This window comes from Mesorhizobium sp. M0701, from assembly GCF_040320365.1.
Lineage (GTDB): Bacteria > Pseudomonadota > Alphaproteobacteria > Rhizobiales > Rhizobiaceae > Mesorhizobium.
In genome coordinates this window covers 1-115343 of record NZ_JAMYPO010000012.1, presented here as the reverse complement: position 1 = coordinate 115343, position 115343 = coordinate 1, and the positions used below count along the sequence as shown (strand labels likewise).

Genomic DNA, 115343 nt, shown 5'->3' with positions numbered 1-115343 from the left:
TATCCTCAATGTGCTGAACCCGGTGCGCGCCTTCTGCGAGGGCTTTCCGTGGCTGGGCGCGGTGTGTCTCCTCGGCCTTGCCGGCTACCAGCTCGGCGGCTTGCGCCTCGCCGCCCTGGTCGCGGCTTTGACAGCGTTCTGCGCCGTCACCGGACTTTGGGAAAAGACCATGGCGACGGTCTATTTGTGCGGCATCTCGGCCTTTGTCGCCTGCCTGATCGGCATCCCGATCGGGCTGATGGCATCGCGCAGCGACCGCTTCGAAAAGATCGTCACGCCGGTCATCGACACGCTGCAGGTGCTGCCGTCGTTCTGCTTCATCATTCCGGTGGTCATGCTGTTCAGGGTCGGCGACGTCACCGCGATGATCGCCACCGTCGCGTTCGCCGTGGTGCCGGCCATCCGCTATACCAATCACGGCATTCGACAGGTGCCGCCGGCGCTGATCGAGGCGGCGAAGGTTTCCGGCTGCACCAGGCGCCAGACCTTCTTTCGCGTGCAGCTGCCGCTGGCGTTGCCCGAGATCATGCTCGGCGTCAACCAGACCATCCTGATGGCACTGGCGATGATCATCATCTGCGCCATGGTCGGCACGCGCGATCTCGGCCAGGAGGTGTTCATCGCCCTATCCAAGGCCGATTCCGGCCGCGGCATCGTCGCCGGCCTGGCCATCGCCTTCATCGGCATCGTCGCAGACCGGCTGTTCAACGCCTGGACGGCGAAGGCTCGGGCAAGGCTGGGATAGTCCGGAATAGGACGGCCTCAGGAAACTGCCGCCAAGCGCGCCGTTAACGAGGCACCGATCCCTACACCTAAAGACATAGCCATTCGGGATTATTGCTCGTTCTTGCCTCACATCGTACGGCTGTGATGGGACGGGTAGGCTCAACAGGAGAGCGGATAATGTCTAAACGCGTTCCCTTTACTACCGGTGATCTAGCAGATCATCAGCGGGGTATCGATGACGCCCTCACAGGCGATCCGAATACGAATATCTTGACCGGCGACGCTGGCGGCAGCCTGCTCGATTTCTCAAGAGGCGGCAACGACACCTTTACGGAAACCGCACCGTCGACCTACACCTTCTACGGCGACGCGGCTCGGAGCTTGTTCAATTTTGCTCGGGGCGGTGACGATACCTTCACCACGGGGCTGTCATCCTCCACCACCACTGCCTTTGGTGACGCGGGCGACGATATGTCGGACCATAGCAGGGGCGGCAACGATACCTTCAACAGTGGAGTGGCAAGGCAGGTAGTCGATACCTTCTATGGTGACGCCGGCGGCAAGATGTTCGGCTATGCCCGGGGCGGGGATGACACTTTCCTGACCCAAACCAAACAAGGAACTGCCCACACCTTCTACGGTGATGCGGGCGGCGAAATGTCGGACCACAGCAAGGGCGGCAACGACACCTTCCAGGGTTCCCAACAGGCCACCAACACTTTCTTCGGTGACGCCGCCACCAACATGTCCGGCAATGCCCAAGGCGGCGACGACAGCTTTACGAGCCGGACCGACTCCGTCAATATTTTCTACGGTGATGCCGGCGGCGATATGTCAGGCCACAGCAAGGGTGGCAACGACACCTTCACGAGCAGCTTCTTTTCCACCAACACTTTCTTCGGCGATGCCGGCGGCAACATGTATGACCACGCTCAGGGCGGCGACGACCATTACACGGACACGGGTGGGGCGCTTCTGAGCAAAACTCTCTATGGCGATGCGGGCGGTGATCTTTCCGGTTTCGCCGAGGGCGGCAACGACAACTTCACGAGCGCTGGTGGGTCCCAGATAAGTTTCTACGGTGACGCGGGCGCCAACATGTCCGACCACTCTCGCGGTGGCGACGACACGGCCGTGCTGCAAGGCACTCATAATTTAGGGTATGGCGATGCGGTCACGATGCTCGGCAGCGCTGTGGGCGGCAATGATTCCCTGACTGGTGGCGACAGGAACTCCGGTCCGGATGTTCTAAGCGAGTTGTACGGCGACGCCCTCGCTATGTCCGGTTCCGCCAGGGGCGGCAACGACATTCTTACCGGGGGCCACAACAGCGAAAGCGGCCAGGTCCGCAACTTCCTGTGCGGCGACGCTCTACAAATGTCCGGTTCGGCTCTGGGCGGAAACGATACCCTGTATGCCGGGAGCGCGGCACCCGGCTGCACCGTCATCAACGACATGTGGGGTGACGGGCAACTGAGCGAACTGGCTCAGGGCGGCAGAGATCAATTCATATTCAAGGACGATGGTTCAATGACGGTCGGAACCCAAAACACCATCTACGACTTCAGCCAGACCCAAGGCGACACCATTGTATTTAGTGGCGTGGAGGGCGTGCAATCGTTCGATGATCTCACAATTGCGCAAAGTGGAACCGACACCATCATTACCGCAGGAGTCGATCAAGTTACTCTCGCAAACTTTACAAGCCCGCTGACGACGAGTGACTTTTTGTTTGTCTGAAAGCGAAGCTCTTATCGCATTCGAAGAGGGGGAATGCGTGAGAATTCGTTGAGCATCGTCGCGCGGCCGGTCGCCCCAATAATGCTCGACCGGCCGATCGACAATCCCAGCCGCAGTCATGGATCAGGCGGCCAGGAATCTCTCGGTCAAACGAGCCCAGAGCGCTGCGCCGACGGTCAGATTGCCGTCGTTGAAATCATATTTCGAGCTGTGCAGGATGGCTGAATCCTCGCCGTTTCCAAGGCGCAGGAAGCAACCGGGTTTGTGTTCGAGGAAATAAGAAAAATCTTCGCTGCCGGGGATCAACGGGCAGACGGACACCTTGTCCTGACCGACGAGTTCGACAGCGATGTCTGTCGCAAAGGACGTCTCGCGCTCGGAATTGACCACCACCGGGTAGCCGCGCTCGTAATCGATCTCGACCGTTGCGCCATGCGCCTGCGCCACAAGTGCTGCGATATTGCGAATACGCTGCTCGAGCGTGTCGCGGATCTCGGCAGAGAAGGAGCGGACGCTCAGCGTGATTTCGGCGTGTTCCGGGATGACGTTGGAGGCCGTGCCTCCGTGAATCGTGCCGACGGTGACGACAGCCGTCTCGATCGGGTTGACGTTGCGCGACACAACCGTCTGCAGGGTCATGACGATGTTGGCGGCAGCGACGATCGGGTCGACCGTCAGGTGCGGACGCGAGGCGTGGCCGCCACGCCCGGCGATCCTGATGGTGACGGTATCGCTCGCCGCCATCAGCGGCCCGGCGCGCATCAGGAACGAACCCGTCGGCGCGCCCGGGTGCTTGTGCAGCCCGAATATCGCATCGCAGGGAAAGCGCTCGAACAGGCCGTCGGCGATCATCGCCTGCGCCCCGCTTCCCTTGCCGGCTTCCTCGGCCGGCTGGAAGATGAGGTTCACCGTGCCGTTGAAATGCCGTGTGTGCGCCAGGTATTCGGCGGCGCCGAGCAGCATCGTGGTGTGGCCGTCATGACCGCAGGCGTGCATCTTGCCGCTGGCCTGGCTGGCATAAGGGAGATTGGTAGCTTCGGTGATCGGCAGGGCGTCCATGTCGGCACGGATGGCGATGCTGCGGCCGCTGCCCTGGCGCAGGCGACCGACGACGCCGAGCCCGCCGACATTGCGCGTCACCTCATAGCCCCAGCTTTCGAGCCGTTCGGCAACGTATGCAGCCGTTTCGTGCTCCTGGAATGAAAGCTCGGGATGCGCGTGCAGGTGCTGGCGGGCCGCTGCAAGCTCGGCGGCCTTGTCGGCGAAGTCGGAAATATCGGCGAACTGGTTGGAGGTCTTTGGCATGGGAGGTCCTTTGCCGGCCGAGCAGGTGCCGCGCCGGCTTTGCTTTTAGATGAAACGGCTCAAGAAAGCCCGCGTGCGCGGGTGCCTGGGTTTGGCGAGAACCTCGTCCGGAGGCCCGGCCTCGATCACATTACCGTCGTCCATGAACACCACCCGATCCGCCGCTTCGCGGGCGAAGCCGATCTCATGCGTGACCACGATCATGGTCAAGCCCTGCCTGGCGAGATCGCGCATGGTGGCGAGCACCTCGCCGACCAGCTCCGGATCGAGCGCCGAGGTCGGCTCGTCGAAGAGCATCAATTTCGGGCGGATGGCGAGCGCACGGGCGATGGCGACGCGCTGCTGCTGGCCGCCTGAAAGCTGGCGCGGATAGGCGTCGATCTTCGGCAAGACCGACACGGGTCAGCAGTTCGCGGGCGTAGCCGATCGCCTCCTTGCGGTTCTCCCGGTGAACGCCGACCGGAGCCTCGATGACGTTCTGCAGGGTCGTCATGTGCGGATAGAGATTGAACTGCTGGAACACCATGCCGATCTTGCGCCGCTGCGCGGCGATCGCCCGGTCGGAAAGCTTGTCGAGGCGGCCGTCGTGCAACCGGTAACCGATCTGCTCGCCGTCCACCTCGATCGACCCCTGGTCGATCGCCTCGAGATGATTGATGCATCGCAGGAAGGTCGACTTTCCGGAGCCGGACGGTCCGAGAATGACCACCACCTCGCCAGGCGCGACGTCCAGATCAATGCCCTTCAGCACCTCGAGCGGGCCGAAGGCCTTGTGAACGTTGCGCGCCCGGACCAGGGGCATGTCATGCGCGCTCATTGGCGGCCTCGAGGGTGGCGGTCGCGGTCTTCTCGCGCGCGCCGCGGTCGCCGCGGCTGTAGTGGCGTTCGATCGCGCCTTGCGCGACATTGAGGACCGAGGTGATCAGCAGGTACCACAGCACTGCAACCATCAGCAGCGGAATGATTTCGAAGGTGCGGTTGTAGATCGACTGCACCGAGTAGAGCAGGTCGGCCATGGCGATGACGCTGACAAGCGACGTTGCCTTGATCATGCTGATCAGCTGATTGCCGGTCGGCGGCACGATCGACCGCATCGCCTGCGGGATGATGATGCGCCGCAAGGCCCGCGCGCGGGTCATGCCGAAGGCTTCAGCCGTTTCGGCCTGTCCCTTGTCCACCGACAGCAGCCCGCCACGGATGATCTCGGCCATGTAGGCGGCCTCGTTCAGCGCCAGACCAAGAACGGCGGCCGTCAAGGGCGTAATCAGGTCGTTGGTGTTCCAACTGGCGAAGCCGATGGAAATGCGCGGAAACAGCGTCGAAAGGTTGTACCACAGGATCAATTGCACCAGCAGCGGCGTTCCCCGGAAGAACCAGATGAACAGGCCGGAGAGAAAGGATGCCAGCCTGTCGCTCGACATGCGCGCGATGGCGAGCAGCAGGCCGAGCACGATGCCCAGGATCATAGCCACGACCGTCAGGCCGAGCGTCACCGAAAGCCCCTGCATGACCGTCGGATCGAAGAAATACTGGGCGACCACCGGCCAGCCGAAATTCGGGTTGACTGCAACGATATAGGCGAAGCCGGCCGCCACGGCAACGGTGAACGCCCAGAGCGCCAGCCGGACGAGCGGAAACGGCCTGTGGGCTCGTTTGACGTCGCGCAGCGCGTCGTCGGGACGTCGCGGCAGCCCGGCCGCGTAGGCAGCGGTGGCGTCGGTCATGGCAGCCTCTACTGGCCCTGGTTGATGCCTGGCGCATCGATCATGTTCTTCTCGAGACCCCACTTCTTCATGACCGCGGCGTAGGTGCCGTTCTTCATCAGGATCTTGAAGGCGTCGAGCAGCACGCCGCCCAGCGGCGAGCCCTTCTTGACGACGGCGCCTTGATAGATGTCCTTGAAGCCGTTGGCCTGGCCGACCCCGGCGAGTTCCAGCTGGCCCTTCGCCTGCTCGACGAAATAGGTCAGCGGCGCCTGCGAGGAGAAGAATGCGTCGGAGCGTTTCGACCGGACGGCCAGTATCGAGCTCGGCTGGTCGGTGAAGGATTGCACCTCGACGGCCGGCTTGCCCCCCTCGGTGCATTTCTGCGCCTGCTGCTTGATGACCTTTTCGGCCGAGCCACCCGACATGACGGCGATGCGCTTGCCGCACGCGGTGTCGAGCGAGGTGATGCCTTGCGGGTTGCCGTTCTCGACGGCGAAGACGACGTATTCGCGCACCCAATCGATGAAGTCGTTGGATTTCTGCCGGTCCGGATAGTCGCCGACAGGCCCCATCGCGAACTGATAACGGCCGGCATTGATGCCGCTCAGCAAAGCCGGCAGGCCGGCGACCGAGGCATGATCGATCTCGACACCGAGCAGCTGGCCGATGGCGTCGGAAATGTCCTTGGTCGCCCCCGACAGTTCGGTGCCGGTGACGATCTCATAGGGCGGGAATGAGCCGTTGTTGACGGCGGTGATCTTTCCCGCCGTGCGGATCTCTTCCGGCAGCCGGGCCCGCAAATCCTCGTTCACCGATTGCTTCTGGATATCCTGGGCAAAGCTGGCCTGCGCCAGCATGGTGACGAGCGAGGCGAATATGAAGCTGATTGTCCTCATGGCATTCTCCTTCGTGTTCTTCGTTGTGCGTTGTCAGGCTGCGGTGGCCCGCGATCTGGCCTCGAAAGGAAACAAGGCTTCGGCGGAAATCGGTTCCGCCAGAATGCCCTGGGCATGGAGCTCGGTGACGAAATCCTCGATCATGCGCCGGTTGGCCGGCAGGCCGCTGGCGTTCCAGGAGGCAGGCAGGTCGCGCCCCGCATGAAGCAGCTCCTCGAGGATCCAGGGCGAGGTATCGGCATATTTTCGGCGCTTTGCCGTCCAGACGCGCTGGCTTTCGTCGATCAGCCTGGCGAGTTCCTGCGGCAGCCAGGGGTGCTCCCTGACCAGGGCGGCCTTGACGGCGACCAGATGCATGCCCGGGACATAACCGACGTCGGCGAAATAGGCGCGTTCGGCCGCGCGAAAATCGCGCAGCACTTGCCGGAAGCCGGAAGCCGGGCCGAAAAAGCCGTCCGGCATGAAGGGCGTGAAAACGGCATCGAGCTCGCCTTGCGCCAGCAACTCCATCATCGGGCGCTCGCCCGGTGCTGCTTCGATGCGCCCCGGCCTGCCGAATCCGTCGAGGCGGTCGGCGATCGGGTGCCCCGATGTCAGCCTGCCGGCGAACCAATAGGCATCCTCGACGCCGACGCCTTCCCGGCGAAGCGCCGCGCGCGTCCATGTGTTACCGGAATCGCGCCAGCCGGTCACGCCGATGCGTTTGCCGGCAAGGTCGGAAAGCCGTTCCAGCGGGCTGGTCTCGACCGTTATGATGCAGCGATGGCGAAAGCCGCGCATGATGAAGCACGGTAATCCAACCACCGTATCGACGCCCGAAGCCATGGCCGACACATAACGGCTGAATGAGACCTCCGCCGCATCGAAGTTCGGATCGGTACCGATATCCGCGATCAGCGTGGCGACACGATCAACCTTCACCGACAAGCGGCTCGAAATAACGTCACCCAGCACCAAAGGGGTGAGATAGTCCCAATCGCGGGTGGCTACAGTGATGGAAACGGGCATCGGCATGAACTTCAACGCTATGTTTGACCGGCGATTGGTAAATGTTTATTTTTGCCCGATCAAATGTTATTATGTTATTGAACATTAGCTTTGATGGTCGCGGGTGCCGATGGATTTCGATGCAGGATGGTTCGCTGATCGCCTTGGCGACCGCACGATGCGCGGCATCGCGCGCGAGACCAGTGCGCTGATCAGAAGCGGCGCGCTGCCTGTCGGCGCAAAGCTTCCGCCGGTGCGCGATCTGGCCTATGTGCTTGGCGTCAGCCCGGCGACGGTCTCGCAGGCGTGGAGCGAGTTGCGGCGCTACAAGATCATCGGCGGCCGCGGACGCAACGGCACCTGGATCATGGGCAACCGCTTTGCCGCCCGGCCCGAGCGCCACATGAGCGGCGGCAATTACGGACAGGATGTTCTGAACCTGGCGATCGCGGAGCCCGATGTAAAGCTCTTGCCGCCGCTCGACATCGCGCTGGCGCATGGTGCGCGCGCCGAAAAGCTCAACAGCTACGAGCGGGTGCGCATCCTGCCCGAGCTGGAGGCCGCAGTGCGCCCGTCATGGCCGTACGATCCCGGCGCGTTCCTGGCCACCAATGGCGGTTACAACGCCATCTACACCTTGCTGCATGCGCTGGTCCCGCCGGGGGCGCCGGTAGCCATCGAGAACCCGACGGCGCTTCGCCTGCTCGACATCCTCGAGGATCTCGACGTGCCGATCATCCCCGTGGATTGCGACAGCGACGGTCCCTTGCCGGATGCACTTGCCAACGCTCTGCGGCAGCGGCCCGTCGCGTTCCTGTTCCAGCCGCGCGTCCATTCGGTTACCGGCGCCTGCATGTCGTCGGCGCGGCTGGAAGTCATCGGCGACCTGCTCGCCGGCACCGACGTGCTGATTGTCGAAGATGACGGCGTCGGCGATATTGCCTCGGCGCCGCGCATTTCGCTTGGCCGGCGTTTTCCCGATCGCGTCGTCCATATCCTGTCCTATTCCAAGACCCATGGCCCGGATCTGCGGCTCGCCGTGCTGTCCGGATCGGCGACGATCGTCGAGCAGATCCAGTCCTATCGCAGCTTCAGCTCGGGATGGACCAGCCGCATCCTGCAGGCAGCCACCGCCTGGCTGCTGCAAGACCCGGCCACGGCCGCCCTGGTGGAGCAGGCGAAGGAGGTATACCGCGGCCGTCGCGAACGGCTCGCTGGCGAACTGGCGAAACGCAACGTCGCGATCGACGCCGGACATGGGCTCAGCGTCCTCATTCCCGTTGCCTCGGAACCTTACGCGATGGTCACGCTGGCTGCACATGGTATCGCGGTCCATGCCGGGGCGAAGTTTTCGACCGGAAAGACCAGCGCCGTGCGCGTCGCGACCAGCATCTTGAGTGAGGAGCACCTCGAGCACGTCGCAAATTCCCTGGCGCTTGCAGCCGACCCGGCGCGGGAAGTTGTCTGAGGCAAGGCAATCGTCGTTCGGACTGCCTACTCCGCCGCGACGCCCTTCACTTCGAGATAGCTCTCCATCGAATCGTCCATCGCCTGCAGCCACGGCGTATGGTGCAGCGGCGCCATCGTGCCGGTCATCAGCGAGCGATAGGAATGGTCGCGGAAGCCCATAATGTCTTCCGCCTTGTGGTGCTCCCACTCCATGAAGGTCTGATTGACAGCCTCGACATCGAAGCCGGGATAGTCGGTCTGCTCCATCAGCTCCCTGGTGTAGTCGCCCTGGAACCAGATCATCTGCTCGGCGTCTTCAAGTGTTTCTTCACGTGCCCGCCATTTCCGGCCGTGCTCGGCCATCGCTTCGGCCGACGGCAGCTTGATGCGGCCCATGATGACGTCGCGGGCGAGCCAGGCCTGCGCGTCGAACATGTTGAAGGTGTAGAACTGGTCCTGCATGCCGATATAGGACAGCTTCGGGTTTTTCTCCCAGACGACGCCCTCGTAGAGCCCGTCCGGCCACATACGGTTTGCGGTCTTCAGCTTCAAATCCTCGGTGAGGAACGGGAAGGAATGGAGGTAGCCGGTGCACAGGATGATGGCGTCGACGTCTTTGGTGCTGCCGTCCTTGAAATGCGCCGTCTTGCCGACGACCTTCTGCAGAAGCGGCACTTCCTTCCAGTTCTCCGGCCATTTGAAGCCCATCGGCTTCGAGCGGTAGCTGGAGGTGATCGATCTGGCGCCGTATTTGTAGCATTGCGAACCGATGTCCTCGGCTGAATAGGAGCGGCCGATGATTAAAATGTCCTTGCCCTTGAATTCCATGGCGTCGCGGAAATCGTGGCTGTGCAGGATACGGCCGTTGAAGGTCGAAAAGCCCTCGAAATAGGGAACGTTGGGCACGGAGAAATGCCCCGAAGCGACGACGACATTATCGAACTCTTCCGAATAGGTGACGTCGTTGGTGCGGTCATGCGCGGTGACCGTGAATTTTTTTGACGTTTCGGAAAAGGTGACCATGCGCACCGGGCTGTTGAAGCGCACCCATTGGCGCACGCCGGATTTTTCGACGCGGCCCTTGATATAGTCCCACAGCACGGCGCGCGGCGGATAGGAGCCGATCGGCCGGCCGAAATGCTCCTCGAAGGTGTAGTCGGCGAATTCGAGGCATTCCTTCGGGCCGTTCGACCAGAGATAGCGGTACATCGAGCCGTGCACCGGATCGCCGTGCTCGTCGAGGCCGGTGCGCCAGGTGTAGTTCCACAGGCCGCCCCAGTCGGACTGCTTTTCGAAGCAGACGATCTCGGGAATATCGGCGCCCTTGTCGGCGGCCGACTTGAAGGCCCTGAGCTGGGCCATGCCGGACGGCCCGGCTCCGATGACGGCAACACGATCTTTCATTGCGGGCCTCCCGATCTCATTTCCCTAACGAAACAAATTTCACTGACAGGACAGTAATTGCCCCTTCGATGCTGTCAACAGGGCTTGTCGCGAAACCGCGTTTCGCCCAGCTGGATTTCCAAGCGACGCAGTAGCTCGGGGCGAAATCCGGACATTGCGCAATTCGACACGGGTGGCTTGCCGTGGCAGTTGCACTTCTGTATCGGCACCGAATATGTTCACCGTGAGTGAAATGAATCGGCAAGGTCCGGGGTGGCAACATGGCGAAAAAAGCATCCAGTCTAAAGCCCGCTGCGGCCGTCGCGGGCAAAGCCAAGCCGTCGGTTGCTGCAATCGATCCGCGCAAGATACGCGCGCCGCTCACCCAGAACCCGCACGCCATTCGCGACACCCGCGAAAAAGTGCTGGAGGTCGCCATCGGCCGCGAGGTGCGGGCATTCCGCAAGAAGCTCGGCATTACGGTGGCCGATCTGGCTGCCGCCACCGACATTTCGCTTGGCATGCTGTCGAAGATCGAGAACGGCATCACCTCGCCATCGCTGACCACGTTGCAGGCGCTGTCACGGGCGCTCGGCGTTCCCGTCACCGCCTTCTTCCGCCGCTTCGAGGAAGAGCGCAGTGCCGTCTTCGTCAAGGCCGGCGAAGGCCTCGACGTCGAGCGCCGTGGCACGCGCGCCGGCCACCAGTACAATCTGCTCGGCCATATCGGCTCCAACACCAGCGGCGTCGTCGTCGAACCCTATCTGATCACGCTGACCGAGGATTCCGACGTGTTCCCGACCTTCCAGCACGAGGGCATGGAATTCCTCTATATGCTCGAGGGCGAGGTGGTTTACCGGCACGGCAGCAATCTCTACCCGATGAAGCCCGGCGACAGCCTGTTCTTCGACGCCGATGCGCCGCACGGACCGGAAGTGCTGAGCGTTCTGCCGATGCGCTATCTGTCGATCATATGCTACCCGCAGAGCGCGGGGTGAGAGCTCGATCTCCCCCTTCGTGGGGGAGATCGACAGCTTCGCCGACGACGCCTCTCTTGCAGCGTTGGCGATTGGCGAAAGCCGAAGTAAATCCAATCTCCCCCCTTGAGGGGGAGATGTCCGGCAGGACAGAGGGGGGCGAACCGCGATGACGCATAATCCAGTACCCGCCAACAATCGCCGCAATGCGCGCAGGATGCGCAAGGTGATGACCGATGCCGAACTGAAGCTCTGGAACGAGATCAGGGCGCACAGGCTGATGGGACTGGGGTTTCGACGCCAGATGCCTATCGCCGGCTATATCGTCGATTTTGCATGCCCGGACAAAAAGCTGATCGTCGAACTTGATGGTTCCCAGCATGCCCAGGCCGAAGCGTCGGAATTGGATGCTGCAAGAACCGCAAAGCTCGAAGCGCTGGGCTGGACCAGCCTTCGCTTCTGGAATGATGACGTTATCCGCGATATCAACAATGTCTGTCAGCATATCGTGATTGTGGCTGGTCAGGCTGGCGCACCGTGATCTTCGCCGAAGGGATGGGCTGACATAACGGCAAGGCCGGCGCTCTACGGCGCCCCCCTCTGCCCTGCCGGGCATCTCCCCCTCTTGGGGGGAGATTGGCAGCTTGACGGGCAGCGCGAACCTCGCAAACAGAACCTCAATCCGGCCCGAACCCCGGCGACGTCGCACTCCCGTCATCCAGCTTCGACAGCCATTCGACCAGCGTCGCGCGGTAGCGCGTCAGGCCTTTGTAGTTGGCGAGTTCGTCGGGAAGGTCGCGGATGACGCGGTGCAGGCGCCGTGCCCATTTCGGCTGCGTCACCAGCTCATCCATCTTGATCAGGTAGCAGCGGATCGGGAAGACGATCGCATTCGAGCGCGGCAGCCGCCAGAAGCTCTGCAGCTCGACGCGCAGATGCACTTTTTCGCCTACGTTTTCCGGCGTCACCGTGGCGCGGTCCGGACCCCATTTGTGGTAGTTTTCCGGGCTGGTATCGAGGCGTGGATTGATGGTCATCGTCCAGTTCAGCCGGCGCGCCGGCTTGCCCTGCTGGATGTTGGTGAGGAATTTTAGCGCCCGGACGAAGATGCCCTTCTCGTGCGCCAGCGGCACCGGCGCGTGCCATTCGAAGAAGTTCATGCCGATGTCGAAATCGAGCGACCAGTCGGCCTGGGTGGTGACCATGCCGGCATCCATCCACAGATTGCCGTCGCGCTGGTCGAGAATGCAGAAATCGCCCTGGCTCTGGCGGGTGATGTATTCCATCGGCCCATAGGGCAGCGTCGAGACGTCGCCGAAGGTGAAGCTGTCGTCGATGCCGAGCGGTCGGTTGATCCAGCGCCAGCGGTCGCCATGGCGCGTCAGCGTGAAATGCTCGGGATAGCCCAGCGCCTGCTGCTCCATCAAAAGCTCGAGCAGATCCCAGCCGGCCAGCGTCATGTGCGGCAGCGACTGGCAGCGCAGCGGATCCTCGGCCAGCACCAAAGCGCGGTCCTGCATCTCGGCGACATAGTGCTCGTCGACGTCGATCAAATTCTCCAGCACGCTGCCCTTCGGCCCGACGACGTGCGGCTCGATGTTGACGGCATACATGTAGCTGTCTTCATGGAACGGGAACGGGAATCGCCTGATGTGCTCGGGGCTGTTCCTGAAGGTGAAGTCGTCGCGGAACGTTTCCTTGCGAAAGGTGATGCCCAAGCTCGCCTCCTATCTTTCCAGCACCAGCGACCGGCCCTCGAAGCGCGAGACGCAGGGCATGATCTTGCAGCCCGAATGGTGGTCTTCCTCGCTCAGCCAGTGGTCGTTGTGGATGAATTTGCCGTCATGCGAAATCACGTTGGTCTCGCATTGGCCGCAGACGCCACCGCGGCAGAGATAGGGCGGATCGACGCCGGCCGCCTCGATCGCCTCGAGCAGGCTCTGCTGCTCGTCGACACGGATGGTCTTGCCGCTGAGCGCCAGCGTCACGTCGAAGGGCGCGCCGGGCTGGGGTGCGGCGAAATGCTCGAAATGCACGGTCTCCGGAGGCCAGCCGAGGGCGGCGGCACGCTCGCGCACCCAACCGATCATGCCGGACGGGCCGCAGACATAGAGATGCGTGCCGAGCGGCTGCGACGACAACAGCCGGTCGAGATCGACGCGCTCGTCGCGGTCGTCGTGATAGAGCCTGACCCGGCGATCGTAGCGCTCTCTCAGCAGGTCGGCATAGGTGCCGAGCGAGGCGGTGCGGCAGGTGTAATGCAATTCGAAATTGCCGCCTTCCGCCGCCAGCTGCGCGGTCTGCGCCATGAACGGCGTGATGCCGATGCCACCGGCCAGCATCAGATGCTTCCTGGCGCGCAGATCGAGCGAGAACAGGTTGACGGGATAGCTGACCACCATCTCCGTGCCCGGCCTGACCTGCCTGTGCATGAACAGCGAGCCGCCGCGGCCTGCGTCGTCGCGGCGCACCGAGATGGTGTATTCGCGGGTGTCGAGCGGCGAGCCCATCAGCGAATAGGGATTGAGCCTGGTGCGTTCGCCATCGCGCATCTCGACGACGACATGGGCGCCGCCGGAGAAGGTCGGCAAAAGCTCGCCGTCGCGCCGGCGGAAATGGAAGCGCGTCACCAGCTCGTTGACCGGGACGACATCGCTGACGACGACATCGAGCTTGGTGGTGCCGGTGCTCATCGAAAGACCTCCTCGATCGGAGGAATTTCGCTGCGGTCCTCGGCATTGATGCAGACGCCCTGGAAGGCGGCGAGGCGCCGCGAATAATGATCGCGCACCAGAAGCAGCAGGCCGCAATGCGAACAGGTCGCCGGCTGTGTCGTCACGTTCTCGGTGATGCCCTTGCAGTGCACGCATTGCATGCGGCGCGCCAGCGAGCCGCGATGCTCGGTCTGGATCGAGGTGTGGTCGATGCCGGCTTCGAGCGCCGCCTGCATGGCCTGGCCGATCAGCCCCTCGGTGCCGGCGAGATAGAGCCTGAGTCCCATATGCGCGTTGGCCAACGTCTGCTTCAGCCGCGGCAGGGCGCTGGCGAAGGAATGGCCGAGGTAGAGCTGCGCCGGCTTCAGTGCTTCGAGCCCATCGGCATATTTACCGTCGCGGCCGGGAATGAAGATGATGTGGGCGCCGCCGAAGAAATCCGCCGGTGCCTTGGCGGCCAGATCGGCAATCGCCAGCGCTCCCTCTGCATCCGCTATGAAAAGATGATGCTTGCCAGGCTGCGGAGACAGGGTCCCATAGACCGGGCGGCTGATGATGCTTTTCGCTGCCATACCCGCAGTATGCCTCAGCCTTTCGCCGTGCGCTTGGTCTTCTTCGGATCGTCGAAGGGAAGCGGCTCGGCGGTTGCGCTGATGGCGCCGCTCTTGTTGCGGATCTCGAGCCTGGTGCCCTGCACCGCGCAGTCGACGTCGAGCCGGGCAATGCCCATCGATTTTTTGACCAGCGGCGAATACATGGCGCAGGTCACCACGCCGACCTTTTTGCCGTCGCGATAGACCGGTGCGCCCTCGTCGGCCGGCTCCTTGCCTTCGAGCAGCACGCCGAAGATCTTGAAGCGCTCCTTGCCCTTGAGGCGGTAGTGCTCCTCGGCACCGCGAAAGCCCGTCTTGCCGGGGCTGACGGTGAAGTCGAGACCAAGCTCCCACAGCGTGTCGCCGGGGCCTTCGTTCTCAAACGGGTATTTCTGCGAATTGTCGTAGGGATAAAACAGCAGGTAGCTCTCGACGCGCAGCATGTCGAGCGTGGTGAAGCGGCACGGGATGATGCCGGCGCTCTTGCCCTCGTCGAGGATCCTGTCCCAGATCGTGCCGGCGTCCTGGCCGCGGCAAAAGATCTCGTAACCGCGCTCGCCGGTGTAGCCGGTGCGCGAGATCATCACCGGAAAGCCGAACAACTGCGTCTGCATGTGGTGGAAATAGTTGAGGTCGCGAATGCCGGGCACATGCTTTGCCAGATAATCCACGGCTAGCGGCCCCTGCAGCGAAAGGTCGTGCAGATTGTCGTCGAAGCGCAGCGACACGTCGCGACCGACGGAAGCGCGCTGCAGCTCTTCATGGCCGGTGCCCGAGCCATGCACGATCATCCAGGAATTCGGGCCGGTGCGGTAGAGGATGCAGTCGTCGGTGAACTTGCCGGCCTCGTTGAGCATGCAGGCATAGGCCGACTTGCCGGGATAGATCTTTTCGACGTCGCGCGTCGTCGCCAGGTCGATCAGGTGCGAGGCATGCGGCCCGGTGATGTGGACCTTCTTCAAGCCGGACACGTCCATCAGGCCGGCCTTGGTGCGGATGGCGATATACTCTTCGTCCGCGTCCTTGTCGTAGGTCCAGGCGGTGCCCATGCCGCTCCAGTCCTCGAGCTTCGAGCCGAGCGCGCGATGGCGATCCGCAAGCGTCGAAAATCTCCAGGATGCCGTCATCCGCTGTCCTCCGTTCGAAAGAAACTTTTTTGCTTTCCCCTGCTCCCTGCACACAGGCGGGAGCGTTGGCTTGAATATTGATCGCAAACGCCGGGAGCCTGCAATACCCGTAAGCAAATAATTTCATTGTCAGGCAAATCCGGCACGCCCAAACAAACGGTTAACGTCGCGTAAAATCGTCTTGACAATTCCAGAATTCGGCCGGATTTTATGAAAAAAATTTCACTCTCTTGAAAGAGGGCAATGACCGGCCAATCCGGACCGGCGTTGAAAAAGGGGAAAGCCGATGTCCGACCTGCAACAGCGCGTAGAAGCGTTGTACCGTTCCGACGTGCGTGGATCCATGCTCCTGATCGTCTGCCTGTGGGCGACGATCCTCTTTGTCCTGTTCATGACATGGCCATACGTCCCCGACGCAGGCATCAAGCTCGTCGTCGCGGTCGCCGCCGCCGCCGTGCTGATCTTCAACACGGCCGCCATCCTGGCGATGGTCAACCACTACAAGGAAGACAAGGACTTCATCTACGGCCTCGACATCAAGAACGCCGACGCCTACCGCAACCGCAAGTCCTGAGGGGGAGACGCATGGCCCGCTATACACCGCCCGAACAGAGCAAGGCCGGACAGGTTTTCGATATCGCCGTCGTCGTGGTCGCGATTTTCGTTGCGCTATGGCTGCCGCTGAAACTAGGTCTGGCAGGGGCGGCAAAATCCATCGACGCGCTCGACGCCAAGACGTGGGAAGCGCTCGGCCAGAACCCGACCATGGCCTCGATCTGGGAAAAGCTCGGCTACACGCCGGAAACCGCGCACGACATCATCCAGAACCGGTTCCACTACATCATCGACTGGCCGACGCTGATCATCATGGCGGCGGTGCTGATCGGCTATTTCATCTTTCTGTTCCGCGCATCGGACCGCGAATACCGCGACGTCATCGACGAAAAGTTCGGCGACAAATAGATAGGGAAGCATCGTCATGTGGGTGGCACTCTCTTACGCATGCTGGGGCATCTCGATCGTGCTCGCGCTGTGGATGCTCTACGACTGGTTCAAGATCGACACGACCTATTCCGAAGAGATGCTGACCTCGTCCAGGGAAGGCGAACTTGAAGCGGTGTCCGAAAAACATCGGATCTGAGTGGGGGATTGAACAATGACGATCACGGCTGAACCAGCGGTGCAAGTGCAAGGCGACAGGGTTTCACTGCTCAGGGTGCTCGGCCCCGCCCATGTCTGGGCGCTCGGTGTCGGCATCGTTCTGGTCGGCGAATTCACCGGCTGGAATTTCGCGGCGGACAAGGGCGGCGCGCTGGCGGCGCTGATCGTCTGCTGGATCGTCGGGCTGCTCTACACCTCGGTCGCGATGATCGATTCCGAAGTTACCTCGACGGTTGCCGCCGCCGGCGGCCAATATGCGCAGGCCAAGCACATCGTCGGGCCGCTGATGGCCTTCAACGTCGCGCTGTTCCTGGTCTTTGCCTACACCATGCTCGAAGTGTCGGACGCGATCCTGCTCGGCGACACCATCGTCGCCAAGGCCGGCGTCGAGGGCCTCACCCACAATTCCTTCATCGCCGCGACAATCGTCGTACTGGCATGGCTGAACTATCGCGGCGTGCTGATGACGCTCAACGTCAACTTCGTCATCACCGCCATCGCCTATGTCTCGATCGTCATCCTGTTCTTCTCGGTCAGCCCGTGGACGCAAGGCGCCGTGCTCAAGCTCAACGAGTTGGTGACCCCGGGCAACGCCCTGCCCTACGGCTGGATCGGCGTCATCGCCGCCTTCCAGTTCGGCATCTGGTATTATCTCGGCATCGAGGGCACCACGCAGGCCGCCGAGGAAGTGCGCTCGCCGGCGCGCTCGCTGCCCTACGGCACGATGGCCGGCATGATCACGCTTCTGATCGCCGCCGCCATGACCTGGTATGTCTGCGCCTCGATGATGCCCTGGGAATATCTCGGCATCACCTATTATCCGCTGTGGGACGCGGGCAAACTGACCGGCAGTGCGCTGCTGGAAAACCTGTTGTTCATCGCGACGCTGCTTGCCGCGCTCGCCTCCGCCAATGGCTGCATCAACGACGCCGCGCGCGCCTGGTTTTCGCTCGGCCGCGACCGCTATCTGCCGACCTGGTTCTCGGCGGTGCATCCAAAATACCGCACGCCCTATCGCTCGATCCTGTTTCTGCTGCCGATCGCGCTTGCCTTCGCCTTCATCGCCGACCTCAACCAGGCGATCACCTTCTCGATCCTGTCGGGCGTGCTGCAATACACTTTCATGAGCATCAACATCATCATGTTCAGGAAAAAGTGGCCGCTCGGCTCGATCCGCCGCGGCTACACCCATCCGTTCCATCCGCTGCCGGCTATCGTCTTGTTCTGCCTTTGCGTGGTCACCTTCTTTGCGATCTTCCTCGGCTTCGGCTCGCAGCTGATCGCCATGGTCGCCTTCTACTTCCTGATCTCGCTGTGGTTCCACTTCTACCGCTACAAATTCGTGCGCCGTGGCGCCCAGTTCACCATGCCGTGGCCGAAGCCGCAGGGCTACTGACGGCGCGCCCGGTCTGGGCGGGCATTTGTGTGACGAGGTGCGTTAGGTGATCTCAGCATTGCTCGCCGGGGCGGTTGCCCTGGCTCTCGTCCTCCACGTAGCCTGGCTTGCGCGGGCCAGCCGCGCCAAGGCTTCGACCGGGCTTGCCGCCGACGAAGCCGGCGTCCGCGCCGTCATCCCCGACGCGGCCAACGTCTCGGACGGCACTGCCGGCGTCGTTACCTTCGCCGGCTCGTGGAACGGCCGGCGGGTGCAGGTGCGGACCATCGTCGACACGCTGGCGATCAGGAAGCTGCCGGCGCGCTGGCTGAGCGTTTCGATCACCGAAAAGGTCGCGATACCAGGCACTTTCGATATGATGATGCGGCCGGGATCGCCGACGACTTTTTCCAATTTCGATCATCTCGTCCATCCGCTGCCGAAGGCGGCGGGGTTTCCGGCCGAGGCGGTGCTGCGGAGCGACCGCAAGGGCGTGCGCTTCCCCGAAGCCATCATCGTCGATCACCTCGATGTATTTGCCGAGGAGCGTGCCAAGGAATTGCTGATCACGCCGAACGGCGTGCGCATCGTCTGGCTGCTGGCCGAGGCCGAGCGGGCGCGCTACGGCGTATTCCGGCAAGCCGAATTCGGCGCGGTCAGGCTCGATCCGGTGCTGATCGAGAGGCTGCTGTCGTCGGCTTCGGCGCTGCGCGACGCCATCAATCAAAGCGAACGGCAAGCGGCATGACCAGCCAGATCACCACCTCCCCCGCACCACCGAGCCCCTATCTGGTTCTGGGCGCTGCGATCGTCTTGCCGGCAAGCGGGCATGTCGTGCTCGGCGTGCCGGTGCGCGGCCTGCAATTCCTGTTCTTCATGGTGATCCTTGCCTGGGTCACCGCCAAGATCGCGCCGCCCGACGCCAGCTTCGTCGGACGCCATGCCGGCGGCTTCCTGATCTATGCCCTGTCGATCCTGGATGCCTACAAGATCGCCCGCATCCGCTATGCCAAATGGGTTCACAATGGCGGCCAGCGCAGCGATAGTGCGGCCGGCGGCGCCTCAGCCGATATATAACGACAGGAAAATTTTTTTCATACCAATTGAATTCCCGGGACTCATTCGATACATCTCGGAGGGAACAAACTCGCGGAGGCTGACATGTGCGGAATCGTCGGACTGTTTTTGAAGGACAAGTCGCTCGAGCCCCAGCTTGGCGCGATGCTGTCGGAGATGCTGATCTCGCTCAGCGATCGCGGTCCCGACAGCGCCGGCATCGCCATCTATGGCGCGTCCTCCAATGAAGCCAAGATCACCATCCAGTCGGCCAAGCCGGAGCGCGATTTCCGCGGCCTCGACGCCGAACTCGCCAAGGCAATCGGCGCGTCGGTGAGCATTGCTGCGAAGTCGACGCATGCCGTGGTCCGGACGATGCCTGCCAAGATCGACGAAGCGCGCGAGGCGATCCAGACGCTGCGCCCCGACATCCGCATCATGGGCGCCGGCGACGTCGTCGAAATCTACAAGGAAGTCGGCTTGCCCGAAGCGGTCGTCGACCGTTTCGGCGTCCGCGAGATGACCGGCACCCACGGCATCGGCCATACCCGCATGGCGACCGAATCGGCGGTGACGACGATGGGCGCGCATCCGTTCTCGACCGGCGCCGACCAGTGCCTGGTGCACAATGGCTCGCTGTCCAACCACAACAATGTCCGCCGCGAGCTGATCCGCGAAGGCATGACATTCGAGACCGAGAACGACACCGAGGTCGCTGCCGCCTATCTCTCCTCGCAGATGGCGCATGGCAAGAATCTCGGCGAGGCGCTGGAAGGCACGCTGAGCGATCTCGACGGCTTTTTCACCTTCGTGGTCGGCACCAAGAACGGCTTCGGCGTAGTGCGCGATCCGATCGCCTGCAAGCCCGCCGTAATGGCCGAAACCGACCAGTATGTCGCCTTCGGCTCGGAATATCGTGCGCTCACCAAACTGCCCGGCATAGACAATGCGAAGGTCTGGGAACCCGAGCCCGCAACCGTCTATTTCTGGGAGCATTGAACCAATGCCGGCAAGCAATGCCTTCAATACGGGCAACCTCTCCAAGGCCGCGCGCGAGCCGGGCCATGCGTCACGGGTCTTCGACCTGGCCGAAATGTCGCTGCGCGAGCTCAACCAGGCGCTGCACGATCTGGCGCCCGGTTCGAACGAGACCGCCTGGGAGGTGCTCCACCCGCGAGGCAGCCATTCGGTCGCCGTCGGCGTCGACCAGCCGGTCGCCATCGATGTGCGCGGCAGCGTCGGCTATTATTGCGGCGGCATGAACGACGGCGGCACCATCACCGTGCATGGCTCGGCCGGGCCCGGCGTCGGCGAAAACATGATGTCCGGCCAGATCGTCGTCAAAGGCGATGCCAGCCAGTATGCCGGCGCCACCGGCCGGGGCGGGTTGCTCGTCATCGAAGGCAATGCGTCGTCGCGCTGCGGCATCTCGATGAAAGGCATCGACATCGTCGTCCATGGCAATATCGGCCACATGTCGGCCTTCATGGCGCAGTCCGGCAACCTCGTGGTGCTGGGCGACGCCGGCGATGCGCTCGGCGATTCCATTTACGAGGCGCGGCTTTTCGTGCGCGGCAAGGTCGAAAGCCTCGGCGCCGACTGCATCGCCAAGGAGATGCGGCCCGAGCATCTCGAATTGCTGCAAGGCTTGCTCGACCGCGCCGGTGTGACCGGCGTCAAGGCGGCGGAGTTCAAGCGTTATGGCTCGGCTCGTACCCTCTACAATTTCAATATCGACAACGCCGACGCGTATTGAGGCTCAATGACCTATCGCAACCCGCCGACGACGCCGCGCAAATCCGCGACCTTCGACGACTACACGCTTTCCGAGATCCGACGCGCCGCGGCGACCGGCATCTATGACATCCGCGGCGCCGGCGCCAAGCGCAAGCTGCCGCATTTCGACGACCTTCTGTTCCTCGGTGCTTCGATCTCGCGCTACCCGCTCGAAGGCTATCGCGAGCGCTGCGACACCAGCGTCGTGCTCGGCTCGCGCTATGCGAAAAAACCGATCGAACTGAAAATCCCGATCACCATTGCCGGCATGAGCTTCGGCTCGCTGTCCGGCCCGGCGAAGGAAGCGCTTGGCCGCGGCGCGACGCTGTCCGGCACCTCGACGACCACCGGCGACGGCGGCATGACCGAGGAAGAGCGCGGCCATTCGAAGACGCTGGTCTACCAGTATCTGCCGTCACGCTACGGCATGAACCCGCGCGACCTGCGCCGCGCCGACGCGATCGAAGTGGTCGTCGGCCAGGGCGCCAAGCCAGGCGGCGGCGGCATGCTGCTCGGCCAGAAGATCTCCGACCGCGTCGCCGAAATGCGCACGCTGCCGAAGGGCATCGACCAGCGCTCGGCTTCGCGCCACCCCGACTGGACCGGGCCGGACGACCTCGAGATCAAGATCCTGGAACTGCGCGAGATCACCGACTGGGAAAAGCCGATCTACGTCAAGGTCGGCGGCGCGCGGCCGTATTACGACACCGCGCTTGCGGTGAAATCGGGCGCCGATGTCGTCGTCGTCGACGGCATGCAGGGCGGCACGGCGGCAACCCAGGAAGTGTTCATTGAAAATGTCGGCCAGCCGACGCTTGCCTGTATCAGGCCGGCGGTGCAGGCGCTGCAGGATCTCGGCATGCACCGCAAGGTGCAGCTGATCGTCTCGGGCGGCATACGCAACGGGGCCGACGTCGCCAAGGCGCTGGCGCTCGGCGTCGATGCGGTGTCGATCGGCACGGCAGCGCTTGTCGCGCTCGGCGACAACGACCCGCGCTGGGAGGCGGAATACAACGAACTCGGCACCACCGCCGGCGCTTATGACGACTGGCATGAGGGTCGCGACCCGGCCGGCATCACCACGCAGGATCCCGAGCTAATGAAACGGGTCGATCCGATTGCGGCCGGCCGACGGCTGGCGAATTATCTTAAGGTGATGACACTTGAGGCTCAGACAATCGCCCGCGCCTGCGGCAAGAACAGCCTGCACAATCTCGAGCCCGAGGATCTTGTCGCCTTGACGATCGAAGCCGCCGCCATGGCCGGCGTGCCGCTGGCCGGCACCAACTGGATACCGGGCAAGAACGGCTTCTAAGACAAACCAAATGCCAGTAAGCGAGGAACTATAATGGGGAACGATCTCGCCGCCTTCGCCAAGGAGAAGGGCGTCAAATATTTCATGATATCCTACACCGACCTGTTCGGTGGCCAACGCGCCAAGCTGGTGCCGGCGCAGGCGATCGCCGACATGCAGCGGGACGGTGCCGGCTTTGCCGGCTTTGCCACCTGGCTCGACCTGACGCCGGCGCATCCCGACATGCTGGCGGTGCCGGATCCGGCCTCGGTGATCCAGTTGCCTTGGAAGCCGGATGTCGCCTGGGTCGCCGCCAACTGCATCATGGACGACAAATCGGTCGAGCAGGCGCCGCGCAACACGCTGAAGCGGTTGATCGCGGAGGCCGCTGGCGACGGCATGCACATCAAGACCGGCGTCGAGGCCGAATTCTTCTTGATCTCGCCGGATGGCAAGACGATTTCCGACGAATATGACACGGCGTCGAAGCCTTGCTACGACCAGCAGGCGGTGATGCGCCGCTACGACGTGATCGCCGAGATCTGCGACCACATGCTGGCGCTCGGCTGGGGCGCCTACCAGAACGACCACGAGGACGCCAACGGCCAGTTCGAGATGAACTGGGCCTTCGACGATGCGCTGGCGACCGCCGACAAGCATTCCTTTTTCAAATTCATGGTGAAATCGGTCGCCGAAAAGCACGGCCTGCGCGCAACCTTCATGCCTAAACCCTTCCAGGGCCTGACCGGCAATGGCTGCCATGCGCATATCTCGGTGTGGGACAAAGATGGCAAGACCAATGTCTTTGCCGACAATGCGATGGAGCTCGGCCTGTCGGCCAAGGGCAGGAATTTCCTCGGCGGCATCATGAAACATGCGTCCGCGCTTGCCGCCATCACTAACCCGACGGTCAATTCCTACAAGCGCATCAACGCACCGCGCACCATCTCCGGCGCCACCTGGGCGCCGAACACGGTGACCTGGACCGGCAACAACCGCACCCACATGGTGCGCGTACCTGGGCCAGGCCGCTTCGAGCTGCGCCTGCCGGACGGCGCGGCAAACCCCTATCTTCTGCAGGCCGTCATCATCGCCGCCGGCCTTGACGGCGTCCGCTCGAAGGCCGACCCCGGCAGGCGCTACGATATCGACATGTACCAGTTCGGCCATACGGTCGAGGGCGCGCCGAAGCTGCCGCTCAACCTGCTCGACGCATTGCGCGAATTCGACAACGACAAATCGCTCAAGACGGCGCTGGGTGAGGAATTCTCGTCGGCCTATCTAAAGCTCAAGCAGCAGGAATGGAATTCCTATGCTTCCCACTTCACCCAGTGGGAGCGCGACCACACGCTCGACATCTGATCCGGAATTGTTGCACGCCCGGCGCGAAACAGGTTCATGAAATACTCGATCTTCTCCCTCGCCCGGGCGGCATTTTCCGGCCACAAGAACTGGCAGCGCACCTGGCGCGACGCCAGCCCAAAGAGCCACTACGACGTGGTGATCATCGGCGGCGGCGGCCATGGCCTGGCGACGGCATGGTTCCTCGCCAGCGAATACGGCATCAGGAATGTCGCCGTGCTGGAAAAGGGCTGGATCGGCTCCGGCAATGCCGGCCGCAACACCACCATCATCCGCTCCAATTACGGGCTGCCCGGCAATACCGGCTTCTACGAGCTGTCGATGAAGCTGTGGGAGCGGATGGAGCAGGACCTCAACTACAACACCATGGTCAGCCAGCGCGGTGTCATCAACCTCTACCATTCCGACGCGCAGCGCGACGCCTATGCGCGGCGCGGCAACACCATGCGCATCAACGGCATCGATGCCGAACTGCTTGATCTGGCGGCGGTCAGGAAGATGATGCCGTTCCTGAACTTCGACAACGCACGTTTCCCGGTGCAGGGCGGCCTCTTGCAGCGACGCGGCGGCACGGCACGACACGATGCCGTGGTCTGGGGCTACGCGCATGCGGCGAGCGCGCTCGGCGTCGACATCATCCAGAATTGCGAAGTGACCGGCTTTGTCCGCGATGGCAGCGGCAAGGTGACCGGCGTCGAGACGAGCCGCGGCAGGATCGGCGCGGCCAAGGTCGGCATGGCGGTCGCCGGCTCCTCGTCGCGCGTCGCGGCGATGGCCGGCATGCGGCTGCCGATCGAAAGCCATGTGCTGCAGGCCTTCGTCTCCGAGGCGATCAAGCCGCTGATCCCCAATGTCATGACGTTCGGCGCCGGGCATTTCTACGTCAGTCAGTCCGACAAGGGCGGCCTGGTCTTCGGCGGCGACATAGACGGCTACAATTCCTACGCCCAGCGCGGCAATCTGCCTGTCATGGAAGACGTCTGCGAGGGCGGAATGGCGCTGATGCCGATGATCGGCCGGATACGGCTGCTGCGTCAGTGGGGCGGCATCATGGACATGTCGATGGACGGCTCGCCGATCATCGACAAAACACCGGTCGACGGGCTCTATCTCAACGCCGGCTGGTGCTATGGCGGCTTCAAGGCGACGCCCGGCTCCGGCCTGGTCTTTGCCCATCTGCTGGCGCGCGACGAGCCGCACATGGAGGCTATCCGCTTTCGTCTCGACCGCTTCCGGCGAGGTGCGATGATCGACGAAAAGGGCCAAGGCGCCCAACCGAACCTGCATTGAAGGCTGGCTGAAGAAGCATGCGCATTGTCTGTCCCTTCTGCGGCGAACGCGAACTCGGCGAGTTCACGTATCTGGGCGACGCCAAGCCGGTGCGTCCGGCGGCCGGCGCCACCGAAGACGAGGTCTTCGACTACGTCTATCTGCGCGACAATGTCGCCGGGCCGATGAGCGAATTCTGGTATCATGGCGGCGGCTGCCGGGCCTGGCTGAAGGTCGCCCGCAACACGCTGACGCACGAGATTTCGGCGGTCGAACCGGCTGCCGGCGTCGGTGCGAGGCAGGCTGCCAAATGAGTATTCTTTGCCAACTCAGCGCTGCCCCTCATGCGCCTGCCGGCACCTTCTCCCCGTATAGTGACGGGGAGAAGGGATATGGCCGCAACTTTGGCGCCCTTCCTGCCACGCTGGAGATTAGCGAAACCCTCAACGAAGGCGTCCTTCTCCCCGTCACTATACGGGGAGAAGGACCCGGCAGGGCGATGAGGGGCAGCGCGGCGCTCGTGCATGGGGGCCAGCAATCGTGACCTCCAGCCAGCCCTATCGTCTCGTATCAGGCGGTCTCATCGATCGCGCCGCGCCGCTGGCCTTCCGCTTCGACGGCAAGAGCTTTGCCGGTTTCCAAGGCGACACGCTGGCCTCGGCGCTGATCGCCAATGGCGTCAAGCTGGTCGGCCGCTCGTTCAAATACCATCGGCCGCGCGGCATCCTGACCGCTGGTTCGGAGGAGCCCAACGCGCTGGTCGAACTGCGCAGCGGAGCGCGGCGCGAGCCGAACACCAAGGCGACCACGGCCGAACTCTATGACGGGCTCGAAGCCGCCAGCCAGAACCGCTGGCCGTCGCTGCGCCACGATCTGATGGCGGTCAATCAGCTGTTCGCGCCGATCTTCGTCGCCGGCTTCTACTACAAGACCTTCATGTGGCCGGCGAAATTCTGGGAAACGATCTACGAGCCAACGATTCGCCGCGCCGCCGGCCTCGGCCGCGCTGCAGGCGTCGCCGATCCCGACCATTACGACAAGGCCTGGGCGCATTGCGACGTGCTGATTGCCGGGTCCGGCCCGGCCGGGCTGGCTGCGGCACTGGCGGCCGGGCGCGGCGGCGCCCGCGTCATCCTGTGCGAGGAAGATTTTGTGCTTGGCGGCCGTCTGCTCGCCGACGGCGGCATGATCGACGGTGCGCCGGCGGCCGAATGGATTACGCGCACGCTGGCCGAACTCGCCACACTGCCCGATGTCCGCATCATGACCCGCACGACATTGTTCGGCGTCTATGATGGCGGCACCTATGGCGCAATCGAGCGGGTCAACGACCACCTGCCCTCGCCGCCCGAGCACCAGGTGCGCCAGCGGCTGTGGCGGATCGTGGCCAAGCGCTGCGTCGTCGCCGCCGGTGCCATCGAGCGGCCGATCGTCTTTGCCGGTAACGACACGCCGGGCGTGATGATGGCTTCGGCGATGCGGACCTATGTCGCGCGCTACGCGGTTACCCCTGCCAGGAGGATCGCGCTGTTCACCAACAATGAGGATGGCTGGCGCACGGTCGAGACCGCGCTTGGCGCCGGTTTGCAGATCGCGGCGGTCGTCGATGCGCGCCCGGACGTCTCCGCCGCGCATCGCGCGCTTGCCGCCAAAGGCGGCTTTGCCGTGCTCAACGGCTCGGTCAGCGGGGTCGAAGGCGGCAAGGACGGGGTCCGGAAAATCGTGGTGGCGCTGACCGGCGGCGCACGGGCGGAAGTCGAAGCCGACGGGCTTGCCGTGTCCGGCGGCTGGAATCCGGCGGTCGGGCTGACCTCCTATCATCGCGGCCAGCCGAAATGGCAGGACGATATCGCAGCCTTCGTGCCGGATGGTGCGCCGCCCGGCATGGTGGCCGTCGGCGCCGCCAACGGCGCCTTCGGGCTGGGCGACTGCCTGCGCCAGGGCTTTGCCGCGGGTGCTGCGGCAGCGCAGAATGCTGGACGCAGCGGCAATGCCGGCACATCGCCGGTCGCCGACAGCGAGGCGTTTTCGCTGACGCCGCTTTGGTATGTGGCCGGCAAAGGGAAAGCCTTCGTCGATTACCAGCACGACGTGACCGCGTCCGACATCGAACTGGCGCAGCGCGAAGGTTTCGAATCGGTCGAGCATCTCAAGCGCTATACGACGCTCGGCATGGCCACCGACCAGGGCAAGACCTCGAACGTCGCCGGTCTCGCCATCATGGCGGCAATCAGCGACAAATCGATCCCCGAAACCGGCACGACGATCTACCGGCCGCCCTATGTGCCGGTCGCCATCGGCGCTTTCGCTGGCCATCATCGCGACGAGAATTTTCATGCGACACGACTGACGCCGTCGCATCACTGGGCAGCCGAACAGGGCGCGGTGTTCGTCGACACCGGCCTGTGGAAGCGGGCGCAATGGTATCCGCGCGCCGGCGAAAAGGACTGGCTGGAATCGGTCACCCGCGAGGTCAAGGCGGTGCGCTCCGGCGTCGGCTTCTGCGATGTCTCGACGCTCGGCAAGATCGACGTGCACGGCCCGGATGCCGGCGCCTTTCTCGACCGCGTCTACATCAACACCTTCTCCAGTCTCGCCGTCGGCAAAGCCCGCTACGGGCTGATGCTGCGCGAGGACGGCATCGTCTATGACGACGGCACGACGTCACGGCTGGCCGAGGACCACTATTTCCTGACCACCACCACCGCCAAGGCCGGGCTGGTGATGCAGCATCTCGAATTCTGCCGGCAGGTGCTGTTCCTCGAATTCGACGTGCAGCTGACATCCGTCTCCGATCAATGGGCGCAGTTCTCGATCGCCGGGCCGAAGACCCGGGACCTGCTTCGGGAAATGGTCGATCCGGCGGAGGATTTGTCGAACGAGGGCTTTCCCTTCATGGGGGCGCGGGAAGTCGCGCTTCGCGGTGGCATCAAGGCGCGGCTGTTCCGCATCTCGTTTTCGGGCGAAATGGCGTTCGAGATTTCGGTTCCCGCCCGCTATGGCGAGGCGCTGGCGCGCAATTTGATGCTGGCCGGCAAGCCGTTCGGCGTTACGCCCTACGGTACCGAGGCGCTCGGCGTCATGCGCATCGAAAAGGGCCATGTCGCCGGACCGGAGCTGAACGGCACGACGACGGCCGCCGACCTCGGCCTCGGCAAGATGATGTCGACCAAAAAAGATTTCATCGGCCGCGTCATGGCCGGGCGCGAGGCGCTGATTGCGCCAGACCGGCAGGTCGTCGTCGGCATCAAGCCGGTCGACAAGACGCGCCGCCTGCGTTCCGGCGCGCATATCATCCCGAAGGGCGAGACGCCCGGTCCCGATAACGACCAGGGCTACGTCACCTCGGTCTGCTTCTCGCCGACGCTCGACCAGTGGATCGGGTTGGCACTGGCTGAGCGCGGGCGCGAGCGCATCGGCGAAATCGTCCATGCGCAAGACCCGCTGCGCGGCGAAGACTACGATGTCGAGCTGTGCAGTCCCGTCTTCTACGATCCGGATGGAGGGCGCCAGCGTGGCTGAGTTTTCCTGGATTGCCCGCAGTCCGCTGGAGAAAGCGCTTGTTGTCGGCGCCTGTGGCGCGCGCGGCACGGCGGCCGGCGTATCGCTCACCGAGATCCGCAATTTCGACCTGATCCAGGTGATGGCGCGGCGCGGCAAAGCGGCAGAACTGGCGAAGGCCGCCGAAACCCGCTTCGGCGTTGCCGCCCCGGAAACGCCGAAGGCGACCCGAGCTCCCGACGCTACGCTGATCTGGTCGGGACCGGATCAGTTCCTGGTCCTGTCCAATGGCGGCAAGCACGCGAGCGAACCGCTGAGCCAGGCGTTTGCGCAATCCGCCTCGTTGTCCGACCAGTCGCATGCCCGCGCGCTGATCAGCGTTTCCGGAGAAAAGGCGCGCGCGATGCTGGCCAAACTGTCGTCGCTAGACCTGCACCCCGCGGTGTTCCCGGCCGGCACCGCTGCGGCGACCTCGGTCGATCACACCAGCATCAATCTCTGGCGCGCCAATGACCGGCCGGACGGACAGGCGGTGTTCAATCTTCTGGTGTTCGCCACCTTCGCGGAAAGCCTGTGGCATACGATGCTGGACGCTGCCGCCGAGTATGGCGTCGAGATCGGGCATTCCGAGGAATTGGGGTAGGATTGTGCGCCACCTTCCCTTCTCCCCTTGTGGGAGAAGGTGGCCGAGCGAAGCTCGGTCGGATGAGGGGTGCTCCAGCTTGGCTATGACGGCACTCCGTCCAACACCCCTCAACCGTCTCGGCGCTGCGCGCCGATCCACCTTCTCCCACAAGGGGAGAAGGAAGAGGCGCGCGCCTCGCCTTCACTTGCCAACTCCGGCTCTTCTATCCTATTCTTCCCGCTAAAATAATTTCACACACAGGCAAACTTGTTTCTCGAAACCAAGGTTGAGATGAGCCAGTCGCCCTACCCCGCCGTCGTCGCCGGACCGCCCCGGCCGAGCCTGATCCTGCGGCCAGGGCAGATTACGCTGCCGGCCGGGATGGAGCGCTACTCGGTTCAGGGCAATGGCGCGGTGCTGATCGAGGTCGAGGCCGGCGACATTGTCACCGTGCGCGATGTCGAGGGCGGGCAGGCCTGCGAGTTGCTGGCATGGGACAGCAGCGACGCGACCGATCCCGGCATTCTCGGCGAGAAATCGAACAGCAATGCCGCCGGCATCAAGGCGCTGCTGGCCGAAGGCGACGACAGCCTCGCATCCTTGCGCCGGGGGCTCGAGCGGCGCCAGGTGCAGCTCGACCAGGCGAAGGCGGTTCGCGTTTTCGGCGGCGCCACCCCTGCCGGTACCGAACAGGCTTTTACCGTCGCCCGCGATGGGTCGATGCTGATTGCCGCGCCCGGCGGGCCGATGCTGGTCGACGGCCACGATACGGCGACGCCGCTTAGCGTCATCGTCCGCCGCGCCACCATCCGCCCGGCAGCGAAATCCAGGCTTGCCGACCCGCTGGCCGATCCCGTGCTCGACCTGCGCGTCCATTCGGCGACGGCGGAGGCCTACTTCGTCAAGGCGGGCGACTATCTGCAGATCATCGATGTCGACGGGCGCCAATGCACCGACTTCCAGTGCTTTTCGGCGCGCAAGCTGGACAAGGGCCGCGATCATCCGCTCGACGTGACGACGACGCGCACGCTGATGGGTTCGAGCTATCCGATGCCCGGTCTGCACTCAAAATACTACGACCAGGACATGGAGCCGCTGGTCGAGGTTGTGCAGGACACTTGCGGCCGCCACGATGCATTCGCGCTCGCCTGCGCGGCCAAATATTACGACGACATCGGTTATCCCGGCCATCCCAACTGCTCGGAGAATTTCAACCGCGCGCTGGCCGACAAGGGTGTCACGCCTCGCGCCGGCTGGATGGCGATCAACTTCTTCTTCAACACGGCCATCGACGCGCATAGCGTCGTGGTATCGGACGAGCCGTGGTCGCGGCCGGGCGACTATGTGCTACTCAAGGCGCTCACGGACATCGTCTGCGTCTCGTCCGCCTGCCCCGACGATACGACGCCGGCCAATGGCTGGAACCTGACCGACATCCATGTGCGAACCTATCCCGGCCAGCACAAATTCTCGCGAGCGATCGCCAGACGCATGACGCCCGATTCGGAACCGAAAATGACCCGCGAGACCGCCTTTCATTCGAGCTTTGCCAAGCACACCCGCAACTTCGTCGAGTACAAGGGCTATTGGCTCGCCAATTCCTTCGCCAAGCAAGGCCCGATCGATGAATACTGGGCCTGCCGGCAGGACGCCGTGATCATGGACCTGTCGCCGCTGCGCAAGTTCGAGGTCACCGGGCCGGACTCCGAGGCGCTGCTGCAATACACGCTGACCCGCGACATCAAGAAGCTCGGCGTCGGCCAGGTCGTCTATTCCGCCATGTGCTACGAGCATGGCGGCATGATCGACGACGGCACGCTGCTCAGGCTCGGCAAGGATAATTTCCGCTGGGTCGGCGGCGACGATCTATCCGGCGAATGGCTGCGGGAAACGGCGCAAAAACTCGGCCTGACCGTGCTGGTGCGCTCCTCGACCGACCAGATGCACAATGTTGCCGTGCAGGGACCGAAAAGCCGCGACGTCCTGCGGCAGATCATCTGGACCTCGCCGCTACAGCCGTCGATCGACGAACTCGAATGGTTCCGTTTCGCCGTCGCCCGCATCGGCGGCGGCAACGGCATTCCCGTCGTGGTGTCGCGCACCGGCTACACCGGCGAGCTCGGCTATGAGATCTGGTGCCATCCGCGCGACGCCGAAAAGGTGTTCGACGCGATCTGGCAGGCCGGCCAGCCGCACGGCCTGAAGCCGATGGGGTTGCAGGCGCTCGACATGGTACGCATCGAGGCCGGGCTGATCTTTGCTGCTCACGAGTTTTCCGACCAGACGGATCCGTTCGAGGCCGGCATCGGCTTCACCGTACCGCTGAAGACCAAGAGCGACGATTTCATCGGCCGCGAGGCACTGATCCGGCGCAAGGAAAACCCGCAGAAGAAGCTGGTCGGCCTCGACGTCGACGCCAATGTCGCCGTCGGCCACGGCGATTGCGTGCATATCGGCCGGGCGCAGATCGGCGTCGTCACCTCCGGCATGCGTTCGCCGGTGCTGAACAAGACCATCGCGTTGGCCAGGCTCGACGTCACGCATTCGGCGATCGGCACCGAGGTCGAGATAGGCAAGCTCGATGGTCACAGCAAGCGGCTGCCGGCGCGCGTCGTCGCCTTCGCCCATTACGACCCGCAAAAGACCAGGCCGCGCTCCTGACCGACGCTGCCTGGTTCTTCCCTTCTCCCTTGTGGGAGAAGGTGGATTGGCACGCAGCGCCAAGACGGTTGAGGGTGCTGGACGAAGTGCGGTTTTGCCAATCTGGAACACCCCTCATCCGACCGAGCTTCGCTCGGCCACCTTCTCCCACAAGAAGGGGAGAAGGAAAGACCGCACCCGTTGGCAGCGCCAGCGAAGCTCGACTGTTTCACAAACGCAATGTGCACAGCGTCACAAACCACTTGACGTGAAAGCGCCTTGGGTCAATCTTCACTGCTAAGAAAAAAATACTACTGAGCGGAAAACGCCTGAGGCCGTTCAACGTGAGCGTCGATGACGCCTCGCGAGATTGCGGCTGTTGCCGATGGGGAACATCAAAAATGGGGAATCCACGTAAATGAGCACGATAGTCACCACCTTGGTGCCGCCTGCCGAAGGGCAGCTGCACCGGAACATCGATTGGCGCGGCGCCTTCTGGGTGGCAAGCGGCGTTCCGGCCCTTGTCTTGTTTTCGATCGGCGGCATCGCCGGCACCACCGGAACACTGGCCTTCCTGATCTGGGCCGTATCCATGGTCATGGGCTTCCTGCAGTCCTTCACCTATGCGGAGATCGCCGGGCTGTTCCCGAACAAATCCGGCGGCGCCTCGGTCTACGGCGCCACCGCGTGGCTGCGCTATTCGAAATTCATCGCGCCGCTTTCGGTGTGGTGCAACTGGTTCGCCTGGTCGCCGGTGCTGTCACTCGGCTGCTCGATCGCCGCCGCCTATATCCTCAACGCACTGGCGCCGGTGCCGCTGTTCACCGACACTTCGCCGGAAGTCGCCGCCTATATTGCGGCCCATGCCGGAACCAGCGCCGCTGACGCCATCACCGCGGTCACCGCGGCGGCGACGCCGGCGATCCGTAACTGGACGCTCTACGGTCACACGCTTGGCCCGGTTTCCTTCACCTTCAACGCCACCTTCTTTATCGGCGCGGTGCTGATGCTGATCATCTTCTCGATCCAGCATCGCGGCATCCTGGGCACGGCAAACGTGCAGAAATATATCGGCCTGCTGGTCATCATCCCGATGCTGATCGTCGGGGTGGTGCCGATCGTCACCGGCCAGATCAACTGGGCAAACTTCTCGCCGCTGGTGCCGCTCGCCGCCGCCTATGCGCCGGAGCCCGGCGCGTGGAACATCGCCGGCTGGACGCTGGTGCTCGGCGGCATGTTCATCGCGGCATGGTCGACCTACGGCTTCGAGACCGCGGTCTGCTACACCTCCGAGTTCAAAAACCCGGGCACCGATACCTTCAAGGCGATCTTCTACTCCGGCCTGTTGTGCATGCTGCTGTTCATCCTGGTGCCGTTCACCTTCCAGGGCGTGCTCGGCTTGAACGGCATGCTGGCGACGCCGATCGTCGACGGCTCCGGCGTTGCCGATGCGCTGGCCGGCATGGTCGGCGGCGGACAGCTGATCCACAGCCTGCTGGTGATGCTGATGATCCTGGCGCTGGTGCTCTGCATCATGACGGCGATGGCCGGCTCCTCGCGCACGCTCTATCAAGGTTCGGTCGACGGCTGGCTGCCGCGCTATCTCAGCCATGTCAACGAGCACGGCGCCCCGACGCGGGCGATGTGGACCGACCTGATCTTCAACCTGATCGTGCTGGCCATCGCCTCGGCCGACGCAACGAGCTTCTTCTTCATCCTCGCCGTGTCGAATTGCGGCTACATCATCTTCAACTTCCTTAACCTCAATGCCGGCTGGATCCACCGCATCGACAATGGCCACATCGCGCGGCCATGGAAGGCGCCGAGCTGGGTGCTCGGCCTCGGCGCCATCTTTGCCTACGTCAACGCGGTCTTCATGGGCGCCGGCGCCAAGGTCTGGAACCCGATGGCATTGTGGGCCGGGCTGATCACGGCAGCCTTGATCATCCCGGTGTTCTGCTTCCGGCACTACATCCAGGACAAGGGCAAATTCCCCGACCACATGCTGGCCGATCTCGGCATGAGCTCGTCCGACCTTGCGGTGAAAAAGGCGGGGATGCTGCCCTATCTGACGCTGGTCGCCGGCGTCGTGGTGATGCTGCTCGCCAACTGGCTGTTCGTCATCTGACGGCTGCGTTGAGGGATCGGGCGCGCAAGGCGCGCTCGATCCCTGCATTTTGTTCTTGCTTTGTGCCGGCAGCTATGCTACTAATCTTGGTATGGTGCTGATTCGCCCCGAGACCCGCCGCTGAGGCGGGTTTTTCTTTTTAGGGGCTATTCGGCAGCGGTGCCGGCGCGGGAGCGACCGCCAAGCGCTGCACCGATATCCTCGAGGACCTGTCCGACGCGCGCCTGGATCGTCTCGGACGCAAGCACGCCGTCGATGAAATCCCTGTCCGAAGCGTAGATCGCGGTCGGCAGCGTAAAGGCCTCGAAGAAGCCGAACAGCGGTCTCAGCTGGTGCTCGATGATCAGCGCATGCCGGTCGCCGCCGCCGGTCGCCAGCAGCACCACCGGCTTGCCCCTGAGCGCCGTCGGGTCGACAAGATCGAAGAAGTGTTTGAACAGGCCGGTATAGCTGCCCTTGTAGGTGGGCGAGCCAACGACGAGCACGTCCGCCGTGACGACGCGCTTGAGGATATCGCCCGCCTGCGCATCCAGTTCACGCGCCCATTTGGCGCCACCGAGGCTGGGGCCGAGGTCGACGACGTCATGCGTGCTGGCGGCCAGGCCATATCTGCCGGCTACCTCGTTCACGATACGATCGACGAAGCCGCGCGTCTTGGACGGCCGGGTGAAATTGCCTGAGAAACCGACAACGGCCGGATTGGTCATGATGCAAAGCCCTCGCGATGATTTCGGGCTGCCAGCCCGCTGCTCATGACCCTATGGACATTCGGACCGAACGAAAAGAACGGATGCTTGCCACGGTCTAAAATCATTGCCGGTTCTAACCAGCTTTGCGGATCGCTGCCCTCTCAGGTTGGAAGAACCGGTTTGGCGGCCGCTTCAGGCCAAGATTTTCGCGCAGGGTCGATCCTTCGTATTCGCTCCTGAAAATGCCGCGCCGCTGCAATTCGGGCACGATTTTCTCGACGAAATCATCCAATCCGGCGGGAAGATAGGGGAACATGACGTTGAACCCGTCCGAGCCTTCGGTGACCAGCCATTCCTCCATCTCGTCGGCGATGGTTTTCGAAGTGCCGACGAAGGCAAGACCGGAATAGCCGCCCAGCCGCTGCGCAAGCTGCCTGACGGTCAGGTTTTCCTTGCGCGCCAGTTCGATGACGCGCTCGCGGCCGCTCTTGCTGGCGTTGCTTTCCGGGATTTCGGGCAAGACTGAATCCGGATCGAACCGCGACGCGTCGTGGCCGAGCGCGATCGACAGCGAGGCGACGCCGCTCTCGTAGTAGACGAGGCTGTCGAGCTTGGCCCGCTTCGTCTGCGCCTCCTCGGCAGTCTCGCCGACAATGACGAAGGCGCCGGGCAGGATCTTGATGTCGTCGCGCGACCGGCCAAGTTTTTGCGCACGTCCCTTGACGTCGGCAAAGAAGCGCTGTCCCGAGGCGAGATCGGCATGGGCGGCGAAGATCACCTCGGCCGTTTCCGCCGCGAGCTGTCGTCCGGCCTCCGACGCGCCGGCCTGCACGATGACCGGCCAGCCCTGCACCGGCCGCGCGATATTGAGCGGTCCCCGCACCGAAAGATATTCGCCCTTGTGGTCAAGCACATGCAGCTTCGCCGGATCGAAATAGATCCCGCTTTCGGCGTCGCGGATGAAGGCATCGTCGGCAAAACTGTCCCACAGGCCGGTGACGACATCGTAGAACTCCCGCGCCCGGCGATAACGCTCGTCGTGCTCGACATGCTCGTCGAGGCCGAAATTCAGCGCGGCGTCGGGATTGGATGTGGTGACGATATTCCAGCCGGCGCGCCCGCCGCTGATATGGTCGAGAGAGGCGAAACGACGGGCGATGTGGTACGGAGCGTCGAACGTCGTTGAGGCGGTTGCGATCAGCCCGATACGATCGGTGACGGCGGCAAGCGCCGACAACAGCGTGAACGGCTCGAAGGACGTGACCGTGTGGCTGCGCCGCAGCGCCTCGATCGGCATTTTGAGCACGGCCAGGTGGTCGGCCATGAAGAAGGCGTCGAACTTCGCCGCTTCCAGCCTTTGCGCGAAGTGCTTGAGATGCGCGAAATTGAAGTTGGCGTCGGGATAGGCGCCCGGGTAGCGCCAGGCGCCGGTATGAAGGCTGGAGGGCCGCATGAAAGCGCCAAGCCGCAATTGTCGATTTTCTGCCATGGAAAAACGCACCGATGACGACGAGCGTAACGCTCCAATTGCTCGAGCATGGGATGGCTTTGCGGCCATGGGAAGGAATTCTGTTTTGCAAAACCGGTGTCGGGGAGCATTTTTTGTGCGGGCGGCGGACCGATCAATCGATCTTGATGAACACGCCCTTGGTGTTGAGATACTCGGCGAGGTGCTCGGCGCCGCCCTCGCGGCCGTAGCCGCTCATCTTGTAGCCGCCGAAGGGCACGGCCGGATCGATGGCGTGATAGGTATTGACCCAGACCGAGCCGGCGCGGATCTTGCGCGACAGCTGGTGGGCGGTGGCGAGATTTTGGGTGAAGACCCCTGCAGCCAGGCCGTAAGGCGTGTTGTTGGCCCGCTCGACCGCCTCGTCCAGCGTATCGAACGGCAAGGCTGAAATCACCGGCCCGAAGATCTCCTCACGGGCGATCTTCATGTCGTCCGAGACGCCGGCAAAGACAGTCGGCGCGACGAAATTGCCGGCGGCAAGCGCGCCTTCCACAAGCCGGGTGCCTCCGGTGACGAGTTTCGCCCCTTCCGCGGTGCCGGCCTCGAGGTAACCGGTGACCCGTTGCAGCTGCTTTTCGGAGACGAGCGGACCGATCTCGGTCGCCGGGTCGATGCCGTCGCCTACCCTGAGACCCTTGGCATATGCCGCGAGCCGCTCGACGAACTCGTCATGGACGGCACGTTCGACGAAAAGGCGCGAGCCGGCGATGCAGATCTGGCCGGAATTGGCGAACACCGACATCGCCGCCACCGGCACCGCCTTGTCGAGATCGGCATCGGCGCAGACGATGACCGGCGACTTGCCGCCGAGCTCCAGGGAGACGCGCTTGAGGTTGCCGGCCGAGGCCCGCACGATCGACTGGCCGGTCGCCGTCGAGCCGGTGAAGACGATCTTGTCGACGCCCATATGCTCGGCGAGTGCGGCACCTGCCTCGGTGCCGGTGCCGGTGACGATGTTGACGACGCCTTCCGGAACGCCGGCCTCGTTCATGATGTCGGCGATCAAAAGCGGCGTCAGCGGCGCCTCTTCCGATGGTTTCAGAACGATGGTGCAGCCGGTCGCCAGCGCCGGGCCGATCTTCCAGATCGACGCCGCCGTTGGCGCGTTCCAGGGAATGATGGCGCCGACGACGCCGACCGGCTCCTTGTGGGTGAAAGAGACGATTTCGCCGGGCAGCGAGTTGTCGATCGTCTCGCCGTGCAGCGCCGTCGCCATGCCGGCATAGTAGCGCAGCATGCCGATGACCCGGTTGCGATTGGCGCGGGTGCGTATGATCGGCATGCCCATGTCGGTGGTGTCGGAGCGGCTGATCTCTTCCCAGTGCTTTTCGAAGAGGTCGGCGATCCTCAGCAGCAGCACCTGCCGCTCGTAAGGCTTGAACCGGCTCCACGGGCCCTCGAACGCCTTGCGCGCAGCAGTCACCGCCAAGTCGATGTCCTGGCGGTCGGCGCGCGGCACCGTGGCGATGACCGCGCCGGTGGCGGGATTGCGGCTCTCCGTGGTCCGACCGGAGCGGGCATCGACCCAGCCGCCGCCGATGAACATCCGGCGATGGCGCCCGTCGATCGGCAGCCGCAGCGGTGCCTTTGTCTGAGCTATGGTCATGACTGTCCTCCAACCACGCGCTAGTCTTAATAGCGGTGTCGTCCTGTGTTCGGTAGCGAATTTGTCACCACCCAACGGGCGTCAATGGCATGCCGCTTGTTTATTGACGTTCAGCACTTATGTAGGTATCACCATGATAGATGAAGCACCGGAAGGAATGCCATAGAAGGGGGATTTGTGACGATCACGCAACCTTGGGATGCCGGCCGTGCGACGATTGAAATAAGATCTATCGCGAGAAATCTGAAACTAAACATCTCGTACAAGCTGCATGCGCAGGATCGGCTTTCCGAACGCGGCTTGATCATGTCTGATGTGCTGCATGCGCTCAAGTTTGGAAATGTGTACCAACCACCTGTGCCCGCAACCCGGCCGGGTCATTTCCGTTATCGCGTGGAGTGCAAGACACCGAACAGCGGGAGTCGATCCATCGGGGTCGTTATCATCCCTTCCAAGAACGGATGTCTCGTCAAAGTTATTTCGGTCATGTGGATCGATGAGTTCGAGCGAAAAGCGGGCTCGATAATTGGAGTTGAAGCTGATGAATAACGCACACCACTACACAGAAAGCGGTCTGCTCAACGTTTACATCGAAGGCATCGCCGTTGAGGTGGATGACGATGGCGACGACATCATCACGATTCCTGCTGTGAATGAACTGCATCAAGTAATCGCGCTTGGGATCGTAAGCCATGCCAAGGGCATGAGCGGGGACGAGCTTCGTTTCCTGCGCTCCGAAATGGGTCTGACCCAAGCTGAATTGGCCGCCATGGTCCACCGTGACAAGCAGTCGATTGGCCGATGGGAGCGCAACGAAATCGACATTGACAGCTCGGCTGAGGCCCTGGTGCGTCGTTTGGCAATCGAAAAGCTGGGGCTGCCTGTTGACGCGGGAATCGATGAGTTGTCGCGTCGGAGCGTTCCTACCGCGGACGAGCAACCGATCAAAATACAGAAAATGAATAACGATGCTCGGCCGTACGAACTGATTGCGGCCTGACCCGACCCTGATAACCCCGCCTCGGCGGGGTTATCTATGGAAGACGTTCGCTCGACCGCTATTCGGCCGCCAGGGCCAGTTGCGGCCTTTCGTTCTTTTCTTCCGTCTCGGCCGGCTGCTCCACCACCTTCTTGGGCTCCCTGCCGAAGAACAGCGCATAGGCTGCCGGCAGGACAAGGATGGTCAGCACCGTGGCGACGAGAATGCCGCCCATCATGGCGTAGGCGAGCGGCCCCCAGAAGACGCCACGCGAGATCGGGATCAGCGCCAGCACCGCCGTCAGCGCCGTCAGCACGATCGGCCGGAACCGGCGCACCGCCGAGCCGATGATGGCCTCGGAACGCTCCACGCCGGCGGCGATGTCCTGGTCGATCTGATCGACCAGGATGATCGAGTTGCGCATGATGATGCCGAGCAGGGCGATGACACCGAGGATGGCGACGAAGCCGAACGGCGCGCCGCTGATCAAAAGTGCCGCCGCCGCGCCGATGATGCCGAGCGGACCGGTCGCCAGCACCAGCATGGCCTTGCCGAAATGCTGCAGCTGGATCATCAGCAGCACGACGATGACGGCCAGCATGATCGGCGCTTTCGCCGCAATCGAGGCCTGGCTTTCGGCCGCATCCTCGGCGCCGCCCTGGATCTCGATCTTGTAGCCGGGTGCGAGGCTGGCGCGCAGGCCCTGCATGTCGCTGTACATCTTCATGGCGACATCGTTCGGCTGCACGCCGTCCGGAAGCGTGGCGCGTACGCTGATGGTCGGCAAGCGGTCGCGCCGCCATTCGACGCCTTGCTCCAGCACCGGGACCACCTTGGCGACCTGCGACAGCGGCACGGAGCCGCCGAAATCGGTCGGGATGTAGACGGAGTCGACCGCCGACAGCAGGTGACGGCTTGCCTCCGGCTCACGGGCGACGATCGAAACCGTCTCCTCGCCGTCGCGGAAGTCATCGAGCGGCGCTCCCGACATGGCCGCCTGCAGCGTCTGGCGGATGCGCTGCGAGGTGACGCCGAGCGCACGGGCGCGATCCTGGTCGATCACCAGCTTCATCGTCGGCACCGGCTCCAGCCAGTCGTCGTGGATGGCGCCGAGCAGCGGATTTGCCTGGAACTTCGCCTTCACCTCGTCGGCGATGCGGCGCACCTCCTGGCGATCCGGACCCATGACGCGCATCTGCACCGGCCAGCCGGTCGGCGGACCAAGGAACAGGCGGTCGACCTTGGCGCGGATCGATGGGAAATCATTGGCCAGGATGGTGCGCAGCTTGACAATCAGCCGCTCGCGGGCCGGTTCGTCATTGGCCATCACCAGAAGCTGGGCGAAATTCGGGTTGCGAAGCTGCTGGTCGAGCGGCAGGAAGAAGCGCGGCGCGCCTTCGCCGACATAGGTGGCGATGAAGCGCTTGTCCTTGTCGTCCATCATCCTGGCTTCGAGCGCCTTGGCCTGGGTCTCGACTTCCTTGATGCTGGTGCCTTCCGGCAGCCAGAGGTCGACAAGGATTTCCGGGCGCGACGATTGCGGGAAGAAATTCTGCGGGATGAACTGGAACGCCCACAGGCTGGTGGCAAACGTCATCAGCGTCATCACCAGGACGATGATGCGGTGGCGCACCGCCCATGCAACGGTCGAGCGAAGACGGCGGTAGAAGCGCGTGTCGAAGACATCGTGATGGTTGCCGGCGTGCTTGCGCTGCTTCAGGATCATGTGGCCGAGCCACGGCGTGAAATAGACCGCCGCGAACCAGGACACGACCAGCGCGATGCCGACGACGTAAAACAGGGTGCGCACATATTCGCCGGCCGTCGAGGCCGCGAAACCGACGGGGATGAAGCCGGCCGTGGTGATCAGCGTGCCGGTCAGCATCGGGAAGGCGGTCGAGGAATAGGCGAAGCTCGCCGCCTCGACCTTGACCAAGCCTTCCTCGAGCTTTCGCTCCATCATTTCGACGACGATCATCGCGTCGTCGACCAGGAGGCCAAGGGCGATGATCAGCGCGCCGAGCGAAATGCGCTGCAGGTCGATGCCGAGCTCGTACATGATGGCGAACGTGGCGGCCAGGACCAGCGGAATGACGATCGCGATCACCAGGCCCGAGCGCCACCCGATCGACAGGAACGATACGAAAAGCACGATCAGCAGCGCTTCGCCGAGCGCTTCCATGAACTCGCTCACAGCCTCCTTCACGACATGCGGCTGGTCGGAAATCTGATCGACCGAAACGCCATAGGGCAGCGCCTCTTCGAAGCGCTTATAGGTCGCTTCGACGTCCTTGCCGACGTCGGTGACGTTGAAGCCCTTGGCCATGACGACGCCGAGCTGGACGCTGTCGTGACCGTTGAAACGGTATTTGCGCTGGTACGGATCCTCGAGGCCGGAGGTCACGGTGGCGATGTCGCCGAGGCGCGTCACCTGGTTGCCGGCGCGCAGGCGAAGCTCGCGGATGTCGGCCGCCCTGGTGACATCGCCCTCGACCGAAATGCGCACCGAACGCTGGCCGGTGTCGACCGAACCTGCCGGGTCGACATTGTTCTGGCCTTGGATCGCATTCTGCAGGTCGGTCAACGTCAGGCCGCGTTCGGCAAGCACCTTGGATGAAACGTCGATGTAGAGCTTTTCCGGCTGGTCGCCGATGATCACGGCCTTCTCGACACCGGGCGTCGTCAGCAGCATGTCACGCGCCTGGATGGCGAATTTCTTCAGCTCGGGATAGCTGTAGCCGTCGCCGCTGATCGAATGCAGGGTGATGAACGTGTCGCCGAATTCGTCATTGAAGTAAGGCCCGAGCAGCCCCTGCGGCAGCTCATCGGCGATATCGCCGACCTTCTTGCGCACCTGATAGAAAGCATCGGCGACCTGCGCTGGATTGGTGTCGCCCTTGACCTGCAAGGTGATGATGGCGCTGCCGGCGCGGGTGTAGGAGCGGACGAAATCGAGGTGCGGCGTTTCCTGCAGCTTGCGCTCGATCTTGTTGACCACCTGGTCCTCCATCTCCTTGATCGAGGAGCCTGGCCAGATCGCCTGGACGACCATGACGCGGAAGGTGAAATCGGGGTCTTCCTTCTGGCCCATGCGCATCAGGCCGAGTGCACCGGCGACGATGATCAGCCCGAACAGGAAGCGGGCAATGCTCGGATGGCCGATTGCCCAGCGCGAAAGATTGAAAGACCGCTTTTCATTGGTGTCGATGGTCATCGGCGTCAGTCCGTTTCAATTTGATCAACAGAGCACGCGCTTTCGCATGCCCAAGGAACTTCCGATGTGGGCTTCCGGGCGGCGTGGCTTTCCGAGTTGAGAGATCTACATCGCGGTGGGACGCGAGGATCGACGTGGGGGTTACATCGACCTGAGATCTCGAAAATCGGGGGCGCCTGCCGCCCGGAAACCGTGAATTGCCTGGCCGTCAGCGCAAGCGCCTTGCAGCGTCATCGGCCGACGCCGACTGTTGCGCTGCATCACCGGTCAGCTTGACTTTCAGATTCTCGGTCATGAACTGCGTGCCGGCGGCGACGACGACGTCGCCCGGCTTCAGCCCATCGGCGACGCTGACGCCGTCGGGGGTGAAGGCGGCGACCTTGACCGGATGCGCATGGACGGTCCCGCCGTTGCGGTCGACTGTCCAGACGATCGATTGGCTGTCCTTCTGCGCCAACGCGGCCAGCGGGATCGACACCAGCTGCTGCCGGTTGTCCACCGCGGCTTCGATGGAGGCGGTCATGCCTAGCAGCACGCGAGGATCGTTGGGCAGGCTGACGCGAACGGCAAAGGTGCGCGACTGCGGATCGGCGCTGCCGGCGACTTCGCGGACCTTGCCGTCGAGCGTCAGCGCCTCATCGGACCAGAAGCCAGCCTTGACGGTCTTGCCCGGCTTGAATTCGGCAATATCGGTTTCCGGAACAGCGATCAGGACTTCCTTCTCGCCGTCGATGGCAACGGTCACCACCGGCGTGCCGGAGCCGACAACCTGGCCGACATCGGCGGCAACTGATGTGACGATGCCGTTCTTGTCCGCCTTGAGATCGGTATAGCGGACCTGGTTCTGTGCCTGGGCAAGCTGCGAGCGGGCGGAGTCTCGCGTGGCGACCGCCTGATTATAGGCGAGCGTCGCCTGCTCGAGCTGCGACTTCGGGGCGAAATTCTTGGCGTAGAGCTGTTCGGCCCGCTTGCGCGTAAGCTCGACTGTCTCGACCTGACGGTCGGCAGCATCGAGGCTGGCCTGAGAGCTTCTCACCGAGAGCTCGTAGTCGGTGGGATCGACGCGGGCGAGAACGTCACCCGGCTTGACGCGGTCACCGATGTCGACAAGGCGCTCGGTGATCTTGCCGTTGATGCGAAAGCCGAGATTCATCTCGGTGCGGGCACGCACCGATCCGGAATAGGAAAGCTGACGGGTATCGCTCGCCTTGGCGATCTCGACCACCTTGACCGGGCGGATGATCTCGGTGACCTCGGCTTTCTCCTGCGAGCAGCCGGCGAGGCCGAGAGCGGCAACGACAATCAGTGCCAGGCCGGCGGCCGGTCGCCTGTAGGTGATGGACTTGGACAAAGACACTTTTCGTACTCCCGAATTGTGGAGATGAATTGCCGACATCACCGCCCGACGGGCGGCAATGGTCATTTCTTCAAGGCTCTGATGGCAAACTCGGTAAGCTCGTCCGGCGTCGCCCGGTTCTTCTTGGCGAGGCACTGGGCCATCATCTGTGGATGAGAGAGGCTGATAATGGCAGCACCGAAACACCGGGAAGCGACTACCGGATCCTGATCGACGAACTCGCCGGTGGCGATGCCCTCGCGGATCACGTCAGCGACCAGGTCGTGGATGCGGTCGATGTGCTTTTCGATGACATGCCAGTCGCGCTCGATGGCGACGATGACCATCTCGTGCACCTTCTCCTGGTCGATCATGGTCTCGAGCGTCCACTGATAGTGCGTATGCACGTAGCGGCGGAGCTTCTCGCTGGCGGTGCCGGAACCATGGCAGGCCTCGTAGCTCAACCGGTAGCAGGTCTCGAGCATGCGGCCGCAAACCGCCTGGTGGATTTCCACCTTGGAGGCGAAGAAGCGGTAGATGTTGGCAGTCGACATGCCGAGTTCGCGCGCAATGTCGGCGACGTTGGTCTTGCCGTAGCCGTAGTGGCGAAACAATCGCTCCGCGCAATCCAGGATGCGCGTGACATTTTCCTGGCGGGCGGAATCGGCGGTGGTGTCTAGGGTTTCAAGCATCTCGTTGGCCAATTTATGACTGACGAATTTAGAATTTCGTCACTCGTAAATTGAAAACCATCATCTGTCAAGGCACGATTTCGGCTGCTGATGACAGATGGTGACATCGTCCGAGGTGAGTCCGCTTGTGAAGGCGTGGCCTGAGAGTGGTTCTCGAGCCATCTGCTAAGCCCCCCCGGAGCGCCTACAGCCTCGCATGTCTTTGGGCCCGCAAAGACGTTGTGGTACTTTGATTTGCGTATGGTGTTTTCCGAAATCGGTTCTGATTTCGACTTAATGGGCCGCATACTGAATTCAAGCGCAACGTCGGTTCAGAAGCCCCACTGGTAGATGTACCGGCCCAATTGATATTGATGAAGTCACGATACCCGGATCGCAGACGACCAAAGTGAGGGAGAACCGTATGTCTGACGAGGATATTCATTTGTTGCAGGCTAAGCAGGCACTCGGGAGAGGTGATATGGGGACAGCGATATCGATACTCTTAGATGCCATGAAGTATGATGCTAAGAAAGCAGCCGCCGCGTATTCACTGGGCATAGTTTATGATATGCGCGGCACCTGTCATAACATAGACTTAGCTATGAAGTATTATTCGATATCAGAATACCTTGGCAGCGATCTCGCGACATACAGAATTGGTGGCATCCAGCATAGAACCGGAAAAGCAGCTGAAGCATTGGAAACTTTTAAGAAAATTTCGGACAAGAGCCCGTCGGCGGCGTACTGGTGTTATAGACTGACAAAAGAGATGAACCCATCCAATCCGGAGGTGGAAGTATTTCTAGACAAAGCTGCGTCATTGGGGCATGTTCTTGCGAAAAGGGACATTTTATTGGATGGATTGAAGGGCAAAAATGGGTAAGACACATTTTTACGTCTGCCTTTAGCATGGTAGGATTGTTTCTTGAAGTTATATCTGCAGTCGCAAAGAAAGATGAGATGTTGTACCAATAAGCTTTAGACATTTCCTATCAGTTCTCGTTGCGAATAACTTCACTTCGAGCGGCTGTACGTCTCTGGAGCAAGTTTACCGATTAATATTTGAGCAGCCCTTACAACTCTCCAAAGAGTCTATCCGCGCTCAAGGCGGCACATGATCGCGCGAACCGAACGGCAGCAGGGTTCGCAGGCGATGGTCTGAACGACCTAAGCCTGTTTCGCCATTTCCCGCAGCCGGAACTTCTGGATCTTGCCCGTCGAAGTCTTCGGGATTTCCGCGAAGATCACCGCTTTCGGCACCTTGAAGCGGGCGAGCAGCGCGCGGCAGTGCTCGATTACCTCCGCCTCGGTCGCCGCCTTGCCCGGCTTCAGCTCGACATAGGCGACTGGCACCTCACCCCATTTGTCGTCGGATCTGGCGACAACGCCGCAGGAGCCGACTGCGGGATGCTTGTACAGCGCCTCCTCGACCTCGATCGAGGAGATGTTTTCGCCGCCGGAGATGATGATGTCCTTGGAACGGTCCTTGAGCTGGATGTAGCCGTCCGGATGCATGACGCCGAGGTCGCCCGAATGGAACCAGCCGCCGGCAAAGGCCTCATCGCTCGCCTTGCGGTTCCTGAGATAGCCCTTCATGACGATATTGCCGCGGAACATCACCTCGCCGATCGTCTCGCCGTCGGCCGGCGTCTCTTGCATCGTCTGCGGGTCCATCACCGTCAGGCCTTCGAGCGCGGCATAGCGTACGCCTTGCCTGGCCTTCTTCGCCGCCCTCGCCCCTTTCTCCAGCCGGTCCCACTCGCCGTGCCATTCGTTGACGACGGCCGGGCCATAGGTTTCGGTCAGGCCGTAGAGATGGGTGACGGCAAAGCCCGCATCGGCCATGCCCGACAGCACCGCCTCAGGCGGCGGCGCCGCGGCGGTGTTGAAGGTGACGGTCTGCGGGAATTGCCGCTTGTCCTCGTCCCTGGCGTTGATCAGCACCGACATGACGATGGGTGCACCGCACAGATGGGTGACGCCGTGATCGGCGATGGCGTCGTAGATCGGCTTCGGCCGCACCCAGCGCAGGCAGACATGCGTGCCGCCCTGCACGGCAAGCGTCCAGGGAAAACACCAGCCGTTGCAGTGGAACATCGGCAGCGTCCACAGATAGACCGGGTGCTTGCCCATCCCGGCATGGATGGTATTGGCATAGGCCATCAGTGCCGCGCCGCGATGGTGACAGACGACGCCCTTCGGATTGCCTGTGGTGCCGGAGGTGTAGTTGAGCGATATGGCGTCCCATTCATCGTCCGGCATCGACCAGGCGAAATCCTCGTCGCCGTCGGCGACAAACGCCTCGTAGTCGAGCGTGCCGATCCGCTCGCCCTTGGCATAGGGCGCATCGGCGGCGTAGTCGGGATCGTCGTAATCGATCAGCAGCGGCTTGACCTCGGCGAGCGCCAGCGCTTGCCGGACCACGCCGGCGAATTCGCGGTCAACGATCAGCACCTTGGTTTCGGCATGGTCGAGCTGGAAGGCAATGACCGCGGCGTCGAGGCGGGTGTTGAGCGAATGCAGCACCGCCTTGGTCATCGGCACGCCGAAATGCGCTTCCAGCATCGGCGGTGTGTTGGACAGCATGACGGTGACGGTGTCGCCCTTGCCGATACCGCGCTTCGCCAGCGCCGAGGCAAGCCTCAGCGAGCGCTTCCAGAAATCGCGATAGGTCGTGCGCTGGCGGCCATGGATGATGGCGGTCTGGTCGGGAAAGGTTTTTGCCGCCCGCTCAAAATAGATCAGCGGCGTCAGCGGCTGGTGGTTGGCCGGATTCCTGTCGAGATCCTGTTCGTAGGGATTGCCCATCCCGTCCTCCGAATGTCTGGTCGAGCCTTCTTACCACCAGATCCTGAGCGCGTACTGGATTCGTGCACCGCCATCAGACACTTCGCCCATTACTTGGGACGCCCCTCCCCGCCCTCACCCTCCGGCCACAAAACGTCGATGTCCCGATGCCCTTCCACGATATTCGCCACTTCGAAAAAGTCGCCATTATAGCGGAAGAAAATCACGTATCCCCTGAAAGCGAAACTTCGGACGTCCGGCCGGAGTTCGGGACGAGCACGACCAATCGTCGCCGGCAAGCTCGCCAGATCACGGCATTTCTGGCGCAGAGCATCCACAAAACGCCCGCCAATCAACAGGCTGCCGCTTTCACGAGTGATGTATTCAAGGATATTGACCAAATCTGCTTGTACCGACGGCAACATGCGCAGCCGTGGCACTCCTAAAAGCCTTCCCTTGCGAGCTGCTTGGCCTTGGCTTCCAAGGCGGCGTCAATATCCTGCTCGGTGGCTTCGCCGCCTTCAGCAAACGACTTGTCCACCATGGCACGGAGCGCCTTCAGCTTTTCCTCGCGCTCTTCGACAAGGCGCAGGCCCTCGCGCACGACTTCGCTGGCAGAACCGTAGCGGCCGCGCTTGACGATGTTGGAAACAAACGTTTCCCAACGCTCTCCCAATGACACGTTCATTGTCGGACCTCCTGATTGGTTTATTGTACCGAGATAACAATAAATGCGCAATTACTGACATCCAGAATGCTAGGTTTCGGATTAGGTGCGCAGCCTAAGGTTTGACTTTTGTCGAGAGCCGTGAATAATGTCAGCAAGGAGATGGCATGGCGATCCGACCGGCAGAACAGCTTATCCACAAGGCCGCCTGGCTTTACTATGCACACGGCCTGCGCCAGGACCAGGTGGCCAGCCAGCTCAAGATTTCCCGTGCCTCGGTGGCGATGTATCTGCGCAAGGCGCGCGAGACTGGCATCGTCAACATCTCGACCTCGACTCAGCTTTTCACCGACGACGTGCTGGCGCGCAAGCTGGAAGACGCGCTGAAGCTCGACGCCGTCTGGATCGCGCCGGAAAACGGCTATGTCGCCGACCCCTCGACCGACATCGCGGTGCTGGCGGCAAGCGTCTTTCTCGAGCTGGTCAGGAAGGGCGACCGTATCGGCGTCGCCTGGGGGCAGACCATCTACACGATCGCCGACATCATGTCCTATGCCGATCTGCAGGACGTCACGGTGGTGCAGCTCTGCGGCAATCTGGGAGCCCCCTATTCGTACCGGCCGGACCAATGCACCATGGAAATCGCGCGCCGGCTCAATGCCAAGGGGCTGAATTTCTACGCGCCGCTGGTGCTGACGACGGAAGAACTGGCACGCGGCCTGCGCGCCGAGCCGGTGATCCGCGAGCAATTGTCGGGCATCGGCGAATGCGACCTGGCGCTGTATTCGGTAGGCTCGGTGGACACCGACAGCCACCTGGTCAAATGTGGCGCGCTGACCGAGAGCGAAATGGCTGCACTGCGCAAGGCGGGTGCGGCCGGCGTCATTGCCGGGCAGATCATCGACGCCGAAGGCCAGGCGCTCGACTGCAGCTACAACCGCCGGCTGATTTCGGCGGAGCTGTCATCGCTGCGCAGGATCGAAAAGCGCCTTGTGGTGGTGCAGGAGGACAGCAAGTTCGAACCGCTCGTCGCGGCTATCGCCGGCGGGCTCTGCACCCATCTGGTCGTAGGCGCGCGCATGGCGCGACGGCTGCTCGACCATGCCGGAGCAGCAGCAAAAGAGGTCGCCTGATACCTAGAGCCGCCGATGCATTGTCATCAAGGCGTCGCGGTATTCCTGTTCACAACAAAAGAGAAATCGGACGAAGCTGACATGAAGAACCTGTGGAATGACGGCGAGGCGGAGAAGCTGGTCGCCGACAATGCAAAGAAGGGTGTGGCCCGCGACCTGGCGCTGCGCGTCTATACGACCAGGCTGCTGGGCGGCGAGCCGCGGCTCGTCCTGCATGGCGGCGGCAACACCTCGTGCAAGACCAAGGCCACCGACCTTGTCGGCGACGAATGGGACGTGCTCTGCGTCAAGGGCAGCGGCTGGGACATGGGCGTCATCGAGCCGCAGGGCCTGCCGGCGGTCAAGCTCGGCGCGCTGTTGAAGGCGCGGTCGCTCAAGAAGCTCTCCGACGAGGACATGGTCGCGCTGCAGCGGGCGAACCTCATCGATCCGTCCTCGCCCAACCCTTCGGTCGAGACGCTGCTGCACGTCTTCCTGCCGCACAAATTCGTCGACCACACGCATTCGACAGCAATCCTGGCCATCGTCGACCAGGAGGATAGCGAGGCGCTGAGCCGGAAGGTGTTCGGCGAGAAAATGGGCTTCGTGCCTTACATCATGCCGGGCTTCGATCTGGCCAAGGCGGCCGCCGATGTATTCGACGCCGATCCGACGGTCGAAGGCCTGATCCTCGACAAGCACGGCATCTTCACCTTCGGCGACAATGCCAGGCAGGCCTATGACCGGATGATCCATTATGTGAACGTCGCCGAGGATTTCATCGCCGGGAACGGCAAGCCGCGCACCGAAAAAGTGGCACTGCCGGCCAGGCTGGCGAAGCCTGCGGAGATTGCGCCGATGCTGCGCGGCGCAGTGGCGGTGGCACGCGGCGAAGGCCGCTTCGATCGGATGATCAGCGATTTCCGCACCTCGGATGCGATCGTCGATTTCATCAATTCGGCAAAAATTGCCGACTATGCCGGGCGCGGCGTGTCGACACCCGACCTGTCGATCCGCATCAAGACCGGACCGATGGCACTGCCGGCGCCCGACGCGGACAAGGTCGGCGACTACAAATCCGTCATCCGCCAGCATGTCGAGAAATTCGCCAAGGACTATCGCGCCTATTTCGAAACCAATGATGCGCTCGACGACGTGAAGCGCACCATGCTCGACCCGATGCCGCGGCTGACGCTGGTGCCCGGCCTCGGCATGTTCGGCCACGGCCGCACGCTGAAGGATGCGAAGATTGCCTCGGACGTCGGCGAAATGTGGATCGAGGCGGTACGCGGCGCCGAAGCCGTCGGTGACTTCCGCCCGCTCTCCAAAAGCGATCTGTTCCCGCTCGAATACTGGTCGCTGGAACAGGCCAAGCTCGCCTCCAACAAGCCGAAGCCGCTGACCGGCCAGGTGGTGCTGGTCACCGGCGGCGCCGGCGCGATCGGTGCTGCCACGGCAAAGCTGTTCGCCGACAACGGTGCCCATGCCGTCGTCGTCGATCTCGATGCGGCAAGGGCTGCCGAGGCGGCAAAAAAGGCCGGTAACAATTCGATCGGCATTGGCGCCGACATCACCGATCCGGTGCAGATGCGCGTCGCCTTCGACAAAGCGGTCGCCGTCTTCGGCGGCCTCGACATTCTCGTGTCAAATGCCGGCGCTGCCTGGGAGGGCCGGATCGGCGAGCTCGACGACGCCACCTTGCGCAAAAGCTTCGAACTCAATTTCTTCGCCCACCAGTCAGCGGCGCAGAATGCCGTGCGCATCATGCTGGAACAGGGCACCGGCGGCGTGCTGTTGTTCAACACCTCCAAGCAGGCGATCAATCCGGGACCGAAGTTCGGCGCTTACGGCATCCCGAAGGCGGCAACGCTGTTTTTGTCCAGGCAATATGCGCTCGACTACGGCGCCCATGGCATCCGCTCCAATGCCGTCAACGCCGACCGCATCCGTTCGGGGCTGTTGACCGACGCCATGATCGCCAGCCGCTCGGGCGCGCGCGGCGTGTCTGAAAAGGAGTACATGTCCGGCAACCTGCTCGGACAGGAAGTGACGGCCGAAGACGTCGCCCAGGCCTTTCTGCATCAGGCGCTGGCCGAGCGGACCACCGCCGATGTGACGACGGTCGATGGCGGCAACATCGCGGCGGCGTTGAGGTAGGCGCGATCGGGGATCACACTTGCGTAATTGGTATTTTGTAGCTACATTGTGGCTCTCTTAAGGAGTCACAACATGGCAACGGATACCGTGGTCCGCGCTCGGATCGATACGGCGACAAAGGATCAGGCAACGGAGGCCTTGGCGGCAATGGGATTGTCCGTTTCCGACGCCATCCGCCTGCTGCTGGTCCGCGTCGCCGCCGACAAGGAATTTCCTTTCCCGGTGAAAGTGCCGAACGCAACGACTCGACAGGCCATGACCGAATTGGAACGTGGCAAGGGCAAGCCTTTCGCCTCGGCCGATGAGTTGTTCAAGGATTTGGGAATGTGACGTGCTGACGCCCGTTCGCTCTGGGCAATTCCGTCGCGACGTGAAACGTGCGGAGAAGCGGGGCAAAGATCTTGGCAAGTTGCGCGAACTGCTAGGCCTCCTGCTCGCCGGAGATGAGCTACCGGCGAGCTATAAGGACCACTAGCTGAAAGGCGATTGGAAAGGCTTTCGTGACGCTCACATAGAACCGGACTGGCTCTTGATCTACCGAGTTGCCGGCGATGAACTCCAGTTAGCTCGCACCGGCTCCCATTCCGATCTGTTCAACGAGTAGCCGAGACAGGTGCGCATTTGAGAATTTTGCTAAAGCAGTTCTCGGATGCCTTCCCAAGCCTTTGTGCCCAGCTTTGAATCGGCCTCGTCATTGCCTCCGTGTGCATGCAAAGTCGAGTGTGGTGTGTTCTCGCCTGGTAAGAGAATGCGGTGACCGGCATCCCGCGACGAAATGAGATGCGTGACCTTGCCTGCTTCGCCGCGCCGCCTAACAATATCTCGGGCGAACGATAGGGAAGGCCACAGTGCATCGCCGCCACCGGCGACGAGCAGAAGCTCGGCCGATATGGTCTCAACGAGGATGGTCGCCGCATTCGCTTCCCGCTTGAACGTTTTCAAACAACTTTCGAAAAGCCCCCTGTAGGACACCTGGCCATCGACGTACTCTGGTGTCCAATCTGGATCTGTCGGCACAAACGGCAGCGCGATGCCGTCGAGCGACCATGAGGATCGTTCAGGCCAGCTGACACCATCGCGGCCCGCACCGATATTGCCCCAAACTACGGATGACGGGCTAATCGCGACCACTGCATCAATTCGCTGGTCATGGACCGCGGCAAGCAATGACGCCTCGGCACCCTTGGACGTGCCCACATAGACGATACGACGGCACCCTGTTTCAATGAGATAATCGATTGCCGCAAAGAACGTTTCCAGGGGAATCTCACATATTCCGGGAACCTGGCCTTCACCGCCAAACCACTGCAGAGCCAAGGCCGATGCACCCGCATTTGCAAAGAGCCGCGCGCGACCGACGTCAACACGGCCGCTCGATCCACCCAACACCACAACGCCCGTGGTGGCCTTCAAGCATCGAAAAAATGTTCCGGCGACGGTGCCGGTAAGACTTTCCTCTACCGCCCGCACCTCCATGTACCCGTCAATCCTGGGTTTCGATTGTCCAATCGGCCCGCAAAACCGGTGGCTGCGACAATTGCAATTCGGCGGTCCGGCACGCCAGACATCTTCGACAAAAAGGCCGCCTGCAACAAGCTGCTGCAGACGGCTATTGTTTTGCTCGTGCCGAAAATTACTTCGCGTTCGGGTTCGGCATCCAGGTCGGCATCGCGACATCGGCATGGGCGAATTGCGGCAGCTTGGCCGAGAGGTCCTCCATGTTCTTGATGTCCTTGTCGATCAGATCCTTTTGGGTGATCAGCGTCGGCGGCACGATGACGTTGTGGCCCGGGTCTTCGCCGGCCAAGAGCTGCGCTAGCGCACGCACCGAGACCTGGCCGACGACGGCCGGGTTGGTGGCGGCGGTTGCCGCCCAGGCGCTGTCCGGCTCGCGCATCGCGGCGATGTCCGAGGTCGAAATGTCGGCCGAATAGATCTTGATGTCCTTGTTCAGCCCGGCCTCGTCGACGGCGATCTTCACGCCCTTGGCGAATTCGTCGTAGGGCGCGAACATCACCTTGATGTCGGGATGGGCCGATAGCACCGAACGGGCCTGGTTGGCGACCGAATTGGCGATCGGATTGTCGAGCGTGCCGAACATGGCGGCTTCGTTGATGCCCGAATATTTCTTCTTGAATTCGACCCAGGTCTCGTTGCGGCGATCGAGCGGCGCGATGCCGGCGACATAGACATAGCCGGCCTTCCAGCTCTCGCCATTGTCCTTGACCGCCTGTTCGAGCGCCAGGCGGGCGAGGTCGCGGTCGGACTGTTCGATCTGCGGGATCTTGGGGTTTTCGACATTGACGTCGAAGGCGACGACCTTGATGCCGGCATCGACGGCACGCTGGGCGGCGTCCTTCATCGATTCCGTCAGGCCGTGCTGGATGATGATGCCCTGGACGCCGAGCGCGATGGCCTGGTCGACCATGTCCGCCTGAAGCGCCGCATCCTGGCGGCTGTCGAGTACGCGCAGATCGACGCCGAGCGCCTTGGCCTGCGCCTCGACGCCGGACAGATAGGCCTGGAAGAAATCGCCGGTCGAGAGATAGCGGACCAGCGCTATCTTGACGGCGCCCGGCTTGTCGAACGGCGCCGGCCTGTCCTGCGCCATCGCCGGCAACTGCATCAGCAATGTTGCGCCGGCAAGCCCGAGCGCTGCCTTCCCCAAAAGTCTTCTTGTGATGTTCACGTCGCTTCCTCCACTTGTTGAACCCAAAATGTGACCCGGTCGAACCCTATCTCCTGCCGCTGCCGGACAGGGCGAAGGTAAAGACAAGGGCGACCACGAGAACCACGCCCTTGACGAAATCCTGCGTGTAGTAAGGCGCGTTCATCATCGTCAGGCCCTGCAGCAGCACGCCGACAAACACCGCGCCGACAGCCGTGCCGAAGGCGTTCGGCTTGGCGGCGCCGAGAACCGCATAACCGATGAGTGCCGCAGCCACCGCGTCGAGCAACAGATTATTACCCGAGGCGATGTCGCCGCGTCCAAGGCGGGCAGCGAGCAAAATGCCGCCGATCGAGGCAAAAACTCCCGAAATCACATAGGCCCAGATTTTGTATGCCTTGACAGGCGCGCCGGCGAGTTCTGCGGCGCGTTCGTTGCTGCCGACCGCATACATCATGCGCCCGAAACGGGTGTATTCGAGAAAGAACCAGATCAGCACCGCCAGCACGAGCAGGACGACGACCGACACCGGAATGAGGTTCGGGATGAAGAAATCGAAGCGATGGCGGCCAAGCGCCAGGAACGCGGCGCCGAAACTGCCGTTGGCGACCGAGCCGTCGGGCATGGTCATGCCAGTGGCGATCGAACGGCCCTCGGTCGGTATGCGCTGCAGGCCGACAAGCAGGAACATCATGCCGAGCGTCGCCAAAAGGTCCGGCACCCGCATATAGACGATCAGCCAGCCATTGATCAGGCCGACCACGGCGCCGATCACAAGGCAGACGACGACCGCCATGACGGCGTTCTGCCCCAGCACCACCATGACATAGGCAGCCGCCATCATGGCGCTGGTGGCGACCGAGCCGATCGACAGGTCGAAGCCGCCGACGACCAGCGTGGCGGTGACGCCGAGCGCCAGAACGCCGGTGATGGCGACCGACTGGAAGATGAAGACAGCACTTTGCGGCGAGACGAAACCATCGGCGGCGGCGGCGAAATAGGCGATCAGCCCGAACAACAGAACGATGAAGCCGTAGCGAATAGCATTGTCGCGCAGGATCATTCAGCGCTCCCGCACGCTGGCACCGTCTTTATCCAACCCGAATTCATGCCCTCTCCATTCCAATTCTCATCGTCTTCCCGCTCTCAGGCTGCGCTGTGCAGCGGCCCGCCCGCCACTTCGGCCAGTAGCCGCTCGAGATCGACATCGGTATTGCGGTGCTCGCCGACGATCGTCTGCTCCGACATCACCAGGATGCGATCGGCCGTCTCCAGGGCTTCGTCGAGTTCGGTGACGAACAGCAGCGTCGCGCGGCCGTGGGCGCTGGCCCGCAGCTTGGCGGCGATGTCGCGCCTGGCCGAGATGTCCACACCTTGAAACGGCTCGTCGAGGATGAAAAGCCTTGCCGCCTGCGACATCCAGCGGGCGACCATCACCTTCTGCTGATTGCCGCCGGAAAGCGACTCCATCTCGTCCCTCTCCGAGCGGCAGACGATGCCGAGCTCCTGGATCTGCTGGCGGGCAATGGCGCGTTCGATACGGCGCTTGAGAACACCGAGACGCGACATGCGGCTGTGGAACGGCAGGCTGATATTCTCCTGGATGTTGAAGTCGCCGACGATGCCGTTTTCCCCCCGGTCCTTGGCGACGAGAAACACACCGGCGGCAATCGCTTCGCCGGTCGATGCCGGCGCATAGGGTTTCCCGTTCAGCACCATGGTCCCGGCCAGCGGCTGGCGCAGGCCGAACAGCGTCTCGGCGAGCGCGGTCTTGCCGACACCGACAAGGCCGGTGATGGCAACGACCTCGCCATCGCCGAGCGTCAGCGAGATCGGCCTGGCGCCTTCAGCAATCCGCAGCGCGTCGGCAGTGAAAATTGCTTTGGCCGAATTCCTGGCGACGATCCGCTCGAGCTGGATCTTACGGCCGAGCATGGCATTGACCGCACCTTCGTAATCCAGCGGCTTCTTGTCGAAGATGCCTGAGATGACCCCATCACGCATCGAAATGATGCGATCGGCAAGCCGCCTGATGTCGGACATACGGTGCGAAATGTAGAGGATGGCCACGCCTTGCTGGCGAAGCCGGTCGAGCAATGCGAACAGCCGGTCGGCCTCGGCGCTGGACAGCGAGGAAGTCGGCTCGTCGAGGATCAGCACTTTCGGCCGGTGCGCCATGGCGCGGGCGATCGCCACCATCTGGCGGTCGGCCAGAGAGAGATTGCTGATCCGGGCCTTGAGGTCGATGGCCAGTCCCATGCGGTCGGCCACCGCCTTTGCCTCGCGACGCACCCGGCCCGGATTGAACAGCGTCGGCACGCCGCTGCCGCTCAGCCTGTCGAGGGTAAGGTTGGTTGCGACGTCGAGGTCGGCGACGACACCGTCATTGATGTTCTGGTGGACGGTAACGACGCCGGCGCGGATCGCCTCCGCCGGCGTTTTCGGGTCGAACTCGCGACCGGCAAGCGACATCGAGCCGCCGCCATGGTCGTAGACGCCACTGATGATCTTGACGAGGGTGGATTTGCCGGCGCCGTTGGCGCCCATCAGCACGGTCACTTCGCCGGCATGCAACTCGAGCGAGACGCCGCCAAGCACCTCGATATGGCCAAAGGATTTCCTCAGGCCGTCGACGCGGAACACGGCATCATTGCCCATTCGTTCCTCCCTGACCATGACGCTATGGGCTATATCGGCAATTGTCAACACGATTGACAATTGCCAGCAGGCTTCCTAGCTTGGCCCGACCGCGTTGGCTCCGCTATCATCGGAGCACATGAGCGGGAGGTGAGGATGACTGGGAAATCGCCGTTCGAAGCACTGTCGGTCGAGACACTGGCGGGCCGTCTCGGTGCCAACGAGCCCCTGTGTTCGCAGATCGGCAAGGATACGAGCCAGTGGAAGGTTCGTGAAGTCGGCGACGGCAATCTGAACCTGGTGTTCATCGTCGAGGGTGCTGAGGGTGCGGCCGTCGTCAAACAGGCCCTGCCCTACGTCCGGCTGGTCGGCGACAGCTGGCCGCTGCCGCTAAAGCGCTCCTTCTTCGAATACCATGCGCTGACGCGGCAACAGGCGCGGGCGCCGGGTTCGGTGCCCGATATCTATCACTTCGACGAAGGCCAGGCGCTGATCATCATGGAGTATCTGTCGCCGCACATTATCCTGCGGCGGGCGCTGATCGAAGGCCGGCAATTGCCCAACATCGCGACAGACATCGGCTTGTTCATGGCCCGCACGTTGTTTCGCGGCTCCGACCTGCATATGGCGACCAAGGACCGCAAGGCCGATCTGGCACTGTTCGCCGATAATGTCGAACTCTGCGACATCACCGAGAACCTGGTTTTCTCGGATCCGTATTTCGATGCCAAGATGAACCGGCACACCAGCCCGCAGCTCGATGGCATTGTCGCCGAGCTGCGCGCCGACCGCGACCTCAAGGTCGAGGCGCAGCGCATGAAGCACATCTTCGCTGCCAATGCCGAGACGCTGCTGCATGGCGACCTGCATTCCGGCTCGATCATGGTCACCGACACCGAAACGCGGATGATCGACCCCGAATTCGCCTTCTACGGGCCGATCGCCTTCGACGTCGGCATGCTGCTCGCCAATTTCTGGATGGCGTTCTTCTCCCAGCGCGGCCATGAACAGGACGGAAGCCGCGACGCCATGCGTGACTATCTGCTCGGCGTTACGGTCGAGACATGGTCGGTGTTTCGCGCCGAGTTCTCGCATCTGTGGCGAACCGAGCGTACCGGCATGCTCTACCAGAAGAGCCTGTTCGAAGATCAGGACGACAGGCTTGGCGCCGAGCAGGCGCTAGACCATATGCTGCATTCGATCTGGACCGATCTGCTCGGCTTTGCCGGCGTCGAGGTTCACCGGCGAATTCTCGGCCTTGCCCACAATGCCGATTTCGAGACCATTGCCGATCCGGATCTGCGCGCCAGATGTGAAGCAAAGGCGCTGAAATTCGGCCGCCACCTCGCCGTCAACCGGCGCCATATCCACAGCATCGACGAGGTCAACCGGTTGGCCGCGCTGATCGAACGGGAGAGCAGGATTTGAACGTCGGCGACCGCCACTACCGCACCATCTGGCCGAGTGACGACGGGCGTTCGGTGGAGATCATCGACCAGCGCTGGCTGCCGCATGATTTCCGTATCGAAAAGATCGATACCGTCGCCGGCATCGCCACGGCAATCCGCGACATGTGGGTGCGCGGGGCGCCGCTGATCGGCGTCACCGCGGCCTATGGCGTCGCCATGCAGATGGCCGACGATCCGTCGGATGCAGCACTCGACGCCGTCTGGGCAACCTTGCACGAAACGCGCCCGACGGCGATCAATTTGCGCTGGGCGCTGAACGAAATGCAGCGCTTCCTGCTGACGCTTCCCCTGGCAGAACGTGCCGCGGCTGCCTATCGGCGTGCCGGCGAGATCGCCGACGAGGATGTCGGCCTCAACCGCGCCATCGGCGCCCATGGGCTCGAAATCATCAAGGCGATCGCGGCGCGCAAGCAGCCGGGCGAACCGGTCAATATCCTGACCCACTGCAACGCCGGCTGGCTGGCCACCGTCGACTACGGCACCGCCACCGCGCCGATCTATCTGGCGACGGAAGCCGGCATTCCAGTCCATGTCTATGTCGACGAAACGCGACCCCGCAACCAGGGTGCCCAATTGACCGCCTGGGAGATGGCCGGCCACGGCGTGCCGCATACGCTCATCGTCGACAATGCCGGCGGCCATCTGATGCAGCGCGGCCAGATCGACATGGTCGTCGTCGGCACCGACAGGACCACCGCCGACGGCGATGTCTGCAACAAGATCGGTACCTATCTCAAGGCGCTGGCCGCCGCCGACAACGACGTGCCGTTCTATGTCGCGCTGCCGTCGCCGACGATCGACTGGACCGTGGGCGACGGGCTGGCCGACATCCCGATCGAACAGCGCTCGCCCGACGAGGTCTCACTGGTCTGGGGCAAGACCGCTTCCGGCGAGATCGCCCAGATCCGCGTGTCGCCGGAAGCCACGCCGGCGGCCAATCCGGCCTTCGACGTGACGCCGGCGCGGCTGGTCACCGGCTTGATCACCGAACGCGGTGTCGCTACGGCCTCGCGCGAAGGCCTGAGGGCGATGTTTCCCGAGCGCGGATGATCCGCTTTGCCAAGAGGGCGCTCCGGATTTGCCTGATCTCACGATTTCTTGAACACGGCACGGTTAAAAACGCCCGTTGCCTGTCCCACATGGACGGCCGTATGCGTAGCGGCGGGGCGGCGCCCAACGCTCGAAGCCGGGGTTGCCCACGGCTCGGCGAGTGAAGCAGCGGGATACCGCGATGTCATTCAGACCATTGCTTGGTGACGGACGGGTTCGGAGCCAGGACGAGAAGTCGGAGCCCCTGCAAACCGCGTCATGGGTCAGCTCCTCGATCGTCTTCGACAACCGGCGGTGGGCGTGCCGGGAGGCGGAGCTCCGCTGGACAGCCCCTCATCATCTGATCGTGCTGACCGAAGAAGGCGGCACGTCCCATACATCCATCCGGCACGAGGCACGATCCCTTTACGACGGAATGGACCGTCCCGGAGCCCTCACCTTCGTCCCGGCAGGCGCGGAACGACAGGGCTTCTATCGCGATGTAAACCTCTCCTATTCAGCCCTGTGGATCGATCCCGATATCGGGCTTCCCGGATGCGAACGCCTGAGGAACCTGCCTATACTGGTAAACAAGAAAGACGCGGTCGTCGCCACGCTGCTGAGTTCGCTTCGTGACGAGATGGCACTCGGCCACAAGCCAGACACTGCCTATGTCGAGCATCTGGTCGCCCTCGTCAGTCTCCGCGTGGCCAACCTGAGCCGGGAGCAACCGCGGTTTGTACGTCACGGCTGTCTCAGCCGCCGGGCAATTGGTCGCGTTCGGGATTACATCGATGCGCATATGAATTCCGACATTTCGCTAAGCGAGCTGGCAGCCGCCGCGGGCATGGCCGTCGACAGTTTTGCGCGTCGCTTCAAGGCGACGACCGGTCTTGCACCCTACGCCTATGTGATCGAGGAACGGGTGCGGCGAGCGGAGGCGCTGCTGCGCGAAACGGGTTTGTCGATCGGTGTCATTGCGTTTCGGCTCGGCTTCTCAAGCCAGAGCCACTTCACCACGACCTTCCGGCGTCTGAGGGGCATGACGCCTCGTGCCTATCGGGTGAATTCTTCTCCAGAATCCTGATAGTGCCGCCGGTTTCTTGAAAGAAAGCCGCCGCCCGCACTCCCACCTCCAGTGTCGTTGGGTGACAGAACCCGAGGGTTCGCTCGGGTCAAGTTGCCGTCTGCGCTTCATTGCGACTGGGAGATCATGCATGGCCAAAACGGGCAACAGGAGCGGGCCGACGCGTCGGATGGTATTGGAAGGCGGTGTTGCGACCGGGGTGCTCCTGGCTACCGGACTACCGGTTGACGCCGAGCCGGCCGAGAGCGTCACGGCGGCTGCGTCGTCCTCACCGCTGCCGACGATGACGATGTCGTTACGGATCAACGCGAAGGATCTTGCCATCGAGCTCGACCCGCGGACGACGCTGCTCGACGCCCTGCGCAACCATCTCGGCCTCACCGGCTCGAAGAAGGGCTGCGACCACGGCCAGTGCGGCGCATGCACGGTGCTCGTCGATGGGCGCCGGATCAATTCCTGCCTGACGCTTGCCGCAATGCATGAAGGCGACGAGATCACCACTATCGAGGGCCTTGCCGAGGGTGACCGGCTGCATCCGGTCCAGGCCGCCTTCATCGCCCGCGACGGTTTCCAGTGCGGCTACTGTACGCCAGGCCAGATCTGCTCGGCGGTTGGCATGCTGGGCGAGGCGCGGGCCGGCTGGCCAAGCCATGCGAGCGCCGACGTGGCAGCGGCTTCCGTCCCTCTCACCGATGCCGAGATCCGCGAGCGGATGAGCGGCAACATCTGCCGTTGCGCCGCCTATCCGAACATTGTCGCTGCAATCCGCGACGCGGCAGAGGAGGCATGAGCAATGCAGTCCTTCACTTATGAACGTGCGGCGAGTGCTGAGCAGGCGGCGGCCGCGGTTGCGGCCCGGCCGGACGCCAAGTTCATCAGCGGCGGCACCAACCTGCTCGACCTGATGAAGCTCGAGATCGAGCGCCCAGCGCATCTCGTCGACATCAGCCGGCTGCCGCTTGATCGGATCGAGGAGACGGCGGAAGGCGGGCTTCGGGTCGGCGCCCAGGTCCGCAATAGCAATCTCGCCGCCGACCCGCGGGTAAGGTCGCGCTACCCGATGCTCACGCAAGCGCTGCTGGCGGGAGCGTCCGGCCAGATACGCAACAAGGCCTCGACCAGCGGCAATCTCCTGCAGCGCACGCGCTGCCCCTATTTCTACGACCGCAACATGCCCTGCAACAAGCGCCAGCCGGGTTCGGGCTGCGCGGCACTTCAGGGCTTCAACCGCATGCACGCCGTGCTCGGCGCGAGCAAAGCCTGCATCGCGGTCCATCCTTCCGACATGGCGATCGCCATGTCCGGGCTCGACGCCAGGATCGAGACCGTCTCGCCCGGCGGAGAGACCCGCACGATCCCGATCGGCGATTTCCATCGATTGCCTGAGGCGACGCCCCAGGTGGAGACCGTGCTCGGCCACGGCGAAATAGTCGTTGCGGTTGCCCTGCCGCCATCACCGCCCGGCCGACAGCTTTACCGCAAGGTGCGCGACCGTGCTTCCTACGCCTTCGCGCTGGTGTCGGTGGCAGCAATCCTCGAGAAAAGCGGCGACCGTATCCGAAGCGCTCGGATCGCCATGGGCGGCGTGGCAGCGAAACCCTGGCGCGCGACGGAGGCGGAGCGCGCGCTGGCAGGCGCGGCGGCGTCCGACGGTGCCTTTAGCGACGCGGCCGAAGCCGCGCTCGCCGGAGCCGTGGGGCATGGCGCCAATGATTTCAAGATCCCGCTGGCGAAACGGACGATGCGGCACACGCTCGCTGCTGCCGCCGAGAGTGCATGAGGCGACACGGTGACAGAGACGACGACCCCGAACCGCGGTTCCCAGATGCAGGCGCCGAGCAGGAGATCGATATGAAACTCACGCGACGCGCCGTTGCCGCCGCGGGTGGCGGCCTTCTCGTCTCTGCCGCCACAGCCTGGGGCGCCACATCCGATCCGGGAGCTCGTCACGGGCTCGAGGCCGCCGTCGACGCCTTCTTTGCCGGCCGGGCCTCTGGCGACTGGACGGCATTCCTTGATTGTTGCGATGAGACGATGACCTTCCAATTCCCTGTCGGCGAGCAACGAGGCCGACACGGACCGCCGGAAGGCAAGCGGGCACTCGCAGCCTGGACCGCCGCGCATCAAGCGCAGGGAAACAGGATCACGAAATCGACCGTCGATCTCAAGCTCTTCGCCGCCGACTGGGTCATCGTCTGCGATCGCGGGAGCGGGACAATCGGTGGCGCGCCCTACACTGGCCTGCATGCGATCTTCATGCGAGCCGGCCCGACAGGGAGGCTGGTCGAGTTTCGCGAGTATTTCGGCGAGATCGCCGCGTGAGTTCCGGCCGCCGCGCGACGAACATAAAGGTGCGAGGAAGCGGCGTCGTCGCGGCCTCGATGCTTCCGAACTCCAGATGAAAAATCTTTAGGTGACTTATGAACGAGACCATACCCGGACTGCCCGGCTCCGCCACCCATTCAAGGGTGAAACCTCGTGCCGATGTTGGCATCATCGGGCGGCCGATCGACCGCATCGACGGTCCGCTCAAAGTGACGGGCGGCGCCACATACGCTTACGAGAATGAGCTGGATGGTACAGCCTATGGCTACATTCTCGGCGCCTCCGTCGCCAAGGGCCGCATCGCCGAGATCGACACGGCCGAAGCCGAACGGGCGCCGGCAGTGCTGCTCGTCATGACGCACCGGAATGCGCCGGCCCAGCCGGATTTCGGCCCAACGGTCACGCCAACGGTGCCGGAGGTCTTCACGCGCCCCCGGCCCGCGCTCAACAGCGATCGGGTACGGTATTACGACGAGCCGGTCGCGCTGGTCGTTGCGGAGACGTTCGAGGCTGCACGCGCTGCTGCGGGCCTCATCAGAGTACGCTACGACGAGGAGCCGGGCCTCTACGATCTACCGGGACATATCGCCGACGCCTACGCGCCAAAGCGGACCAATGCCGGCTTCGAGACCGACAGCGTGGTCGGCGACTTCGAGCGCGCCTTTGCGACGGCGCCGATCAAGATCGACTCCACTTACGGGACCCCCTTCGAACATCACAATCCGATGGAGCCGCATGCGACGCTTGCTGCCTGGTCAGGCAACGAGCTGACGATCCGTACATCGGCGCAGACCCTCGCGAACTTCCGGGCCGGGGTCGCCAGCACGCTTCGCATCCCGCTCGAGCGAGTGCGCATCGTCAGCCCCTTCATCGGCGGAGGCTTCGGCTCCAAGCTGATTGCCCATGCCGACACGATCCTGGCCGCACTTGCAGCGCAGGTGCTGCAGCGCCCCGTGAAGATCGCGCTGACGCGACAACAGATGTTCGCCAATGCCGGTCATCGCGCAGAGATGGTCCAACAGGTACGTCTCGGCGCGGACACTGACGGGCGGCTCACCGGGATCGCGCACGATGTCTGGTCGGCAACGTCCAGCTTCGAGGAGTACTGCGAACAAACGGCAGTTTTTGCGCGCTCGCTCTACGCGGCGCCGAACCGTCTCACCCGCCATCGCCTGGTTCCGCTGGACATCAACCGCGGCGAATGGATGCGCTCTCCCGGCGAAGCGCCCGGCATGCTGGCTTTCGAATGCGCCATGGATGAGCTCGCCGAGCGCGCCGGTCTGGACCCGATCGAACTCAGGATCCGCAACGAACCGGCACAGGATCCCGAGCGCGGCGTGCCGTTCTCCACCCGCAATCTCGTCGCCTGCATGGAGGAAGGCGCCCGCCGTTTCGGCTGGGAGCGGAGAAACCCGACACCGGGCCGAACTCGGGAGGGCCGCAAGCTTATCGGCCACGGCATGGCGGCGGCGATCCGTCCGAACTATATCGGCGCGGCGACGGCGCGGGTTGCGATCGACCGGGACGGTCGGGTGACGGCGCGGCTCGACGTGACCGATATTGGGACCGGCACCTATACGATCCTGACCCAGATTGCCGCCGAGAGCCTCGGCCTGCCGATCTCGTCCGTCAAGGTGGAGCTCGGCGACAGCCGCTTCCCGCGTACCGCCGGCTCCGGCGGGTCCTGGGGCGCAGCAAGCGCGGGTTCGGCCTTGTATAATGCGTGCAACGTCCTCAAGGAACGGATCCTGGAGGCGGCGCAGTCGAACGAAGCCTCGCCGTTGCGCGGCGCGAACGCCACCGAGGCAAGCTTTGCCGACGGCGAGGTCAGGGTCGGCCAGCGATCGGCGAGCCTGGCCGATCTTATCCGAGGGATCTCTCCCGACGGGCTCGAAGCCGAAGGCTCCGTAGCCGCGGGCGCCACCACCCAGTCATACAAGACCTATTCGCAGCATTCCTATGGCGCGCATTTCGCAGAGGTCGCTGTCGATTGCGATACCGGTGAAATCCGCATGCGCCGGATGCTGGCTGTGATCGGCGCGGGCCGTATCCTCAACGCCAAGACCGCGCGCTCGCAAATCATCGGCGGCATGACCTGGGGGATCGGTGCAGCGCTGATGGAGCAGACGGTGCTCGACCCGCGCTATGGCCACTTCGTCAATCACGATCTTGCCGAGTATCATGTGCCGGTCAATGGCGATGTCCCCGATATGGAGGTCGCCTTCCTCGAGGAAGACGACGACAAGGCCAACCCGCTTGGCGCAAAGGGTCTCGGCGAGCTCGGCGTGTGCGGTGCGGGGGCTGCTGTCGCCAACGCCGTTTACAACGCGGCCGGCGTGCGAGTGCGTGAATTTCCCATCACCTTGGACAAGGTGCTGCCTGCCTTACCTGTGATCGCCATTTGACCCTCTCCTCCCTCGCCCTCAACGGTGACCAGGTCGAAACGGATCGCTATTTCTGCGCCATCGACGGTGACGCCGGTGGTTGACAGCGCTTTCCGGCCCTTCCATACAAACGCCGTCAATGTTCTCAGGGCGGGGTGAAAGTCCCCACCGGCGGTAAGGGTCTCGGCCCAAGCCCGCGAGCGCTCTCCGGTTAGCCGGAGGGGTCAGCAGATCCGGTGTGATTCCGGAGCCGACGGTCACAGTCCGGATGGAAGAGAACGAAATGGAAGACGGTCCGCTTTCGCGGTTCGGACTCCGTATCGTGCGTCCTGATTCTGGTTCGAAACGGAAGGATGGACCCATGAATCAGCATTCCCACAACGACTATGAAACGATCCGCGTTGCCGTCATTCGCGCGCGTTGGCATGCCGATATCGTCGACCAATGCGTTGAAGCATTCGAGGCGGAACTGGCGGTTCTCGGAGAGAAACGCTTTGCCGTCGATGTCTTCGATGTGCCTGGCGCTTATGAGATTCCCCTGCATGCAAATACGCTTGCCGTGACCGGCCGCTATGCCGCTATCCTCGGCGCCGCGTTCGTCGTCAATGGCGGCATCTACCGGCACGAGTTTGTTGCAAGCGCGGTCATCGACGGCATGATGAATGTGCAATTGTCGACTGGCGTGCCGGTGCTTTCGGCGGTGCTGACGCCGCATAATTACCATGACAGCGCGGACCATCACCGCTTCTTCTTCGAGCATTTCAGGGTCAAAGGCAAAGAGGCGGCCGGTGCCTGCGTGCAACTGCTGGCGGCACGCGAACACATCGCGGCGTGAAACCTCCACCGCCGGGTGGAAATCCCGGTAAGGCGCTGTAGTATCTCACGAAGCAGGAGGATGCCGGTGCAGACCAAGAAGATCATCAATGACGGCAATCGCTCCGTCGACGAGATGCTGGAGGGTATTCTGGCCGCGCATCCGCGCCACCTCAGAAGCGCGGACGGCAGTCCGCGCGCCATTATCGCCCGCGACGGACCGCGCCCAGACAAGGTCGGCCTTGTCATCGGCGGCGGCTCGGGCCATGAGCCGACCTTCCTCGGCTTCGTCGGCAAGGGGCTGGCCGACGCCGCCGCGATCGGCAATGTCTTCGCCTCGCCGCCGCCGGACCCGATCCTCGAATGCGCCCAGGCGGCCAGCGGTGGCGCCGGCGTGCTGTTCATGTACGGCAACTATGCCGGCGACGTGATGAACTTCGACATGGCCGCCGAAATGGCAGCAATGGACGACATCGAGGTGCGCACCGTGCTGACCACCGACGATGTCGCCTCGGCGCCGCGCGACCAGAGGCAGAAGCGGCGCGGCGTCGCCGGCAATTTCTTCATCTTCAAGGCCGCCGGTGCCGCATGCGACCAGATGCTGTCATTCGATGAATGCGAGCGTATCGCCAGGAAAGCCAACGATCACACCTTCACCATGGGCGTGGCGCTGTCGCCCTGCTCGCTGCCGCAGACCCGCCGGCCCAATTTCGAGATCGGCCCGGACGAAATGGAGATCGGCATGGGCATCCACGGCGAGCCAGGCACCGCGCGTGGAAAGTTGAAAACGGCCGACGAGATCACCGACGAAATGCTGGACAAGGTCCTCGACGAGATGGCGCCGGCGCGCGGCGATAAGGTCGCCGTTCTGGTCAATTCGCTCGGCTCAACGCCGTTGATGGAGCTCTACATTATGAACCGACGCGTCAAGCAGAGGCTGGATGACGTCGGTATTTCCGTCCACGCGACCTGGGTCGGCAATTACTGCACCTCTCTCGAAATGGCCGGCGCCTCGGTGACGCTGATGCATCTCGACGGCGAGTTGCAGGGGATGCTCGACCATCCTTGCGACTGCGCCATGTTCCGCGCCGGCTGAGAAAGCATCATGACCTCGATCGATTCAGTCGGCTTGAAAAGAATGTTCGATGAGATCGCGGCGGCGATCGACGCCGACAAGGACAGGCTCTGCCAACTCGACGGCGTCATCGGCGACGCCGACCATGGCATCGCCATGGCACTAGGCTTCACTGCTGCGCGCGATGCACTAGCGCAACTCGACCTCGCGGCGACCGAGCCGACGGCGCTGCTCAACACTGCGGCGAAATCCTTCCTCAACGCGGTCGGCGCCTCGTCAGGCCCGCTCTATGCGACCGCCTTCATGCGCGGTGCGGCCGCCGTCAAAGGCAAGGCAATTCTGGAGGACGCTGACATCATCGCCATGCTCCGGGCGATGGCGCAAGGCATCCAGGATCGCGGCAAGGCCGAGCTCGGCGAAAAGACCATGGTCGACGCCTGGCTGCCGGCGGCGCAAGCAGCGGGTGCCGCGCAGGAAGCTGGCAAGAGCCTGTCCGAGAGCCTGGAGGCTGCACTTGCAGCGGCCGAACGAGGTGCCGAGGCGACCAAGGACATGATCGCCGCCAAGGGCCGCTCATCGCGGCTCGGCGAGCGCTCGCTCGGGCATATGGACCCCGGCGCCGCATCGGCGGTGACGATCATCAGAGCGATGCGGAACAGTCTGGCTTAACCCCGCTTCGCCGCGTCGAGCCTGTCGATCGCCTGGACATTGCCGGCCGATGGTCCCTTCTCATCGAATTCCGATGCAAGCCATGCATCGACGATCGACTTGGCCAGTTCCGGGCCGATGACGCGGGCGCCCATGGTGATGATCTGGGCGTTGTTGGATTTTGCCGCGCGCTCGGCCGAATAGGTGTCGTGGGTGAGTGCGGCGCGAATGCCGGGCACCTTGTTGGCGGATATGGATACGCCGATGCCGGTGCCGCAAAACAGGATGCCGCGATCGTTTTCGCCGTCCAGGATGGTCTGCGCGAGCTTCTGTGACAGGTCGGCATAGTAGCCCGACTGGCTGAGGTCGCTAACCGTGAGGCCGGGCTGGGTAGCGAGGTGAGCGGCAATGACGTCGAGCAGCGGCTTGCCGGCGCTATCAGCTCCAATGGCAATTTTCATGTTCCGTTTCCTTCCTGTTTGATGATTCAGATCGCCGCCGAGGCGCGCTTGAGGATGTCGATATAGCCGTCCGCCTGCCAGGCCGAGCGGCCGATGAACAAGCCGTCGATGTTGGGCTGGCCGACCAGTTCGGCGGCATTTTGAGGATTGACGCTGCCGCCATAAAGCACCGGCGGCACCGCCGGCAGCAGGTCGCGTGCGATTTTCTTGATTAGCGCCTGCTGCCTGTCGGCATAGTCCGAACTGGCCGGCACGCCCTTGTCGCCGATCGCCCAGACGGGCTCATAGGCAAACAGGATCGTCGCCGCCTTCGCCGCGCCTTCGAGAAACTGCAGCGCGCCGTGCACCTGCAAGGCCAGCACCGCAGCGGCCTGCCCGCTGTCGCGTTGAGCCAAGGTCTCGCCGACGCAGATGAGTGGCACGAGACCCTGCTTCACCGCCGCCGCAGTCTTCAGCCCGACAGCCTTGTCGGTCTCGCCGAAATGCTCGCGCCGTTCGCTGTGGCCGAGCTCGACCATGTCGAGCCCGCAGTCTTTCAGCATGACCGGCGAGATCTCGCCGGTCCAGGCACCGGCGTCGGCCCAATGCATGTTCTGCGCGCCGACCTTGATGCGCGTCGGCGACAGCGCTTTCTTGACCTCGCGGATCGCCGTGAAGGGCGGGATGACGAAAGGCTGGATGCGCTCGTCGAAACCGGGGACGAACTCCGCCAGCGCCTCGGCGAAAGCCAACGCCTCGGCGAGCGTCTTGTTCATTTTCCAGCTGGTGCCGACCCAATAAACCATACGTGCCCTCCTATTCTGCGATCACTGTCAGCGAAACGCCGGCACCATCCAGCGCGGCGCGCATCTGCGGCTGCGGCTCGCGGCCGGTGAAGACCGTGTCAAAGGCCTTGAGATCTGTCAGGAAGTGCAAGGCAGTGCGGCCGAATTTCCCATGATCGACCAGCAGATATTTGCGCGCTGCTGCGGCCATCATCAGCCGTTTGGTCTGGACCACTTCCTGATCCTGGTGAAAGGCAGAGGCACCATGGATGGCCGATGACGACAGGAACGCGACATCGGCGCGCAATGATTTCAGCGTGTCCTCGGCGAGCAGGCCGAAGAAGCCGTGAAACTTCTTGTTGTATTGGCCGCCGAGCGCAATCAGGTTGATGCCGGCAACGCCCGCCAAATCCTGGATGACAGCCAGATTGTTCGAGATCACCGTCAGCGGACGCAGATCGGCAAGATGCCGAGCAACGCCGCCCGCGGTTGAGCCGTCGTCGATGATCACCGTCTGACCCGGTTCGATCATCGTCACGGCAGCGGCGGCGATGCGCTTCTTCTCGTCGCCGGCCAGCCGCTGGCGGTAGCGGAAATCGCTCTCGAAAAGGCTGCTCGGCTGGATCGAGGCGCCGCCGCGCACCTTGCGCAGGAAGCCGCTTTCCTCGAGCTCGTCGAGGTCGCGGTGGACAGTCATCTTTGACACGCCGAAGCGTGAGGCAAGATCGTCGACACTGGCGGTGCCGATGTCCATCAGAAAATCCATGATGCCTTGCCGACGGCCGTCGCTCTTCATTTCCGCGGCTTCCTCGTGCAATCCGGTTCCGAGATATAACAGCAAACGTTGCACAAGCCACCAAATTTTTTGTGATAATGTTATATCTCTATGGGATGTCATGACGCTTCTGGTCGCGTCCTGTAACAAGAATTGCTGCCGGCCGAGCGCCCAGCGGTTGCGGTGGCGCGGAAATCCGGCCAGAAGCATCAGGGGCTCGACGACAACCGAACGGCCCGCAAACACTGGCTCGAAACCGGATACGGGAGACTACTGAGTGGCTCGCATCACACTGAGACAATTGCTCGATCATGCCGCCGAATACGGCTATGGCGTGCCTGCCTTCAACATGAACAATATGGAACAGGGCCTCGCCATCATGGAGGCAGCCGAGGAGACCAAATCGCCGGTTATCCTGCAGGCGAGCCGCGGCGCGCGAGCCTACGCCAACGATGTGGTGCTGGCCAAGCTGATCGACGCGCTGGTCGAAATCCATCCCGATATCCCGGTCTGCATGCATCTCGACCATGGCAACAACGAAGCGACCTGCGTCACCGCGATCCAGCACGGCTTCACCTCCGTGATGATGGACGGATCGCTGAGGGAAGACGGCAAGACGCCGGCCGACTACGCCTATAATTCCGGCATCACCCGCCGCGTCGTCGACATGGCGCATTGGGGCGGCGTCTCGGTGGAAGGCGAGATCGGCGTCCTTGGATCGCTTGAGATGGGCGGCGGCGAGCAGGAAGACGGCCATGGTGTCGAGGGCGTCATCAGCCACGACCAGCTGCTGACCGACCCGGTGCAGGCCGAACAATTCGTGCGCGACACCCGTGTCGATGCGCTGGCCGTCGCCATGGGCACCAGCCACGGCGCCTACAAGTTCAGCCGCAAGCCGGACGGCGCTGTACTGGCCATGAACGTCATCGAGGAAATCCACCGCCGTCTGCCGAGCATGCATCTCGTCATGCACGGCTCGTCCTCGGTGCCAGAGGAGTTGCAGGAGATCATCAACAAATATGGCGGCCAGATGAAGCCGACATGGGGCGTGCCGGTCGAAGAGATCCAGCGCGGCATCAAGCACGGGGTGCGCAAGATCAATATCGATACCGACAACCGCATGGCGCTGACCGGCGCAATCCGCAAGGTGCTGACCGAGAACCCGAGCGAATTCGATCCGCGCAAATATTTGACGCCGGCAATGGCCGCGATGCGGAAGCTGTGCAAGGAGCGCTTCGAGCAATTCGGCACCGCCGGCAACGCACCGAAGATCAAGCCGCTGCCGCTGTCGGAAATGGCCAAGCGCTACAAGTCCGGAAGCCTCGATCCGAAATTTGGCTGACGTATTCCGGTTCTGAGCAGGAGCTGCCTCAGCTCCTGCTCATCCGATCATGCTCGCGGCAAGAGATCGGCCCTGCCGGTCTCTATAAATGGTGCCCAGTAGTCGACCGACTCGCGGATCATGGCGATGACCTCGTGGTCGACGGGCTCGCGCTCGCGGAACGACAATTCGAGGCAGATCTCGTTGTCGACGCCGCCGCCACGGCGAACCGTCTCCAGCAGCTTTTCCGGCGTGATGCGGCCGTCCTTGTTGTGAGCGGCAATGAACGGCCAGTGACCACCCTTGTTCATCGACGACTGCTTGACGTGGATGATCGGCGATTTCCTGGGAAAGGCTTCGGCCCAGGCATAAGGGTCGGTGTCCGCCGGATTGCTCGAGGTCACGTCGCCATGGTCGATGTCGACCATCATCTTGAACGGGACGGCCATGCCGGCCGCTTCGATCTCGCGCTGCAGTGCACGGCAGCTTTCGATCGTATGGCCGAATTCGCGGCCGACCGACATCGGCTCCCAGAACAGGTAGGTCAAGCCGGCTGCTTTGGCATGCTCGGCGACCTCGCGCCAGCATTCCAGCGCGATGTCGAAAAGCCGCGCGCGACGCTCCGGATTGTCGTAATCCCGGTGGGTGAAGATCGCGAATTGCGTGCCCATGCCCGCGGCGCCGAGCTCGGCCGAAACTTCTGAAAAGGTCTTGAACCAGTCGACGTAGTAGCGCCGCACGTCGGCATCGGGATGGCCGAAATGATTGAGCCGGCCGTAAGGGCCGGTCATCGCGGAGGTCACGCGCACACCGGTGCGGTTGAGCGCGGAGCGGAACAGGCGGACGAATTTGGCGATCGTCGCCGCCGGCCAGCCGGGATTGACGAATTCATGGGTGAGTTGGACGTCCCTGATACCGATCTGATAGGCGATCGCGTCGATCAGGTCGTCCGGCTCCGCAAAGCGGTTGACCAGCGGATTGGTGTTGAGCGAAAGCGTAAAGGCCATCAGCCGGCCTTTGCCAGCCGGCTCGAGCACCAGTCCTCGAAGGCGGTTCTTTCCGCGGCGGACAGATGCAGGCCGTGCTTGGTGCGCCTTTCGAGAATATCGGCGGCGGTCTCGGCCCATTCATGCTCGAACAGGTAATTGGCTTCGCGCTCGAAAAAATCCTTGCCGAAGCGCCGGCCCAGTTCGGCGAGCGAGGTGGCCGCGCCGACCAGATCGCGCGTCCTTGTGCCGTAGAGCCTGCCGTAATGCTTGACCAGCAATGCCGGCATCCAGGGAAATTCATGGCCGAGGTCGCCCAGAAACTGCTCGAAATCGGCATTGGCGATATCGCCGCCCGGCAGGTGCCCTTTCGAGGTCCACGGCTTGCCCATTTTCGGCAAGAACGGGGCGATACGGTCGAGCGCGTGCTCGGCCAATTTGCGGAAGGTGGTGATCTTGCCGCCGAAGACCGAAAGCAGCGGCGCCTGCCCAGCCGGTGCGTCGAGTTCGAATATGTAATCGCGGGTCACCGCGCTCGGATTGTCGGCATTGTCGTCATAGAGCGGCCTGACGCCGGAAAACGAGTAGACGACGTCGCTTCGTGCGAGCTGGCGCTTGAAGTAGCGATTGACTGCCTTGATCAGGTAATCGATCTCGCTCGCATCGGCGGTCACGTCCTCCGGTCGCCCTTCATAGGGAATGTCAGTGGTGCCGATCAGCGCCAGATCGTTCTGATAGGGATTGATGAAGATCACCCGCTTGTCGCTGTTCTGAACGAGATAGGCCTGCCGCCCTTCCCAGAATTTCGGCACAACGATGTGGCTGCCCTTGACCAGGCGCACGTTGCGCCTGGAATTCTGGCCGGCGACGCGGTTGATGACGTCGTTGACCCAGGGTCCGGCGGCGTTGATCAGCGCCCGTGCCCGGACTGTGGTCCTGACGCCGGTTCGACCGTCGCGCATCTCCACCGACCACAGGCCGTTTTCGCGACGGGCGGCTGTGCAGGCGGTGCGGGTGAATATCCTGGCTCCGCGCTCGGCGGCGTCGAGCGCGTCGATGACGACCAGGCGAGCGTCATCGACCCAACAGTCGGAATATTCGAAGCCGCGCTTGAAGGCGTCCTTGATCGGCGCGCCTTCGGGCGCGGCGCGCAGGTCGAGCGTACGCGTGGCCGGCAGCCGCTTGCGGCCGCCAAGATGGTCGTAGAGGAACAGGCCGAGCCGGACCAGCCAGGCCGGCCGGTCATCGGGGCTGTGTGGCAGCACGAAGCGCATCGGCCAGATGATGTGCGGCGCGGATTCGAGCAGCACCTCGCGTTCGATCAGCGCCTCCCGCACCAGGCGGAACTCGTAATATTCGAGATAGCGCAAACCGCCATGAACGAGCTTTCCCGATCGCGAACTGGTGCCCTCGGCAAGATCGTCCTTTTCGCAAAGAATGACCGACAGGCCCCGGCCGGCCGCATCGCGCGCGATTCCGGCGCCATTGACACCGCCGCCGATGACGAAGAGGTCGACGATTTCGGTTTCACCGTTCATCTCGCTCTATGCCCTGTCGTCAGCATGGATTGACCGGAGGCAGCCCGGCGATGTAGCGGCGCACTTCCTCGGCCGCCTGCTCGGCCGCGTAGGTCACGGTGCGTACCGACGCGCCGGCGATATGCGGCGTCAGCGTCACGTTCGGCAGTTGCAACAGCGGCCAGTCGGCAGGCACCGGCTCGACGGCGAACGTCTCCAGCATAGCGCTGCCGATCTGCCCCGAGACGAGCGCCTCGTAGAGCGCATCGTAGTCGACCAGCGGTCCGCGCGCGGTATTGACGAAGATTACGCCGGGTTTCATCCGGGCGATGGCGTTCTTGCCGATCAGGCCGCGCGTCTCCTCGGTGACCCGGGAATGCAGCGTGACCACATCGGAGCGCGACAGCAGATCGTCCAGCGCAACCAGTTCGACGCCGGCATTGCGGTCCTCGGCGCTCAATTGCACATAGGGATCGCAAACCAGGATGCGGCAGCCGAAGGCGCGCAGCAGGCGAACCAGCCTGGTGCCGATATTGCCGTAGCCGATGACGCCGACGGTCATTTCGTTGAGCTCGCGGCCGGTGCGATCGGCGCGGTAGAGATCGCCGCGCCATTCGCCCTTGCGCAAGGCTTCGTGACCGACGCGGATCAGCCGCGTTTCAGCGAGAATGGCGCCGATGGTGAACTCGGCCACGGCGCTGGCGTTGCGGCCGGGCACATTGACCACGGTGATGTCGTGGGCCTTGGCGGCGGCCATGTCGATGTTGATCGGTCCGCCGCGCGAGACCGCAACCAGCTTGAGCGTGGGCAGGCGCTGCATCATGCTTTCGGAGAGCGGCGCAAGCTGGGTGACGAAGATTTCGGCGTCGCCGATGAAATCCACCACCTCGTCGGGATCGCCGAAATACTCCTTGACCTTGTCCAGACCAAGCGCGGCATTGCCGAATTGCATCGGCTCGTCGGGCCAAGCGGTCTCAATGCTGCGGATGTCGAGATTGTCGCCGCAGGCCGCCTCGATTTTCTCGCGAAACACTTCCGGAAGCATGAAGCGGTCGCCGATGATCGCAATTTTCTTGGGCATGCTCTTCTCAATTCACGTCGGTTTGCCTGGACGCGGCCATCGAGCGCCAGACCGGCCGCAGCGCCTCATGCGCCAATGTGTAGGACGGAGCCATCGCCTCATAGGCAGCGGCAAGTTTCCGATCGCTGGGTTCGGCCGTCCGGAGCAAAGGCGTGACCCATTCGCTGACGCAATCGTCCATCGATGCGTATTGGCCGACGCAGACCGCAGCAATCATTGCGGCGCCCGCAGCACCGGCCTCCTCGCGTTCGCTGGTGCGAATGTCGGCTCCGACCGCAGCACCCAGGATCTCGCGCAGAGCCGGGCTCCTGGCCGCTCCGCCGGTCAGGCGGATTTCCTTGGGCAGTGGCCCCATGGCGGCGTAGCAATCGCGTGCCGCGAAAGCCAGCCCCTCGAACACCGCGCGGACCATGTCGGCATAGCCGTGCCTGGACGAAATGCCGATGAAGCCGGCCCTGGCATTGGCATCGACGAACGGGCCGCGCTCGCCGGCCTCCGAGACATAGGGCTGGTAGAGCAGCGAGCCTGGCTCGGACGACGATATCCACTGGTCGACCAGCGCGATCATCTCGCCATTGGTCCGCGTAATACCTTGCGAGGCGAGAATGCCGGAGGCGAGGCCAAGGACCCAGTCGATATTGAGCGTTGCCGCCATGTTCGACTGCATCTGCGCAAAGACGCCGGGTGCCGGCATCGTCATCGTGTAGCCGGTTGCAGCCTCGTTGAGCAGAACCTCGTCCGGCGTTTCGGCAAGCCGCATATGCATTCCGGTGGAGCCGATGATCGAGCATCCCGGCTTGCGTTCGCGATCGAACAGGCCGGCGCCGAGCGCCGTGCAGGCGACATCGACATAGGCCAGAACGACCGGTGTGCCGGCGAGCAGGCCAGTCGCATCGGCTGCTGCCACCGACAGCGAGGTGCTTTGCCTGGTGCCATCGACGATGGGCGGCAACAGATGCCGGAGATCGGTGACGCCGAGTACCTCGAGCACATCATCGCAATAGCCGCGCGTGCGGAAGTCGCCGAAGGTGAAGGTGCCCTCGGACGGGTCGGTGGCGCGATGGCCGGTCAACTTGAAATAGAGCCAGTCCTTGCAGTGGAACGCCGTCGCTGCATTGGCAAGCATCGCGGGCATGTGGCGCTTCATGAACACGAACTGCGATCCCTGCTGGCAGGCAGCGAGTCCGCTGCCGGTCTTTTCGAAGCGCAGCCGGTCCTCCGGCCGCGCGCGGATCTCCTCGACGACCGCGGCAGCGCGCGCGTCGAGCCACAGCCAGCCCTTGGCAACCGGCTCGCCATCCTTGTCGATCAGCCAGGTACCGTCGCCCTGCCCGGTCACGGCGATGGCAATGGTCCGGCTGGCGAGATCCGGCACCTTGTCGGCAAGCTCGCGCAAGGTCGTCGCGGTATCGGCCCAGGTGCGTGTCAGGTCCTGCTCGGCGCCGCCGCCCGGCAGTGTCTCGTATTTATTGGGCAGCGCGGCGGACGCGATCTGCCTGCCCGCCGTGTCAAAGGCGACGGATTTTATGACAGACGTGCCGGCGTCGATGCCGATCAGCACATCCTGCATCAAGCAAGCTCCGTGCCGTGCGAAATGGCATTGCCGCTCGCCTGATCGAAGACGTGAAGGTTTTTCGGATCGATGCTGATCTTGATCGGCGCGCCAAGCTCCAAGCGGGTTCGGTCATGTTCGACCAGGACCAGCGAACCGCCGGCGAAATCGGCGGCGATATGGGTCTGGTCGCCGAGCCATTGATTGGCCGAAACCGTCGCCGGCACACCATCCTTCGAGCGGCGGACCGCATAGGGCCTGACGCCGATGACGACGCGCTGCCGGTTGAGCAATTCGTCGCGAACCGGGCCGCTGAACGCATCCTTGTCGTAGTCGAGCGAAAGCCCGTCGGGCAGCTTGAGACTGATCTTGCCGGCAGCCGTGCCGACATAGGCCTCGAAGACATTCATCGGCGGCTCGCCAACGAAGGTGCCGGTGAACAGGTTTGCCGGCCGCTCCTTGAGCCTGTCAGGCGTATCGAACTGCTGCAGCACGCCGCCCTCCATGACAGCGATGCGATCGGCCAGCGCATTGGCCTCGGTCTGGTCGTGGGTGACCAGAATCGCGGTCAGGCCACGCTCCTTGATGAAATGCTTGATGCGGCCGCGCAGCACGGCGCGAAGCTGCGGCTCGAGCTGGCCCATCGGCTCGTCCAGCAGATGCAGGTCGGCCTCGCGGATCAGCGCCCGGCCGAGGCTGGCGCGCTGCTGCTGGCCGCCGGAGATCGAGCTCGGATAGCGCTCGAGAATGTCCTCGATCTCGAGCAGCTTGGCGATGTTGGCAACCTTTGCATCGACCGCACTCTTCGCCAGCCTGGCGGCCTTGAGGGCGAAGGCCATGTTCTCGCGCACGGTCAGCGGCGGGTAGAGCGAATAGCCCTCGAAGGCCATTGCGACGTTGCGCCTGACCGGCGGCAACGTGTGCACCTTGCGGCCGGCAACCGAGATGCTACCCCGCGAGACCTCTTCGAAGCCTGCGATCATGCGCAATGTCGAGGTCTTGCCGCAGCCGGACGAGCCGAGCAGCGCCACGATCTCGCCCTTGGCGATTTCCATCGTCAGGTTCTTGACGGCGTGTACGCCACGGTCGATCGGACCGTAGAACTTGTCGATGCCCGAAATGGTGATTGCGGTCGGGCTCATGCCGCTTCTCCGCTGCGCAAATTGACGACGTTTTTCGAGCCGATGCGCTCGCCGCTTGTGCGATCGAACAAAAGGGCGCTTTTACTGTCGACGGCAATGTAGACCTTGCCCTCGGATTGGCCCGGTGTCCCGGAAGGACGCGAAACCAGGATTTCACGGCCGCGCACGGTGCGCACCAGCGTGACGATCTTCTCGTTGAGCGGCGTCTCGGCCTCGACCGTCACCGGGATGGCGCCGGGCGTGCGTTCATCGACAAACGCCAGCGCCTCCGGCCGCAAACCGATCACGCAGTCGCGGCCGACCGCCGCCTCATGAGCGCCGGCAAGATGGACCTGGACGTTGGACAGGCCGACATAGATGCCCTTGGCGTCCCGCGCCGGCTTGACGTCCAGAAGGTTGATGGTCGGGTCGCCGAACAGCCGGGCAATCTCGACATTGGCCGGCTCGCGATAGATCTGCTCGGGCGTGCCGAGCTGTTTGACGACGCCCTGCGACATCACCGCGATGCGGTCGCCGAGCGCCATCGCTTCCTTGTAGTCCTGGGTGACGTAGATGACGGTCGCGCCACGATCCGCCAGCAGTCTTGGCAATTCCAGCCGCATTTCGAAGCGCAATTTGGCATCGACGTTGCGCAAGGGATCATCGAGCAGCAGCAGCGGCGGCGAGCCGACCAGGGCGCGGGCAAGCGCGGTGCGTTGCTTCTGGCCATTGGACAGCGCCCGCGGCTTGTGGCTGAGCACATGGCCGATTTTCAACAGCTTGGCGACGCTCTCGACGCCGGTCTTTATCGTGCCTTGCGATGAGTGCTTCGCCTGCAGCGGCGTCGCAATGTTATCGAACGCCGTCATATGCGGGAACAGCGCGAAGTTCTGAAATGCCATGCCGACGCCGCGGAACTCGGCGTCGAGATCGGTCATGTCCTCGCCGCCGATGAGTATCTTTCCCTCGTCGGGGTCGATGACGCCGGCCACCAGCCGCAGCAGCACGGTCTTGCCGGCGCCGGACGGCCCGAACAGGACCAGCGTTTCGCCGTCGGCGACGGTTAGCGACAGATTGTCGAGAACAGTCTGGCTTTTATAGCGCTTGACGATGTTTCGCAGTTCGAGGCTTGCCATCGGACTATCCTTTCACCGCGCCAAGCGACAGGCCTTCGACGAGATAGCGTTGCGCATAGAGCGCGAGCGCCAGCGTTGGCGTGATCGACAGCACGATCGCCGCCGAGATCTGGCCATACTGGATGCCCGAGGAGGTGATGAAGGCGAGCGCGCCGACCGTCACCGGCTGCTTGTCGGCCGAGGCGAGCACCAGCGCAAAGACGAAGTTGTTCCAGGCAAAGATGAAGGCGAGCAGACCGGCAGCGGCAATGCCTGGGCCGGCGAGCGGCAGCGCGATCTTGCGGAAGGTGGCAAACCAGGAATGTCCGGCGATGCGGTAGGCGTATTCGATGTCGGCGGGAATGTCCTCGAAATAGCCGCGCACGATCCACAGGATCAACGGCAGGCAGATCAACTGATAGACCCAGATCAGCCCGATATAGGTGTTGGCCAGCCCGAGCTTCTGGAAATAGAGGGTGAGCGGCAGGAGCACCAGCAGCGCCGGCGCAAACCGGAACGACAGCAGCGTAAAGGCAATGTCCTCCGAGCCGCGGAATTTGTGCCGCGCAAAGGCGTAGGCCGCCGGAACGCCGAGCAGCAACGCGACGGCAACCGAGGTGACCGACAGGAAGACGGAATTCCAGAGGTTGCGCATGAAGGCGATGTCGAGCGTGCCGGCCGCCGTCATCAGCTTGCCGGTGATCAAGGCAGTGTAGTTGGCGAGCGTCGGCTCGAAGACAAGCTGCGGCGGAATCCGCAGGATTGTCTCGTTGGTCTGGAACGACATCATCAGAATCCAGACGATCGGGAACATGAAGAAGATCACGACCAGCGCCAGGGCAATGCCGCGCAGGATGCGTTCGAGAAGCGAGGTGTGTTCCACGCCAGCCTCCTATGCCTGGCCGCGGGCGCGTTCGCGCAGCCGCAGCCAGTTCTTGATGAAAATGTTCGAGAGGAAATAGGTGATCGCCCACAGGATGATCATCAGTGCCGCCGAGCGGCCGACATTGGTCGACTGGAAGAAATTGAGATAGGCCTCGACCTGGAACACGGTCAGCGTGTCGCCCGGACCGCCCTGCGTCATGGCGTAGATGATGTCGAACTGCTGGATGGAATCAAGCAGGCGGAACAGGGTCGCCGTCAGGATGTAGGGGGTCAGCATCGGCAGTGTGATGCGGAAGAAGACGAAGCTGCGTGGCACGCCGTCGAGTGCTGCCGCCTCGAAGGGCTGCGTCGGCAGGCTGCGCAGGCCTGCAAGCAGCAGGATCATGATGAAGGGCGTGTAGACCCAAATGTCGACGAGCACGACGGTGAGCAGCGCCGTCGACGGAGACGAGGCCCAGCGGAAATCCTGCAACCCGATCAGGCTGGCGAGATAGCTGAGCACGCCGAAACCGGGATTGGTCATCAGCTTCCACATCAACGCGGCGAGCGCCGGCGCCGTCATCAGCGGCATCAGCAGCATGATCGAGATGAAGTTGTTCAGCGTCGAGCGCTTTTGCAGCAGCATGGCGATGCCGAGACCGAGAAGCAGTTCAAGCACAACGGTGATGCCGGCGTAGAGCAGCGAGATCTCCAGCGTGTTCCAGAACTTCGGGTCGGTGAAGAAGGAGATATAGTTGTCGCCCCAGTTGAACTGCCGCGCCCAGGGTTGGCTCAACCGGTAGCGCTGGAACGAATAGACCACCGACGTCAGGAACGGGATCAGGATGCCGATGCAGACCAGCAGAGCCGGCAGGCTGAGGAGATAGGGCAGCACCCGCTTGCTGATCCTGAAGCCCGACCGCCTGTTTCTTTGTATTGTCGCCGCAGTCATCGGCTGCTCCGTCATCCTGTTGCTTCGCCGTCCCGGCCGCCCAAGGGAGCAAGGCGGCCGGTCGGGCGAGCAGGCGGCACCTTTCGGGACCGCGTCGCAAACGTATCACATCTCAAAGGCTGGCCCGCGGACGGGTCAGCCTTGGCCGCGGCTTAGCCGAGCCCGGCTTCCTTGAGCTGGCTGTTGATGCTCTCGGCCAGCTTGTCGAGGCCCTCGTCGACCGGCACTTCCTTGGCCACCATCTTCTGCAGCGTCGCCGCCCATTCGGTGGTGAGATCGAAGAACAGCGGCTGCGGGGTGAACTTGATGCTGGCGCCCGGCGCCGAGACGTCGAACATCTCGACATAACCCGGATAGCTCTTGTTCAGCTTCTCGCGGAACATCTCGTCGTTCCAGACCGACTGACGAACCGGATTGACGAAGTCCATCTTGGTCGCACCGAACAATGCATGCTCGGGTCCGGATGCCCATTGCATGAAGTACCAGGTGGCGTCCTTGTCCTTGGAGAAGTTGGACATCGACAGCGACCAGATCCAGATATTGGGCGTCGGCGCCTTGGCGGCAGGATTGGCCTTGAATGCCGAAAAGGCGAGCTTGCCGGCCATCTTGTTGTCGCCGCCATTCATGAAGTAGCCAAGGATGTCGGCGTCGTAAATCATCGCCGAAGCACCTGCACCGAGATCGGTGCCGACCTGGTACCAGGTGTAGGTCGACCAGTCCTTCGGGCCGCTCTCCTGGATCATCTGGACCCACTGCTTGTGGAAAGCCTTGGATTCGGCGGTGTTCATAGCGGCCGACAGCTTGCCGTCAGCCGAGACGTTCAGGTCCTTCTGGTCGAAATTGGCGTAGGCCGACAGGAAGCCCGGGTGGATCGTTGCCCAGGAGCGCGAGCCGCGCACGCCGATGCCGTAGACGCCACCGCCGACGTCCTTGGTGAGCTTCGCCGCCGTAGCGACCATCTCATCCATATTGCCGGGAACGCTGACGCCGACCTTGTCGAACATGCCCTTGTTGTAGGTGATGTTGTTCTGCTCGAAGCCCCACGGAATGCACCATTGCTTGGCGTCCGCCGAACCGAGGGCGCCGCCCGGCTGGCCGTTCCAGGCGCAGGAGTTCTTGACGCCGGGCAGGAAGTCGTCCCAGGCATATTTCGGGTTGGTCTTGGCCGGATCCTTGATCCATTCGTTGAGGTCGGTGATCCAGCCGGCCGGACCGTAGGTCCAGGTCATGTAGGCGCCGGTCATGAAGGCATCGTATTCGGGCGAGCTGGCCGACAGCGCGGCGGTAACCTTGTCGAAATAGACGTCTTCGGGGAACACGTCATAGACGACTTCCATGCCGGTCAGCTTCTTGAAATTGTCGAGGTTGGCAATCATCGCATCGGCGTAAGGATGCTTGTTGAGCAGCAGCTTGATGGTCTTGCCCTTATGCGCCTGCCAGTCGAAATCAGCCGCCAGGGCGCGGGTCTGCCCGAAATTGAGCAGTGTGCCGGCGGTGCTGGCGGCAAGGCCCATTGCACCGAGGCCCTTGATCAGCCCACGGCGGTCGACTTGTCCACGCAGGAATGCGTCGATGAGGTCTTTCTCTTTCTCATGCATTTCTCTTCTCCTCCACAGGGTAGTTTCAACGAAATGGTTGCCGGCTACCCGACCGGCGTCTGTTCCACGAGCGATCGCGCCGTCCGCTCGTCGGTTATCAAGCCTTTGAGATAACGGCCCTCCAGCACTGACTTGATGGCGCGAACCTTCACCTTGCCGCCGGCGACGGCGACAATCCTGCGGTTGCTGATGTCTTCGCGCGCCAGTGCCAGCGCCCGGTCGGAAAGCGTCGTCGCAACGGCCTTTCCGGCATCGTCGAAGAAATGGCCGAGCAGTTCGCCGACACCGCCGTTGCGGCGGATCTCCTCCATCTCGCCCTTCTCGATCATGCCGGTGGCGACAAGCGAGGCCTCACGTTCGGCGGTGCCGATGCCGGCGATGAGCAAGTCGGCGGACTTGGCGAGGTCGAAGACATCGCTGACGCCTTTCTGCCCGAGCAATACTGTTCGATCCTCGACCGTGTTGGCGAACATCGGTACGGGCATCACATAGGCCTCCGCACCAGTCCGCTCGGCGACGCGGTGGATGACGTCATGGGGGTTGGCCGAGAACTTGCGCGTCAGGCCGCCAAGCAGCGAGACGAAACGGATCCTGCCGGCCGATATGCGCGGCAGATATTCCACGCAGGCGGCAAGCGTGCGGCCGTGGCCGACGCCGATCAGCGCCTCTTCGCCGCGTTCGATCTCGCGCTTGAGAAACTGCGCGCCAGCAATGCCGAGCGCCTTGAGCGGCAGGTCTTCGGCATCGAAGTCCGGAACAACCTCGCAGTAGTCGAGGCCGTACCGGCCGGACAACTCATCCTCAAGCTCCACGCATTCTGAGACTTCGCCGTCGATGTAGACTTTGACCAGGCCTTCCTGATTGGCCTTGGTGATCAGGCGATGCGCCTTGAGACTGGTCAGGCCAAGCCGTTTGGCGACCTCCGACTGGGTCAGGCCGCCGGCATAGTGAAGCCAGGCGGCACGGGCTGCCATGCCGGTCTCATCGTCGCGCAGCAGGCCGTTGCCAAAACCAACCATTTCCGCCCTTTGATATTTTTATCAATTGCTGCAAAATTTTTCACAAGGCGTCGCCCGAGTCAAGCAACCGCTGCGTTTAAATCTCCGGCCAGGAGCTTGCCGGCCGGGGCCGAATAGAGCCGCGCTAACCAACGGGCAAGAAACAACACCGACCGCGCGCCATTTAAAACGTTTGCAATTTCGCTAGAAGTGATTACAAACGTTTCAAACTTCGTTCGGGAGGAACGATGCCGGCCCGCGTTACGACCCTCAAGGAACTTGCTGCGCAGCTCGGCCTGTCGATCACGACCGTTTCGCGCGCCCTTGCCGGCCACGAGCAGATCGCCTTGAAAACGCGCCAACGTGTCACCGAGGCCGCGCGCCAGGCCGGCTACGTGCCGAACACCGCAGCCCGCACGCTGGTCTCCGGCCGAAGCGGCTTCGTCGGCATGGTACTGCCGATCCGCGGTCCCAATCTGGTCGATTCCTTCCTCGGCGAATTCGTCACCGGATTGGGCGAAGGGCTGGTTTCGCACGGCTCCGACCTGATCCTGGCCGCAGCAGCGCAAGGCCAGTCGGAACTTTCCGTGCTTCGCCATGTCGTCGAATCCGGGCGCGCCGACGGCGTCGTCGTCACCCGCATCGCCGAGGTCGACGAGCGGCTTGCCTATCTGCGTCACCGCAATTTCCCGTTCGTCGCGCATGGCCGGCTGCTCGACGGCGACTTTGCCTACCATTGGCTCGATACCGATGGCGCGCACGCATTCGGCGAGGCCTTCGACATGCTCTACGATCTCGGACACCGCCATTTCGGCCTGGTGACGATTTCCGAGCCGATGACATTTCGCCATCTCAGACAGGACGGGCTCGCCGCCGCGATCGCCCGCCGGGGCGATCCGTCCGTCAGGCTCGATGTGGCGACGGCGCCGCGTTTCGATCGCGGTGCCCGCATCCAGGCAATCATCCGGCTTCTGCACGCCACCGAGCGGCCGACGGCGATTGTCGCGCTGTTCGACGAGCTGGCGCTGACTGTGATGGAAGAGGCGGGGCGCGCCGGACTTGCCATTCCTCGCGACCTTTCGGTGATCGGCTTCGACAACATAGCCGCCTCCGCCTATGCGCCGCCGGGGCTGACCACTTTCGACGCCTCGATCCGCCGGTGCGCGCGCGAGATCGGCGAGATGCTGCTGACCGTCATCGGCGACAGGCCGGACGCGCCACTGACGCGGCTGGTCCGGCCGACACTTGTCTCGCGGGCAAGCCATGGCCCGGCACCCACAGGACGGAACTGACGCCTTAGCGGCGCACAACCAGGGAGGAAGACGACGATGAATGCGTTGAGGACATTGGCAGGTGCGGTGCTGGCGTTGTCGCTTGCTGCCGGCGCAGCACAAGCCCAGCAGGTGTTGTTCTGGTCGACACAGGCGCGACCAGTGGAAGAGACACAGAAGATGCGCAGCGAAGTGCTGAAGGGGTTTGACGGCCAGGTCGACTATCAGGTCGCCGAGGACGGGCCCTGGCTCACCCGCCTTCAGGCCGAACTGCAGGCCGGCTCCGGCACCATAGGCGTGCTCGGCGGCCTGCACGGAGACTTCTCCACCGTCGGCGCGAACCTTGTCGATCTCTCCGGCGTCGATCTCGGTGGCGTCAAGGTCAACGAGACCTACAAGAAGCTCGGCATGCTCGGCACCGGCGAGCAGAAGTACCTGCCATGGATGCAGGCCACCTTCCTGATGGCGGCCAACAAACAGGCGCTGCAATATCTGCCGGCCGGCACCGATCTCAACACCATCACTTATGACCAACTGATCGAGTGGGCGAAAAACATCGCTGAAAAGACCGGCTCGCCCAAATTCGGTTTTCCGGCCGGCCCGAAAGGGCTGAAGCACCGTTTCTTCGAGGGTTTTCTCCTTCCATCGTATACCGGCTCGATGGTGACGAAGTTCCGCTCGGCGGAGGCCGAGACGGCGTGGAATAAGTTCAAGGAATTGTGGCGATACACCAACCCGAATTCGACCAACTATGCCTTCATGCAGGAGCCGCTGCTGACCAGCGAAGTCTGGGTGGCATTCGATCACGTGGCGCGCCTCGCCGACGCCTTCAACCAGAAACCCGACGAGTTTGTCGCCTTCCCGGCGCCGGCTGGCCCGGCAGGCCGCGGCTACATGCCGGTGGTGGCCGGTGTCGCTATCCCGAAGACCTCGCCTGACATGGACAAGGCCAAGGCGCTGGTCGCCTATATGCTGAAACCGGAAACCCAGATCGCGACGCTGAAGGCGACAAACTTCTTCCCCATCGTCGACGTCAAGCTGCCCGACGACATGCCGGCCTCGGTGAAGGCCTTCAGCCCAGTGATCGCCACCATGACCGGAGCTCCCGATGCGTTGCCGGCGCTGCTGCCGATGGGACTTGGCGGCGTCGGCGGCAAGTTCAATCAGATCTACACCGACAGCTTCGAGCGCATCGTGCTCGGCGGCGAGGATGTCCACGGCGTGCTCGACGAACAGGCGACGGCGCTGAAGGCGATCATCGACCAGGCGAAGGCGCCATGCTGGGCGCCCGACAAGCCCTCGCAAGGCGCCTGCCCGGTCGATTAAGAATCCTCCCGGGCGTCCGGATTTCCAGCGCGCCGGGCGCCCACCCCTTTGAAGCTTCGAATAGAGAGCGCTCCATGCACAGCAAGGCCCTGCCCTATCTGCTGCTGACGCCGGCGACGCTGTTCCTCTGTGTCTTTTTCCTCTACCCGTTCGTGTTGGTCGCCTTCGAGGCGTTCACCCGCGACGGCGGCTTTACGCTCGACAATTTCCGCACCATGGCGGGCAGCTGGAAGTTTCCGGTCACTGTCCGCAATACGCTGCTGCTGAGCGCCATCGTCGTGCCGATCCAACTGGTGATGGCGCTGCTGATGGCAACGGTGGTGTCGCGGCTTGAAACCGGGCGCAGCGCTGCGCTTTACATCTTCGCTATTCCGCTCGGCATCTCCGATCTCGCCGCCGGGCTGATCTGGCTCGCCATCTTCGACCAGTCCGGCTTCCTGAACACCTTGCTCTCCAATCTCGGCGTCATCGACAGGCCGGTCATGTTCCTCGGCTACCAGAGCAAGCTGACGATCTTCATCGCCGTGGCGCTGGCCGAGATCTGGCGCGCGACCGCCATCATGATGGTCATTCTGGTCGCCGGCATGGGGCTGATCCCCCGGGAATACTACGAGGCGGCGGAGGTTTTTGGCGCTAGCCCGTGGAAGCGCTTCATCAAGATCACGCTGCCTCTGCTGCGCCCAAGCCTGCAGACGGCGATCATTCTGCGCGTCATCCTTGCCTTTGAGGTCTTTGCCGTGGTTGCAGCACTCGGCGGCACCAATCTGCCGGTGCTGATGGGCGAGACCTACAATTGGCAGTTCACGCTGCAGGACCACAATGTCGCCGCCGCCATGGCGCTGTTCATCCTCGCCATCTCGATCGGCTTCCTTCTGTTCTTCCTGCGGGTGCTGCGTGTGCCGAAGGAGACTCGCATATGAGCACTGTCGCGGAGCTCTCGATCGCCGCGCCTGAGGCCCGCAAAGCCGGCAATTGGTTGCTGGTCGCAACGGTCATCCTGCTTTGCGTCTGGGTGCTGCTGCCGATCTATCTGTTGATCGTCAACGCGCTGTCGTCGCCGGAAGAGGTGACCGCCTTTCCCAAGCGCTTCTTCCCGTCATTCGATTTCGGCAGCCTTTCTTTCTTCATCAAATTCGCCGGCGTCGCCAAGGCGCTGTGGAACTCCGTTCTCGTCGCCACGCTGACGATGCTCCTCTCGATCGGCTTCGGCGCACCCGCGGGCTACGCGCTGTCGCGCTTCGAATTCCCGGGCAAGGAAACGTTCCGTTTCGTTGTGCTGATGACCCGCGCCTTCCCGCTGCCGCTGCTGGCGCTGCCGCTGGCGGTGATGTTCATCCGCACCGGCCTCGACGACACCGCGATCGGGCTGGCGCTGGTCCACACCACGCTGGCGCTGCCGTTTGCGGTGCTGATCACCTTCTCGCTGTTCTCCGGCATTCCCGTCGAGCTGGAGGAGGCGGCCTGGACGCTCGGCTGCACGAGATTGCAGGCATTCCGAAAAGTCATTCTGCCGCTGGCGCTGCCGGGCATCGCGGCGTCGGCGGTGTTTGCCTTCACCATCTCCTGGAACGAGGTGTTTGCTGCCGCAGTGCTCACCATAGAGAACCGGACGCTGACCGCCTTCCTGTTGCAGAGCCTCGGCGAATCGCCGCTCTACCTCAAATTTGCCGGTGGCGCGGCACTGGTCATTCCGGCGCTGATCTTCATCTTCGCCGTTCGCAAATATCTGTTCGCCATGTGGGGGATCGCCAACCGATGACGCGCACAAAAGAGAACGCCGATGGCTGAGATCGTCATCAAGCAGGTGGCAAAACGCTTCGGCGGCTTCACCGCGCTGCATTCGATCGACCTGACCATCGCCGACCAGGAATTCATGGTGCTGCTTGGCGCCTCGGGTTGCGGCAAGACCACGCTGCTGAGGATCATCGCCGGGCTGGAAACGCCAAGCCAGGGCGAGGTCTGGATCGGCGGCCGTCGCGTCGACCATCTGCCGCCGCGCGAACGCGGCATCGCTATGGTGTTCCAGAATTACGCCGTGTTTCCGCACCTGACGGTATTCGAGAATATCGCCTTCGGCCTGCGCATGAAGAAGCTGCCGCAGCAGGAGGTCGACGGGCGCGTCAACCGCACCGCCGAGCTCATGCACATCGAACAGCTTTTGAAGCGCTATTCGGGCCAGCTTTCCGGCGGTCAGCGCCAACGCGTGGCTGTGGCCCGGGCCCTGGCGATGGAGCCTGACGTGATCTTGATGGACGAGCCGCTGTCCAACCTAGACGCGCTGCTGCGGCTCGAAATGCGCGCCGAGCTCAAAGGTGTGCTCGCGGCGTCCAAGACCACCACCATCTACGTTACCCACGACCAGGTCGAGGCGATGAGCCTCGCCGACCGCATCGCCGTCATGCATCAGGGCCGTATCGTCCAGGCCGCCTCGCCGGTAGAGGTCTACCGCAATCCGGCGGCCCGCTTCGTCGGCTCCTTCATCGGCAACCCGCCGATGAATTTCATCCCGGCGACGAAGACGGCCGACGGCAGTTGGACCGTCGCCGGGCTGACGCTGCCCGGCCCCAAATCGGACAAGCAGACGATAGAATTCGCCATTCGCCCCGAGGATGTGGACGCCGGCAACGAAGGTATTAACGCCACCGTGCGCGTTGTCGAGCCGCTCGGACCGCACACGCTGGTCAGCTGCGACGTCGAGGGCGGCCTGTTCCGCGCCATCCTCGAATCGAATGCCACGGTCGCCGTCGGCGATCACTTGCGGCTTTCGCCCAAACCCGATCGCGTCCGCTGGTTCGATCCCGAAACCACCAACGCCCTTTGATCCCCTTCGATTCTGAAAGTACGAACGCTCCGATGATATCTCTTGCTGTCGACGAAACCATCGCCCGCGCCGTCGAGGTGCTCAGGGAAAATGACCAAGGCACCTATACCATACCGACCAAGGGGCTCTACCCGTTTCAGTGGAACTGGGATTCCTGCCTGACCGCGCTCGGCCTTGCCCACTATGACGAGGCGCGCGCCTGGACCGAGATCGACACGCTGTTCGCCCACCAATGGCCAGACGGCATGGTGCCGCACATCGTCTTCCATGTCTGGAGCGACGGCTATTTCCCCGGGCCGGAGGTCTGGCGAACCAACCGCCCGACTGCCACCTCCGGCATCACCCAGCCGGCGGTCGCCGGTTTTGCCGTGCGCCGCTTGTTCGACCAGGCCAAGGACAAGACCCTGGCGGCCGAGCGCGCCCGCGCGCTGTTGCCGAAAATCGATGCCTGGCACCGCTGGTTCTACGAAAATCGCGACCCGGACGGCGAAGGGCTGGTCGCCATAATCCACCCATGGGAGTCCGGCCGCGACAACTCGATCGATTGGGACGAGGCGTTCGAGCGCGTGCCGACCGAAGGCGTCGAGCCCTACACCCGCCGCGACATCCTGCACGCCGATCCGGCGCATCGTCCAACCAAGGCACAGTATGACCGCTATGTCTGGCTGTTGCAGCATTTCCGCGGGCTTGGCTGGGATAATGCCCGGCTGCACGATGCCTCGCCATTCCAGGTCGTCGATCCCGGTTTCAACGCCATCCTGATCCGTTCCGCCGCCGACCTTGCCGATCTCGCCGAGGCACTTGGCGAAACCGAAATCGCAGAAGCCAATCGCGCCCGTGCCGAAAAGGGGCTTTCGGCAATGGAACGGCTGTGGAGCGACGCGCATGGCCAGTACATTTGTTTCGACCGAGTGGCCGGAAAGCATGTTGACAGCGCGTCGGTCGGCGGCATTCTGTCGGTATTTTCGGCCATCCCGGAAAGCCGGGCAGCGACCATCGCTGCAACGATCGAGCGCATCGCCGGCAAAACGCGTTACATCGTCCCGTCGCACGATCCTGAGGATGGGCGCTTCGACCCAAAGCGCTACTGGCGCGGCCCGGTCTGGCTGGTGGTCAACTACATGATCGCCGACGGCCTTGCCGTCGCCGGCCGCAGCCAAATCGCACAGCGCATCACGCAATCCAGTCTCGAGCTGATCGCCGAGAGCGGTTTTGCCGAATATTACGATCCCCTCAACGGCGAGCCGCTCGGCGGCAATCGCTTCACCTGGACCGCGGCAATGGTGATCGAGTTCCTGAAGGGCAGAGCCTGAACGCTTCCGCCTAGGCCGCCGGCTACCAAAGCCCGTTCTGTCCGCCGAATAACAGTCGATACTATTTGCGTCTGAGGCACGTCCTGGTCCATCAAAACAGGGCCAAGGCATGCCAATCTTCACCATGCCAGAGCTATAATAATTCTTCACAAACCGCTATCTATACTGTGTCGGGGCGGGGAGAAGCGCGGCTTGGAATTCGATCTGAAAACCATTGAGGCGCTTGCTCCCGATCAGGCGTCGCTGAGCGCCGCCTCCAACCTCACCAAACGAACGAACTGGCCGCGGCTCGAAAAGCATGAGCAGCAGGCGCTCATCTGGGGCGAATGCCAGGGCTCCGGCTCCAATCCTTATCGAGTGGTGGTCGACACGGGTGATCACGGCTACAAATGCACCTGCCCCTCGCGCAAATTCCCATGCAAGCACACGCTGGCCTTGATGTGGATTGCCGCCACCGCGCCAGCCAGTTTTGCCGCTGCCAATACCACGCCGGAATGGGTGAATGACTGGCTTGGCCGACGCAGGAAGACAACGCCACAGCCGGCGCAACCAGTACCCGGCGCGGAAGCCAAGCGCATTGGCGAAGCCGCACGAGCCGACGAGAGCACCGCCGTTGAAGACATCGCGGCGCTGGAGCGTCGCGAGGCGGCGCAGCGCAAGCGGGCGGAAAGCACACGAGAAGCAGTGTCGGCTGGGCTCGATGAGCTTGATCAGTGGATAGCCGACCAGTTACGGCTCGGTCTGTCCGGGTTTGTCGACGCCAGCAGCGACCGTTGCCGGCGGATTGCTGCGCGGCTAGTCGATATGAAGGCAGCCGCGCTCGCCGGCCGTATCGACGAGATTCCGTCGCGGCTGATGGCGCTGCGCAGCGAGGAACGGTCTGATGCCGCAATCCGTGAACTCGGCAAGCTCGTGCTGCTGGCCAAGGCGTGGCGGTCGGAGCCCGACGACCCCGAGCTGAAGCGCCTCGTATCAACGTCTGAACCCCGCGAACAGGTTCTCAGCAGTCCGGATGCAAGACAGGTTGAAAGCCTCTGGGAAGTTCTCGGCGAGAAGATCGAGAGCCGCCGCGATGGTCTGGTCAGCCATTCGACGTGGCTGCTCGATTTGAAAAGCGCCACCCCGCAATTTGCCGTGCTGCTCGACTTTTTCCCGGCTTCGGCCGGGCGCCGGTCCAACGCTTTTGCACCAGGCGACCGTTTCAATGCCCGACTGGTGTTTTATCCATCACGCATGCCGCTCCGCGCCCTCGTGGTGGAGCGCATGGGGGAGGTTGCGCCCGGCGCGTGGCCCGATTTTGCTTTTGGCACCGCGAAGGATCCGCTCGCCACGCATGCTTCCCATCAGGACGCCGCGCCCTGGATCGCTGATTGTCCCCTCATGCTGCCGCCCGGCGCTATCCTGCTCGACGATCGGGGCACGGCATGGTGGCAGGCGGAGGATGAACCGCAGGGGATCGCATTGCCGATCGCCGGCGCGGTAGATCAAACCTTGCTCGGCCTCGGCCTTGCGGCCACGGCAGCGCTCTGGAACGGCGCGCGGCTTGAGCTTCTGGCAGCGCAAAGTGAGTTCGGGAGGCTTGATCTGGCGTGAACGAAAGCGAGCAAACAGGCCTGGCGGCAATGCGCGATTGCTGGATCACCGGCGGTGCTACATTCGATCTGGCTCCGGCCGGATGGAAAGCAATCGCCGGCGGTGCAAGTCCCGACGAACAGGAGCGCCGGCTCCTGGCAATCGCAGCACAAGCGCTCGACGTCGCGCTGCGGCCGGCCGCGCCGACGACACTCAAGCGTCGTCCGCTGCTGCCCAGACTTGCCCTGCCCATTCTGCCGCCACGATTTCGGCCGTTGTTGAGAGCCGCTCTGAAGCACGCCGCCGACGCGAGGCGAAAGGCACGCGTGGCGGCGCTCGTCGCCAGCCGCGGCTTTGTGCTCCATCCCATGGACTGGATGCCCTCGGATCAGAACAGCCCGGACGTCTACGCACCATGGATAGACTGGCAAGCAAGCATGAACGGGGAAAGGCTTGCCCCACAAGAGAAACTGACTGCGGAAAACTGGGATGAGTTCTATCCCGCCGCGCGACGCTTGGCCCTTGCCGATATGCGCCGTACCGACCCGACATCGGCTCGAATGTTGATCGAAGCCAAGGCCTCGGGCGAACCGGCGGAAGTCAGGCTTGTGCTGGTCGAGCTTATGCGCTTCGGCCTGAGTGCCGAGGACGTGCCTTTCCTGAAAAGCCTTTCCGCCGACAGGTCCGGCAAGGTGCGCGAACTGGCTGGCCGGCTGCTGGCAAGATTAGGAGAGCACGTTCGCCCGAGCGACGGTGGACCGGACGATCCCGTAGCCGAACTCGCCGCCTTTATCACTGAAGGCAGATCCGGCTTCATCCGCCGCCGGACGATCTACACTCCAGCAAAACTAAAATCCCAAGCGCAGGAGCAACGCCGCGCCGAACTGTTCGAGATATGCAACCTCGTCGACCTTACCGAACGGTTCAACACTACGGAAGCCGAATTCATAGGAGGCTGGCAATTCGGTGCCGACAATAAAGCCGACATCCTGATCGCACGAATGGTCGCCGCCTCAGGGAGCGAAGCCGCCCTTACGCAGATGGCGGATACGCTTATCGCCGAAGGCGGCAAACCGGCGCTGTTCGTGCTTCACCTCATGCCGCGCCTGGACAACCGCAGAAAGCGTGTCCTCATCAGGCTGATCCTCAAGGAGACAACTTATCTTGGCATGATCAACCTGGAAGGCATCGATGTCGACTGGCTGGAATGGGACGACCTGACGAATGGACAGGCGCTCGCCGCACTGCGTTCCGCCGCCGGCGGAAAAGACGACGCCGCGCGGCGGGGTCTCGACGATGTACTGGAGACGATCGGCTTCCTTGCCACCGCGACCACGGCAGCGAAATTGATCGACGACATGGTCGCGGCGGGCGTGCCGCCCGCGGCTCCTTCACTCGGGCTTCTACGTCTCAACGCATCACTGGCGGGGCCTGGAACCAACACATGACCAATCCGGAGAACAGCAAAATGAACGCAGCCATCCGCCTCCCGGTCGAGCAGGCCTACGCTTCGGAATTGCAGGCGCTGGCGCGCGATGACGACCGGCAGAGGCCTGCCGGCTGGAGCCTGTCGCCACAGGCTGTGCTGACCTATTTGCTAGGCGGGAAGGCCGGTGACGGCACCTTGGTAACGCCAAAATATGTCGGTCGCCGCCGGTTGATGGAAACCGCGGTAGCGACGCTCGCCACCGACCGTGCACTCTTGCTGCTCGGCGTTCCCGGAACCGCCAAGTCCTGGGTGTCTGAACATCTTGCCGCCGCCATTATGGGCGACTCGACGCTGATCGTGCAGTGCACGGCCGGCACCGACGAGAACCAGATCCGCTATGGCTGGAACTATGCGCAGCTACTGGCAAAGGGCCCGAGCCAGGAAGCGTTGGTGCCGACGCCGCTCTACCGAGCCATGCAGAACGGCAAGCTCTGCCGGCTGGAGGAACTGACCCGCATGGGCTCAGACGTGCAGGACACGCTGATCACCGTGCTTTCCGAAAAGATGATGCCTATCCCGGAATTGAACACCTCGATCTACGCCCAGCGCGGCTTCAACATTATCGGCACGGCAAACAACCGCGACAAAGGTGTCAACGAGCTCTCCTCGGCGCTCAAGCGTCGCTTCAATGTCGTGGTGCTGCCATTGCCGGAAGACCTGGCCGAAGAGGTGGCGATCGTCTCCAAACGGGTCGACGAGATGGCTGGCGGACTCGACCTGCCGGTGCCGAAAAATGTCGGCGAGGAGATCGCCCGTGTGCTGACCATCTTCCGCGAATTGCGCTCCGGCGCGACTGCCGACGGCAAGGTGACGCTGAAGACGCCTTCCGGCTCGCTGTCGACCGCAGAAGCGATCGCCACGATGGTTGGCGGGCTCAGCCAGGCGGCGTGGTTCGACAGTGGCAAGCTCGGCGCCGAAGGTCTCGCCGCCAGCCTTGTCGGCGCGATCGTGAAGGATCCGGTGCAGGACAAGGTGGTGCTGGAGGAATATCTGGAAACAGTGCTCAAGAAGCGGGCCGACTATGCCGGCTATTACGCGGCGCTGAACGCAGCGATCTGACGCCATGGGCCACGGCGACATTGCCTATTTCGGGATACGCCATCACGGGCCGGGTTCCGCCGACAGCCTGGTGCAGGCACTGCAGGATTTGAACCCGGTCGCCGTGCTGATCGAGGGGCCGATCGACGCCTCTGAGCTTCTGCCCATGCTGGCCCGCCCCGAAATGCAGCCGCCTGTGGCGCTCCTTTGCTATCCGGAGGACGATCCGGCTTCGACAAGCTTCTGGCCTTTTGCCGAGTTCTCGCCCGAATACCAGGCGGCGCTTTGGGCTGTGGGCAATAAGGCGACGTTGCAGTTTATCGACCTGCCGTCATCGGCACGGTTCACCACTGCTGCGATCGGTGGCGCGGAGGAAACCGATGCGACCGAAGCTACCCAAGCCCCCGAGGATGGTGACGCGGCTCCGCTTCCGCGTGATCCGATAGCCATGCTGGCACACGCCGCCGGTTATGAGGACGGCGAAAGCTGGTGGTCGGATATCATTGAACAGAATCCGGAACCCGGCCCCATATTTGCGGCCATCGCCGATGCGATGACGACACTGCGGAATGGTGAGGGTCCGATCGCGCAGTTCGAAGCCAAGCGCGAGGCGCATATGCGGCTCGAAATCGCCAAGGCGCGTAAGCAGTTCGACGGACCGATCGCCGTCGTCTGCGGGGCATGGCATGTGCCGGCGCTGCAGGCCACCCACACTCAGAAAAACGATCAGGTCCTGATCAAGGAAATTGCCCGGCGCAAGAGCACAATGACATGGGCACCGTGGACGGGACCGCGCCTGGCGCTGGGATACGGCTATGGCGCAGGCGTCGTCGCACCGGGCTGGTGCAAGCATCTCTGGCGCACGCGCGGCCGGCGCGATGCGGCGACCCTGTGGCTTGCGACGATCGCCGCCGTGCTGCGGGCGAAGGGTCACCTGATCTCGACCGCTTCGTTGATCGAAGCGGAGCGGCTCGCCCGGACGCTTGCCGCGATTCGCGAACGACCGAAACCCGGATTTGAGGAATTGCGCGACGCCGCGATCGCCGCCCTCTTCAACGGCGAAGCGTTGCTGTGGAGGTTGGTTGAGGCCGAGCTGCTTCTGGGTTCGGACGTCGGCGAAATTCCGCCCGACACACCGCTGGCGCCGCTGATCGAGGATCTGCAGCGTAGCCAAAAGGCGGCGCGCCTAAAATCCGAGGCGCTGGAGCGGGAACTGTCGGTCGACCTGCGAAGCGAGAGCGGGCTGTTTCGCTCGACATTGCTGCATCGGCTGCACGTGCTTGGTGTGCATTGGGGCAGACTGACCGATGCCGGTCGCAGCCGTGGCACCTTCCGCGAGCGGTGGACCCTAGCGTGGGAACCGGAATATGCCGTTCGTCTGGTCGAGAACCTGATCTACGGGCCGACCATCGAAAAGGCTGCCAATGGCCGCCTGATCCAGATGATCGAAACGGCGGCGACGCTCGATACGCTTGCGGCACTGGTCCAGAGCGCCATCACTGCAGGCCTGTCGGAAGCATCGACTGCCGGCCTCACGGCGTTGGAGGCACGCGCGGCGCGCAGCAGTGAATGCCTGGAGATCCTGGCGTCGGTGCCGCCGCTCGCCGACATTGTCCGCTACGGCGAGGCCCGCAAAACGCAAACGGACCGGCTGTCCGGCCTCATGGAGCGGCTGATCGTCGAAGGTGCGATCGCGCTTCCCTACGCTGCGCGCGATCTGGATGAGCAGGCCGCCGCGACACTGGTTGGTGCGATGCGCAAGGCCGATGAGGCGATCAGGCTGGTCGAACCCGGCCAAGACGTGCTGGACGGATGGCGCAACGGGCTGGCGGCCGTACTGGAGGCGTCACGGTCGACGGCGCTGCTGGCCGGGTGCGCCGCACACCTGCTGTATGAAGCTGGTCGCCTGTCCGCCGAAGTCGCTGCCGGGCTGCTCGGGCGACGCCTGTCACCGGGGACGCCTGTCACTGACGCGGCCGGGTTCTTCGAAGGCTTCTTCAGCACAGCCGGTCAACGGCTGATTTATGACGAGGGTCTGCGCGGTGCGGTCGATGGGTGGCTCAGATCCCTGGACGAAGATGCTTTCATTGCGCATCTACCGCTGCTGCGCCGTGTCTTTTTTAATCTGGACAGCATGGAACGCCGCCGGCTGATCGAAGCGGTCCTCGGCCGCGCGGCGCGCTTGCCGGCTGGCGTGACGCCGACGCCGGATGGCGGCGAGGCATGGCGCCGGCACCTGGGGCTGCTTGGACCGTTGCTCAACGGAGAAACCGGCAATGGATGACGAGGCCGAAATGAACGAACCCGGCCCGCTCACTTCCGATGGCGGAAGGGAGCGCCGCTGGCGACTGGCGATCGGCGCCGATGACGAAACGTCTGGGGCACTTTCCAGCGACGATAAACGGCTTTCGGCGGCACTCGACGCTCTCTACGGCGACGGCGTTAGCGCCGCTTCTGCCGACCCACGCAAGCGGCGTGGCGGCCTTGGCCGGTCGGCGCCGCGCGTTGCACAATGGATGAGCGACATCCGCTCCTTCTTTCCGGCGCAGGTCGTCCAGATCGTCCAGAAGGACGCCTTCGAACGGCTGGACCTGAAGCAGATGCTGATGGAACCGGAATTCCTCAAGGCGATCGAGGCGGACGTCAATCTCGTCGCCGACCTGATTTCGCTGCGCTCGGTCATGCCGGCCAAGACCAAGGACATTGCCCGGACGATCATTGCCGATATCGTCGGCAAGCTGATGCAGAAGCTGGAGCAGAAGACCGCCGAGGCGATACGCGGCGCTCTCGATCGATCGAGACGCACCAACCGCCCGCGTGCACGCGATATCGACTGGCAGCGCACTATTTCGGCGAACCTTCGCCACTATCAACCCGAGCATAGGACCATCGTGCCGGAGAAACTGGTCGGCTTCATGCGCAAGCAGCGCCGGCTTGTCGATCTGGATGAGGTCGTTCTCTGCGTCGACCAGTCCGGCTCGATGGCAAGCTCGGTGGTCTACGCCTCGATCTTCGCGGCGGTGATGGCCTCGCTGCCGGTTGTGCGCACGAAGCTTGTCTGCTTCGATACGGCGATCGTCGACCTGACCGAAGAGCTCAGCGATCCCGTCGAGGTGCTGTTCGGCGTGCAGCTTGGCGGCGGCACGGACATCAATCAGGCGGTCGCCTATTGCGCCGACCGTATCGAACGGCCCACCAAGTCGCATCTGGTGCTGATCACCGATCTCTATGAAGGCGGTAATGGCCAGGACTTGCTGCGGCGACTGGCAGCGCTGGTTCGATCCGGCGTAAATGTCGTCGTGCTTCTGGCGCTGACCGATCAAGGCCGGCCCGGCTACGATCCCACAATGGCAGGCTCGGTAGCAGCCCTTGGTATTCCCGTCTTCGCCTGCACGCCGGATCTGTTTCCGGACATGATGGCTGCGGCCTTGCGCCGTGCGGATATCGGAGCATGGGCGGCGACCGCCGATATCAAGCTGGTCCGCGCCGAAGCGCAGGTGTCGAGCCACCCACCAACTGCCACAGTTTGACAAAACGCGGTCCGCGCCTATGGTCGACCTGTTACAGGAGCGGTGCATGGCGACAGCAACCGACTGCATTTTTGGCGGGTTTTCCGCATGTTTTCTTTCCAGCGAAATTCGCGTCAAGCCGCTCCTGCAATCCTCGCCGGTCTTCGCGTGCGTTGCATCGATATCTGCGCGCCAATAGCATCCGTGAGCGCCCTCTCCTCGCGAACCGCCGAGCTTCTGTCGCGACTTGAGGGTCGGCTGGATCGGTCCGCGATCGTCTCGGCAGATGAGGCCGGGCCGCGTTACAGGGAAGACCCCGACGGCAAAACCGGTGCGCGGCCGGAGGTCGTGCTGCGACCGCGCACTGCCGGCGAGGTGTCGGACATACTGCGCCTGTGCAATGAGGCGGGGCAGAGGCTTGTGGTCCAGGGGGGCCGGACCGGGCTTGCCGGCGGCGCTCGCATCCAACCCGGCGAAGCTGTGCTGTCGCTGGAGCGCATGACTTCCGTTGAAGCTCTCGACCGCGAGGCGGCGACCATCATCGCCGAGGCCGGCGCGCCGCTGCAAGCGGTGCAGGAAGCCGCCGATGCGGCCGGCCTGCTGTTCGGCGTCGACATCGGAGCGCGCGGCACGGCCACCGTCGGTGGCAATGTCGCCACCAATGCCGGCGGCATCCGCGTACTGCGCTACGGTATGTACCGGGCTCAAGTGCTTGGCCTGGAAGCGGTGCTTGCCGACGGCAGTATCCTGACCTCGCTCAAGGGTTTGGCGAAGGACAACGCCGGCTACGACCTCAGCCAATTGTTCATCGGCAGCGAAGGCACGCTCGGCGTGGTCACGCGCGCATGCCTGCGGCTGCATCCGAAGCCGGCCACCGAGATCAATGCCTTCTGCGCGCTTGCTTCGCTGGACGCGGCGATCACGTTGCTTGCGCTGCTCAGGCGGAAGCTCGGGCCCTTGCTATCGGCCTATGAGGTGAATTTCGCACCGCTCTATGGCGCCATGATCGCCGGCATGGAGGCGCCGGCGCCGCTGCCCGCCGGCTCGCCCGTCTATGTGCTTGCCGAGATACAGGGCAGCGAGCCCGACCGCGACGGCGAACGTTTTGCCGCGGTGCTGATGCAGGCGGTTGAAGATGGCGTGATCGACGACGTGGTCGTCTCGCAATCGCCGCGCGAATTCCGGGCGCTCTGGGCGGTGCGGGAGGAGGCCAACCGTTTCCTGTTTTCGATGGCAGGCCTGATCGGTGTCGATATCAGCATCCCGCTGGCGAGAATGGCGACTTTCCTGGGCGAAACAGAAGCCGCCATCAGGGCCGTCGACCCTAGCGCCGACATCTACGTCTTCGGCCATCTCGGCGATGGCAATCTGCATTATCAGGTCCGCACCGCGAATCCGGCGGCCGCATACGGCATCGTGTACCGCGGTGTTGCCACCGCCGGCGGTGGCGTTTCGGCCGAACATGGCATCGGCCTCGACAAGAAGGAATGGCTGCACCTTGTGCGCAGCGACGCCGAGATCGCGGCCATGCGCCGCCTGAAAGCAGCCTTCGACCCGAACAACATCCTCAATGCCGGGCGCATCTTCGACCTGGCGCCGGGCTGAAATCGAAGGCCGGTAGCGCTGGCCGGATGCTGTCTCTATCTGGTCGCGCTCTTCAATTCCGCATGCGCCACTGCAATGCGGGCAGCAAGCGCGGCGTTGTTGCGGACCAGCGCGATGTTGGCCTTCAGGCTGCGGCCTTGCGAAAGCTCATTGATGCGTGCGAGCAGAAACGGCGTTAGTTCTTTGCGCCCGATGCCGCGCTTCTCGGCCTCAGCCACGGCCGCTGCGATCGTGCCGTCGATGAACGCCGGATCGAGCGCGTCCGCTTCGGGGATAGGGTTGGCGACGAGAATGCCGGTGCCGGATTCCATCTCGTCATGCAGCAGCATGGCTCGCGCGATCTCGTCGGGCGTGTCGAGGCGATGATCGGCCTTGAGCCCGCTGGAGCGGGTGTAGAAAGCCGGAAAATCATCGCTCCCATAGGCGATCACCGGCACGCGCTGAGTTTCCAGATATTCCAGCGTCTTCGCAATATCGAGGATCGACTTAACTCCGGCGCAGACGACGGTCGTGCCGGTTTGGCCGAGTTCGGTCAGGTCGGCGGAGATATCGAAAGTGGCTTCGGCGCCGCGATGCACGCCGCCGACGCCGCCGGTCGCAAAAATGCCGATCCCGGCTAAAGCGGCGATCCGCATCGTCGCCGAGACGGTGGTTCCGGCCGAGCCGCCGCGCACCATGATGGCGGCGAGATCGCGCCCGGAAGCCTTGACCACGCCCTTTGCCGCTGCCAGCTCTTCCAGTTCACGGTCGTCGAGGCCAACCTTGATCTTGCCGGCGACCACTGCGATCGTGGCGGGCACGGCGCCGTTTTCACGCACTACGGTCTCGACACCACGGGCAGTTTCCAGATTGGCCGGATATGGCATGCCGTGGGTGATAATCGTTGATTCCAATGCCACCACCGCGCGGCCTTCATCAAGCGCAGCAGCGACTTCATCGTTCAGGTGGACAAGGAAAGGTTTCATATCATCTCGCTTTCAGGCAGGAATGCGGTACGTGCCGGCGGCAAGGAAGCGCGGCGACAGATCGGGATGGACGCTGGATTCGCTCTCGGTGGTCAGTGTGGCAAGCAGCGCGCCGGTGCGCACGGCATGAGCGACCGGCTCACCCGAAAGCACCTTGTACAGTGTGCCGGCGATCATCGCGTCACCGGCGCCGGTGATATCGACGGGCTGCGCCGGGACGGAGTGCATGGTCGTCACACCGCTCTCGGTCGCAACGGCAAATCCATGCGCGCCCACGGTCACGATCACCTCGCCGGCGCCGGCCGCGCGCAGCGCTGCCGCTGCTTCCTCCGGCGTCAGCCGCCTGTCGGCATCCGTCATGCCGAGCATCGTATTGGCCTCGTCATGATTGGCGAACAGAAGATCGATGCCGGTCAGGTCCTTCGGCAGGCGCGCTGATTTCGGCGCCGATACCGTGTCGACTGCGAGCTTGAAGCGCGTACCCTGCTTGCGCGACATCAGTGCTGCGAGGGTCGCGGCCGGCAGATTGCAGTCAATGAACACCCATGTCGCCGAAGCCAGATGCGGCCAGAAGCGGTCGAGATAGGACGACGAAAACAGATCGAAGATCTCCATGTCGGCAATGCCGAGCACGAGGTCGTTGTTGCGGTCGAGGATGGCCGCGTATTCCGCCGTCGGCCGTTCCGTTGTGGTGATGACCTGGCTGACATCGGCGCCGAGGTCGCGCAGATGCCGCACCAGTGAGCGGCCGGTTTCATCGTCTCCGACGATCGAGACGAAGCTTATGTCGACGCCGAGGCGGGCAAGGTTTTCGGCGACGTTGCGGGCAACCCCGCCGAAGCTGCGATAGCCGTCGACCGGGTTCGACGTCTCGAAAATCAGATCCTTCTTGGCGTGGTATTTGCGGTCGAGCACCGCGCCGCCGACGCAGACCATGCGCTTGGACGTCGGCAAGACGTAACCACGGCCGAGAATGTATCCCTTGTTGACGAGTTGCACGATGTGGGCCGCGACCGTCGAGCGGGCGATGCCGAGCATCGTTGCTATGTCCTGCTGGCCGGCGAATGGGTTCGCCGCAATGAGATCGAGAACCGCTTGTTCCTGTGCTCCAAGGTCGTCCATTGTCTCACCCGGCCGTCAAATTCGAGGCTGAACGCTTTCGCAACAACAGATGACATTGTCAACATTTGTTTCGACCGGCGGCATTTGACCAATCGGCGCTCCCGCGACTCTCTGCCAGCCGGACGAAGAAAGCGGGTGAGCACATTGAAGAAAGCCATTTCAGGAGGACGAAAGTTGCTCTTGTCGGCGTGCAGCGCCAGGGAGGAACTGAGGCCTTAACGCGAGACGGCGAAGAGCGCTAAGCCTTCAGCACCGAGACGGCCAATTCGCTGTTGTGGACGTATTCGTTGGCGTCAGGCTGCTTCTGCACGAGCAGGATGAACAGCAGGTCCGTCAGCGTCAGTTGTGCATCACGCGCAGTTATCGATGAAGAGCGCGCGCGCTCTTCATCGGCGATCGTGTGGAGGCGAATGTCGGCAACCCGGCTCAGCGGATTGTCGCGAAGTCCGGTGACGGAGATCACGGTGGTGCCACGTTTGCGGGCAAGTTCAGCTATCCGCAGGGTTTCGATGCTCGCCCCGGAATAGGAGAGCGCGAACAGCACGTCACCTCGTCCAAGCGTCGAGACATTGGCCATTTGCACATGGCTGTCGCTGTCGTGCAGCACGTTGCGGCCGAGCTTCATCAGCTTGTAGGAAAAATCGCGCGCCACCAGCGAGGATGCGCCGACGCCGGCCAAATGAATGCGGCGCGCACCGTTCAACGCTTCGAGGGCCTTGCCGATTTCCTGCTCGGTGTTGGCCGCGACGGTCTGCTGCATCGACAAAAGCTTGCTGCCGATCAGCTTGCGCAGGATGACCAGATAGCTGTCGCCGACCTCGATCGAACCGTGGATCATGCCGGCCGGCACGTGCCATTCCTGCGACTTGGCCTCACTGACGGCGAGCTTAAGCTCCTGATAGCTGGAATAGCCGAGCTTCTGGCTGAACTTGACGACGCTCGACTGGCTGCGGCCGATCTCGGCGGCAAGCGCCGCCGTCGACAGGCGGAGCATCTGGTCGGGATTATCGACGATATACCGACCGATCTCGCGGTCGCCGGGCGCCATGACTTCGAGCTTGGCCTCGATCTTCTTCAGGACGGACATGCGTTCCTCCATTGCCTGTCATCGACAATGCCAAGCCAAGGAATAAATTATTCCGTCTCTGATTGACAGCCAAGAATGAACCATCAAATCTCGACTGGTGCGGTTGCGGCCCAGCCTTCGGGCATGTCGACGATTCGGACATGAAAGATCGTAGACTCGCCGACAGCTCGGGATTAGGTCAGAGCCATGGACAAATTGCGGATCGTCGGCGGGCACAGGCTTGAGGGCGCGGTGACGATCTCCGGCGCCAAGAACGCGGCCTTGCCGCAAATAGCGGCGGCGTTGCTCAGCCCCTATCCGCTGCAGCTGACCAACCTGCCTGAGGTGACGGATGTCGACAACATGCTTGGCGTCGTCGGCCTTCATGGGGCCGAAGTCACCAGATCGGCGCATGCCGCCACAATCGATACCAGTGCTGCCGCTTCCAGGGAGACAAGCTACGATACCGTCAGGCGCATGCGCGCGACGGTGCTGGTTCTCGGTCCACTGCTTGCCCGCTTCGGCCATGCCCGGGTCTCGCTGCCTGGCGGCTGCGCGATCGGCGCACGGCCGGTCGACATGCATGTCGCCGCACTTGCCGCACTTGGCGCCGATATCGCGATCGAAAACGGACTGATCGTCGCGTCTGCGCCGGGCGGACTGAAAGGCGCGCGCATCGTTTTGAGCTCGCCGTCGGTCGGCGCGACCGAAACGGCGATGATGGCGGCGACGACGGCAAACGGCGAGACCGAGATCCTCAACGCGGCCCGCGAGCCGGAGGTGGCCGATCTTGCCGCCTGCCTGAACGACATGGGCGCGCGGATCGAGGGCGCCGGCACGCACCGCATCCTGATCGGGGGCGGCACAGACTGGCGCGCCGCCACGCACGACATCATCCCGGACCGGATAGAGGCCGGCACCTATGCCGTCGCAGCGGCCATCACCGGCGGTCAGCTCGAGCTGACCCACGCGCGGCTCGAGCACATGGCATCCGTCGTCCAGCTGCTCGAAGCAGCCGGTGTGAAAATATGGCCGGGCGACCGCGGGCTGATCGTATCGAGAGACGGGCCGCTCAAGGCGGTGGACGTGACGACGGAGCCCTATCCGGGCTTTCCGACCGATCTCCAGGCGCAGTTCATGGCGTTGATGTGCTGTGCCGAGGGCGCTTCGCTGTTGCGCGAGACGATCTTCGAGAACCGCTTCATGCATGTGCCTGAACTGATGCGGCTCGGCGCCAATATCAAGCTGCAAGGCACGATGGCGCTGGTGCGCGGAGGCGAGAAGCTGAAGGGCGCGCAAGTGATGGCGACCGACCTGCGCGCCTCCGTCTCGCTGGTGCTGGCAGCGTTGGTGTCGGAGGGCGAGACGACGATCAATCGCGTCTATCATCTCGACCGCGGGTACGAGCAGTTGGACCGCAAGCTCCGGCTGTGCGGCGCCCAGATCGAACGAATAAGGCAATGAGTGCCGGTGGGGCGTCTCCGCATTATTTCCTGGGCGTCGATGGCGGCGGAACCGGCTGCCGGGCGCGTATCGAAGACGAGGCAGGAACCGTGCTCGGGCAAGGCCTGTCGGGCCCGGCGACAACGCGACTCGGTATAGAGGTGGCCTGGGCCTCGATTGTCAAAGCCTTTGGCACGGCGATCGAAGAGGCAGGGTTCGCGGCGGCGGAAATCGCCAGGATCCGCGCGGGTATCGGTGTTGCCGGCATCGGCCGTAAGGGTGCGCTCGAGGCGTTTCATGCCATCGAACAACCCTTTGCGAGCATCGACTTCGTCAGCGACGGCGTCGCGGCTTGCCTTGGCGCGCATTCCGGCCAGGACGGCGCCATCGTCATAGCCGGGACCGGTTCGATCGGGCTCGGCTTTGTCGAAGGGCGCGACCTGCGCGTCGGCGGCTACGGTTTTCCGATTTCCGACGAGGGCAGCGGCGCCGATCTCGGACTGAAGGCAGTGCAGTTCGCCTTGCGAGCCCATGACGGCCGGCATGAGCGGACGGCGCTGCTGGCCGAGGTGATGCAGCGCTTCAAGGACGATCCGTTCGAGGCGGTGGCCTGGATGGACCGCGCCAGTGCGACGGACTATGCCGCCCTAGCGCCGATGGTGATCCGCCATGCCGACCAGGGCGATCCGGCCGGTCGGCGGATCGTGCAAGGCGCTGCCGAGCAGATCGACACCTTCGTGCGGGTGCTGTTCGAAAAAGGCGCGCCGCGGGTTACGCTGCTCGGAGGGTTGTCCAGCCCGCTTGAGCCATGGCTCGCTCCCGACGTCCGCCGACGGCTGAAGCCGGCCGACGGCGATGCGGTTTCGGGAGCCATAATCCTGGCCAGAAAATCCGTCTGCCGCCAGTGATGCCTTGCTCGGCAAGGAATATAATATTCCTACTTTCCGTTGACAGAGGGAATATCGAATTCTAAAAAGTTAACGAAACAGAACCGGCGCAGGCCGGTACGGAGCCGACGGCCAGGTGCAGGCACTGGACGCCGCTTGCCGCGGGCATCACAGTCCTGCTCGCAGTCGCACTTGAAAGTAAGCGAAGTGGTCGAACAAGGGTTGATGTCGGAGCTGGAGCGGCTGGTTTCCGAGGACCGGAACCCGAAAACCATGGACATCGATCTGTTGCCGACCCTCGAGGTGCTGCGCAAGATCAATGACGAGGACAAAGGCGTTGCGGCAGCCGTCGAGAAGGTCATCCCCGATATTGCTGCGGCCGTGGACCGGATCGTGAGCGCGTTCCAGAACGGTGCACGCCTTGTCTATATGGGGGCTGGCACCAGCGGCCGGCTCGGCGTCCTCGACGCCTCGGAATGTCCGCCGACCTTCGGCGTACCCGAGGACATGGTGGTGGGCCTGATCGCCGGCGGCGTCGACGCGCTGATGCACTCTGCGGAAGGCGCCGAGGACGATCCGAAACAGGGAATAAAGGCGCTGCAGGACATCAAGCTGACCGCTGGCGACGTGGTGGTCGGCATCGCTGTCAGCGGACGCACACCTTATGTGATCGGTGGCCTGACCTACGCCAAGGAAGTGGGAGCCACCACCGTGGCGTTGTCCTGCAATCCTCGATCGACCATTGCCGGCATTGCCGATATTGGCATCTCTCCGGTGGTTGGCCCGGAGGTCCTCACCGGCTCGACCCGGCTGAAATCGGGAACCGCGCAAAAGCTGGTGCTCAATATGCTGTCTACCGCCAGCATGATCCGCATCGGCAAGAGCTATCAGAACCTGATGGTTGACCTCAATCCAAGCAACAAGAAGCTTGTCGCAAGGGCGGTTAGGATCGTGATGCAGACGACCGGCTGCGCGGCACAGCAGGCACGACAGGCACTCGACCAGACCGGCAATGATGTAAAACTGGCAATCCTGGTGACGATCACCGGCATGGGTGTCGAAGAAGCACGTAAGGCGCTTGCCAACGCGGGAGGTTTCCTGCGCAAGGCGATAGGCGAAAAGACGGTGTAAGACCGCATGGATACTGGGCCGATGTTCCGGGGCGTGTGTCCCTTTGAAGCGGTCCGGGGAACTGCAAGGCATCTGGTTTAACAATAATGGGAGACGACAATGGTACGGCACATTGGCAAGAAACTGCTTTCCGGCATGACGCTCGCGGCAATGGTTGGCATCGCCGCGCTACCGGTGCAGGCGAGTGCGGCGACGCTGCATATGGCGTGGTCGCAGGACGCCACCGGTCTTGATCCGCACAAGCAGACGGCATTCTCCTCACTGCGGCTGCTGGAGCTGATCTACGAACCGCTGGTGCGGCTCGACGCAAACCTGCAAATCACGCCCGCGATTGCCGATTCATGGCAGTTCTCGCCGGACGGCAAGGAGCTGAGCTTCAAGCTCAATCCGAAAGCAAAATTCCAGAACGGCGCCGCCGTGACCTCGGCCGACGTCAAGGCATCGTTCGAGCGCATACTCGACGAGAAGACGGGTGCTGCGGCGCGCGCCAACTTTCTCTCGATCGCCAGCATCGACACGCCCGATCCCGCCACCGTCGTGTTCCACCTCTCGCAGCCGGACGTGCCGATCCTGACGGCGATGAGCGACGTCAATGCCGCGATCGTCCCGGCAAGCGAAATCGCGGCCGGCTCGATCGGCACGACAGCGATCGGCTCGGGTCCGTTCAAGCTCGAAAAATGGGATCCGAATTCCAAGGAAGTGCTTGTCGCCAACAAGGACTGGGCAGACGGCGCGACCGGCGTCGACGGCATCGAAATCAGCGTGCTGCCGGACGAGACGGCGATCCTGGCGGCGATGCGCACCAAGCAGATCGATTTTGCCCTGCTCAACGATCCGCTTGTCGCCACGCTGGTGCCCAAGGAAGCCAGCCTGCAGTTGAACCGTGTGCCGGTGCTTGCCTATCACGTGCTGCAGCTCAATCCCTCCCGCAAGCCGATGACCGAACTCAAGGTGCGTCAGGCGATTTCCTGCGCCATCGACCGGCAGGAAGTGCTGGACACCGCCTCGCTCGGCGAAGGCAAGGTCACCGGCCCGCTGACCATCCCGGCACTGGCGACCGATCCGAAGCAGTTGTTCTGCTATAAGCGCGACATTGAGAAGGCCAAGCAGTTGATGGCCGAAGCCGGCTATGCCGACGGCTTTTCGGCGACCGTGATCGGCGCCACCGGCGAGCCGCCGACGGCAGCGGCGGAAGCCCAGGTCATCCAGTCGCAACTCGCAGAAATCGGCGTCAAGCTCGACATCAAGATGATGGAGCTCAACGTCTATGTCGACGCCTGGCTGAAGGGCGATTTCGACATGGCCGTCGCGCTGAACGGCGGCAGGGCCGATCCCTACACTATGTACAACCGCTACTGGACCAAGACGGGCAATCTGCAGAAGGTGGCGAACTATATCGACGACACGCTGGACAGTCTTATGCAGAAGGGCCGCACCGAGACCGACCCGGCAGCGCGCAAAGCGATCTTCGCCGACTTCGAGAAGCACATCACTGAGATGTCGCCCTGGATCTGGCTCTACACGTCCTACAGCTACACGGCACAGCAGAAGAATATCGCAGGATTCGAACCGGTGCCGACAGGCTCGCTGTTCAGCCTCGCCAAGGTGACGATCCAGTAGCTGCTTTGATGCCGGACGAGAGGATATTCTTCGCGTGAACTATCTGATGCGGCGACTGGCGACCTTCCCTCTCGTCCTGCTTGGCGTGTCCATCGTGGTGTTCCTGGCGATCCGGATGGTTCCGGGCGATTCGATCACGGCAATGCTGGGGACCGAAGCCGGCCTGCTGACGCCGCAGCAGCGCGATGCGCTTGCAGCTTATTTCGGCATCGACCAGCCCTGGTTCATCCAATACTGGCGCTGGCTGCTTGGTCTTTTCCAAGGTAATCTCGGCATTTCGTCCACCTATGGCAGGCCGGTGCTCGACGTCATCCTCGAGCGTTTCCCGCTAACGTTGGAACTCGCCCTGCTGTCGATGGTCATCGCCCTGCTTGTCGGTATGCCGGCGGGGATCTTTGCCGCCACCCATAACGAAAAGCTGTCCGACCTCGGCGTGCGCGTTGTCGCAATGATCGGGCAGTCGACGCCGAACTTCGTCCTTGCCCTGCTGATCATCTACACACTGTCGGCGGGGTTTGGCGTTTTGCCGGCGATGGGCGAGTTTTCGCCGCTGTGGCAGGATCCGCTGCGCAATCTCGGCCAGCTGTTGCTGCCTGCGGTCACGCTTGGATTTGCCTTCGCGGCTTCGGTGACCCGCATATCGCGTTCGGCGATGCTCGATGTGCTCAGCGACGACTATGTCAGGACGGCGCGCAGCAAGGGCGTTTCGGCGCGCGGCGTCATCTGGCGGCATGCCTTGCCCAACGCGCTCATCCCGGTCGTGACGCTGAGCGGCATAGAGTTCGGCTACCTCCTGGGCGGAGCTGTCATCGTCGAGCAGATTTATGCGCTGCCCGGTCTCGGCCGCATGGTGCTGGATGCCATCCTGCAGCGCGACTACGCGCTGGTGCAGGGGAGCGTGCTGTTCATCGCCTTCAACTTCATGATCGTCAATCTCCTCGTCGACCTTGCCTATGTCGCGCTCGACCCGCGTATCCGGCTAAGCGAGCACTGATGGCGACATTGCGGGCTATATTTGCGCATCCCAGCGGCCGCATCGGCGGTGCGATCGTTGCGCTTTATCTGCTGCTTGCCGTGCTTGGCATGCTGGGGCTGACGCCGCACAATCCGCTGACGCAGCACCGGGTCGAGCGACTGCATGCGCCTGACGGCACCTACTGGATGGGCACGGACCTGTTCGGCCGCGATGTCGCAAGTCGGCTGATGACCGGGATCGGCCAGTCCTTCATCGTGGCCTTCTTTTCGGTCGCCGTCGCGACACTGGCCGGCACCGTGCTCGGGCTGGCGGCAGCCTGGTTCGGGCGCCGCTGGGACGGCCTGGTGATGCGCATCATGGACGTTGTGCTGGCGTTCCCGGCGATCCTGCTGGCGCTGTTGATCGTCGCGGTTGCGGGACCGGGAACCTCGACCAGCGTCATTGCCATCGCCATCGTCTACACACCGATCTTCACGCGCGTCGTGCGAGGTCCGGCTCTGTCGCTCAAGGCGCGCGAGTTCGTCGACGCGGCCCGCACGTTCGGCAGCAGTGCGGGCTATATCGTAACACGGCATCTGCTGCTCAATCTGGTGGCGCCGCTGACGGTTCAGCTGACGCTGGCGCTGGCCTGGGCACTGCTGACCGAAGCCGGCTTAAGCTTCCTCGGGCTCGGCACGCAGCCGCCCGCCGCGTCGCTCGGCCTGATGCTGAGCGACAGCCGCAATCTGATGGAGACAGCTCCCTGGCTGATGATCTTCCCGGGCGTGGCGATCATGATCGGCATCCTCGGTTTCAACCTGCTCGGCGATGCGTTGCGCGATGTCCTCGACCCGAAGATGCGGAGATCGATCGCATGATCCCGCTGCTGTCCGTCAGCGGATTGCGCGTCGGCTTCGGCCGCAACCCGCAAGCCAATGAGGTCGTGCGCGGCGTCAGCTTCGATCTCGCCGACGGCGAAACGCTGGCCATCGTCGGCGAAAGCGGCTCGGGCAAATCGGTTACGGCGCTGTCGATCAATCGCCTTGTCGATTATGGCGGCGGCCGCATCACCGGCGGGTCGATCAAGCTGAGGCGGGCCGACGGCAGCACCTTCGACCTGACAGCCGCAGCCGAGCCGCAATTGACGAAGATCCGCGGGGGCGAAATCGGCATGATCTTCCAGGAGCCGATGACCTCGCTCAATCCGGTGCTGACCATTGGCTGGCAGATCGAGGAATCGTTTCGCCTGCATCGCGGCCTGACCGGACGACAAGCAACGGCGGCAGCCAAGGACGCGCTCGACCGCGTCCGTATTCCCGACGCAGCGAGGCGGCTGAAATACACGCCCAACCAGCTGTCGGGCGGCATGCTGCAGCGGGTGATGATCGCCATGGCGATTGCGTGCAACCCGCGCCTGCTCATTGCCGACGAGCCAACGACGGCGCTGGATGTTACGGTGCAGGCGCAGATCATGGCGCTGCTCGCCGAGTTGAAGCAGGAAACCGGGATGTCGATGATCTTCATCACCCACGACATCGGTCTGGTTGCAGGCATCGCCGACAAGGTGATGGTGATGCAAGGCGGAGAAGCTGTCGAGCAGGGCGCATTGAACCCGATATTGGACGATCCGCAGCATCCCTATACGCGGCATCTACTACATGCGGTTCCGCATTTCGCCGGCGGCAGCGCGACACGCAGGGACGCGAAACGCGAAACGCAAAAAGCTGCCGAGCCGGCGCTGAAGGTCGATGGCCTCGTAGTGCGATTTCCGGTCAAGGGTGGGTTTTTCAGCCGCGCCAGTGGTGCCGTGCACGCGGTGGACGGTGTGGATTTCGAGCTAATGCCGGGCGAGACATTGGCGGTCGTCGGCGAGAGCGGTTCCGGAAAGTCCACCACCGCCCGCGCGATTCTGGGGCTGGTGCGCTCGACGCGCGGCACAATCTCGGCCAGCGTGCGCAAGGCCGCCGCCGGGCAGAGCGCCCTTCCCGTGCAGATGGTGTTCCAGAATCCCTATGGCTCGCTTAATCCCAGACTCACCGTCGAAAACCTCCTCGCGGAGCCGGTGATCGCTACCGGCGGACGGATAACTGCTGAAACGCGGGCGAAAATGGCTGCGCTGCTGAAACGCGTCGGCCTTCCGGAAAACAGCCTGCAGCGCTATCCGCACGAATTCTCCGGCGGCCAGCGGCAACGCCTGTGCATCGCTCGCGCGCTGATGCTCAATCCTTCGGTTGTCGTCCTCGACGAAGCGGTTTCGGCGCTCGATGTGTCGGTGCAGGCCAGGGTGTTGAAGCTTTTGATCGAGCTGCAGCGTGAATTCGGGCTGGCCTATCTGTTCATCTCGCATGACATGGCTGTCGTCGAGCGGATCGCCCATCGCATCGCGGTCATCTATGCCGGCCAGATTGTCGAGATCGGCGATGCCAGATCGGTGCTCTCGGAGCCGAAGCACTCCTATACCAAACAGCTTATCGCGGCCGTTCCTACTATAGACCGGCGGCATGAACGTTTCGAGCTGGACACGCGCCAGGTCCCCTCGCTCGTGCGTCCGCTGGGGTTTGAGCCGGGCCCGGCTAATTGGCAGCAATTCGGGCCGGATCATAGAGCACGGGTGGAAGCGTGATGATTGTCGCCCAAGGATATGAAAGGCCGGAGGGACAGCCCCATCGCTGCCTTCCAAACGGAGGCGTAGTTGATCGACCATGATTTCTTCTCCCGCGCATTCGCCCCGCTCGAAGCGGCCGTGGCCGCATCGCGCATTCCGGGCGGCGTGCTCGGCATAGTTGACGGGGACGGCGAACGCATCGTCCGGGCAATCGGCTCAGCCCAAGTCGTGCCCAAGATACGGCCGATGCATGTCGGGACATGGTTCGACCTGGCATCCCTGACCAAAGTCATCTTCACCACGTCGCGTATCCTGGCACTGGCGGAAGAAGGCGTCATCGACCTCGACGCGCCGCTGATTTCCGTCCTGTCCGACCTTCGCCAATATGACGAAAAGGCCTGGGAACGGAACGTAACGTTTCGCCAGTGTCTCGGCCATCAGACACCGTTTCCCGCCGTCGCGCCAATCTACACCTATGGGCGTGACCCCGAGCTGCTGCGCGCCTTCATCCTGCAGCGCGAATGGCAGGCTGGCGAGCCGGTCTATTCCGATATCAACTTCATCCTGCTCGGCTTCGTCCTGGAGCGCCTGTCTGGCAAGACCATTCGCGACATAGATCCCCGTCCGGGCTTCGCGTTCTCCGCCGAACCGGATCAAGCGGCGGCGACCGAAGACTGCACATGGCGCCATCGCGTGCTCTGCGGCGAAGTCCACGACGACAATTGCTCGGCCTTGCAAGGTGCCGGTCACGCCGGCCTGTTCGGAACGGCGGCTTCGGTCCTCGACTTTGCGCAAGGGCTGCTGGACGGGACCGGCGCGTCGCAGCGTTCGATCGCGCTAATGCGCACGCCCTTGTCGGCAACCCGCACCCATGGCTGGGAGCGACCCTACGAAGGCTGGTCCGGCGGCCGGTTATGCAGCCCCGAAACCATCGGGCATACCGGCTTTACCGGCACCGGGCTTTGGGTCGACTTCGACAAAGGCAGAGCCTGGAGCTTGCTCACCAACCGGATCCATCCGACACGTCATTTCAACAGCGGGATCGCAGCGCTTCGCCAAGCGGTCGGCGATCTCGTCAACGGAGCCTGACAACCATGAATCCGAAAAATGGCGAACCCATGTGGGCCGTCGGCCTGATGACCGGCACCGTGCTGGACGGCAATATCGATGTCGCGCTGATCAAGACCGACGGCGAACGGATTGACGACTTCGGCATCTACACGCTGGCCCCCTACCCGCAGTCGATCCGGACCTTGCTGGAAGAGACGCTGCGGCAGGCAAGGAGCTGGAATTTCACAGGGCCGGAACCGGCAATCTTCCACGAGGCAGAGGAAGCGCTGACGCGCGCCCAGTCCGCGGCGGTCAAGGATCTGGTCGAAAGCCACGGGCTGACGATGGCCGATATAGGGGTCGTCGGCTTCCACGGCCAGACCGTGCTGCACCGTGCCCCGCAAGTGGGCCGACTGGGCCAGACCCGCCAGCTTGGCGACGGCGAGCTGATGCATGCCATCCTTGGCGCCAGGGTCGCCTATGACTTCCGCTCGGCCGACATGCGCGCCGGCGGCCAGGGCGCGCCGCTGTCGGCCGCCTATCACGCCGCGCTGCTGCGCGAAGCCGACGCCACCGGCGACACGGCGGTGCTCAATCTCGGCGGCGTCGCCAACATCACCTGGTGGGACGGCACGGACAATGTTGTTGCCTTCGACACCGGGCCCGCCAACGCACCGCTGAACGATTTCATCAAATCGAAGGGGCTCGGCGAAATGGACCGCGACGGCGCCCTTGCCCGCGCCGGCACGGTCGACGAGGCACGGCTGGCCAAGCTCCTGCAGCATCCGTATTTGACCAAACCCTACCCGAAATCGCTGGACCGTTTCGATTTCGGCGCCTCGATGGCGGACGGAATGAACGCCGAGGATGGCGCAGCCCTGCTGACGGCCTTCACCGCGGCCGCCGTCGGCAAGGCGCTCGATCTTCTGCCGCGCCGGCCGAAGCGGCTGGTGGTCAGCGGTGGCGGTCGACACAACCCAACGATCATGGCCATGCTTGCCAGCCGCGCTGGCGTCGAAGCGGTTCCGGCCGAGGCGCTTGGCTGGAAGGGCGATGCGGTGGAGGCGGAGTGTTTTGCATTCCTGGCAGTGCGCGTGCTCAGAGGCTTGCCGATCAGCTTCCCCAGTACGACCGGCGTGCCCCAGCCGATGCGCGGCGGACGCCTTGCCAGCTAACTAAGCCAACAATTTCTTCTGCAGGAAGATGCGGCTGCGGCCAATGGGGAAATCGGCAAGCACGCCGAAGGGCAGATAGCCCTGGCGTTCATAGGCCTTGGCGGCCCTGGGATTGAACGTGTCGATCCAGGCGCCGTGACAGTCGCGCGCGATCGCCTCCCTCTCGGCCGCCTCGAGCATCCTGCCGGCCATGCGGTGACCGCGCAGTTTTTCATCGACCCAGAGCCATTGCACATAGAGCCAGCCCCAGGCGGTGTATCCCGAGATGCCGGCGACAATAGCGCCGTGCTCATCGCGCACGAACACGGCCAGTGTCTTCCTGCCGGAGGCACCGACATCACCGTCGTTGAACGCCGTAAGCCGCTCTCCAAGAAAAGCCAACTCGTGCGGCGAGGGATCGGCGGTTGTCTCAAGCGTTGTATTGTTCATCCGCCAAGCATCTATCGAAGGACGGGACCGAGACGCAAGCCTTGCTGCGCTATAGCTTCGGCGAACGCCACGCCGCTGCCGCAGCAGCGATTAGCACGAGCAAAGCTGCAATCACCGCCGATGCTGCAAAACCGAACGTGGAATAGAGCGGTCCGAACGCCGTGGTGCCGACGAACACCGCAAGATAGGTCACCGCGCTGTTCAAACCCATGATCGTGCCGCGACGCGCAGGGTCGAGCGCCGACAGGCGCATCACCAGGACGTTCAGCCCGAAATGATTGGCAAGGCCCCAGACGGCTATCACCGCTACGGTCAGATGAAAACTACTGCTTGCCGCGGCAATCACTACATAGACGACCGCGACAAGCAGATAGGCAAATGGCATGACACGCCGCGCGCCTAAGCGGTCGATAACGCCGTCAAGAAGTGCCGCCGTGCCAAAGCCGGCGCCATAGGCGAGCGCGGCAAGCCCATTGGCACTGACCGGCCGTCCCAAGCCGTTGTGAAGGTGATCGCCAAGATAGCCATAGACACCGTAGAACGCGGTCATGAAGGCGGCGCAGGCAACCAGAAGCGGCACGATGCCCGGAACGCTCAAGGCGCCCAGTGGCGTCGGCGCCGGGCCGCTCCTCCTGACATCGCTGAGCGACGTCAGAGACAGGCTGGCCAATGCGACTGCTGCGAGCACCGCGACCGCCGCGAAAACGGCGCGCCAATGTACCAGATCGGCAAGTACGGCCGACAGCGAAACGCCGGCGACCATGCTCAGCGTCCAGCCGGTCAGCACGACGCCTATGGTGCCGCTTTCACGACCGGGCGGCGCAATCGCGGCGGAGCTGGCATAGATTGCCGGCATGGCGACACCTGCAGCGATGCCGGCGAGAAGCTGGGCCGCGACCAGCGCCGTCACGGTCGGCGCAGCGGCGCTGGCGACGAGCGCTATCGCCAGCAGCAGCAACGCCCCTTGCAGCATGCGGCGGGCGCCAAACCGATCGATATAGCGCGCCAGGAACAAGGCGCTTGCCGACGTCCCGAGCCCGAACGCGGCCGACGCGATCATAACCGCCGGCACGATTGTGCCGAAGGACGCGGCCACCGCCGGCGCGATCGGACTGAGCACCAGCGAGTTCGAGCCGATCACGGCAATGCACCCCGTCAGCAGGTAAGCGAGTGCCGGGATTGGCGGCTTGGGGGCCGCTGCGAATGTGGCGACTTGATCAGTGTTCGACATATGGCAATAATGGCCGTATTAAATTCTGCATCAATCGGGAATTTTAATATGGATGAAGAAACAGATGGCATTCCGCAGAACAGGCCCGCCGCCCGCGATATCGATGCAACCGACCGAAAAATATTAGGCGTTCTGGTCGACGACGCCACGATCAGCTATGCCGAGCTCGGCGACCGTGTCGGCCTTTCACCGCCGGCAGCCCATGAACGCGTCAAGCGCCTCCGGCGCAGCGGCGCCATCCGCAACACCGCGGTCATCATCGATCCCAAGGCGGTGCACAAGCCGCTGCTTGCCTTCGTCCATATCGACACAAGGGGGTGGGGAAAGACGCCGGAGCTGATGGCAATCTCCGAACACCCCGAAGTCGAGGAGATCCATTCGGTGGCCGGCGACACATGCATGCTGATCAAGGTCCGCACCGAGGACACGCGGGCGCTCGAGGGCCTGCTGTCGCGCCTCTACGAAACACCCGGCGTCACCTCGACCCGAAGCTATGTGGTCCTGTCGACCTATCTCGAGCGGCCGGTGCAGCCGGGGATAACGACGGAATGGCCGACCCCCCGGCACATGGCCAAGCCGCTTTATTAGCTCAAACGATTCTCACGCGTATCCAAAGTCGAACCGGAAACGTCTCAGGCACTGCATCCTGTGGTCATCCGTCCGGCCGGTTCGTTTGCGCCGGTTCTTGGATCCGACGGGATGCCTGTTGCGCAACCGGAGACACGCGATGAGAAAATTGATCGTGGGCAGCTTCATTTCGCTGGACGGCGTCATCGAAGCACCAATGGAATGGGCGTCACCGTTCTTCGACGAGGAGATGAAGGAACACTCCTATGAAAAGGCCGGCGAGGCGGATTTTTTCCTGCTCGGCCGCGTCACCTACGAAATGTTTTCGGCGCGTTGGCCGCAGGTCAAAGGCAGCAAGTACATGGACCGCATGAACGGGCTGAAGAAGCTCGTCGCGTCGCGCAGGCTCAAGGCAGTGAGCTGGAACGCATCGCTGATCGAAGGCGACGTCGCTGCCGAAATCACCAGGATCAAGCAGCAGGCCGGCGGCAACATATTGAAGTATGGAGTGAGCAATCTCGACCAGACGCTGCTCGCCAACAGGCTTGTCGACGAGTATCAGCTCTCGATCGTGCCGACCCGCGTCGGCCCTGGCAAACGCGCTTTCCAGGATGTCGACCCGTCCCTGGTCAAGCTGGAGCTTATAGATACGCACCGTTTCAAGAACGGGGTCATTACGCTGACCTATGTCCCGCTATGATCCGTATGCCATGAAGATGCAGCCAGGACTTGACCCGACCGGGCTTTTCGACGTCCGCTACGCCGGTTTTCTGGAGACAGTCGCGCATTTGCGTGGACGGCTGCACCGCTACTGTGCACGCATGACCGGTTCAACGCTCGACGCCGAAGACGTGATGCAAGAGGCGCTGTTCGAGGCCTATCGGAAGATCGAGAAGCTGGACGATGCGAGTGCTCTTCGCCCCTGGCTGTTTCGCATTGCGCATAATCGCTGCATCGATTTCCTGCGAAGCCGGCAGGTGCGTCGGCATGCGGAGGCCAATTTCGCCGACGACGAGATCGTCCTGCCGGTCGAGCCGGCGGGCCAGGGCGCGGATCGCGCCATCGAGCGGCTGGTGACCCACCTGCCGCCCAAGGAGCGCGCCTGCGTCCTGCTCAAGGATGTCTTCGACTATTCGCTGGAAGAGATTGCCGATCTCGTCGGCTCGACCGTGGGCGGCGTCAAAGCTGCGTTGAACCGAGGCCGCTCTAAATTGGCTGCCTTGTCGGGCGAGTCGATCGTGCGTTCGGAGTGCCAAAGCGATCCGGAACTTCTGGAATTGCTTGTCTTATGACTTTCGCTGCCGAATGGGTCAGAAAGGAACGCTGAGAGAGGGTAGCCGCCCTCCCTCAGCGGCGAGGGTCGGATCGGTGGAATTGCTGACCGTTTGACGG

The 115343-nt window shown here is 63.1% G+C and carries 102 protein-coding genes, 2 pseudogenes and 1 riboswitch (1 of these 105 running past the window's edge); of the genes and pseudogenes, 63 read left to right on the top strand and 41 right to left on the bottom strand.

Annotation, left to right across the window (positions count from 1 at the left end; genetic code table 11):
* Positions 1 to 745 carry the 3' portion of an ABC transporter permease gene (locus NKI24_RS14680; protein WP_352452537.1) on the top strand. Its footprint begins 1238 nt before the window's first position, so only the last 745 of its 1983 coding nucleotides appear in the window; its start codon lies beyond the left edge, outside the window; its stop codon occupies positions 743 to 745.
* 158 nt (positions 746 to 903) lie between these two features.
* Positions 904 to 2466: a hypothetical protein gene (locus NKI24_RS14675; RefSeq protein WP_352746210.1), complete on the top strand. Its 1563-nt coding sequence runs from the start codon at positions 904 to 906 to the stop codon at positions 2464 to 2466.
* A gap of 123 nt (positions 2467 to 2589) precedes the next feature.
* On the opposite strand, the gene NKI24_RS14670 is transcribed toward NKI24_RS14675, so the two are convergent.
* From NKI24_RS14670 to NKI24_RS14650, 5 genes and pseudogenes are all read right to left on the bottom strand, one after another.
* Positions 2590 to 3771, bottom strand: coding sequence for a M20 aminoacylase family protein (locus NKI24_RS14670; protein WP_352746208.1), 1182 nt, complete (start codon positions 3769 to 3771; stop codon positions 2590 to 2592).
* Positions 3772 to 3816: 45 nt separating this feature from the next.
* Positions 3817 to 4588 (bottom strand): annotated as a pseudogene (locus NKI24_RS14665) (amino acid ABC transporter ATP-binding protein).
* Complete coding sequence (locus NKI24_RS14660) at positions 4575 to 5495, bottom strand: amino acid ABC transporter permease (RefSeq protein WP_352746205.1); 921 nt, start codon at positions 5493 to 5495, stop codon at positions 4575 to 4577. Before NKI24_RS14660 ends, NKI24_RS14665 begins: the two are co-directional and overlap by 14 nt.
* 8 nt (positions 5496 to 5503) lie before the next feature.
* Entirely contained in the window at positions 5504 to 6334 is an 831-nt protein-coding gene (locus NKI24_RS14655) for an ABC transporter substrate-binding protein (protein ID WP_502901458.1), read from the bottom strand.
* Between the two features lie 72 nt (positions 6335 to 6406).
* A complete protein-coding gene (locus tag NKI24_RS14650; RefSeq protein WP_352746200.1) occupies positions 6407 to 7381 on the bottom strand; it encodes a substrate-binding domain-containing protein in 975 nt (324 codons plus the stop codon).
* Positions 7382 to 7490: 109 nt separating this feature from the next.
* Between NKI24_RS14650 and NKI24_RS14645 the strand changes: the two genes are divergently transcribed.
* On the top strand, positions 7491 to 8828 hold the full coding sequence (locus NKI24_RS14645) for an aminotransferase-like domain-containing protein (RefSeq protein ID WP_352746198.1): 1338 nt from the start codon (positions 7491 to 7493) through the stop codon (positions 8826 to 8828).
* A gap of 26 nt (positions 8829 to 8854) precedes the next feature.
* Here NKI24_RS14645 and NKI24_RS14640 read toward each other — a convergent pair whose 3' ends face one another.
* Positions 8855 to 10213, bottom strand: coding sequence for a trimethylamine monooxygenase (locus tag NKI24_RS14640; RefSeq protein ID WP_352746195.1), 1359 nt, complete (start codon positions 10211 to 10213; stop codon positions 8855 to 8857).
* A gap of 260 nt (positions 10214 to 10473) precedes the next feature.
* Between NKI24_RS14640 and NKI24_RS14635 the strand changes: the two genes are divergently transcribed.
* Complete coding sequence (locus NKI24_RS14635; RefSeq protein ID WP_352746192.1) at positions 10474 to 11190, top strand: helix-turn-helix domain-containing protein; 717 nt, start codon at positions 10474 to 10476, stop codon at positions 11188 to 11190.
* Positions 11191 to 11338: 148 nt separating this feature from the next.
* Positions 11339 to 11710 carry an endonuclease domain-containing protein gene (locus NKI24_RS14630; RefSeq protein WP_352746190.1) on the top strand — a complete coding sequence of 124 codons (372 nt, stop codon included), beginning with the start codon at positions 11339 to 11341 and terminating at the stop codon, positions 11708 to 11710.
* A 136-nt stretch (positions 11711 to 11846) separates the two neighbouring features.
* Here the strand turns inward: NKI24_RS14630 and NKI24_RS14625 are convergent, their stop codons facing one another.
* Genes NKI24_RS14625 through NKI24_RS14610 form a run of 4 tightly spaced genes read right to left on the bottom strand, consistent with a single transcriptional unit; the run spans position 11847 to position 15603 of the window.
* Positions 11847 to 12887 (bottom strand): heme-dependent oxidative N-demethylase family protein, encoded by a 1041-nt coding sequence (locus tag NKI24_RS14625; protein WP_352746187.1) that lies wholly within the window; start codon positions 12885 to 12887, stop codon positions 11847 to 11849.
* A 9-nt stretch (positions 12888 to 12896) separates the two neighbouring features.
* Positions 12897 to 13862 (bottom strand): PDR/VanB family oxidoreductase, encoded by a 966-nt coding sequence (locus NKI24_RS14620; protein ID WP_352746185.1) that lies wholly within the window; start codon positions 13860 to 13862, stop codon positions 12897 to 12899.
* The gene (locus tag NKI24_RS14615) at positions 13859 to 14455 is read right to left on the bottom strand and encodes a dimethylamine monooxygenase subunit DmmA family protein (protein ID WP_352746182.1); all 597 of its coding nucleotides are present in this window, start codon (positions 14453 to 14455) and stop codon (positions 13859 to 13861) included. Before NKI24_RS14615 ends, NKI24_RS14620 begins: the two co-directional genes overlap by 4 nt.
* Positions 14456 to 14469: 14 nt before the next feature.
* Positions 14470 to 15603: an aminomethyl transferase family protein gene (locus NKI24_RS14610; protein ID WP_352746180.1), complete on the bottom strand. Its 1134-nt coding sequence runs from the start codon at positions 15601 to 15603 to the stop codon at positions 14470 to 14472.
* A gap of 286 nt (positions 15604 to 15889) precedes the next feature.
* Here NKI24_RS14610 and NKI24_RS14605 point away from each other — a divergent pair, with 286 nt between their 5' ends.
* The 16 genes from NKI24_RS14605 (at position 15890) to NKI24_RS14530 (ending at position 33790) form a co-directional block, all read left to right on the top strand.
* Entirely contained in the window at positions 15890 to 16177 is a 288-nt protein-coding gene (locus NKI24_RS14605; RefSeq protein ID WP_023673993.1) for a hypothetical protein, read from the top strand.
* An 11-nt stretch (positions 16178 to 16188) separates the two neighbouring features.
* Positions 16189 to 16566, top strand: a complete 378-nt coding sequence (locus NKI24_RS14600; RefSeq protein WP_023673992.1) for a hypothetical protein — start codon at positions 16189 to 16191, stop codon at positions 16564 to 16566.
* Between the two features lie 16 nt (positions 16567 to 16582).
* Positions 16583 to 16744: a hypothetical protein gene (locus NKI24_RS14595; RefSeq protein ID WP_023673991.1), complete on the top strand. Its 162-nt coding sequence runs from the start codon at positions 16583 to 16585 to the stop codon at positions 16742 to 16744.
* A gap of 15 nt (positions 16745 to 16759) precedes the next feature.
* On the top strand, positions 16760 to 18160 hold the full coding sequence (locus tag NKI24_RS14590) for an APC family permease (protein WP_352612301.1): 1401 nt from the start codon (positions 16760 to 16762) through the stop codon (positions 18158 to 18160).
* A gap of 46 nt (positions 18161 to 18206) precedes the next feature.
* On the top strand, positions 18207 to 18887 hold the full coding sequence (locus NKI24_RS14585; protein WP_352746175.1) for a hypothetical protein: 681 nt from the start codon (positions 18207 to 18209) through the stop codon (positions 18885 to 18887).
* Positions 18884 to 19216, top strand: a complete 333-nt coding sequence (locus NKI24_RS14580; RefSeq protein ID WP_352542207.1) for a hypothetical protein — start codon at positions 18884 to 18886, stop codon at positions 19214 to 19216. The genes NKI24_RS14585 and NKI24_RS14580 overlap by 4 nt, the downstream gene beginning before the upstream one ends.
* A gap of 84 nt (positions 19217 to 19300) precedes the next feature.
* Positions 19301 to 20194: a class II glutamine amidotransferase gene (locus NKI24_RS14575; RefSeq protein WP_352746170.1), complete on the top strand. Its 894-nt coding sequence runs from the start codon at positions 19301 to 19303 to the stop codon at positions 20192 to 20194.
* A 94-nt stretch (positions 20195 to 20288) separates the two neighbouring features.
* Positions 20289 to 20951 (top strand): GltB/FmdC/FwdC-like GXGXG domain-containing protein, encoded by a 663-nt coding sequence (locus NKI24_RS14570; RefSeq protein ID WP_245274607.1) that lies wholly within the window; start codon positions 20289 to 20291, stop codon positions 20949 to 20951.
* A gap of 6 nt (positions 20952 to 20957) precedes the next feature.
* Positions 20958 to 22286: an FMN-binding glutamate synthase family protein gene (locus NKI24_RS14565; protein ID WP_023673984.1), complete on the top strand. Its 1329-nt coding sequence runs from the start codon at positions 20958 to 20960 to the stop codon at positions 22284 to 22286.
* A gap of 33 nt (positions 22287 to 22319) precedes the next feature.
* Positions 22320 to 23627 carry a type III glutamate--ammonia ligase gene (glnT, locus tag NKI24_RS14560; protein ID WP_352746167.1) on the top strand — a complete coding sequence of 436 codons (1308 nt, stop codon included), beginning with the start codon at positions 22320 to 22322 and terminating at the stop codon, positions 23625 to 23627.
* Positions 23628 to 23663: 36 nt separating this feature from the next.
* On the top strand, positions 23664 to 24917 hold the full coding sequence (locus NKI24_RS14555; RefSeq protein WP_352746164.1) for a sarcosine oxidase subunit beta family protein: 1254 nt from the start codon (positions 23664 to 23666) through the stop codon (positions 24915 to 24917).
* A 17-nt stretch (positions 24918 to 24934) separates the two neighbouring features.
* Positions 24935 to 25210, top strand: coding sequence for a sarcosine oxidase subunit delta (locus NKI24_RS14550; protein ID WP_352746161.1), 276 nt, complete (start codon positions 24935 to 24937; stop codon positions 25208 to 25210).
* A 226-nt stretch (positions 25211 to 25436) separates the two neighbouring features.
* Positions 25437 to 28418, top strand: coding sequence for a sarcosine oxidase subunit alpha (locus NKI24_RS14545; RefSeq protein WP_352746158.1), 2982 nt, complete (start codon positions 25437 to 25439; stop codon positions 28416 to 28418).
* Complete coding sequence (locus tag NKI24_RS14540; protein WP_352746154.1) at positions 28411 to 29040, top strand: sarcosine oxidase subunit gamma; 630 nt, start codon at positions 28411 to 28413, stop codon at positions 29038 to 29040. The genes NKI24_RS14545 and NKI24_RS14540 overlap by 8 nt, the downstream gene beginning before the upstream one ends.
* A 273-nt stretch (positions 29041 to 29313) precedes the next feature.
* A complete protein-coding gene (locus NKI24_RS14535; protein WP_352746151.1) occupies positions 29314 to 31683 on the top strand; it encodes a trimethylamine N-oxide demethylase in 2370 nt (789 codons plus the stop codon).
* A gap of 397 nt (positions 31684 to 32080) precedes the next feature.
* The gene (locus tag NKI24_RS14530) at positions 32081 to 33790 is read left to right on the top strand and encodes a trimethylamine N-oxide permease (protein WP_352472299.1); all 1710 of its coding nucleotides are present in this window, start codon (positions 32081 to 32083) and stop codon (positions 33788 to 33790) included.
* 146 nt (positions 33791 to 33936) lie between these two features.
* Here NKI24_RS14530 and msuE read toward each other — a convergent pair whose 3' ends face one another.
* From msuE to NKI24_RS14515, 3 genes are all read right to left on the bottom strand, one after another.
* On the bottom strand, positions 33937 to 34497 hold the full coding sequence (msuE, locus tag NKI24_RS14525; RefSeq protein WP_352472298.1) for an FMN reductase: 561 nt from the start codon (positions 34495 to 34497) through the stop codon (positions 33937 to 33939).
* Positions 34498 to 34612: 115 nt separating this feature from the next.
* Positions 34613 to 35968: an LLM class flavin-dependent oxidoreductase gene (locus NKI24_RS14520; protein WP_352746147.1), complete on the bottom strand. Its 1356-nt coding sequence runs from the start codon at positions 35966 to 35968 to the stop codon at positions 34613 to 34615.
* A 133-nt stretch (positions 35969 to 36101) separates the two neighbouring features.
* Entirely contained in the window at positions 36102 to 37595 is a 1494-nt protein-coding gene (locus NKI24_RS14515; protein ID WP_352746145.1) for an aldehyde dehydrogenase family protein, read from the bottom strand.
* Positions 37596 to 37772: 177 nt separating this feature from the next.
* Between NKI24_RS14515 and NKI24_RS14510 the strand changes: the two genes are divergently transcribed.
* Together NKI24_RS14510 and NKI24_RS14505 are read left to right on the top strand one after the other, a co-directional pair.
* Positions 37773 to 38144 carry a DUF4258 domain-containing protein gene (locus NKI24_RS14510; RefSeq protein ID WP_352472295.1) on the top strand — a complete coding sequence of 124 codons (372 nt, stop codon included), beginning with the start codon at positions 37773 to 37775 and terminating at the stop codon, positions 38142 to 38144.
* Positions 38137 to 38595, top strand: coding sequence for a helix-turn-helix domain-containing protein (locus NKI24_RS14505; RefSeq protein ID WP_352455217.1), 459 nt, complete (start codon positions 38137 to 38139; stop codon positions 38593 to 38595). Before NKI24_RS14510 ends, NKI24_RS14505 begins: the two co-directional genes overlap by 8 nt.
* A gap of 58 nt (positions 38596 to 38653) precedes the next feature.
* On the opposite strand, the gene NKI24_RS14500 is transcribed toward NKI24_RS14505, so the two are convergent.
* The 3 genes from NKI24_RS14500 to NKI24_RS14490 form a co-directional block, all read right to left on the bottom strand.
* On the bottom strand, positions 38654 to 41788 hold the full coding sequence (locus NKI24_RS14500) for an efflux RND transporter permease subunit (RefSeq protein ID WP_352746140.1): 3135 nt from the start codon (positions 41786 to 41788) through the stop codon (positions 38654 to 38656).
* A gap of 208 nt (positions 41789 to 41996) precedes the next feature.
* On the bottom strand, positions 41997 to 43145 hold the full coding sequence (locus tag NKI24_RS14495; protein WP_352542218.1) for an efflux RND transporter periplasmic adaptor subunit: 1149 nt from the start codon (positions 43143 to 43145) through the stop codon (positions 41997 to 41999).
* Between the two features lie 62 nt (positions 43146 to 43207).
* Complete coding sequence (locus NKI24_RS14490; RefSeq protein WP_352542219.1) at positions 43208 to 43816, bottom strand: TetR/AcrR family transcriptional regulator; 609 nt, start codon at positions 43814 to 43816, stop codon at positions 43208 to 43210.
* A gap of 403 nt (positions 43817 to 44219) precedes the next feature.
* Between NKI24_RS14490 and NKI24_RS14485 the strand changes: the two genes are divergently transcribed.
* Positions 44220 to 44681 carry a tetratricopeptide repeat protein gene (locus NKI24_RS14485; RefSeq protein ID WP_352746136.1) on the top strand — a complete coding sequence of 154 codons (462 nt, stop codon included), beginning with the start codon at positions 44220 to 44222 and terminating at the stop codon, positions 44679 to 44681.
* Positions 44682 to 44965: 284 nt separating this feature from the next.
* On the opposite strand, the gene NKI24_RS14480 is transcribed toward NKI24_RS14485, so the two are convergent.
* The 3 genes from NKI24_RS14480 to NKI24_RS14470 form a co-directional block, all read right to left on the bottom strand.
* Positions 44966 to 46606 carry an acyl-CoA synthetase gene (locus NKI24_RS14480; RefSeq protein WP_352746133.1) on the bottom strand — a complete coding sequence of 547 codons (1641 nt, stop codon included), beginning with the start codon at positions 46604 to 46606 and terminating at the stop codon, positions 44966 to 44968.
* An 89-nt stretch (positions 46607 to 46695) separates the two neighbouring features.
* Positions 46696 to 47025 (bottom strand): type II toxin-antitoxin system RelE/ParE family toxin, encoded by a 330-nt coding sequence (locus NKI24_RS14475; protein WP_352453249.1) that lies wholly within the window; start codon positions 47023 to 47025, stop codon positions 46696 to 46698.
* Positions 47026 to 47027: 2 nt separating this feature from the next.
* Positions 47028 to 47273, bottom strand: coding sequence for a type II toxin-antitoxin system ParD family antitoxin (locus NKI24_RS14470; RefSeq protein WP_352453248.1), 246 nt, complete (start codon positions 47271 to 47273; stop codon positions 47028 to 47030).
* A 146-nt stretch (positions 47274 to 47419) separates the two neighbouring features.
* Between NKI24_RS14470 and NKI24_RS14465 the strand changes: the two genes are divergently transcribed.
* The 4 genes and pseudogenes from NKI24_RS14465 (at position 47420) to NKI24_RS14450 (ending at position 51125) form a co-directional block, all read left to right on the top strand.
* Positions 47420 to 48385 (top strand): sugar-binding transcriptional regulator, encoded by a 966-nt coding sequence (locus NKI24_RS14465; protein ID WP_352746128.1) that lies wholly within the window; start codon positions 47420 to 47422, stop codon positions 48383 to 48385.
* Between the two features lie 81 nt (positions 48386 to 48466).
* Entirely contained in the window at positions 48467 to 50521 is a 2055-nt protein-coding gene (locus NKI24_RS14460; RefSeq protein ID WP_352746125.1) for a bifunctional aldolase/short-chain dehydrogenase, read from the top strand.
* Positions 50522 to 50593: 72 nt separating this feature from the next.
* The gene (locus tag NKI24_RS14455; protein WP_352746122.1) at positions 50594 to 50851 is read left to right on the top strand and encodes a type II toxin-antitoxin system RelB/DinJ family antitoxin; all 258 of its coding nucleotides are present in this window, start codon (positions 50594 to 50596) and stop codon (positions 50849 to 50851) included.
* Positions 50823 to 51125 (top strand): annotated as a pseudogene (locus tag NKI24_RS14450) (type II toxin-antitoxin system YafQ family toxin). Before NKI24_RS14455 ends, NKI24_RS14450 begins: the two are co-directional and overlap by 29 nt.
* Positions 51126 to 51154: 29 nt before the next feature.
* Here the strand turns inward: NKI24_RS14450 and NKI24_RS14445 are convergent.
* The 4 genes from NKI24_RS14445 to NKI24_RS14430 form a co-directional block, all read right to left on the bottom strand.
* Positions 51155 to 51997: an acyl-CoA thioester hydrolase/BAAT C-terminal domain-containing protein gene (locus NKI24_RS14445; protein WP_352746119.1), complete on the bottom strand. Its 843-nt coding sequence runs from the start codon at positions 51995 to 51997 to the stop codon at positions 51155 to 51157.
* Between the two features lie 157 nt (positions 51998 to 52154).
* Complete coding sequence (locus NKI24_RS14440) at positions 52155 to 53210, bottom strand: substrate-binding domain-containing protein (protein WP_352746117.1); 1056 nt, start codon at positions 53208 to 53210, stop codon at positions 52155 to 52157.
* A 46-nt stretch (positions 53211 to 53256) separates the two neighbouring features.
* Positions 53257 to 54252, bottom strand: a complete 996-nt coding sequence (locus NKI24_RS14435; RefSeq protein WP_352746114.1) for an ABC transporter permease — start codon at positions 54250 to 54252, stop codon at positions 53257 to 53259.
* Between the two features lie 83 nt (positions 54253 to 54335).
* Complete coding sequence (locus NKI24_RS14430; RefSeq protein ID WP_352746112.1) at positions 54336 to 55847, bottom strand: sugar ABC transporter ATP-binding protein; 1512 nt, start codon at positions 55845 to 55847, stop codon at positions 54336 to 54338.
* 135 nt (positions 55848 to 55982) lie between these two features.
* On the opposite strand from NKI24_RS14430, the gene mtnK reads away from it, so the two are divergent.
* From mtnK to dhaL, 10 genes are all read left to right on the top strand, one after another.
* A complete protein-coding gene (mtnK, locus tag NKI24_RS14425) occupies positions 55983 to 57254 on the top strand; it encodes an S-methyl-5-thioribose kinase (RefSeq protein WP_352746109.1) in 1272 nt (423 codons plus the stop codon).
* Positions 57251 to 58345, top strand: a complete 1095-nt coding sequence (gene mtnA, locus NKI24_RS14420) for an S-methyl-5-thioribose-1-phosphate isomerase (protein WP_352746107.1) — start codon at positions 57251 to 57253, stop codon at positions 58343 to 58345. Before mtnK ends, mtnA begins: the two co-directional genes overlap by 4 nt.
* Before the next feature lie 181 nt (positions 58346 to 58526).
* A complete protein-coding gene (locus tag NKI24_RS14415; RefSeq protein ID WP_352746103.1) occupies positions 58527 to 59411 on the top strand; it encodes a helix-turn-helix domain-containing protein in 885 nt (294 codons plus the stop codon).
* A gap of 130 nt (positions 59412 to 59541) precedes the next feature.
* Positions 59542 to 60201 carry a 2Fe-2S iron-sulfur cluster-binding protein gene (locus tag NKI24_RS14410; RefSeq protein ID WP_352746100.1) on the top strand — a complete coding sequence of 220 codons (660 nt, stop codon included), beginning with the start codon at positions 59542 to 59544 and terminating at the stop codon, positions 60199 to 60201.
* A 3-nt stretch (positions 60202 to 60204) separates the two neighbouring features.
* The gene (locus NKI24_RS14405) at positions 60205 to 61191 is read left to right on the top strand and encodes an FAD binding domain-containing protein (RefSeq protein WP_352746097.1); all 987 of its coding nucleotides are present in this window, start codon (positions 60205 to 60207) and stop codon (positions 61189 to 61191) included.
* A gap of 71 nt (positions 61192 to 61262) precedes the next feature.
* Positions 61263 to 61733, top strand: a complete 471-nt coding sequence (locus NKI24_RS14400; protein ID WP_352746095.1) for a nuclear transport factor 2 family protein — start codon at positions 61263 to 61265, stop codon at positions 61731 to 61733.
* 98 nt (positions 61734 to 61831) lie between these two features.
* Entirely contained in the window at positions 61832 to 64141 is a 2310-nt protein-coding gene (locus NKI24_RS14395) for a xanthine dehydrogenase family protein molybdopterin-binding subunit (protein ID WP_352746092.1), read from the top strand.
* 116 nt (positions 64142 to 64257) lie between these two features.
* A riboswitch (FMN riboswitch) is annotated at positions 64258 to 64404 on the top strand.
* A 77-nt stretch (positions 64405 to 64481) separates the two neighbouring features.
* Positions 64482 to 64955 (top strand): 6,7-dimethyl-8-ribityllumazine synthase, encoded by a 474-nt coding sequence (locus tag NKI24_RS14390; RefSeq protein ID WP_352746090.1) that lies wholly within the window; start codon positions 64482 to 64484, stop codon positions 64953 to 64955.
* 66 nt (positions 64956 to 65021) lie between these two features.
* The gene (locus NKI24_RS14385) at positions 65022 to 66029 is read left to right on the top strand and encodes a dihydroxyacetone kinase subunit DhaK (protein ID WP_352452423.1); all 1008 of its coding nucleotides are present in this window, start codon (positions 65022 to 65024) and stop codon (positions 66027 to 66029) included.
* 9 nt (positions 66030 to 66038) lie between these two features.
* On the top strand, positions 66039 to 66677 hold the full coding sequence (dhaL, locus tag NKI24_RS14380; protein WP_352452422.1) for a dihydroxyacetone kinase subunit DhaL: 639 nt from the start codon (positions 66039 to 66041) through the stop codon (positions 66675 to 66677).
* On the opposite strand, the gene derI is transcribed toward dhaL, so the two are convergent.
* From derI to NKI24_RS14365, 3 genes are read right to left on the bottom strand one after another with little or no spacing between them, the layout of a single operon-like run.
* Positions 66674 to 67117, bottom strand: coding sequence for a D-erythrulose-4-phosphate isomerase (gene derI, locus NKI24_RS14375; protein WP_352452421.1), 444 nt, complete (start codon positions 67115 to 67117; stop codon positions 66674 to 66676). The genes dhaL and derI overlap by 4 nt on opposite strands.
* Before the next feature lie 26 nt (positions 67118 to 67143).
* Positions 67144 to 67902 (bottom strand): triose-phosphate isomerase, encoded by a 759-nt coding sequence (locus tag NKI24_RS14370; protein ID WP_352746086.1) that lies wholly within the window; start codon positions 67900 to 67902, stop codon positions 67144 to 67146.
* 10 nt (positions 67903 to 67912) lie between these two features.
* The gene (locus NKI24_RS14365) at positions 67913 to 68677 is read right to left on the bottom strand and encodes a DeoR/GlpR family DNA-binding transcription regulator (protein ID WP_023676017.1); all 765 of its coding nucleotides are present in this window, start codon (positions 68675 to 68677) and stop codon (positions 67913 to 67915) included.
* A 256-nt stretch (positions 68678 to 68933) separates the two neighbouring features.
* Between NKI24_RS14365 and fba the strand changes: the two genes are divergently transcribed.
* Entirely contained in the window at positions 68934 to 69998 is a 1065-nt protein-coding gene (fba, locus tag NKI24_RS14360; RefSeq protein ID WP_023676018.1) for a class II fructose-bisphosphate aldolase, read from the top strand.
* Positions 69999 to 70045: 47 nt separating this feature from the next.
* Here the strand turns inward: fba and NKI24_RS14355 are convergent, their stop codons facing one another.
* From NKI24_RS14355 to NKI24_RS14310, 10 genes are all read right to left on the bottom strand, one after another.
* Entirely contained in the window at positions 70046 to 70984 is a 939-nt protein-coding gene (locus tag NKI24_RS14355) for a sugar phosphate isomerase/epimerase family protein (RefSeq protein WP_352746251.1), read from the bottom strand.
* Positions 70984 to 72501, bottom strand: coding sequence for a glycerol-3-phosphate dehydrogenase (locus NKI24_RS14350; RefSeq protein WP_352746083.1), 1518 nt, complete (start codon positions 72499 to 72501; stop codon positions 70984 to 70986). Before NKI24_RS14350 ends, NKI24_RS14355 begins: the two co-directional genes overlap by 1 nt.
* A 19-nt stretch (positions 72502 to 72520) precedes the next feature.
* Positions 72521 to 73561 (bottom strand): 2-hydroxyacid dehydrogenase, encoded by a 1041-nt coding sequence (locus NKI24_RS14345; protein WP_352746080.1) that lies wholly within the window; start codon positions 73559 to 73561, stop codon positions 72521 to 72523.
* Positions 73562 to 73568: 7 nt separating this feature from the next.
* Positions 73569 to 75131 carry an FGGY-family carbohydrate kinase gene (locus tag NKI24_RS14340; RefSeq protein ID WP_352746078.1) on the bottom strand — a complete coding sequence of 521 codons (1563 nt, stop codon included), beginning with the start codon at positions 75129 to 75131 and terminating at the stop codon, positions 73569 to 73571.
* Positions 75131 to 76255 (bottom strand): ABC transporter ATP-binding protein, encoded by a 1125-nt coding sequence (locus tag NKI24_RS14335; protein ID WP_352746075.1) that lies wholly within the window; start codon positions 76253 to 76255, stop codon positions 75131 to 75133. The genes NKI24_RS14340 and NKI24_RS14335 overlap by 1 nt, the downstream gene beginning before the upstream one ends.
* Positions 76252 to 77370: an ABC transporter ATP-binding protein gene (locus NKI24_RS14330; protein WP_023676024.1), complete on the bottom strand. Its 1119-nt coding sequence runs from the start codon at positions 77368 to 77370 to the stop codon at positions 76252 to 76254. Before NKI24_RS14330 ends, NKI24_RS14335 begins: the two co-directional genes overlap by 4 nt.
* Before the next feature lie 4 nt (positions 77371 to 77374).
* Complete coding sequence (locus tag NKI24_RS14325) at positions 77375 to 78232, bottom strand: carbohydrate ABC transporter permease (protein ID WP_023676025.1); 858 nt, start codon at positions 78230 to 78232, stop codon at positions 77375 to 77377.
* 9 nt (positions 78233 to 78241) lie between these two features.
* Positions 78242 to 79165: a carbohydrate ABC transporter permease gene (locus NKI24_RS14320; RefSeq protein ID WP_352746073.1), complete on the bottom strand. Its 924-nt coding sequence runs from the start codon at positions 79163 to 79165 to the stop codon at positions 78242 to 78244.
* Positions 79166 to 79317: 152 nt separating this feature from the next.
* Positions 79318 to 80763 (bottom strand): ABC transporter substrate-binding protein, encoded by a 1446-nt coding sequence (locus NKI24_RS14315; protein ID WP_023676027.1) that lies wholly within the window; start codon positions 80761 to 80763, stop codon positions 79318 to 79320.
* Between the two features lie 44 nt (positions 80764 to 80807).
* Entirely contained in the window at positions 80808 to 81782 is a 975-nt protein-coding gene (locus NKI24_RS14310) for a sugar-binding transcriptional regulator (protein ID WP_023676028.1), read from the bottom strand.
* 227 nt (positions 81783 to 82009) lie between these two features.
* On the opposite strand from NKI24_RS14310, the gene NKI24_RS14305 reads away from it, so the two are divergent.
* From NKI24_RS14305 to NKI24_RS14250, 12 genes are all read left to right on the top strand, one after another.
* On the top strand, positions 82010 to 83053 hold the full coding sequence (locus NKI24_RS14305; protein ID WP_352452412.1) for a LacI family DNA-binding transcriptional regulator: 1044 nt from the start codon (positions 82010 to 82012) through the stop codon (positions 83051 to 83053).
* A gap of 36 nt (positions 83054 to 83089) precedes the next feature.
* The gene (locus tag NKI24_RS14300) at positions 83090 to 84358 is read left to right on the top strand and encodes an ABC transporter substrate-binding protein (RefSeq protein WP_352746070.1); all 1269 of its coding nucleotides are present in this window, start codon (positions 83090 to 83092) and stop codon (positions 84356 to 84358) included.
* A gap of 74 nt (positions 84359 to 84432) precedes the next feature.
* Positions 84433 to 85278 carry a carbohydrate ABC transporter permease gene (locus NKI24_RS14295; RefSeq protein ID WP_352746068.1) on the top strand — a complete coding sequence of 282 codons (846 nt, stop codon included), beginning with the start codon at positions 84433 to 84435 and terminating at the stop codon, positions 85276 to 85278.
* Positions 85275 to 86117, top strand: a complete 843-nt coding sequence (locus NKI24_RS14290) for a carbohydrate ABC transporter permease (protein WP_352452409.1) — start codon at positions 85275 to 85277, stop codon at positions 86115 to 86117. The genes NKI24_RS14295 and NKI24_RS14290 overlap by 4 nt, the downstream gene beginning before the upstream one ends.
* A 21-nt stretch (positions 86118 to 86138) precedes the next feature.
* Entirely contained in the window at positions 86139 to 87179 is a 1041-nt protein-coding gene (locus NKI24_RS14285) for an ABC transporter ATP-binding protein (protein ID WP_352452408.1), read from the top strand.
* Between the two features lie 32 nt (positions 87180 to 87211).
* A complete protein-coding gene (locus tag NKI24_RS14280; protein ID WP_352452407.1) occupies positions 87212 to 88492 on the top strand; it encodes an amylo-alpha-1,6-glucosidase in 1281 nt (426 codons plus the stop codon).
* A gap of 192 nt (positions 88493 to 88684) precedes the next feature.
* A complete protein-coding gene (locus NKI24_RS14275) occupies positions 88685 to 90085 on the top strand; it encodes an SWIM zinc finger family protein (RefSeq protein ID WP_352452406.1) in 1401 nt (466 codons plus the stop codon).
* The gene (locus tag NKI24_RS14270; protein WP_352746064.1) at positions 90082 to 91512 is read left to right on the top strand and encodes a DUF5691 domain-containing protein; all 1431 of its coding nucleotides are present in this window, start codon (positions 90082 to 90084) and stop codon (positions 91510 to 91512) included. The genes NKI24_RS14275 and NKI24_RS14270 overlap by 4 nt, the downstream gene beginning before the upstream one ends.
* 20 nt (positions 91513 to 91532) lie before the next feature.
* Entirely contained in the window at positions 91533 to 92612 is a 1080-nt protein-coding gene (locus NKI24_RS14265) for an ATP-binding protein (protein WP_352746062.1), read from the top strand.
* Between the two features lie 4 nt (positions 92613 to 92616).
* Positions 92617 to 94875, top strand: a complete 2259-nt coding sequence (locus NKI24_RS14260) for a DUF5682 family protein (RefSeq protein WP_352746059.1) — start codon at positions 92617 to 92619, stop codon at positions 94873 to 94875.
* Entirely contained in the window at positions 94868 to 96121 is a 1254-nt protein-coding gene (locus NKI24_RS14255; protein ID WP_352746056.1) for a VWA domain-containing protein, read from the top strand. The genes NKI24_RS14260 and NKI24_RS14255 overlap by 8 nt, the downstream gene beginning before the upstream one ends.
* Positions 96122 to 96304: 183 nt before the next feature.
* A complete protein-coding gene (locus NKI24_RS14250) occupies positions 96305 to 97705 on the top strand; it encodes an FAD-binding oxidoreductase (RefSeq protein WP_502901457.1) in 1401 nt (466 codons plus the stop codon).
* Between the two features lie 35 nt (positions 97706 to 97740).
* Here NKI24_RS14250 and NKI24_RS14245 read toward each other — a convergent pair whose 3' ends face one another.
* The 3 genes from NKI24_RS14245 to NKI24_RS14235 all read right to left on the bottom strand — a co-directional run bounded on the left by NKI24_RS14245 (position 97741) and on the right by NKI24_RS14235 (position 100879).
* Positions 97741 to 98670, bottom strand: coding sequence for a pseudouridine-5'-phosphate glycosidase (locus NKI24_RS14245; protein ID WP_023676041.1), 930 nt, complete (start codon positions 98668 to 98670; stop codon positions 97741 to 97743).
* A 12-nt stretch (positions 98671 to 98682) separates the two neighbouring features.
* Positions 98683 to 99792 carry a carbohydrate kinase gene (locus NKI24_RS14240; RefSeq protein WP_352746053.1) on the bottom strand — a complete coding sequence of 370 codons (1110 nt, stop codon included), beginning with the start codon at positions 99790 to 99792 and terminating at the stop codon, positions 98683 to 98685.
* A gap of 238 nt (positions 99793 to 100030) precedes the next feature.
* Positions 100031 to 100879 carry a MurR/RpiR family transcriptional regulator gene (locus NKI24_RS14235; protein WP_352746051.1) on the bottom strand — a complete coding sequence of 283 codons (849 nt, stop codon included), beginning with the start codon at positions 100877 to 100879 and terminating at the stop codon, positions 100031 to 100033.
* Between the two features lie 186 nt (positions 100880 to 101065).
* On the opposite strand from NKI24_RS14235, the gene murA reads away from it, so the two are divergent.
* The 9 genes from murA (at position 101066) to NKI24_RS14190 (ending at position 111724) form a co-directional block, all read left to right on the top strand.
* Positions 101066 to 102322: a UDP-N-acetylglucosamine 1-carboxyvinyltransferase gene (gene murA, locus NKI24_RS14230; RefSeq protein WP_352746048.1), complete on the top strand. Its 1257-nt coding sequence runs from the start codon at positions 101066 to 101068 to the stop codon at positions 102320 to 102322.
* On the top strand, positions 102319 to 103209 hold the full coding sequence (locus tag NKI24_RS14225; RefSeq protein WP_352746045.1) for a glucosamine kinase nucleotide-binding domain-containing protein: 891 nt from the start codon (positions 102319 to 102321) through the stop codon (positions 103207 to 103209). The genes murA and NKI24_RS14225 overlap by 4 nt, the downstream gene beginning before the upstream one ends.
* 186 nt (positions 103210 to 103395) lie before the next feature.
* Positions 103396 to 104319, top strand: a complete 924-nt coding sequence (gene murQ, locus NKI24_RS14220; protein WP_352569444.1) for an N-acetylmuramic acid 6-phosphate etherase — start codon at positions 103396 to 103398, stop codon at positions 104317 to 104319.
* Between the two features lie 99 nt (positions 104320 to 104418).
* Entirely contained in the window at positions 104419 to 105939 is a 1521-nt protein-coding gene (locus NKI24_RS14215; RefSeq protein WP_352746042.1) for an ABC transporter substrate-binding protein, read from the top strand.
* Between the two features lie 34 nt (positions 105940 to 105973).
* A complete protein-coding gene (locus tag NKI24_RS14210) occupies positions 105974 to 106933 on the top strand; it encodes an ABC transporter permease (protein ID WP_352452397.1) in 960 nt (319 codons plus the stop codon).
* Complete coding sequence (locus NKI24_RS14205; RefSeq protein WP_352746037.1) at positions 106933 to 107772, top strand: ABC transporter permease; 840 nt, start codon at positions 106933 to 106935, stop codon at positions 107770 to 107772. The genes NKI24_RS14210 and NKI24_RS14205 overlap by 1 nt, the downstream gene beginning before the upstream one ends.
* Positions 107769 to 109517, top strand: coding sequence for an ABC transporter ATP-binding protein (locus NKI24_RS14200; protein ID WP_352746035.1), 1749 nt, complete (start codon positions 107769 to 107771; stop codon positions 109515 to 109517). Before NKI24_RS14205 ends, NKI24_RS14200 begins: the two co-directional genes overlap by 4 nt.
* Before the next feature lie 69 nt (positions 109518 to 109586).
* Positions 109587 to 110588: a serine hydrolase domain-containing protein gene (locus tag NKI24_RS14195; RefSeq protein WP_352746032.1), complete on the top strand. Its 1002-nt coding sequence runs from the start codon at positions 109587 to 109589 to the stop codon at positions 110586 to 110588.
* A 5-nt stretch (positions 110589 to 110593) separates the two neighbouring features.
* The gene (locus tag NKI24_RS14190; protein ID WP_352746030.1) at positions 110594 to 111724 is read left to right on the top strand and encodes an anhydro-N-acetylmuramic acid kinase; all 1131 of its coding nucleotides are present in this window, start codon (positions 110594 to 110596) and stop codon (positions 111722 to 111724) included.
* On the opposite strand, the gene NKI24_RS14185 is transcribed toward NKI24_RS14190, so the two are convergent.
* Both NKI24_RS14185 and NKI24_RS14180 read right to left on the bottom strand, forming a co-directional pair.
* Positions 111725 to 112153, bottom strand: a complete 429-nt coding sequence (locus NKI24_RS14185; RefSeq protein WP_352743543.1) for a GNAT family N-acetyltransferase — start codon at positions 112151 to 112153, stop codon at positions 111725 to 111727.
* A gap of 49 nt (positions 112154 to 112202) precedes the next feature.
* Complete coding sequence (locus tag NKI24_RS14180; RefSeq protein WP_352743545.1) at positions 112203 to 113384, bottom strand: MFS transporter; 1182 nt, start codon at positions 113382 to 113384, stop codon at positions 112203 to 112205.
* A gap of 48 nt (positions 113385 to 113432) precedes the next feature.
* On the opposite strand from NKI24_RS14180, the gene NKI24_RS14175 reads away from it, so the two are divergent.
* From NKI24_RS14175 to NKI24_RS14165, 3 genes are all read left to right on the top strand, one after another.
* On the top strand, positions 113433 to 113972 hold the full coding sequence (locus NKI24_RS14175) for an Lrp/AsnC family transcriptional regulator (RefSeq protein WP_352746027.1): 540 nt from the start codon (positions 113433 to 113435) through the stop codon (positions 113970 to 113972).
* Positions 113973 to 114111: 139 nt separating this feature from the next.
* Entirely contained in the window at positions 114112 to 114651 is a 540-nt protein-coding gene (locus tag NKI24_RS14170; RefSeq protein WP_352743548.1) for a dihydrofolate reductase family protein, read from the top strand.
* A 10-nt stretch (positions 114652 to 114661) separates the two neighbouring features.
* A complete protein-coding gene (locus tag NKI24_RS14165) occupies positions 114662 to 115243 on the top strand; it encodes an RNA polymerase sigma factor (RefSeq protein ID WP_352743550.1) in 582 nt (193 codons plus the stop codon).
* Positions 115244 to 115343: the final 100 nt, after the last annotated feature.

Excerpts from the sequence above, each read along its gene's own strand:
- NKI24_RS14280 (WP_352452407.1), top strand. The coding sequence starts at position 87,212 with ATGATATCTCTTGCTGTCGACGAAACCATCGCCCGCGCCGTCGAGGTG.
- NKI24_RS14595 (WP_023673991.1), top strand. The coding sequence starts at position 16,583 with ATGTGGGTGGCACTCTCTTACGCATGCTGGGGCATCTCGATCGTGCTC.
- NKI24_RS14390 (WP_352746090.1), top strand. The coding sequence starts at position 64,482 with ATGAATCAGCATTCCCACAACGACTATGAAACGATCCGCGTTGCCGTC.
- NKI24_RS14615 (WP_352746182.1), bottom strand. The coding sequence starts at position 14,455 with ATGGCAGCGAAAAGCATCATCAGCCGCCCGGTCTATGGGACCCTGTCT.
- NKI24_RS14445 (WP_352746119.1), bottom strand. The coding sequence starts at position 51,997 with ATGGAGGTGCGGGCGGTAGAGGAAAGTCTTACCGGCACCGTCGCCGGA.
- NKI24_RS14430 (WP_352746112.1), bottom strand. The coding sequence starts at position 55,847 with ATGGGCAATGATGCCGTGTTCCGCGTCGACGGCCTGAGGAAATCCTTT.
- NKI24_RS14620 (WP_352746185.1), bottom strand. The coding sequence starts at position 13,862 with ATGAGCACCGGCACCACCAAGCTCGATGTCGTCGTCAGCGATGTCGTC.
- NKI24_RS14310 (WP_023676028.1), bottom strand. The coding sequence starts at position 81,782 with ATGGTTGGTTTTGGCAACGGCCTGCTGCGCGACGATGAGACCGGCATG.
- NKI24_RS14320 (WP_352746073.1), bottom strand. The coding sequence starts at position 79,165 with ATGACTGCGGCGACAATACAAAGAAACAGGCGGTCGGGCTTCAGGATC.
- mtnK (WP_352746109.1), top strand. The coding sequence starts at position 55,983 with ATGACTGGGAAATCGCCGTTCGAAGCACTGTCGGTCGAGACACTGGCG.
- NKI24_RS14190 (WP_352746030.1), top strand. The coding sequence starts at position 110,594 with ATGAATCCGAAAAATGGCGAACCCATGTGGGCCGTCGGCCTGATGACC.
- NKI24_RS14490 (WP_352542219.1), bottom strand. The coding sequence starts at position 43,816 with ATGCTTGAAACCCTAGACACCACCGCCGATTCCGCCCGCCAGGAAAAT.
- NKI24_RS14580 (WP_352542207.1), top strand. The coding sequence starts at position 18,884 with ATGACCAGCCAGATCACCACCTCCCCCGCACCACCGAGCCCCTATCTG.
- NKI24_RS14305 (WP_352452412.1), top strand. The coding sequence starts at position 82,010 with ATGCCGGCCCGCGTTACGACCCTCAAGGAACTTGCTGCGCAGCTCGGC.
- NKI24_RS14675 (WP_352746210.1), top strand. The coding sequence starts at position 904 with ATGTCTAAACGCGTTCCCTTTACTACCGGTGATCTAGCAGATCATCAG.
- NKI24_RS14365 (WP_023676017.1), bottom strand. The coding sequence starts at position 68,677 with ATGAAGAGCGACGGCCGTCGGCAAGGCATCATGGATTTTCTGATGGAC.
- NKI24_RS14550 (WP_352746161.1), top strand. The coding sequence starts at position 24,935 with ATGCGCATTGTCTGTCCCTTCTGCGGCGAACGCGAACTCGGCGAGTTC.
- NKI24_RS14415 (WP_352746103.1), top strand. The coding sequence starts at position 58,527 with ATGTCATTCAGACCATTGCTTGGTGACGGACGGGTTCGGAGCCAGGAC.
- NKI24_RS14355 (WP_352746251.1), bottom strand. The coding sequence starts at position 70,984 with ATGGCCTTTACGCTTTCGCTCAACACCAATCCGCTGGTCAACCGCTTT.
- NKI24_RS14605 (WP_023673993.1), top strand. The coding sequence starts at position 15,890 with ATGTCCGACCTGCAACAGCGCGTAGAAGCGTTGTACCGTTCCGACGTG.
- NKI24_RS14345 (WP_352746080.1), bottom strand. The coding sequence starts at position 73,561 with ATGCCCAAGAAAATTGCGATCATCGGCGACCGCTTCATGCTTCCGGAA.
- NKI24_RS14400 (WP_352746095.1), top strand. The coding sequence starts at position 61,263 with ATGAAACTCACGCGACGCGCCGTTGCCGCCGCGGGTGGCGGCCTTCTC.
- NKI24_RS14180 (WP_352743545.1), bottom strand. The coding sequence starts at position 113,384 with ATGTCGAACACTGATCAAGTCGCCACATTCGCAGCGGCCCCCAAGCCG.
- NKI24_RS14285 (WP_352452408.1), top strand. The coding sequence starts at position 86,139 with ATGGCTGAGATCGTCATCAAGCAGGTGGCAAAACGCTTCGGCGGCTTC.
- NKI24_RS14335 (WP_352746075.1), bottom strand. The coding sequence starts at position 76,255 with ATGAGCCCGACCGCAATCACCATTTCGGGCATCGACAAGTTCTACGGT.
- NKI24_RS14470 (WP_352453248.1), bottom strand. The coding sequence starts at position 47,273 with ATGAACGTGTCATTGGGAGAGCGTTGGGAAACGTTTGTTTCCAACATC.
- NKI24_RS14200 (WP_352746035.1), top strand. The coding sequence starts at position 107,769 with ATGATCCCGCTGCTGTCCGTCAGCGGATTGCGCGTCGGCTTCGGCCGC.
- NKI24_RS14660 (WP_352746205.1), bottom strand. The coding sequence starts at position 5,495 with ATGACCGACGCCACCGCTGCCTACGCGGCCGGGCTGCCGCGACGTCCC.
- NKI24_RS14575 (WP_352746170.1), top strand. The coding sequence starts at position 19,301 with ATGTGCGGAATCGTCGGACTGTTTTTGAAGGACAAGTCGCTCGAGCCC.
- NKI24_RS14555 (WP_352746164.1), top strand. The coding sequence starts at position 23,664 with ATGAAATACTCGATCTTCTCCCTCGCCCGGGCGGCATTTTCCGGCCAC.
- NKI24_RS14245 (WP_023676041.1), bottom strand. The coding sequence starts at position 98,670 with ATGAAACCTTTCCTTGTCCACCTGAACGATGAAGTCGCTGCTGCGCTT.
- NKI24_RS14265 (WP_352746062.1), top strand. The coding sequence starts at position 91,533 with ATGAACGCAGCCATCCGCCTCCCGGTCGAGCAGGCCTACGCTTCGGAA.
- NKI24_RS14650 (WP_352746200.1), bottom strand. The coding sequence starts at position 7,381 with ATGCCCGTTTCCATCACTGTAGCCACCCGCGATTGGGACTATCTCACC.
- NKI24_RS14635 (WP_352746192.1), top strand. The coding sequence starts at position 10,474 with ATGGCGAAAAAAGCATCCAGTCTAAAGCCCGCTGCGGCCGTCGCGGGC.
- NKI24_RS14600 (WP_023673992.1), top strand. The coding sequence starts at position 16,189 with ATGGCCCGCTATACACCGCCCGAACAGAGCAAGGCCGGACAGGTTTTC.
- NKI24_RS14435 (WP_352746114.1), bottom strand. The coding sequence starts at position 54,252 with ATGATCCTGCGCGACAATGCTATTCGCTACGGCTTCATCGTTCTGTTG.
- dhaL (WP_352452422.1), top strand. The coding sequence starts at position 66,039 with ATGACCTCGATCGATTCAGTCGGCTTGAAAAGAATGTTCGATGAGATC.
- NKI24_RS14405 (WP_352746097.1), top strand. The coding sequence starts at position 60,205 with ATGCAGTCCTTCACTTATGAACGTGCGGCGAGTGCTGAGCAGGCGGCG.
- NKI24_RS14485 (WP_352746136.1), top strand. The coding sequence starts at position 44,220 with ATGTCTGACGAGGATATTCATTTGTTGCAGGCTAAGCAGGCACTCGGG.
- NKI24_RS14535 (WP_352746151.1), top strand. The coding sequence starts at position 29,314 with ATGAGCCAGTCGCCCTACCCCGCCGTCGTCGCCGGACCGCCCCGGCCG.
- NKI24_RS14300 (WP_352746070.1), top strand. The coding sequence starts at position 83,090 with ATGAATGCGTTGAGGACATTGGCAGGTGCGGTGCTGGCGTTGTCGCTT.
- NKI24_RS14295 (WP_352746068.1), top strand. The coding sequence starts at position 84,433 with ATGCACAGCAAGGCCCTGCCCTATCTGCTGCTGACGCCGGCGACGCTG.
- NKI24_RS14240 (WP_352746053.1), bottom strand. The coding sequence starts at position 99,792 with ATGGACGACCTTGGAGCACAGGAACAAGCGGTTCTCGATCTCATTGCG.
- NKI24_RS14395 (WP_352746092.1), top strand. The coding sequence starts at position 61,832 with ATGAACGAGACCATACCCGGACTGCCCGGCTCCGCCACCCATTCAAGG.
- NKI24_RS14165 (WP_352743550.1), top strand. The coding sequence starts at position 114,662 with ATGAAGATGCAGCCAGGACTTGACCCGACCGGGCTTTTCGACGTCCGC.
- NKI24_RS14505 (WP_352455217.1), top strand. The coding sequence starts at position 38,137 with ATGAATAACGCACACCACTACACAGAAAGCGGTCTGCTCAACGTTTAC.
- NKI24_RS14350 (WP_352746083.1), bottom strand. The coding sequence starts at position 72,501 with ATGAACGGTGAAACCGAAATCGTCGACCTCTTCGTCATCGGCGGCGGT.
- NKI24_RS14255 (WP_352746056.1), top strand. The coding sequence starts at position 94,868 with ATGGATGACGAGGCCGAAATGAACGAACCCGGCCCGCTCACTTCCGAT.
- NKI24_RS14235 (WP_352746051.1), bottom strand. The coding sequence starts at position 100,879 with ATGTCCGTCCTGAAGAAGATCGAGGCCAAGCTCGAAGTCATGGCGCCC.
- NKI24_RS14520 (WP_352746147.1), bottom strand. The coding sequence starts at position 35,968 with ATGGCAGAAAATCGACAATTGCGGCTTGGCGCTTTCATGCGGCCCTCC.
- NKI24_RS14610 (WP_352746180.1), bottom strand. The coding sequence starts at position 15,603 with ATGACGGCATCCTGGAGATTTTCGACGCTTGCGGATCGCCATCGCGCG.
- NKI24_RS14370 (WP_352746086.1), bottom strand. The coding sequence starts at position 67,902 with ATGGTTTATTGGGTCGGCACCAGCTGGAAAATGAACAAGACGCTCGCC.
- NKI24_RS14500 (WP_352746140.1), bottom strand. The coding sequence starts at position 41,788 with ATGACCATCGACACCAATGAAAAGCGGTCTTTCAATCTTTCGCGCTGG.
- NKI24_RS14215 (WP_352746042.1), top strand. The coding sequence starts at position 104,419 with ATGGTACGGCACATTGGCAAGAAACTGCTTTCCGGCATGACGCTCGCG.
- NKI24_RS14655 (WP_502901458.1), bottom strand. The coding sequence starts at position 6,334 with ATGCTGGCGCAGGCCAGCTTTGCCCAGGATATCCAGAAGCAATCGGTG.
- NKI24_RS14260 (WP_352746059.1), top strand. The coding sequence starts at position 92,617 with ATGGGCCACGGCGACATTGCCTATTTCGGGATACGCCATCACGGGCCG.
- NKI24_RS14330 (WP_023676024.1), bottom strand. The coding sequence starts at position 77,370 with ATGGCAAGCCTCGAACTGCGAAACATCGTCAAGCGCTATAAAAGCCAG.
- NKI24_RS14340 (WP_352746078.1), bottom strand. The coding sequence starts at position 75,131 with ATGCAGGATGTGCTGATCGGCATCGACGCCGGCACGTCTGTCATAAAA.
- NKI24_RS14645 (WP_352746198.1), top strand. The coding sequence starts at position 7,491 with ATGGATTTCGATGCAGGATGGTTCGCTGATCGCCTTGGCGACCGCACG.
- NKI24_RS14455 (WP_352746122.1), top strand. The coding sequence starts at position 50,594 with ATGGCAACGGATACCGTGGTCCGCGCTCGGATCGATACGGCGACAAAG.
- NKI24_RS14590 (WP_352612301.1), top strand. The coding sequence starts at position 16,760 with ATGACGATCACGGCTGAACCAGCGGTGCAAGTGCAAGGCGACAGGGTT.
- NKI24_RS14460 (WP_352746125.1), top strand. The coding sequence starts at position 48,467 with ATGAAGAACCTGTGGAATGACGGCGAGGCGGAGAAGCTGGTCGCCGAC.
- murA (WP_352746048.1), top strand. The coding sequence starts at position 101,066 with ATGGACAAATTGCGGATCGTCGGCGGGCACAGGCTTGAGGGCGCGGTG.
- NKI24_RS14225 (WP_352746045.1), top strand. The coding sequence starts at position 102,319 with ATGAGTGCCGGTGGGGCGTCTCCGCATTATTTCCTGGGCGTCGATGGC.
- NKI24_RS14670 (WP_352746208.1), bottom strand. The coding sequence starts at position 3,771 with ATGCCAAAGACCTCCAACCAGTTCGCCGATATTTCCGACTTCGCCGAC.
- NKI24_RS14630 (WP_352746190.1), top strand. The coding sequence starts at position 11,339 with ATGACGCATAATCCAGTACCCGCCAACAATCGCCGCAATGCGCGCAGG.
- NKI24_RS14175 (WP_352746027.1), top strand. The coding sequence starts at position 113,433 with ATGGATGAAGAAACAGATGGCATTCCGCAGAACAGGCCCGCCGCCCGC.
- NKI24_RS14185 (WP_352743543.1), bottom strand. The coding sequence starts at position 112,153 with ATGAACAATACAACGCTTGAGACAACCGCCGATCCCTCGCCGCACGAG.
- NKI24_RS14465 (WP_352746128.1), top strand. The coding sequence starts at position 47,420 with ATGGCGATCCGACCGGCAGAACAGCTTATCCACAAGGCCGCCTGGCTT.
- NKI24_RS14315 (WP_023676027.1), bottom strand. The coding sequence starts at position 80,763 with ATGCATGAGAAAGAGAAAGACCTCATCGACGCATTCCTGCGTGGACAA.
- derI (WP_352452421.1), bottom strand. The coding sequence starts at position 67,117 with ATGAAAATTGCCATTGGAGCTGATAGCGCCGGCAAGCCGCTGCTCGAC.
- NKI24_RS14515 (WP_352746145.1), bottom strand. The coding sequence starts at position 37,595 with ATGACCATAGCTCAGACAAAGGCACCGCTGCGGCTGCCGATCGACGGG.
- NKI24_RS14480 (WP_352746133.1), bottom strand. The coding sequence starts at position 46,606 with ATGGGCAATCCCTACGAACAGGATCTCGACAGGAATCCGGCCAACCAC.
- NKI24_RS14290 (WP_352452409.1), top strand. The coding sequence starts at position 85,275 with ATGAGCACTGTCGCGGAGCTCTCGATCGCCGCGCCTGAGGCCCGCAAA.
- NKI24_RS14565 (WP_023673984.1), top strand. The coding sequence starts at position 20,958 with ATGACCTATCGCAACCCGCCGACGACGCCGCGCAAATCCGCGACCTTC.
- glnT (WP_352746167.1), top strand. The coding sequence starts at position 22,320 with ATGGGGAACGATCTCGCCGCCTTCGCCAAGGAGAAGGGCGTCAAATAT.
- msuE (WP_352472298.1), bottom strand. The coding sequence starts at position 34,497 with ATGACCAATCCGGCCGTTGTCGGTTTCTCAGGCAATTTCACCCGGCCG.
- NKI24_RS14410 (WP_352746100.1), top strand. The coding sequence starts at position 59,542 with ATGGCCAAAACGGGCAACAGGAGCGGGCCGACGCGTCGGATGGTATTG.
- NKI24_RS14205 (WP_352746037.1), top strand. The coding sequence starts at position 106,933 with ATGGCGACATTGCGGGCTATATTTGCGCATCCCAGCGGCCGCATCGGC.
- NKI24_RS14640 (WP_352746195.1), bottom strand. The coding sequence starts at position 10,213 with ATGAAAGATCGTGTTGCCGTCATCGGAGCCGGGCCGTCCGGCATGGCC.
- NKI24_RS14170 (WP_352743548.1), top strand. The coding sequence starts at position 114,112 with ATGAGAAAATTGATCGTGGGCAGCTTCATTTCGCTGGACGGCGTCATC.
- NKI24_RS14570 (WP_245274607.1), top strand. The coding sequence starts at position 20,289 with ATGTCGCTGCGCGAGCTCAACCAGGCGCTGCACGATCTGGCGCCCGGT.
- NKI24_RS14530 (WP_352472299.1), top strand. The coding sequence starts at position 32,081 with ATGAGCACGATAGTCACCACCTTGGTGCCGCCTGCCGAAGGGCAGCTG.